At 53.7% G+C, this 90,978-nt stretch carries 76 protein-coding genes, 2 tRNA genes and 1 pseudogene; 24 read left to right on the top strand and 55 right to left on the bottom strand.

The window, feature by feature from the left end:
* Positions 1-207: 207 nt before the first annotated feature.
* The 7 genes and pseudogenes from fdhF to alsR all read right to left on the bottom strand — a co-directional run bounded on the left by fdhF (position 208) and on the right by alsR (position 8,639).
* Positions 208-2,355 carry a formate dehydrogenase subunit alpha gene (gene fdhF / locus RT197_RS15460; protein WP_312952040.1) on the bottom strand — a complete coding sequence of 716 codons (2,148 nt, stop codon included), beginning with the start codon at positions 2,353-2,355 and terminating at the stop codon, positions 208-210.
* A 238-nt stretch (positions 2,356-2,593) separates the two neighbouring features.
* The gene (gene alsK, locus RT197_RS15455; protein WP_312952039.1) at positions 2,594-3,520 is read right to left on the bottom strand and encodes an allose kinase; all 927 of its coding nucleotides are present in this window, start codon (positions 3,518-3,520) and stop codon (positions 2,594-2,596) included.
* Positions 3,504-4,199 carry a D-allulose 6-phosphate 3-epimerase gene (gene alsE / locus RT197_RS15450; RefSeq protein ID WP_312952038.1) on the bottom strand — a complete coding sequence of 232 codons (696 nt, stop codon included), beginning with the start codon at positions 4,197-4,199 and terminating at the stop codon, positions 3,504-3,506. Before alsE ends, alsK begins: the two co-directional genes overlap by 17 nt.
* A gap of 9 nt (positions 4,200-4,208) precedes the next feature.
* Positions 4,209-5,188, bottom strand: a pseudogene (gene alsC / locus RT197_RS15445) (D-allose ABC transporter permease).
* On the bottom strand, positions 5,167-6,699 hold the full coding sequence (gene alsA, locus RT197_RS15440; RefSeq protein ID WP_312952037.1) for a D-allose ABC transporter ATP-binding protein AlsA: 1,533 nt from the start codon (positions 6,697-6,699) through the stop codon (positions 5,167-5,169). Before alsA ends, alsC begins: the two are co-directional and overlap by 22 nt.
* A gap of 54 nt (positions 6,700-6,753) precedes the next feature.
* A complete protein-coding gene (gene alsB / locus RT197_RS15435) occupies positions 6,754-7,689 on the bottom strand; it encodes a D-allose transporter substrate-binding protein (RefSeq protein ID WP_312952036.1) in 936 nt (311 codons plus the stop codon).
* 59 nt (positions 7,690-7,748) lie between these two features.
* Positions 7,749-8,639, bottom strand: a complete 891-nt coding sequence (gene alsR, locus RT197_RS15430; protein WP_312952035.1) for a D-allose utilization transcriptional regulator AlsR — start codon at positions 8,637-8,639, stop codon at positions 7,749-7,751.
* Between the two features lie 361 nt (positions 8,640-9,000).
* On the opposite strand from alsR, the gene rpiB reads away from it, so the two are divergent.
* A complete protein-coding gene (rpiB, locus tag RT197_RS15425) occupies positions 9,001-9,450 on the top strand; it encodes a bifunctional allose-6-phosphate isomerase/ribose-5-phosphate isomerase RpiB (protein WP_312952034.1) in 450 nt (149 codons plus the stop codon).
* Between the two features lie 7 nt (positions 9,451-9,457).
* On the opposite strand, the gene RT197_RS15420 is transcribed toward rpiB, so the two are convergent.
* The gene (locus RT197_RS15420) at positions 9,458-9,919 is read right to left on the bottom strand and encodes a phosphonate C-P lyase system protein PhnH (RefSeq protein ID WP_312952033.1); all 462 of its coding nucleotides are present in this window, start codon (positions 9,917-9,919) and stop codon (positions 9,458-9,460) included.
* A gap of 195 nt (positions 9,920-10,114) precedes the next feature.
* Positions 10,115-10,450 carry a zinc ribbon domain-containing protein YjdM gene (locus tag RT197_RS15415; protein WP_176918794.1) on the bottom strand — a complete coding sequence of 112 codons (336 nt, stop codon included), beginning with the start codon at positions 10,448-10,450 and terminating at the stop codon, positions 10,115-10,117.
* Between the two features lie 543 nt (positions 10,451-10,993).
* Between RT197_RS15415 and crfC the strand changes: the two genes are divergently transcribed.
* Together crfC and RT197_RS15405 are read left to right on the top strand one after the other, a co-directional pair.
* Complete coding sequence (gene crfC / locus RT197_RS15410) at positions 10,994-13,336, top strand: clamp-binding protein CrfC (RefSeq protein WP_312952032.1); 2,343 nt, start codon at positions 10,994-10,996, stop codon at positions 13,334-13,336.
* Positions 13,333-14,220, top strand: a complete 888-nt coding sequence (locus RT197_RS15405) for a diguanylate cyclase regulator RdcB family protein (RefSeq protein WP_312952031.1) — start codon at positions 13,333-13,335, stop codon at positions 14,218-14,220. The genes crfC and RT197_RS15405 overlap by 4 nt, the downstream gene beginning before the upstream one ends.
* Before the next feature lie 41 nt (positions 14,221-14,261).
* On the opposite strand, the gene kdgT is transcribed toward RT197_RS15405, so the two are convergent.
* Entirely contained in the window at positions 14,262-15,269 is a 1,008-nt protein-coding gene (kdgT, locus tag RT197_RS15400) for a 2-keto-3-deoxygluconate transporter (RefSeq protein WP_312952030.1), read from the bottom strand.
* 678 nt (positions 15,270-15,947) lie between these two features.
* Here kdgT and proP point away from each other — a divergent pair.
* Positions 15,948-17,450, top strand: a complete 1,503-nt coding sequence (gene proP, locus RT197_RS15395) for a glycine betaine/L-proline transporter ProP (protein WP_312952029.1) — start codon at positions 15,948-15,950, stop codon at positions 17,448-17,450.
* 585 nt (positions 17,451-18,035) lie between these two features.
* On the opposite strand, the gene RT197_RS15390 is transcribed toward proP, so the two are convergent.
* The 8 genes from RT197_RS15390 to RT197_RS15355 form a co-directional block, all read right to left on the bottom strand.
* Positions 18,036-19,400: an HlyD family type I secretion periplasmic adaptor subunit gene (locus RT197_RS15390; RefSeq protein WP_312952028.1), complete on the bottom strand. Its 1,365-nt coding sequence runs from the start codon at positions 19,398-19,400 to the stop codon at positions 18,036-18,038.
* The gene (locus tag RT197_RS15385) at positions 19,387-21,564 is read right to left on the bottom strand and encodes a type I secretion system permease/ATPase (protein WP_312952027.1); all 2,178 of its coding nucleotides are present in this window, start codon (positions 21,562-21,564) and stop codon (positions 19,387-19,389) included. The genes RT197_RS15390 and RT197_RS15385 overlap by 14 nt, the downstream gene beginning before the upstream one ends.
* Positions 21,565-21,638: 74 nt before the next feature.
* A complete protein-coding gene (locus RT197_RS15380; protein WP_312952026.1) occupies positions 21,639-22,991 on the bottom strand; it encodes a TolC family outer membrane protein in 1,353 nt (450 codons plus the stop codon).
* Positions 22,992-23,190: 199 nt separating this feature from the next.
* Positions 23,191-28,605, bottom strand: coding sequence for a hypothetical protein (locus tag RT197_RS15375; RefSeq protein ID WP_312952025.1), 5,415 nt, complete (start codon positions 28,603-28,605; stop codon positions 23,191-23,193).
* Positions 28,606-28,900: 295 nt separating this feature from the next.
* Positions 28,901-29,227: a tryptophan synthase subunit beta gene (locus tag RT197_RS15370; protein WP_312952024.1), complete on the bottom strand. Its 327-nt coding sequence runs from the start codon at positions 29,225-29,227 to the stop codon at positions 28,901-28,903.
* A gap of 2 nt (positions 29,228-29,229) precedes the next feature.
* On the bottom strand, positions 29,230-31,194 hold the full coding sequence (gene lapD, locus RT197_RS15365) for a cyclic di-GMP receptor LapD (protein WP_312952023.1): 1,965 nt from the start codon (positions 31,192-31,194) through the stop codon (positions 29,230-29,232).
* Positions 31,195-31,203: 9 nt separating this feature from the next.
* Entirely contained in the window at positions 31,204-31,905 is a 702-nt protein-coding gene (gene lapG, locus RT197_RS15360) for a cysteine protease LapG (protein ID WP_312952022.1), read from the bottom strand.
* Between the two features lie 23 nt (positions 31,906-31,928).
* Entirely contained in the window at positions 31,929-33,620 is a 1,692-nt protein-coding gene (locus tag RT197_RS15355) for a Mur ligase (RefSeq protein ID WP_312952021.1), read from the bottom strand.
* A gap of 159 nt (positions 33,621-33,779) precedes the next feature.
* Here RT197_RS15355 and murF point away from each other — a divergent pair, with 159 nt between their 5' ends.
* Positions 33,780-35,216, top strand: coding sequence for a UDP-N-acetylmuramoyl-tripeptide--D-alanyl-D-alanine ligase (gene murF, locus RT197_RS15350; RefSeq protein ID WP_312952020.1), 1,437 nt, complete (start codon positions 33,780-33,782; stop codon positions 35,214-35,216).
* 143 nt (positions 35,217-35,359) lie between these two features.
* On the opposite strand, the gene phoC is transcribed toward murF, so the two are convergent.
* Positions 35,360-36,106 carry an acid phosphatase PhoC gene (gene phoC, locus RT197_RS15345; RefSeq protein ID WP_312952019.1) on the bottom strand — a complete coding sequence of 249 codons (747 nt, stop codon included), beginning with the start codon at positions 36,104-36,106 and terminating at the stop codon, positions 35,360-35,362.
* 401 nt (positions 36,107-36,507) lie between these two features.
* Here phoC and RT197_RS15340 point away from each other — a divergent pair, with 401 nt between their 5' ends.
* From RT197_RS15340 to RT197_RS15315, 6 genes are all read left to right on the top strand, one after another.
* Positions 36,508-37,650, top strand: a complete 1,143-nt coding sequence (locus RT197_RS15340; RefSeq protein WP_312952018.1) for a glycerate kinase — start codon at positions 36,508-36,510, stop codon at positions 37,648-37,650.
* Between the two features lie 184 nt (positions 37,651-37,834).
* Positions 37,835-38,989 carry a sugar diacid recognition domain-containing protein gene (locus RT197_RS15335; protein WP_312952017.1) on the top strand — a complete coding sequence of 385 codons (1,155 nt, stop codon included), beginning with the start codon at positions 37,835-37,837 and terminating at the stop codon, positions 38,987-38,989.
* A 373-nt stretch (positions 38,990-39,362) separates the two neighbouring features.
* On the top strand, positions 39,363-40,604 hold the full coding sequence (locus RT197_RS15330; RefSeq protein ID WP_312952016.1) for a PocR ligand-binding domain-containing protein: 1,242 nt from the start codon (positions 39,363-39,365) through the stop codon (positions 40,602-40,604).
* Positions 40,605-40,606: 2 nt separating this feature from the next.
* Positions 40,607-41,659, top strand: a complete 1,053-nt coding sequence (locus RT197_RS15325) for a response regulator (RefSeq protein WP_312952015.1) — start codon at positions 40,607-40,609, stop codon at positions 41,657-41,659.
* A gap of 131 nt (positions 41,660-41,790) precedes the next feature.
* Complete coding sequence (metK, locus tag RT197_RS15320) at positions 41,791-42,972, top strand: methionine adenosyltransferase (RefSeq protein WP_312952014.1); 1,182 nt, start codon at positions 41,791-41,793, stop codon at positions 42,970-42,972.
* A gap of 20 nt (positions 42,973-42,992) precedes the next feature.
* A complete protein-coding gene (locus RT197_RS15315; RefSeq protein WP_312952013.1) occupies positions 42,993-43,508 on the top strand; it encodes a BMC domain-containing protein in 516 nt (171 codons plus the stop codon).
* A gap of 91 nt (positions 43,509-43,599) precedes the next feature.
* Here RT197_RS15315 and RT197_RS15310 read toward each other — a convergent pair whose 3' ends face one another.
* The 13 genes from RT197_RS15310 to RT197_RS15250 form a co-directional block, all read right to left on the bottom strand.
* Positions 43,600-44,502, bottom strand: coding sequence for a permease (locus tag RT197_RS15310; RefSeq protein ID WP_312952012.1), 903 nt, complete (start codon positions 44,500-44,502; stop codon positions 43,600-43,602).
* Between the two features lie 115 nt (positions 44,503-44,617).
* The gene (locus tag RT197_RS15305) at positions 44,618-45,535 is read right to left on the bottom strand and encodes a glycyl-radical enzyme activating protein (RefSeq protein ID WP_312952011.1); all 918 of its coding nucleotides are present in this window, start codon (positions 45,533-45,535) and stop codon (positions 44,618-44,620) included.
* Between the two features lie 101 nt (positions 45,536-45,636).
* The gene (gene grpM, locus RT197_RS15300) at positions 45,637-48,180 is read right to left on the bottom strand and encodes a glycyl radical diol dehydratase GrpM (RefSeq protein WP_312952010.1); all 2,544 of its coding nucleotides are present in this window, start codon (positions 48,178-48,180) and stop codon (positions 45,637-45,639) included.
* A gap of 147 nt (positions 48,181-48,327) precedes the next feature.
* Positions 48,328-48,627 (bottom strand): BMC domain-containing protein, encoded by a 300-nt coding sequence (locus RT197_RS15295; protein ID WP_312952009.1) that lies wholly within the window; start codon positions 48,625-48,627, stop codon positions 48,328-48,330.
* A gap of 25 nt (positions 48,628-48,652) precedes the next feature.
* The gene (locus tag RT197_RS15290; protein ID WP_312952008.1) at positions 48,653-50,161 is read right to left on the bottom strand and encodes an aldehyde dehydrogenase EutE; all 1,509 of its coding nucleotides are present in this window, start codon (positions 50,159-50,161) and stop codon (positions 48,653-48,655) included.
* A gap of 29 nt (positions 50,162-50,190) precedes the next feature.
* Positions 50,191-50,976 carry a propanediol utilization microcompartment protein PduB gene (gene pduB, locus RT197_RS15285; protein WP_312952007.1) on the bottom strand — a complete coding sequence of 262 codons (786 nt, stop codon included), beginning with the start codon at positions 50,974-50,976 and terminating at the stop codon, positions 50,191-50,193.
* Between the two features lie 21 nt (positions 50,977-50,997).
* Positions 50,998-51,279 carry a propanediol utilization system shell hexameric protein GrpH gene (gene grpH / locus RT197_RS15280; protein WP_103675147.1) on the bottom strand — a complete coding sequence of 94 codons (282 nt, stop codon included), beginning with the start codon at positions 51,277-51,279 and terminating at the stop codon, positions 50,998-51,000.
* Between the two features lie 189 nt (positions 51,280-51,468).
* Entirely contained in the window at positions 51,469-52,683 is a 1,215-nt protein-coding gene (gene tdcD / locus RT197_RS15275) for a propionate kinase (protein ID WP_312952006.1), read from the bottom strand.
* Positions 52,684-52,707: 24 nt separating this feature from the next.
* Positions 52,708-53,244 (bottom strand): heme-binding protein, encoded by a 537-nt coding sequence (locus tag RT197_RS15270; RefSeq protein ID WP_312952005.1) that lies wholly within the window; start codon positions 53,242-53,244, stop codon positions 52,708-52,710.
* Positions 53,234-53,506 (bottom strand): EutN/CcmL family microcompartment protein, encoded by a 273-nt coding sequence (locus RT197_RS15265; RefSeq protein ID WP_103675150.1) that lies wholly within the window; start codon positions 53,504-53,506, stop codon positions 53,234-53,236. Before RT197_RS15265 ends, RT197_RS15270 begins: the two co-directional genes overlap by 11 nt.
* Positions 53,507-53,508: 2 nt before the next feature.
* Complete coding sequence (locus tag RT197_RS15260; RefSeq protein ID WP_312952004.1) at positions 53,509-54,222, bottom strand: hypothetical protein; 714 nt, start codon at positions 54,220-54,222, stop codon at positions 53,509-53,511.
* 12 nt (positions 54,223-54,234) lie between these two features.
* Positions 54,235-54,921, bottom strand: coding sequence for a phosphate propanoyltransferase (locus tag RT197_RS15255; protein WP_312952003.1), 687 nt, complete (start codon positions 54,919-54,921; stop codon positions 54,235-54,237).
* Positions 54,922-55,044: 123 nt separating this feature from the next.
* The gene (locus RT197_RS15250; protein WP_312952002.1) at positions 55,045-56,727 is read right to left on the bottom strand and encodes a 1-propanol dehydrogenase PduQ; all 1,683 of its coding nucleotides are present in this window, start codon (positions 56,725-56,727) and stop codon (positions 55,045-55,047) included.
* Positions 56,728-56,775: 48 nt separating this feature from the next.
* Between RT197_RS15250 and RT197_RS15245 the strand changes: the two genes are divergently transcribed.
* Positions 56,776-56,982: a hypothetical protein gene (locus tag RT197_RS15245; protein WP_312952001.1), complete on the top strand. Its 207-nt coding sequence runs from the start codon at positions 56,776-56,778 to the stop codon at positions 56,980-56,982.
* A gap of 90 nt (positions 56,983-57,072) precedes the next feature.
* On the opposite strand, the gene RT197_RS15240 is transcribed toward RT197_RS15245, so the two are convergent.
* The 3 genes from RT197_RS15240 to RT197_RS15230 all read right to left on the bottom strand — a co-directional run bounded on the left by RT197_RS15240 (position 57,073) and on the right by RT197_RS15230 (position 59,451).
* On the bottom strand, positions 57,073-58,140 hold the full coding sequence (locus tag RT197_RS15240; RefSeq protein ID WP_312952000.1) for a nucleotidyl transferase AbiEii/AbiGii toxin family protein: 1,068 nt from the start codon (positions 58,138-58,140) through the stop codon (positions 57,073-57,075).
* Positions 58,140-58,757: a DUF6088 family protein gene (locus RT197_RS15235; protein ID WP_312951999.1), complete on the bottom strand. Its 618-nt coding sequence runs from the start codon at positions 58,755-58,757 to the stop codon at positions 58,140-58,142. The genes RT197_RS15240 and RT197_RS15235 overlap by 1 nt, the downstream gene beginning before the upstream one ends.
* 325 nt (positions 58,758-59,082) lie before the next feature.
* Positions 59,083-59,451, bottom strand: a complete 369-nt coding sequence (locus RT197_RS15230; RefSeq protein ID WP_312951998.1) for a hypothetical protein — start codon at positions 59,449-59,451, stop codon at positions 59,083-59,085.
* A 395-nt stretch (positions 59,452-59,846) separates the two neighbouring features.
* On the opposite strand from RT197_RS15230, the gene RT197_RS15225 reads away from it, so the two are divergent.
* Positions 59,847-60,980, top strand: a complete 1,134-nt coding sequence (locus RT197_RS15225; protein ID WP_312951997.1) for an acyltransferase — start codon at positions 59,847-59,849, stop codon at positions 60,978-60,980.
* A 91-nt stretch (positions 60,981-61,071) separates the two neighbouring features.
* On the opposite strand, the gene RT197_RS22020 is transcribed toward RT197_RS15225, so the two are convergent.
* From RT197_RS22020 to aspA, 8 genes are all read right to left on the bottom strand, one after another.
* The gene (locus RT197_RS22020) at positions 61,072-61,161 is read right to left on the bottom strand and encodes a hypothetical protein (protein ID WP_409529701.1); all 90 of its coding nucleotides are present in this window, start codon (positions 61,159-61,161) and stop codon (positions 61,072-61,074) included.
* A gap of 396 nt (positions 61,162-61,557) precedes the next feature.
* On the bottom strand, positions 61,558-61,767 hold the full coding sequence (locus RT197_RS15220) for a hypothetical protein (protein WP_312951996.1): 210 nt from the start codon (positions 61,765-61,767) through the stop codon (positions 61,558-61,560).
* A gap of 996 nt (positions 61,768-62,763) precedes the next feature.
* A tRNA-Phe gene (locus tag RT197_RS15215) sits at positions 62,764-62,839 on the bottom strand.
* Between the two features lie 91 nt (positions 62,840-62,930).
* Complete coding sequence (locus RT197_RS15210; RefSeq protein WP_312952111.1) at positions 62,931-63,506, bottom strand: transcriptional regulator; 576 nt, start codon at positions 63,504-63,506, stop codon at positions 62,931-62,933.
* Between the two features lie 35 nt (positions 63,507-63,541).
* Complete coding sequence (locus RT197_RS15205) at positions 63,542-65,338, bottom strand: protein-disulfide reductase DsbD (RefSeq protein WP_312951995.1); 1,797 nt, start codon at positions 65,336-65,338, stop codon at positions 63,542-63,544.
* Positions 65,314-65,637: a divalent cation tolerance protein CutA gene (gene cutA, locus RT197_RS15200; RefSeq protein WP_312951994.1), complete on the bottom strand. Its 324-nt coding sequence runs from the start codon at positions 65,635-65,637 to the stop codon at positions 65,314-65,316. Before cutA ends, RT197_RS15205 begins: the two co-directional genes overlap by 25 nt.
* A gap of 83 nt (positions 65,638-65,720) precedes the next feature.
* The gene (locus RT197_RS15195) at positions 65,721-67,022 is read right to left on the bottom strand and encodes an anaerobic C4-dicarboxylate transporter (protein WP_312951992.1); all 1,302 of its coding nucleotides are present in this window, start codon (positions 67,020-67,022) and stop codon (positions 65,721-65,723) included.
* A 112-nt stretch (positions 67,023-67,134) separates the two neighbouring features.
* Complete coding sequence (gene aspA / locus RT197_RS15190; protein ID WP_312951991.1) at positions 67,135-68,571, bottom strand: aspartate ammonia-lyase; 1,437 nt, start codon at positions 68,569-68,571, stop codon at positions 67,135-67,137.
* Positions 68,572-68,908: 337 nt separating this feature from the next.
* Between aspA and RT197_RS15185 the strand changes: the two genes are divergently transcribed.
* Complete coding sequence (locus RT197_RS15185) at positions 68,909-69,373, top strand: FxsA family protein (protein WP_312951990.1); 465 nt, start codon at positions 68,909-68,911, stop codon at positions 69,371-69,373.
* 4 nt (positions 69,374-69,377) lie between these two features.
* Here RT197_RS15185 and yjeH read toward each other — a convergent pair whose 3' ends face one another.
* A complete protein-coding gene (gene yjeH, locus RT197_RS15180) occupies positions 69,378-70,622 on the bottom strand; it encodes an L-methionine/branched-chain amino acid transporter (protein WP_312951988.1) in 1,245 nt (414 codons plus the stop codon).
* A 232-nt stretch (positions 70,623-70,854) separates the two neighbouring features.
* Here yjeH and RT197_RS15175 point away from each other — a divergent pair, with 232 nt between their 5' ends.
* From RT197_RS15175 to RT197_RS15165, 3 genes are all read left to right on the top strand, one after another.
* Positions 70,855-71,148 (top strand): co-chaperone GroES, encoded by a 294-nt coding sequence (locus tag RT197_RS15175; RefSeq protein ID WP_043081801.1) that lies wholly within the window; start codon positions 70,855-70,857, stop codon positions 71,146-71,148.
* Between the two features lie 43 nt (positions 71,149-71,191).
* Positions 71,192-72,838 carry a chaperonin GroEL gene (gene groL, locus RT197_RS15170; RefSeq protein WP_312951986.1) on the top strand — a complete coding sequence of 549 codons (1,647 nt, stop codon included), beginning with the start codon at positions 71,192-71,194 and terminating at the stop codon, positions 72,836-72,838.
* A 131-nt stretch (positions 72,839-72,969) separates the two neighbouring features.
* Positions 72,970-73,323 (top strand): DUF4156 domain-containing protein, encoded by a 354-nt coding sequence (locus tag RT197_RS15165; RefSeq protein ID WP_312951985.1) that lies wholly within the window; start codon positions 72,970-72,972, stop codon positions 73,321-73,323.
* A 41-nt stretch (positions 73,324-73,364) separates the two neighbouring features.
* Here the strand turns inward: RT197_RS15165 and yjeJ are convergent, their stop codons facing one another.
* Both yjeJ and epmB read right to left on the bottom strand, forming a co-directional pair.
* Positions 73,365-74,225 (bottom strand): YjeJ family protein, encoded by an 861-nt coding sequence (gene yjeJ / locus RT197_RS15160; protein WP_312951983.1) that lies wholly within the window; start codon positions 74,223-74,225, stop codon positions 73,365-73,367.
* A gap of 186 nt (positions 74,226-74,411) precedes the next feature.
* On the bottom strand, positions 74,412-75,440 hold the full coding sequence (epmB, locus tag RT197_RS15155; RefSeq protein WP_312951982.1) for an EF-P beta-lysylation protein EpmB: 1,029 nt from the start codon (positions 75,438-75,440) through the stop codon (positions 74,412-74,414).
* Between the two features lie 40 nt (positions 75,441-75,480).
* Here epmB and efp point away from each other — a divergent pair, with 40 nt between their 5' ends.
* Positions 75,481-76,047 (top strand): elongation factor P, encoded by a 567-nt coding sequence (gene efp / locus RT197_RS15150; protein WP_312951980.1) that lies wholly within the window; start codon positions 75,481-75,483, stop codon positions 76,045-76,047.
* 180 nt (positions 76,048-76,227) lie between these two features.
* Complete coding sequence (gene ecnB, locus RT197_RS15145; protein WP_271283325.1) at positions 76,228-76,374, top strand: lipoprotein toxin entericidin B; 147 nt, start codon at positions 76,228-76,230, stop codon at positions 76,372-76,374.
* Positions 76,375-76,421: 47 nt separating this feature from the next.
* On the opposite strand, the gene RT197_RS15140 is transcribed toward ecnB, so the two are convergent.
* The gene (locus RT197_RS15140; protein ID WP_312951975.1) at positions 76,422-77,027 is read right to left on the bottom strand and encodes a LuxR C-terminal-related transcriptional regulator; all 606 of its coding nucleotides are present in this window, start codon (positions 77,025-77,027) and stop codon (positions 76,422-76,424) included.
* Positions 77,028-77,269: 242 nt separating this feature from the next.
* On the opposite strand from RT197_RS15140, the gene sugE reads away from it, so the two are divergent.
* Positions 77,270-77,587, top strand: a complete 318-nt coding sequence (sugE, locus tag RT197_RS15135) for a quaternary ammonium compound efflux SMR transporter SugE (RefSeq protein ID WP_312951974.1) — start codon at positions 77,270-77,272, stop codon at positions 77,585-77,587.
* Here sugE and RT197_RS15130 read toward each other — a convergent pair.
* The 5 genes from RT197_RS15130 to frdA all read right to left on the bottom strand — a co-directional run bounded on the left by RT197_RS15130 (position 77,584) and on the right by frdA (position 81,524).
* Positions 77,584-78,114 (bottom strand): lipocalin family protein, encoded by a 531-nt coding sequence (locus RT197_RS15130; RefSeq protein WP_312952110.1) that lies wholly within the window; start codon positions 78,112-78,114, stop codon positions 77,584-77,586. The two genes, sugE and RT197_RS15130, sit on opposite strands and share 4 nt — an antisense overlap.
* 116 nt (positions 78,115-78,230) lie before the next feature.
* Entirely contained in the window at positions 78,231-78,590 is a 360-nt protein-coding gene (gene frdD, locus RT197_RS15125; RefSeq protein WP_312951972.1) for a fumarate reductase subunit FrdD, read from the bottom strand.
* Between the two features lie 10 nt (positions 78,591-78,600).
* A complete protein-coding gene (frdC, locus tag RT197_RS15120; protein ID WP_312951971.1) occupies positions 78,601-78,996 on the bottom strand; it encodes a fumarate reductase subunit FrdC in 396 nt (131 codons plus the stop codon).
* A gap of 10 nt (positions 78,997-79,006) precedes the next feature.
* Positions 79,007-79,741, bottom strand: a complete 735-nt coding sequence (locus tag RT197_RS15115) for a succinate dehydrogenase/fumarate reductase iron-sulfur subunit (RefSeq protein ID WP_312951970.1) — start codon at positions 79,739-79,741, stop codon at positions 79,007-79,009.
* Positions 79,734-81,524, bottom strand: coding sequence for a fumarate reductase (quinol) flavoprotein subunit (gene frdA, locus RT197_RS15110; RefSeq protein ID WP_312951968.1), 1,791 nt, complete (start codon positions 81,522-81,524; stop codon positions 79,734-79,736). The genes RT197_RS15115 and frdA overlap by 8 nt, the downstream gene beginning before the upstream one ends.
* Positions 81,525-81,821: 297 nt before the next feature.
* On the opposite strand from frdA, the gene epmA reads away from it, so the two are divergent.
* Together epmA and yjeM are read left to right on the top strand one after the other, a co-directional pair.
* The gene (gene epmA / locus RT197_RS15105) at positions 81,822-82,799 is read left to right on the top strand and encodes an elongation factor P--(R)-beta-lysine ligase (RefSeq protein ID WP_312951966.1); all 978 of its coding nucleotides are present in this window, start codon (positions 81,822-81,824) and stop codon (positions 82,797-82,799) included.
* Positions 82,800-82,972: 173 nt separating this feature from the next.
* Complete coding sequence (yjeM, locus tag RT197_RS15100; RefSeq protein WP_312951964.1) at positions 82,973-84,475, top strand: glutamate/gamma-aminobutyrate family transporter YjeM; 1,503 nt, start codon at positions 82,973-82,975, stop codon at positions 84,473-84,475.
* 34 nt (positions 84,476-84,509) lie between these two features.
* Here yjeM and mscM read toward each other — a convergent pair whose 3' ends face one another.
* The 3 genes from mscM to rsgA form a co-directional block, all read right to left on the bottom strand.
* Positions 84,510-87,836: a miniconductance mechanosensitive channel MscM gene (mscM, locus tag RT197_RS15095; RefSeq protein ID WP_312951962.1), complete on the bottom strand. Its 3,327-nt coding sequence runs from the start codon at positions 87,834-87,836 to the stop codon at positions 84,510-84,512.
* 20 nt (positions 87,837-87,856) lie between these two features.
* Entirely contained in the window at positions 87,857-88,825 is a 969-nt protein-coding gene (gene asd, locus RT197_RS15090) for an archaetidylserine decarboxylase (RefSeq protein WP_312951960.1), read from the bottom strand.
* 97 nt (positions 88,826-88,922) lie between these two features.
* On the bottom strand, positions 88,923-89,975 hold the full coding sequence (rsgA, locus tag RT197_RS15085) for a small ribosomal subunit biogenesis GTPase RsgA (protein WP_312951958.1): 1,053 nt from the start codon (positions 89,973-89,975) through the stop codon (positions 88,923-88,925).
* A gap of 106 nt (positions 89,976-90,081) precedes the next feature.
* Between rsgA and orn the strand changes: the two genes are divergently transcribed.
* Positions 90,082-90,627 (top strand): oligoribonuclease, encoded by a 546-nt coding sequence (gene orn / locus RT197_RS15080; RefSeq protein WP_312951957.1) that lies wholly within the window; start codon positions 90,082-90,084, stop codon positions 90,625-90,627.
* Between the two features lie 196 nt (positions 90,628-90,823).
* Positions 90,824-90,899 (top strand) — tRNA-Gly (locus RT197_RS15075).
* Positions 90,900-90,978: the final 79 nt, after the last annotated feature.

The raw sequence follows: 90,978 nt of genomic DNA, 5'->3' as shown, positions 1-90,978 counted from the left end.
ATGCTCAAGACAGAAAGCCTTAAGCACCCGCCGGATATCATATTCGTTCTGGCTGGAAATTAAAGAAAAAATGGCATGTAATTCTGGCAGGTAATTACATTGTTTCTGGAATGAAGATCGCAAAAAAGCGTGATATATAAATAGCAGAAATAAAAAAGCGGTGAACATTGTCACCGCTTTTATTAATCGCTGTTTTAACCGATTCGCTTAACCCAGCGCTGTTTCGCGCAGGCTGGTTTTCAGCTTGTTGTACTCGTCAATCACGTACTGCTCGGCGGCTCGCTGGTCAGCGATTGGCTCAATGTTGACGGCACAGTACTTGTACTCTGGCGTTTTGGTAATCGGGCTTAAGTTCTCCGTCACCAGCTCGTTACAGGCACCGATCCACCACTGGTAAGTCATGTATACCGCCCCTTTATTCGGGCGATCGCTGACCTGCGCGCGGGTGATGATTCTCCCTTTGCGTGAGTTAACCCAGACCAGCGCTTCATCTTCAATGCCCAGCCGGGCAGCGTCGGCAGTGTTGATTTGCGCATAGCCGGGTTCATCCGCCAGCGCGGCCAGTGCCGCACAGTTACCGGTCATTGAGCGGCAGGAGTAGTGGCCGACTTCACGTACCGTAGACAGCACCATGGGGTACTGTTCGGTAAGCTTGTCGATGGGCGCTACCCAGTCGCAGGTGAAGAACTGTGCCAGGCCGTTAGGGGTATCGAACTTCTCGGCAAAGAGCCAGGACGTCCCCTGGTCCGCATCCGACGTGTCACGGCAAGGCCACTGGATGTAGCCCAGTTCGCCCATTTTCTCGTAGGTCGCCCCGTAGAAATCCGGGCACAGATGACGCAACTCATCCCAGATCTCCTGGGTGTTGTTGTAGTGCATCGGATAGCCCATCCGGGTGGCGATCTCACTGATGATTTGCCAGTCCGTTTTCAGATCCCACTTCGGTTCAACCGCTTTAAAGAAGCGCTGGAAGCCACGGTCGGCGGCGGTAAAGACCCCTTCATGCTCGCCCCACGACGTAGACGGTAAAATAACATCCGCCGCCGCCGCGGTTTTGGTCATAAAGATATCCTGCACGATGACCAGTTCCAGATCCTCAAAGCCTTTACGCACGGCAGAAAGTTCCGCATCGGTTTGCAGCGGATCTTCACCCATAATGTACGCCACCCGCACTTCGCCATGCGCCGCACGGTGCGGCAGTTCGCTGATGCGATAGCCGGTATGCGCAGGCAGGCTTTCCACGCCCCAGGCTTTGGCGAATTTCTCGCGGTTCGCCGGATCTTTCACGTACTGGTAGCCAGGATAGGTGTCCGGCAGCGCGCCCATATCGCACGCGCCCTGAACGTTATTCTGGCCACGGACCGGGTTGACGCCGACACTTGGCTTGCCGAGGTTGCCGGTCAGCATCGCAAGGCTGGTCAGGGAGCGCACGGTTTCCACGCCCTGATAGAACTGGGTGACGCCCATGCCCCACAGGATGGCGGCAGATTTTGCGCCTGCGTACATCCGCGCGCATTTGCGGATTTCATCAGCGCTGACGCCGGTGATTTCTTCGACGGACTCTGGCGTGTAGCCTTCGACGATTTTCCGGTACTCTTCAAAGCCCTCGGTACGATTGGCGATAAACGCCTGGTCGTAGAGCTTCTCTTCAATAATGACGTGCCCGATAGCATTCAGCAGCGCGATGTTTGAGCCGTTTTTCAATGCCAGGTGCATATCAGCAATGCGCGCGGTTTCGATTTTGCGCGGATCGCAGACGATGATTTTTGCCCCGTTACGTTTGGCGTTAATGACGTGATTCGCCACGATAGGGTGAGAGTCCGCCGGGTTATACCCAAAAACGAACACTAAATCGGTGTTATCAATTTCCGTGATGGCATTACTCATTGCGCCATTACCGACCGACTGGTGCAGACCTGCAACCGATGGGCCGTGTCAGACGCGCGCGCAGCAGTCGACGTTATTCGTACCAATAACGGCGCGCGCGAATTTTTGCATCACATAGTTGGTTTCATTGCCGGTGCCGCGAGATGACCCGGTCGTCTGAATGGCATCCGGACCATATTTGGCTTTGACAGCGCTAAGCTTTTCAGCCACGTAGTTCAGCGCTTCATCCCAGGAAACGGATTCCAGTTTGCCGCCACGCTGGCGACGGATCATTGGGGTTTTCAGGCGCGGAGTCAGGATCTGGGTATCGTTGATAAAATCCCAGCCGTAATAACCTTTCAGGCACAGAGTGCCCTGGTTGGTTTTGCCCTGCGCTGCCTCAGCCCGAACGATTTTGCCGTTATCGACCACCAGGTTAATTTTGCAACCCGATGCGCAATAGGGGCAAACCGTAACGACTTTTTTCATCGGTCTCGCTCCAGTTAATCAAAGTGCGCATTTGCGCTTGTCGGCCCCATTATGCATCTTTTATGCCATGTTTTTATCAGGGGTATTCACCGATCTTACGGGGGAAATTTGGTCAAAATACTGACGAAAAGCAGCATCTCGTCAGTTTTGTCGTGTCGAAGAGGAAACCGCGTGACGGGAACACCCCATCACGCGTCAGGAGAAAATCGTCTGCCCGAAGATCCAGACAGGGGCGGTTTTAATCAGATAAGACGGCAACCGGAAGAAACCGACTGCGGGCGAGCATCGCGGCTCCCTGCGCACCGTTGAATGATGAGGATGACGCTGGCACAAACCGCACGGCCTCGTAAGGCAACGGGCGGCGCAGGTGCTGTCGAATTTGCGCAATCAGCGCTTCGCGCGGGAAGGCGGGCATGTCCATCACACCGCCGCCGAGGATCACCGCATCGGGATCGAACAGATTGACGCTGGTGGCGACCGCGCGCGCCGCATGGTCGAGCAACTGGCGGACAAAAGGTGCGTCGCCGGCATGGAGAAACAGATCGCCCAGCGCCCAGTCGCGTGGCTGTCGGGCATACCAGCGTTGCAGCGCCACGCCGGAACACACTGTTTCCAGACAGCCCGCATTACCGCAGCCGCAGCGCAGCGACATATCACCCACGGGAATATGTCCCAGCTCGCCCGCCACGCCGTGCGCACCGGTCCACGGCGCGCCGTTCAGCCAGATCGCAAACCCCATTCCGGTGCCCAGATAGGCCGCCAGCACCTGCTGCTCCTGCAAACCATTTTCCTGCACGTCGAAAGAGAGCTGGAGGTTTACGTCGCGGGCGAACTCCACCGGGCAGGCCAGATGACGCTCAAGCCGGTCGGCAAGCGATGCCAGTTCGTCATGTTTTAGCGGCAGATTGGGCGTGGAGATAATGGTGCGCTTATCTTTGCCGACCAGCGCCGGGAAACCCATCACCAGACCGCGACAGCGGGCGGAAAAAGCCTGCAACTGGCGCTGGATGAGCGCCGCGATCCCCTGCTGCACGCCATCCGCAATGACCTCCGCCGTGCGGCGTTTTTCGCAGTGCAGCACCGTACCGTCAGCGGCTTGCAGGCAAAAGCGGATATGCGTTGCCCCCATATCCACGCCCGCGACAACGTTAAGCGCGTCTCGCATGAGGCAATACCTCGTTTTTCGCGGCCAGAATATGCTCCGCCATCACAGACCAGGCATCATCAATCTGTTCGGCGTGATTAAACAGGCCAGAGGTGCCAACGATAAAGACATCCGCGCCCGCCGCCATCAACTGCTGATAAGTGCCCTGGTTGCAGGAACCATCGATCTCAATCTCATAGCTTAGCCCTTCACGTTCGCGCCACGCTTTCAGTTCGCTAATTTTCGCCAGCATCTCCGGGATGAACGGCTGACCGGCAAAGCCGGGATCGACGGTCATCACGGTGATCTTATCGGCCTTGTGAATGTAATACTTCATGGCTTCCACCGGCGTTTCCGGGTTGAGGATCAGCCCCACTTTCATACCGTGATGGCGGATCTCTTCGATCAAGCGAAAAGCCTGACCGTTGATCGTTTCCGGGTGCAGCGTAATAAAGTCCGCCCCGGCGCGCGCCAATTGGCCGATATAATCCTGCGGGCGCGTCACCATCAGATGACAATCCAGCGGCTTGCTGGCCAGCTTTTTCACCTGGCTGACAAAAAACGGTGACAGCGTCAGATTCGGGACAAAATGACCGTCCATAATATCAATATGAAAGTAGTCCGCGTGCTGGTCGATAAATTCGATCTGCTCCTTGAACTTCAGCAGATCCATACACATCAGGGAGGGAGAAATTTTCATCATCATTCCTTACTTGCTGATAAGCCGGTCAAGAGCGACAGCGGCGATGATCAGCCCGCCCATCACCACCAGCTGGTAATAAGTTTGTACCTGCAAAATATTCAGCCCGTTGTTGATGGTGCCGATAATCAGGCCGCCGATCACTACCGAGAAGATCCGTCCTTTACCGCCGAAGAAACTGGTACCGCCGATGATGGCGCTGGCGATGGCATAGGTTTCAAACCCCATCCCGGCCAGCGGCTCTGCGGCACCCAGCCGCGCGGTGGACACCACGCCCGCCAGCCCTGCGCAGACGCCGGAGATAATAAACACCACCAGAATGTGAAACTTCACGTCGATGCCAGAATAGAACGCCGAGTTTTTATTACCGCCGAGGGCATAAATATTGCGTCCCAGCCGCATTCGGGTCGTCAGAAACCACAGCATCACTGCCACGATGAGCGAGAAGATGACCGGCACCGGAATGCCCAGCACGCTGGCGGCAAAGAAATTCACAAAATCGAACGAGAAGCCGTAAACCGAGTTGGCGTCGGAGATCACCAGCGTGATGCCGCGAAAAATCGCGTTGGTGCCGAGGGTGATAATAAAAGGATGTAGCCCGGTCCAGTTGACCAGACAGCCATTGATGGCACCCAGCGCGCCGCCGACCAGCACGCCGCCAATCAGCGCCGCGAGAAAAGGATCGACGTCCGCCAGCATCAGTTTGGCGGTGACCATGCCGGACAGCGCCAGAATCGCACCTACTGAGAGGTCGATACCCGCCACCAGAATGGCAAAGAACTCGCCCATGCCGATCAGCACCGTGACCGAGCTTTGCACAAAGATCTGCGTAATGTTATTGGTGGTCAGGAAGTATTCTGACGACAGCGTGCCAAAAATCGCCACGATGATCGCGAGGATAAAAAAGTGCCGTATTTATCCCAGAACTGCGCAAAATTAAACGGCTTTTTGGCGTCCGCGTCGCCTTTTACTCGTGTGGTAATGCCCATGCCATAATCTCCTCTTCGCTCATGTCGTCGCGATTGGTCAGGATTTGCGTCAGTCGCCCTTCACAGAACACCGCGATGCGGTCGCAGACGGCGATAATTTCAGGAAGCTCCGATGACACCATCAGAATGACTTTTCCCTCGTCAGCCAGCTGGCGCATCACTTTGTAAATCTCCGCTTTTGCGCCCACATCTATGCCGCGCGTGGGTTCATCAAAAATCAGCACCTCTGGGTTGCAGCTTAACCATTTGGAAATCAGCACTTTTTGCTGATTGCCGCCGGAAAGCTCGGTAATATTTTGATCGACGGAATGGCATTTCAGCGCCAGCAGCGCGCGCTGCGCCTCGGCGGTTTTACGTTCGTCAGATTCGCGGAACAGACCCATTGCGCCTTTATAGCCGCCGCTTTTCAGGCTGCGGCCAATGGCCATATTCTGGGCAATGGAAAAATTGGGGAAAAAGCCATTATCGCGGCGGCTTTCGGTGATGTAGCCCATGCCTTTTTTCAGCGCGTCGAGCGGCGAGCGGGGGGAAATCACCCTGCCGTTAAGACGAATTTCACCGCTGCTGCGCTTGTCGACGCCAAACAGGCAGTCCATCAGTTCGGTGCGCCCGGAGCCGACCAGCCCGGCAAAACCGAGGATCTCGCCCCGGTTAACGCTGAAGGAAATGTCGCGCACTTTCTTCTTATCCCGGCTGGTGACGTTTTTGACTTCAAAGACCGTATCGCGCTCGATGTTGCCGGTATTCTCTTTCATCACGTTAAAACGGTTTTGCAGTTCGCGGCCCACCATCAGGCGCACGATGTCATCATTGCTGACGTCGCTGACGTTACCGCTGCATACGCTGCTGCCGTCTTTCATTACCGTATAGCGATCGCAGATGCGGCGTATTTCCGCGAGCTTATGCGAAATATACACAATTGCCGTTCCCTCTTTGCGCAGCTGATTCATAATCAAAAAAAGGTAATCCACTTCTTTATTTGTCAGGGAAGAGGTGGGTTCGTCCATAATGATGACTTTAGCGTCGAGCATTAACGTTTTGGCAATTTCCAGCATTTGCTTATGGCTGATAGATAAATTCGCCACCTTTTCATCAAGATCGACTTTCAGCCCGACGCGCAATAACATCATGGCAGCCCGCAGGCGCATTTCTTTCCAGTCAATAACGCTGACGCCACAGATTTTTTTGGTCAGGTGGCGGCCAATATAAAGATTCTCCAGCACCGTCAATTCATCAATGACGCTGAGTTCCTGATAAATAATACCGATGCCGAGTCTGGCTGCCAGTTTATGATCGAGCTTATCGTAACTGACATTATTAATCGTAATCGTGCCTTTGGTCGGATCGTGTATTCCCGACAACACTTTCATTAGCGTGGATTTACCGGCCCCGTTTTCACCTAATAACGCGTGGATCTCATGGGTATAGATCGATAAATCAACCGATTTTAATGCGTGAACCGGACCAAAGGATTTGCCGATCCCCGCCATCGAAATATATGGCGTGACCATAGTAACCTCATTATATTTGCCCTTCAGCCTGCGAAAGAAGGGCGGAGTGAGTGCTTACTTCGTTACCAGAATGGAATCCACCAGCTTGAATTCTGGCGCTTTTTCCAGCGGGATCACCTTACCGGTTTTCGCAGCATCCACCATCAGCTTCAGCCCGGTTGCACCAATATTGGCCGGATTCTGGGCGATGGTCGCGGTCATCTGGCCTGCATCCACCATTTTGCGCGCTTCCGGGATGCCGTCGGTGCCGACCACCAGCACTTTACCGACTTTGCCAGCGTTAGCGACGGCCTGCGCCACGCCCATTGCCATCGTGTCGTTGGCGCAGTAGAACGCCTTCAGATTCGGGTTGCGTTGCAGGACGTTGGTGGCCACATCAAGCGCTTTGATGCGATCCCAGTCGGCGGGCTGGCTGGCAACCAGTTTGATCTGGCTGGCTTTTTTGAAAGCGGCGGTAGCCCCGTTGCGGCGTGCTTCACCGGAGGCATTGCCCGCTTTCCCTTCGATAATCGCCACTTCGCCGCCCTCTGCGGCCAGTTTTTCGATAATAAACTCTGCACCTTTTGCACCGACGGCAACGTTATCGGTAGTGACGAAACCTTCGACATTGCCGCCCGCTTTTTTCAGGTTATCCATATCAATTTTTTCATCGAGATTGACCAGATAAATTCCTTTTTTCCACGCGCGCGCCACCGGCATGACCAGGTTAACCGAAGAGAGCGGAGCAAAGGCGATGCCTTTATAATTCTTGTTGCTCAAATCTTCGAATAACTGTAACTGTGACTGAAAATCACCTTCTGACGGTGAGGCAAAAATATCTACGCTGACGCCAAGTGTTTTGGCTTCGTCTTCAATGCCTTTTTTCATATCCACCCAGAATGGATTTGATAACGTTTTCAGAACCACGGCATATTCAGCCGCCGCAAACGCGCTGGTGGATAACATCAGGCCCACAGCAACACCGCTGAATAATTTCAGATATTTATTCATAATCATGTTCTCAATTGTAGGGTAGAGATAAAACCTCCTGACAGGCAGGAGGCTCTTTTTTATTTCAACGCGCCCGGTGAGAAATAATCAACGATTGCGCCAGTTTTTTGCATATTTAACGTAGCCTGTTCGATATTTTGTTGGGCGACTGAGACAAAAAACGCATCTAATAATGTGAGTTGTAAAATGCGTGCGGAAGCATTCCGTCCTAATAAAGGCGTCTCTGGTGCTGGCGAGCAAATAATAAAATCAGCCATTTTAGCGATCGGCGAATGGTAGCTGTGAGTGATACATATAATTTTCGCCCCATTTTTCTTTGCCAGTTCCGTCGCCGCTTTCAGATCGCTGGTGCGCCCGGAGTGGGAGACGACCAATACTACATCGCCTTCTTTCAGCAGCGACGCCGACATCATCATAATGTGCGCGTCCTGGTAAGACTGGCAGCGCACGCCGATACGTAACAGCTTGTGGTGAATATCGGCGCAAATGGCGTTAGAACCGCCCACGCCATACAGATCGCGCTGCTTCGCCTGATAAAAAAAGCGTGCCGCGCGGTGGATCTCGTCCACGTTAACGATCGACTGTCCTTCCATAATGGTGCGCAAGGTGATGTTGAACACTTTATTCACCACATCCTGGGGCGCTTCATCAAACGCGAGTTCAGCAGGCAAAACCTGTTCAGACTGGGAAAAATAGCTCACCAGCGCGCTGCGCAGATTGCGAAAACCACTAAAGCCCAGCAGCTTCGATACTTTTACAATCATCGCTTCCGAGACCATCAATGCTTCGGCCACGTCTTTTATGGCTGGCGCGTCGCTAAGATTGCCCGGCGACAGCAGCCAGTCAACGATGCGGCTTTCGTTTTCAGTCATTCCTTCCTGCTTCATCCGCAGCCAGGGTGCCAGGCCGATGCCATCAGGAAGTCTTTGATCAAATTCTGTCTGACTCATTGCTCTGTGTGTCCTTGAAATGAAGACGCCACTATATCACCACAGGCGAAACAATAAATATGTCGATGACTTCACAAAATTATTAAATTCATAAAGTTTGTGATTTTGTGAAGTTATGGCTTTCTTTCCATTTTTGATTTTCATGTTTAACTCATATAAAACAACTAATTAAGTCTACTTCATCTGTTTGCCATCATTCGTCAAAGCTAACAAAATCCGCAAAATGAGATTGATTTGTGAAATTTTGCCGTGTAGAACAGGCGTCAGACCCGGTGCTTTTGGGGCTTAAAAAGAGCATTAACCGGTCTTAAATCACAAACTGCACCGGGTCAGTAAAGTCTGGCTTATGACGAGGCACACGATGAAAAAGTTAGCATTAGGCTGCGATCACGTCGGTTTCATCCTTAAACAGGATCTTGTGGCGCATTTGCAGCGTAAAGGCATTGAGGTAATCGACAAGGGGACATGGTCTGAAGAGCGCACCGACTACCCACGTTTCGCCAGCGCGGTGGCGGAAGCGGTGATCGGCGGTGAGGTGGATGGCGGGCTGCTGATTTGTGGAACGGGCGTTGGCATTTCTATTACCGCCAATAAATTTCCAGGTATTCGCGCGGTGGTTTGCAGCGAGCCGTATTCGGCGCAGCTTTCGCGCCAGCACAACGATACCAACGTGCTGGCCTTTGGCTCGCGGGTAATCGGGCTGGAGCTGGCTAAAATGATCGTCGATGCCTGGCTTGGGGCGGAGTTTGAAGGGGGCCGACACCAGGCACGCGTTCAGGCGATTGCAGAGATCGAACGGCAGCGACGTTAAGCGGCGTTTATTTTCCGCCGCACATTTCGACGCAGGTGGCGCATGGGATCGCCATCAGCCGCTCGCCGCAGGTGAGGATCAGATCCAGGCCCAGCGCCACCGGCAGCGGTCGGTTAGCCAGTTCATCCACCAGACATTCGGGCAGCCGTGGGGCGATCATCCGTTCCTCGGCAATCCCCGTTCCGGTCAGACGCAGCATACGCCCGCCGCTCAGGCTGGAGACAGCTAAAATCAGCATCGCATTGCGGCCAAAATGCAGATGCTGGCGCACGATCTCATTACCGGCAGAACGCGGCAACCATACCGGCGTATCGCTACCGGTCAGCGCCATTAGCCTGTTCACGGTCGCCAGATCGAGCGGAGAGTGCAGCGAGACAATTGCGCCCGGCTCGTTCACCGCTTTATGCAGGCGGTGGGAACCTGACGGGGGATGGGGCAGGCTAAAATCGAAAGCAGAGTTCAGGGTCATGCGTTATCTCAGCCAGCCAGGAATAAAACGTCAATCCGGCGGGCTGGCGATATTTTCGGCACGGAGACGCGTTATCATCATATGAAGATAACGTTCTGATAAGAAATTATCGTGGCGGATTTTTATGACGCTGGCGTTACGCGGAAATGACAGCAAGATGAAGAATGGCGGACCACAGCGTGTCCGCCAGAAAAATTAGTTCTTTTTCACAAACTCGGATTTCAGCTTCATCGGGCCAAAACCATCAATTTTACAATCAATATTGTGATCGCCTTCCACCAGGCGGATATTTTTCACTTTGGTGCCGATCTTAAGCATTGAAGAACTGCCTTTAACTTTCAGATCTTTGACGACCGTAACACTATCGCCGTCCGCCAGCAGGTTGCCGTTGGCATCTTTCACGATCAGCTGATCATGATCCTGGGCAGGCTCTGCGTCGTTCCATTCGTGAGCGCATTCCGGGCAGATAAACATACCGTTATCTTCATAAGTGTATTCGGAATTGCATTGTGGGCAGTGGGGAAGTTGCATAATGAGATCCTCATAAGTGCTTGCAAAACTGGTCATTAGCCAGAAAAACCCGGCAGGTTGCCGAAAAAGGCGGCGATTATACCCTAAATTCCCCACCTTTGTTGCTGCTATTGTTGATTCTTTATCCTGGATGGCGAGCAGTCAAAAAGCCGTACATTAAGGAAGAGAATTTTTGTGGCCGGAAATTGCCACCTGTGACTATTTCGGATATGGTGAAGCTACGCATTTTGGTTAATAACAGTGCGTTTTCTTGCCAACCACCACCGCATCTCGGCGGGGTAAACCCTCCACGTTGAGTGGGTAGATATACGAAGATATATCCTGGGTGATTATTAAAAATGCGCTACGCTGAACACTTTCCTGCTTTACAGAGAGTAAGCTATGTATTGCTCATGCAGCAGCAAAAAAATATATTAGCTGAAGCCAGCGAGTATTATGGCGTTAAAACTATTTTCTATAAGAAATTATAAAGACCTACAATTGGTAATAAAAAAGTCTGACAAATAAAATCAATAAAATTTGCGTTTAGGGAAGACTTTAACCATGTACACACAGACAATTTATGAATTAAGTCAGGAAGCTGAACGCCTGTTACAGCTGGCCCAGCATCATTTGGCGGCGATGAAATCATCGCTTCCGCAGGTGCTGGAGAGCGAGCCTACTAATAATGGTAGCCAGTCCCGGCACCATTTTAGTGCGCAAGATGTTGAGGCGCAGCATGCCACATTAAATAGCGAACTACGCAAAATTACCCGCCTCGAAATGGTGCTGGCGATTGTTGGCACAATGAAAGCAGGTAAATCTACCACTATTAATGCGATTGTCGGCACGGAGGTTTTACCGAATCGCAATCGACCGATGACGGCGTTACCCACGCTCATTCGTCATACTTCCGGTCAGAAAGAACCTATTCTGCATTTCTCGCACGTTGCGCCAATTGAAAAATTGATGCATGAGCTTCAGCGTAGCCTTCAGGAAGTTGAACGGGCGACGCTGGCACAGCGTCTTGAAATTGACAAAGATATGTCTTCGCTGCTGGAAAGCATTATTCACGGTGTGGCCTTTGAAAAGCATTATCTGGGTGCCCAGCCTATTTTTCACTGTTTGAAAAGTCTGAATGATTTAGTCCGCCTTTCACGGGCGCTGAATGTGGACTTTCCTTTCTCGGACTACGCGGCGATTGAGCATATTCCGGTTATTGAAGTCGAATTTATTCACTTATCCGGGATGGACAGCAATCCGGGTCAGCTAACGCTGCTCGACACGCCGGGGCCGAATGAAGCCGGACAGCCGCACCTGCAAAAAATGCTTAATGAGCAGTTGGCGCGCGCGTCGGCGGTGCTGGCGGTGATGGATTACACCCAGCTTAAATCGATTTCCGATCAGGAAGTCCGTCAGGCGATTTCCGCCGTCGGTAAATCGGTGCCGCTTTACGCGCTGGTGAATAAGTTCGATCAAAAAGATCGCAACAGCGATGATGAAGAGCAGGTCCGCGCGTTGATCTCCGGCACGCTGATGAAGGGGCTGATCGCGCCGGGCCAGATTTTCCCGGTCTCTTCTATGTGGGGCTACCTCGCCAATCGCGCGCGCTATGAACTGGCAACGCACGGCAGGCTGCCTGACCCCGATGAGCAGCGCTGGGTGCAGGATTTTGCCGAGGCGGCGCTCGGCCGTCGCTGGCGCACTGCCGATCTGGATGACATCGAACATATCCGTCACGCCGCCGATCTGCTGTGGGAGGATTCGCTTTTCGAACAGCCGATCATGAGTCTCCTTCACGCCGCGCACGCGAACGCTTCTTTATATGCTCTGCGTTCTGCCTCACATAAGCTGCTGAACTATGCGCAAAGCGCCAGAGAATATCTGGAGTTTCGCCATCAGGGGCTGACGGTGACGTTCGAAAAACTGCAGCACAATATTGTTCGTCTGGAAGAGGATATGGCGCTGCTGCGCCAGCGGCAGGCGGGCGTGCGGGATGAAATCGACCACGAGGTTGAGCAACTGCTGGCAATGGCGGAACAGTTTATCGCCCGCCAGCGACGCGAAACGCTCCGCGCCATTGAAGATAACTTCCAGCCGGTAAATCTGTTGGGCCTGATGCCTCTGAGCGATGCGGATTTTCGTCAGGATAACGACAGCGGACATAAACAGCTGGTGCTGAATAATGAAGGGCAGGCGCAGATCGTCCTGAGTAAAATCCGTATCGCCTGCGAAACCATCCTGATGGCGGCGCATGAAACCTCGGTGCGGCAACTGACGCTGCGTTTTAACCATCTTGAAGCGACGTTAACCCGTGCGCTGAACGATACGCTGCGCCCTATCGAACAGCGGGTGAAGCAGGAGCTGAGCGAAGCCGGTTTTGGCGTGCGCATCGCGCTGCCTGCATTTCAACCGGCAGGGGTGAATTTCAATGCTCCCCAGCTCTTTAACGACGCCATTTCCTCGGAAGAGGGGGAAAGCGGGCCGCTGCCGCGCGGGGCAAGTATGCGGGAAACCGTCTCGCGCTGGCTTAATAATCCCAACTGGGGCTGGGACGATTACGTCATGTCTAAAACGCGCTATGTCATCGATCTCACCGCGCTGGAACAACGGCTTATCCAGCACGTCGATGAGTTTTATGCGCAGTTGCTTAACGTGGTGGCATCTTACGTGGACGTTTCCGTGACATCAGGTTTGTCCGCCTGCTTTGACGAATTTTCACATACCCTTAGCGGGCTGCAAAAACGTTTACAGGAAAGCCTGACCCTACGCCAGCAGCGCGAATCAGCGGTGAAAGCGTTAAGCCAGCAGCTTCAGCAGAGTCTGACGGCCGTGCAGTGGATCCAGGAGGATGCGCGCCTGCTGCGCGATGATATTCAAACCCTTTTTGCGGCTGAAAATTCATGAATACTCACTTGCTGGATGGGCCTGCGCGATCGCTTGAATCCGTGCATCCGAAATTTATTGTCGATCTGGTGCTGGGAATCGACAACCCGCGCCAGACGCCGATAGCTCCCCAGCAACAGCTTTTTCGCGAGCGGCTAATGAATGAAATCATGGCCCAGGCGCAGCTGAGATCCTGGAGTATGGTAGGTGCGCTTAGTGAAAACGCGGCGATGCGCGTCGGGCTGGCTGATAAACTGGCAGGGTCGCTCGATCCGGGACATCTGGCGCTCAGCAAAATGGGGCACCATCTGCTCATCCTCCAACAAAAGGGCAATGAAACTCCCGGTGTCCTGCAACTTTATGGCGAGGTCGGGGAGCGTTTCCTGCGTCGGGCGGCACATAAGCAGCGCGCGTTGTCGCAGCGGGGACTGATGGTGCAGGCCGGAGAACACAGCGATCAGATTTTTACCCGCTGGCAGGCAGGAAATTACCGCGGCTGGTCGCTGGCGGGGCGCTGTTTTGTCGCGCTGGAAGAGCTGCGCTGGGGGGCGTTTGGCGATGCCTGTCGGCTGGTGACGGAAGAGGCGCGGGCGCTGTTAATGGATAACCTGCGCGCGATGGCGACGCAGTATCTGGCGCAAAGCATTAACGCCTCCGCCGCCACCCGTCATTTTTATCACCAGTGGCTAAGCACGCCCACCGCGCCCGCGCTGATGGATCATAAAGAGATGCTGTGCTGGCTCGGCAGCGACTGCGATGCAGAACGTCAGCCGGTGAGCTGGTCGGTGACGCAATCCTGGCAAACGGTGGCGCTGGGAATGCCGAGGTTATGTTCGGCGATGCGGCTGGCAACCGCGATGGTGGACGAGATTTTTGTCGGGGAGGAGAGCGTTCTTCCGATATGACAGGACACCCTTTCCCCGCGCCGGGGAAAGGGTGCGACTGCTTAATGATTCTGCGTTTGCGTGGTTACATCCACCGCTTCGGCTTCTGCCACCGCGGCCTTCGGCTCACCAAAGCGGCGGGCGTACAGGGCGGTAATAATCGGCACCAGAATCGCCGTCACGATTACGCTGGCAGCAACCAGCGCCGTGGCGGAGGCGGCAACCGGTTCAAAGGCCGGGTTGATCTGGGCAATAATCACCGGATTCGCCACCGCCGCGCCTGCGGCTGAAGACGCTGCCACCCCCGCAGTCCCGTTACCGCCGCCAATCACCCGGTCAGCGATAATCAGCGGAATACCGGTAATGATAATCACCCCTACGCCCAGCACCACGCCCAGCAGGCCGGTGTGCATAATCACCGCCAGGTTGATGGTATTCCCCAGCGCAAAGCCGAAGAATGGGATCAGCACCGGCGTTGCCTTGCTGAAAAACGCGCGTAAATCGTGATCCAGATTACCCAGCGCAAAGCCAATCAGGAACGGCAGCACAGCGCCCACGAAATGATGCGGTTCGAAAGAGGCGAGGCCCGCCGTGCCGAGGATCACCATGGTCATCAACGGCCCGGATTCCAGGGACATCAGCACAAACGCGCCGGACTCTTCTTTCGTGCCGTATTGATTCATCAGGCTGGCGTATAATCCGCCGTTGGTCATGTCCATCGCGGACACGATGGCCAGTACCGACAATCCGGCGAAGAAACCGGTCTGAATACCGGTATCAGGAATAAATGACGCAGCGATCATTGCCACCGCCCAGGCCACGGCAATTTTGGTTAACACCAGCGTACCGGATTTGCGTAATACCGTTCCGGTTGCCCGCAAATCTATTGATGCGCCAATACAAAAAAACCAGACGGCCAGAATGGGAACCGTTCCGCTAATCATCCCTTTGGTAAAAGATCCAAAATAAGCCCCGGTATCCGGCGCGAATGTATTAAGCACCGCGCCCAGTAACAGAGGAATCAACATCATCCCGCCGGGGATACGTTCAATCGTGGCTTTGATTTTCATTTTGCGTCCTCACTTTGCATCCCACGAGAGGATGAAAGGGATAAAAATGCATTAAATTCATGTCGTTAAATATTAATGCGACTATGGATGTGTCAGTAAAACATGTCCGGGTAATGAGCCTTTAACCGCCTTTAACTACCCCTTATGCGTTAATCTGGGCATTATGATGCATTCATTGGAATATCGATTCAATGAAAATAAAACGGTGTTTTAGTTATCTTCGTCACATATTTTGCGTAAAAGTTTTCGCCGCGATTGATTGCTAAAAGTAATGTAAATGTATTGTGAATTTTTGGGGCGTGGGATGGGCAAATGGTGGAATAATCAGCAGGGTTATTTGTTTGCAACCGCCGTGAGAAATAATGACACGCGGGCCACAAATCCTGAAAAACTTTTACTGCTAACCATAAGCATCCTTGCAATTAATGACCGCAGCTGACGAAGCCGGAATAATTTCGTGAAGTTGATCACATTTTTAAACGCTGGTAATGTAGGCAAATAATTCATGTTGTGAATGTGTTTACCTGCGCAGGCTTTAGCCAGTCAGTAGAGGTAAACCTGCTACGCTTGAAATGTCGGCTGCTAAGCATGCAGCTCCGCTCGCGGGCAACCGCCGTCGTCAACGGCTGACGATGTGTTTGCGTTGGTCGTTCAGGGCGAAAGTTAATGAGGATAACTATGCTTAAAAGGAAAAAAGTAAAACCTATCACCCTGCGCGATGTCACCATCATTGATGATGCCAAACTGCGTAAAGCAATCACCGCCGCATCGCTCGGTAATGCGATGGAGTGGTTTGATTTCGGTGTTTATGGCTTTGTTGCTTATGCATTGGGTAAGGTCTTCTTCCCGGATGCCGATCCCAGCGTGCAGATGATCGCCGCGCTCGGGACATTCTCCGTTCCCTTCCTGATCCGTCCGCTTGGCGGATTGTTCTTCGGTATGCTGGGCGATAAGTATGGGCGACAAAAAATATTGTCGATCACCATCATTATTATGTCCGTCAGTACCTTCTGTATCGGCCTGATACCCTCTTATGAATCGATTGGCATCTGGGCACCCATCCTGCTGTTGCTGTGTAAGATGGCGCAGGGCTTCTCGGTCGGCGGCGAATACACCGGCGCGTCCATCTTTGTGGCGGAATACTCGCCTGACCGCAAACGCGGCTTTATGGGAAGCTGGCTGGATTTCGGCTCGATTGCCGGATTTGTGCTGGGTGCGGGCGTGGTCGTGCTGCTTTCGACGGTGGTCGGCGAGCAGAACTTCCTCGACTGGGGCTGGCGTATTCCGTTCTTCCTGGCACTGCCGCTGGGCCTGATTGGTCTCTATCTGCGTCACGCACTGGAAGAGACACCGGCCTTCCAGCAGCACGTTGATAAGCTGGAGCAGGGCGATCGTCAGGGTCTTCAGGAAGGGCCGAAAGTCTCCTTTAAAGAGATCGCCACCAAACACTGGCGTAGCCTGCTGGCCTGTGTCGGTCTGGTCATCGCGACCAACGTGACCTACTACATGCTGCTCACCTATATGCCGAGCTACCTGTCGCACAACCTGCATTACTCTGAAGATCATGGCGTGCTGATTATCATCGCCATTATGATCGGTATGCTGTTTGTACAGCCAGTGATGGGGCTGCTCAGCGACCGATTCGGCCGCCGCCCGTTCGTGCTGATGGGCAGCGTGGCGCTGCTGGTACTGGCGATCCCGGCGTTCATTCTGATTAACAGTAACGTGCTCGGTCTGATTTTTGCGGGCCTGCTGATGCTGGCGGTGATCCTTAACTGCTTTACCGGGGTGATGGCCTCGTCGCTGCCAGCGATGTTCCCGACGCACATTCGCTACAGCGCGCTCGCCAGCGCCTTCAACATCTCGGTACTGGTGGCGGGTCTGACCCCGACGCTGGCAGCCTGGCTGGTGGAGACCTCGCAGGATCTGATGATGCCTGCTTATTACCTGATGGTCGTGGCGGTGATTGGTTTGATTACCGGTCTGACTATGAAGGAAACGGCGAATCTGCCGCTGAAAGGGGCGACGCCCGCCGCGTCGGATATCCAGGAAGCGAAAGAGATCCTTCAGGAACATCACGATAACATTGAGCAGAAAATCGAAGATATCGACAAAGAAATTGCCGATCTTCAGGAAAAACGGTCGCGTCTGGTGCAGCAGCACCCGGTGATTAACGACTAACGTTCCCGCTCGATGCGCTCCCCCTCACCCCGGCCCTCTCCCCGGGGGAGAGGGAGAAAACCGGCACCGGACGTTACCCCGCACTCGGTCAGTTCCCTCTCCCTAAGGGAGAGGGAGAAAACCGGCACCGGACGTTACTCCGCACTCGGTCAGTTCCCTCTCCCTTAGGGAGAGGGTTAGGGAGAGGGAAGGGACACCGTACCAGCAATTCCCCTCACCCCGGCCCTCTCCCCAGGGGAGAGTGAGAAAACCGGCAACGGACGTCATCCCGCACTCGGTCAGTTCCCTCTCCCTAAGGGAGAGGGTTAGGGAGAGGGAAGGGACACCGTACCGGCAATTCCCCTCACCCCGGCCCTCTCCCCGGGGGAGAGTGAGAAAACCGACACCGGACGTTACCCCGCACTCGGTCAGTTCCCTCTCCCTTAGGTAAAGGGAGAAAACTGACACTGGACGTTACCCCGCACTCGGTCAGTTCCCTCTCCCTTAGGGAGAGGGTGGCTTTGTACCCGCCATCCGCCCTTTCTCTGGGGAGAGGGCGCAGCCCGCAACTGACCACCATGCCGGATTTATTTTTCCCGCGCGGCCTTACCGCTCGCGAAACGCTTCCGCTCTGGCACGCAGGATCGGCTTCATCAGATATGCCAGAATCGTTTTCTTGCCGGTAATAATATCCACCGAGGCCACCATGCCAGGAATAATCAGCAGCGGCTTGCTGTCGCTGCCGAGGTGGTTTTTATCGGTGCGCAGGCGGATCACGTAATAGCTTTTACCGTCTTTATCGGTCACCGTATCCGGGCTGATTTGCTCAAGCTTGCCCTCCAGCCCGCCGTAAATGGTGTAGTCGTAGGCGGTAAATTTCACTATCGCCCGCTGACCGGGATGCAGAAACGCAATATCCTGCGGGCGGATTTTGGTCTCAATCAGCAGCGTATCGTCGAGGGGGACGATCTCCACCAGGTCATTGCCCGGCTGGATCACGCCGCCGATAGTATTCACCATAAGCTGCTGCACGATGCCCTTCACCGGCGACGTTACCAGCGTGCGGTTAACGCGGTCTTCAATGGCTTTTCCTGACGCTTCAATCTTACTCAGATCGGTGCGCGCCTCGTTCAGTTGCGACAGGGCATCGCTGCGATAGCGGCCTTTGGTTTCGCCAATTTTGCTTTGGATCTCTTTAATCGCCGCTTCCGCGCCGGGAATGGAGAGCGTCACGGAGTCCAGTTGCCCGCGCGTCTCTACCTCCGAGCGCCGCAGCCGCAGCACTTCGACTTTTGAGATGGCACCTTTGGCGACCAGCGGTTCGGACATTGAGATTTCCTGCTGAAGCAGGCGCAGGCTGTTACGGTACTGCGCCAGCTTAGACTGATAGTCGAGCAGTTCCTGCTTTTTCTGGATCAGTTGTTCGTTCAGGCCCGCGATTTCGTCCTGAATACGTTTATTTATGCTGTTAAACAGCTCGATTTCCCCCTGGGCGATATCGGGAGCCTCTTTCACGATAGCCGGGTCGAGGACCAGCGTTGGCCGATCGCCAAGCTGGGCGTTCAGACGCTGAATACGCGCCTGCAGCGACAACCGATCCGCTTCGCTCTCACCCGCGTTGGACTTAAAGCGGGTATCGTCCAGACGCAGCAGCGGCGCGCCTGCATGCACCACTTCGCCTTCATGCACGAACACCTGGGCGACAATACCGCCTTCCAGATTCTGCACTTTTTGCAGACGGGAGGAAGGAATTGCCTTCCCTTCGCCGCGCGTCACTTCATCAATGCTGGCGAGGGAGGCCCAGGCGATCAGCGCCATAAAAAATGCGAAAATCGCCCACAGAGTGATCCGAACGACGCGCGGAGAATCCTCCAGCAGCGCTTTATTCACTTCGCTGGTTGAGAAGGCGTGCGCTTTTTTATCGCTGAACAGCCAGTTCAGCAGGCGGCTAAGCGGATTAGCGGTTCGCATGGATCTGTCCTTTTTTCAGCGCGCTCATCACGCTCTCTTTCGGTCCGTCGGCAATGATTTTACCGTTATCGAGAATAATCAGGCGATCCACCAGCGACAGCAGCGAGGCGCGATGGGTCACCAGCAGCAGCGTCTTCTGGCTGATGACCGGAGCCAGCGCTTTTTTAATCAGGTCTTCGCTGGTGTTATCCATTGAGCTGGTAGGCTCATCCATTAACAGCACCGGCGGGTCGAGCAGCAGCGCCCGCGCCAGCGTCACCGCCTGGCGCTGACCGCCGGAGAGGTTCATGCCGCGCTCGCCTACCTGCATACTGTAGCCGGACGGGTGACGGCGGGCGAACTCATGCACGCCGCTAAGTTGCGCCGCGCGCAGCAGGGTCTCTTCGTCAACGTAGCTGGCACCAGAGACCAGGTTGTCGCGCAGCGTACCGCTGAACAAGTACACATCCTGCGGCGCATAGCCGATGTTGTGCCGCAGATCGTGAACGTCGAGTTGCCGGGCATCAATGCCGTCAATCAGCACGCTGCCCGCGTCAGGCTGATAAAAGCCGAGTAGCAGCTTCGCCAGCGAGCTTTTGCCGGAGCCGCTGCGCCCGATAATGCCGACCTTTTCGCCGGGCGCGATCGTCAGCGACACATTGGTCAGCGCCGCATACTGATTATCAGGGTAGCTGAACGTCACGTCGCGTAACTCAATCGCCCCGGACAGCGTTTCGCGTTTCAACGGCACCTCGACCTGTTCGCTTTCCTGCTCCAGCGCCATCATGCGGTCGATGGTCACTTTCGTCATGCTGGCCCGCTGATAGCGCGTCACCAGGCTGCACAGATGCCCCACCGGGATCATCGCGCGGCGGGTCAGTAAATAGCAGGCAATCAGCCCGCCCATACTGAGATTGCCGCTGATGATGATATAGACCCCGGCGACGATAATCGTCACGCCGCACGCCTGCTGGAGCCAGGTAGTAAAATTGACCGCCACGTAAGAGAGCGATTTCACCCGCATTTCCAGCTTACTGAGCTGACCGATAATCTGCTCCCACTGATACTGGCGGTCGCTCTGCGCATTGTTAATCTTGATGGCGTCCAGCCCGCCCAGCGTCTCAATCAGCATCGCCTGGCGCTCGTTGGCCAGCTTGTACGTTTTTTCAATGGTCGACAGCAGCGGACGCTGGATAGCCCAGTTCACCAGCAGCGCGATGGGATAGGCCAGCAGCGGGATAAACACCAGCGGACCGCCGATAATGCCGATCACCAGCAGGATCAGCAGCGTAAAGGGCAGGTCGATCAGCGCGGTCAGAGTGAGCGATGATAAAAAATCCCGCAGCGACTGGAACTCCTGAAAGTTCTGCGCAAAGCTGCCAACCCGCCGGGGTCGGGTTTTCATTTTCATCCCCAGCAGCCGTTCAAACAGTGCCGCCGAGACGATGAGATCGGTCTTTTTTCCCGCCAGATCGAGGCAGATACTGCGTAATATCTTCAGGACAAAATCAAATACGAACGCGATGGTGATGCCGATCGCCAGCACCCACAGCGTGGCGGTGGCCTGATTGGGCACCACGCGGTCATACACGTTCATCACGAACAGCGGCGTCGAGAGAGCGATAATATTGATGATGAAGCTGGCGACGACCGCATCCACATACAGGAAGCGCGAGAGCTTCAGCGTGTCCCGGAACCAGGCTTTGGTGCGCGGAATGGTGGCGGTGGGTTGATTAACATAATCGTGCTCTGGCTGGATAAAAATCGCCGTCCCGGCGTAATCCTCTTCCAGCGCCGCGCGCGATACCGTGACCTCACCTCCCTCTGTTTCGCTGGGAAGCAGGCGCGCCTGGCCTGCGTCATCCCAGCCAATCAGCACGGCGGCACGTTGCTGACTTAGCAGAACGATAGCCGGAAGCGACAGGGCGGTAATTTTTTCCAGCGGACGCTGGAGGGCTCTGGCTTTCAGCCCGGCACGCTGCGCCGCGCGGGGAAAGGCACTTAACGTCAGCGAGTGCGCCGCCAGCGGCAGCCCGGCAGTGAGCTGGGTGCGGGTGGTCGTCACGCCGTGCAGGCGGCAGATCACCATTAAACAGTCCACCAGCGGATCATCATGACGCTGACGCGGATCGTTTTTTAATGTGTTATCGACGGGGATGTCGGGAAGCTCGGTGTAATCAGCCATAACCTGACCTTAGGTGCCATAAAAAACGGGTTATTCCATCAGGAATAACCCATCAGAGATCCTAAAATAGTACGCTATTTAAGATCGGGTAACTCAGTTTTTGACGTCTGCATCTCATCCAGCGGCTGGGCAGCGGACGGCGGCTGGATATTCAGCGTTTTCAGCAACATGCCGGTACGGGCGCTGATGCGATAGGTGCTGAACATCTCGGTAAACTGCATTTCAACGTAGCGCCGCTGGGCGGTGAACACTTCGTTTTCGCTGTCCAGCATATCCAGCAGGGTACGGTCGCCGAGGCTGAACTGTTCCTGATAGGCGGTGCGCACGGTCATACTGCGCTCCGCATACTCTTTGGCGACAGGCACCTGTTTTTCCGCGTTTTGCAGGGCGTTCCACGACAGCCGCAGCTCTTCATTAAGCTGGCGCAGAGCGTTATTTCTGACGTCTTCCGCCTCTTTCATCTTATAGGCGTAAGACGTTAACGTGGCCTTATCGCTGCCGCCGTTATACAGGTTGTAGCGCATCCGTACCATCGCCTGCCACTCCTGGCTATGACCGCGCGTGCCGTCGATGTTGTTATCCATCGTCCGGCCCAGCTCCATATTCACGTTCGGGTAAAAACGGGACTTCTGCGCTTCATACTGCTGGCGCGTTGCCTCGACGTCAGCGGCGGCCTGTTTTAACAGCGGGCTGTTTTCCAGCATGTCGCGTTTGGCCTGTTCAAGCGAGTCGGGCACCGGGAACTTCATCGGCATCGCGAGATCGACCGGTTCACTGCCGGTCACGCTTTGATAATTGGCTTTAGCGTCTTCCAGATTGGTCTGTTCGGTCAGCAGGTTATTACGCGCCTGCGCCAGACGCGCTTCCGCCTGTTCGTAGTCCGCCTGACGTCCGACGCCCTGCTCGGTGCGCAGCTTAATCTGATCGAACACGCGCTCGTGGTTCTTCAGATTCTCTTCCGCCAGCGCCACCATTTTCTGGCGCATCAGCACGCCGATATAGGTCTGCACGGTGGTCAGCGCGGTGCCTTCGCTGGTATTGAGCACCGTCCACGCGCGCGAGTTCACCGTCGCTTTCTGCCGCGCGACCTCGCTGGTGGTCGCAAAACCGTTAAACAGATTTTGCGTCAGGTTAATGCTCGACTCGCTGCGGTGTAAATCACGCAGATGATCGCCTTCCGCGCGGGTGGTGGAGTTATCGGTCTGCTCCCAGCCGGTGCCCGCCTGGAGATCCAGCGACGGCAGATAGCCGCCCTGCGCAGAACGCAGATCCTGATCCGCCGAGTAGCGGCTGTTGGAGGACGAACTCACCTCCGGGTGCCATGCCAGCGTATCTTTAATCGCTTTTTCCAGCGTGGTGGCATGCGCCGCCCCGAGCGTCAGCAGCGGGAGCGAGATCCCTAACAGTAATTGGCTGCGATATTTCATATTGTCGTCCTTTTCCTGCGATCATTTCCCTGATTGTTGGCTTGCTGCCCATCAGAGATGATGTCTTCAGATAATTAACGTTTAATTTCCTGGTCAGACTGTATCGGGGGTTCCCGCCCCGAGCCCAACCTGTCTGCGTTGAGACAGTTCATCGCCGCCGTTTCTCTTCGGGAAGAGGAGCAACGGCGACGGGCCATTTTTAGCTGTGCAGCTCTTCCGGTTTGGCGATCAGATTTTCAACCAGCGACTCGTCAACGGCATGATAACTGTCGGCTTCAGGCGCAGCGGGCGCATCATGCTCAACCGGTGCGTCCGGCGCGATGGTGTGGAGCAGGCTGCTGATATCGTGGCTGGTGTCGGCATCGCTCATCACATCGCTAAGCTGGATCGGATCTTCCGGCGTCAGGATCGCCTGGGCCGCGTGCTCATCCGATCCATGATGATCGGCAGAGGTCTGCGCGTTATCCGTTTCGTCAGGGTGATCCTCGCCCAACAGATTACTCAGCGACGTTTCCTGCGACCCCGCCGCGTGCTTTTCCGGCGCGGTAACGCTGTTTTTATCGGCGCTTAGCGGCAGTTCGCTATCATCAATCAGCCCGGCAGTTTGCTGCGCATCGCTGTCGTGAGCGTTCGCTTGCTGGTTGTGGTCGTCGGCAGGCTCGCTGTGCGTATTGGCCTGCTGGCTGTGGTCGTCGGCAGGCTCGCTGTGCGTATCGGCCTGCTGGCTGTGGTCATCGGCAGGCTCGCTGTGCGTATTGGCCTGCTGGCTGTGGTCATCGGCAGGCTCGCTTTGGTTATCGGCCTGCTGGCTGTGATCTTCAGCCTGCTGATCCTGTGTATCAGCCCGCGCGTGCGAGGTATCGCTGCTGTCTTCGTGCGACACCATCAACGTATGGGTGGTCATCTCCGCATGCTGCTCATCCGCGCTAAGGGCATGTTCACTGCTATCAAAGTGCGTGCCGTTCTCACCGCTAATGGTGAATTCTGTCTGATGCTGATCGGCCACGGTAGAGTCGACGCCCAGCGTAATCTCGCCCAGTTTGCTCTGGCCTTCCGGCAGATCCACCGACAGTTGCCCATCGAAGGTTGAGCCATTAAGCGTCAGCGTATAGACCCCGTGATCCCAGGTGGCGGTAATATGATTGCCGGTAAAGGTCGCGCCTTCAGGGATACCGGACAGCGTGATCTGCGTTAAATGGGCATCGGCGACATCGCTGGTTAACGCCAGATGGATATCGACGGTAATATGGTTCACCGTAGTGGTCGTGACCGTCGTGGTAGTACTGCCCGACGAAGACGTCGTGCCATTACCAAAAATCACGCCTTCAATATGGTTAGCGTTTTCATACAGCCCTTTACCGGTCGTTTTATCGACGATCTTCAGGCCGTCATAGGTATTATTCTGCGTGGCGGCATTATTATTCGAGCTATAGCTGACGTTATAATTCTCGCTATTACCGCTGACAAAAATATAGTCCTTGCCGACATCGCCCTGCTGCACGCCGCCGTTACCGGTAATCCCTTTCAGATCCCTGAACTGCGCCTGGCTGGGCTGCCAGTCACCCTGCTGGTAATAGCCGCCGGTATGACTGCCGACGACAAAAATATCGGTATAACCCTTCGCTGAATTATCCGTATTGGCATTACTGGACTGATCGTAATATTTAATCTGCGACGCGCTGTCATGATCGGGAACGCTATCCCCGGCGATCTTGCCATCCGGGCTGGTCGGCGTCAGCCAGACCCGCACATTGGAGCCAATGGCAACAATCTTGCCATCCTGAATATCAAACCCGTTAGGGTCCTTGCTCCCACCGTTAATATGGATGACCTCACTACCGGTCTGCACGGCAGTTTGTGAGACATCAACATGGACGTGGAGATCGGTGTCGGAATCGGCGTCGGAATCAGAGTCGGAGTCGGCATCGGCGTCGGAGTCCGCGTCAGAATCAGCATCCGCATCGGAGTCGGCATCGGCGTCAGCATCAGAGTCCGCATCTGCGTCGGCATCGGCGTCTGAGTCTGCATCGGCGTCGGAATCCGCATCAGCGTCCGCATCGGCGTCAGCGTCTGCGTCGGAATCTGCATCAGAGTCCGCATCAGTGTCGGAATCAGAGTCAGAGTCGGCGTCGGCGTCGGAGTCCGCGTCGGAATCTGCATCCGAGTCCGCATCTGCATCCGCATCCGCGTCGGAATCTGCATCAGAGTCCGCATCTGCATCCGCATCCGCATCCGCGTCGGAGTCTGCATCCGCATCCGCATCCGCGTCGGAGTCTGCATCCGCATCCGCGTCGGAGTCTGCATCAGCATCCGCGTCTGCGTCGGAATCTGCATCAGAGTCCGCATCTGCATCTGCGTCGGAGTCAGCATCAGCATCCGCATCGGCGTCGGAATCCGCATCGGCGTCCGAATCGGCATCTGCATCTGAATCCGCGTCTGCATCCGCGTCGGAATCAGCATCCGCATCGGCGTCTGCGTCAGAATCCGCATCCGCATCTGCGTCAGAGTCAGCATCGGCATCCGCATCAGAATCCGCATCCGCGTCTGCATCAGCGTCGGAATCAGCATCCGCATCGGCGTCAGAATCGGCGTCCGCGTCTGCATCCGCATCGGAGTCGGCATCCGCATCGGCGTCAGCATCCGCATCCGCATCAGAATCGGCATCTGCATCAGCATCAGCATCTGCGTCAGAGTCTGCATCGGCGTCAGCTTCTGCGTCAGAATCTGCATCTGCATCGGCATCCGCGTCGGAGTCCGCATCGGCATCTGCGTCCGCGTCCGTATCGGCATCGGCATCAGAGTCGGCGTCTGCGTCAGAATCGGCATCTGCGTCCGCGTCAGCATCTGCATCGGAGTCGGCATCTGCGTCCGCGTCTGCATCTGAATCCGCATCGGAGTCGGCATCTGCGTCAGAGTCGGCATCCGCATCAGAATCTGCGTCAGAATCCGCATCAGAGTCTGCATCGGCATCGGAGTCGGCATCAGAATCTGCGTCTGCATCTGCATCAGCATCGGCATCGGCATCGGCATCGGCATCCGCGTCGGAGTCTGCGTCAGAATCGGCATCAGCATCAGCATCGGCATCTGCATCGGCGTCAGCATCTGCATCGGAGTCCGCATCAGCATCCGCGTCCGCGTCCGCGTCTGCATCGGCGTCTGCGTCCGCATCCGCGTCAGCATCGGAGTCAGCATCCGCATCCGCATCTGAGTCCGCATCGGCATCTGCATCTGCATCCGCGTCGGAGTCCGCATCGGCATCAGAGTCGGCATCTGAGTCAGAATCCGCGTCCGCGTCAGCATCGGAGTCCGCGTCAGCATCGGCATCTGCGTCCGCATCAGCATCCGCGTCCGCGTCCGCGTCTGCATCGGCGTCTGCGTCCGCATCCGCGTCAGCATCGGAGTCAGCATCAGCATCCGCATCCGCATCTGAGTCCGCATCGGCATCGGCATCCGCGTCGGAGTCTGCGTCGGAGTCTGCGTCAGAATCGGCATCAGCATCGGCGTCTGCATCAGAATCCGCATCCGCATCCGCATCTGCGTCAGAGTCCGCATCGGCGTCAGAATCCGCATCGGCATCTGCGTCTGCATCTGAATCCGCATCTGCGTCCGCATCGGCGTCAGAATCGGCATCTGAATCCGCATCCGCGTCTGCATCGGCGTCGGAATCCGCATCGGCGTCAGAATCGGCATCTGAATCCGCATCTGCGTCCGCATCGGAGTCCGCATCGGAGTCCGCGTCAGCATCTGCGTCAGAATCCGCATCGGCGTCGGAATCCGCATCTGAGTCCGCGTCAGCATCGGAATCGGCGTCTGCATCCGCATCCGCATCTGAGTCCGCATCGGCATCTGCGTCCGCATCGGCATCGGCATCGGCATCCGCGTCGGAGTCTGCGTCAGAATCGGCATCAGCATCGGCGTCTGCATCAGAATCTGCGTCCGCGTCCGCGTCTGCGTCGGAATCTGCATCGGCATCGGCATCTGCGTCCGCATCGGCGTCAGAATCGGCATCTGAATCCGCATCCGCGTCTGCATCGGCGTCGGAATCCGCATCGGCGTCAGAATCGGCATCTGAATCCGCATCTGCGTCCGCATCGGAGTCCGCATCGGAGTCCGCGTCAGCATCTGCGTCAGAATCCGCATCGGCGTCGGAATCGGCATCCGCGTCGGAGTCGGCATCAGAATCTGCATCAGCGTCCGCATCCGCATCCGCATCGGCGTCAGCGTCCGCATCAGAGTCCGCATCTGCATCTGCATCAGCGTCGGAATCGGCATCGGCGTCAGCATCAGAATCCGCGTCGGCATCAGCGTCAGAGTCCGCATCTGCATCCGCATCGGAGTCAGCATCAGCGTCCGCATCGGCATCAGAGTCCGCGTCAGCATCGGCATCTGAGTCAGAATCGGCGTCCGCGTCTGCGTCCGCATCCGCGTCAGCGTCAGAATCCGCATCTGCATCCGAATCCGCATCGGCATCAGAATCTGCATCAGAGTCTGCGTCCGCATCCGCATCCGCGTCGGAATCAGCATCCGCATCGGCGTCAGCGTCTGCGTCTGCGTCAGAATCCGCGTCCGCGTCCGCATCGGCATCCGCGTCGGAATCTGCATCAGAGTCCGCATCGGCATCTGCGTCTGCGTCAGAATCCGCGTCTGCATCTGAATCCGCATCGGAGTCGGCATCTGCGTCAGAGTCGGCATCAGCATCCGCGTCTGCATCTGAATCCGCATCGGCGTCGGAATCTGCATCGGCATCTGCGTCCGCATCGGCATCGGCATCCGCGTCGGAGTCTGCGTCAGAATCGGCATCAGCATCGGCGTCTGCATCAGAATCTGCGTCCGCGTCCGCGTCCGCGTCGGAATCTGCATCAGAGTCCGCATCTGCGTCTGCGTCAGAATCGGCATCTGAATCCGCATCAGCGTCGGCATCTGCATCAGCATCCGCGTCGGAATCTGCATCAGAGTCCGCATCTGCGTCTGCGTCAGAATCGGCATCAGCATCGGCGTCTGCATCAGAATCGGCGTCCGCGTCTGCGTCGGAATCTGCATCCGCGTCAGAATCGGCATCTGCATCCGCATCCGCGTCGGCATCTGCGTCAGAATCAGCGTCCGCATCAGCATCCGCATCCGCATCCCCATCATTCAAACGCGTGAGTTCATCTGGCGGGGTGCCGTCGGGGAAGTCGAGGCCGATGGTGGGGTAGCCTGCGGTTGGGTTAAGGATCTCGGCGGTGAGGTCGAGCACAACGTGGGTGTGCGATCCGCCACCGCTGCCGCCAGTGACGGGGCCGTCGGCGTCAGCCTGTGGGCCCGCGGCAGGAGCTTCGAGGGTTTGCGTCGGGTCCTGACCGTCAGCGATGGCCTGCTGTAAAGCGGCGACGTCATCCTGCTGGGTGGTGGTGGAGTGGGTTGAAATGGCGTTGCCATCCCAGGTGGTGTCGCGGCCAAGTGCGAGAGTTTTGCCGTCGTCCAGTGAAATGCTGATCGCGCCCGATACGCCGGTTTGTATCTGTTCACCGTTAACAAGCCGATCGCCTTCGAGCAGCAAACGCCTGCTCCCGTCAGGAGCTACTGCGTATACCTGTCCGATGACGGTTTTAACGATCCCACCCACGCCGCTCATGTCATTTTCCTCGAAGGCCTGCGCCCATCCGTTCATTCCGCCTGATTTTTGAGCACAGAATACCAAAAGTGCGCTATTTAAGCATTGCTAAAATCCAATCTTAGTAAATAAAAGTAACACTTACGCAACGTGATTTTTTTGATTCAGGTATGATTTTGGTTAAGTGATTACTAAATTAGAGGAAAATATGAGAGATGATATGAATGGATTGTTAACTAATGATAGCAGGCTAAGAAATGGGTCAGGTATTTGTAAACGATTTCTGCCTGCTTTAGTGGGTGAGTGTGTAGCGTGGCTAAATTAAACCTTCGTCTTCATCGGCGATTAATCCTTCCAGACCGCTGAGCGTCCGGCGCGCCTGCGCACGGTTGATCAGCTTCATTTGTGCGGCGGGCGGCAGGTCGGTAATGCTGATCACGCCTTTACTCATCAGCACTTCGATCAGGTCCTCCAGCACGCGAACCATCTCCAGATCGCTTTGCCGCAACTGTGTTAACGTCGCATTTTTATACCATTCGCTTAGTTCGGGCGTCAGATCGGCGCTCTGTTCCGTCATTGCGTTAAACGGCTGATCCTCAAGCCGGACAATCCGTCCTCCGGCATCTCGCTCGATATAGTACATGGTCAATCTCCTTGTTGAATCAGCCGGGTGGCATCGCCAAAATAGCGTCCCATCGCGCCGTAAAGACCGATTTTTTCGAGGACGCCGAGTTCGCCTTCCGTCTCCACCCGTTCGGCGATGAGGGGAAGGTTGATCTGCCTGGTCGCCCAGTAGATCGCTTCGATAAACAGCTTTTTGTCATTTTCAGTATCAATATGACGAATGTAGCCGCCATCGACTTTGATCCACGCCAGCCCCCACTGCGGCAGGTTGCCGATGAGGTGAAAACGTCCGCCAAAGTGCTGGATGCCGAGGCGGCAGCCGGTCTCACGCAGCTTTTTCACCAGCGTATTGACGCGTTCAGTGTCCGGCAGTTCGTTTTCATCAAGCTCCAGCGTCAGGCGGGCGGCGAGGTGCGGGACCTGCTTCAGAGGATGCAGCAGCGCGTTCAGGCTCTCGTCGTCCGCGACGCTTTCTCCGCTGATGCTAAGCGCGAGGCGATCGTCGTTGTGTTCCATGGCGCGCAGGGTCTGGCGCAGCATCACCAGATCCATCCGGCGGCCCAGCGCGAGCCGGTGGATCCACGGCATAAAGCGGCCTGCCGCGATGATTTCGCCGTCCGGCAGCTTGATACGCGCGAGAATTTTGTGGTGCAGGGGTACATGCTGCTGATTACATTCAAAAACCGGCTGCGAAAACAGCGCGAAAGACTCGTTTTGTAATACCGCCGTCAACCGGTTATGCCAGACATGGTGATCGTCTTCGGCTTCCGCTTCGGCACCGGCCAGCGGCTCGCCGCTGTGAGTGGCAAAATAGCGCATTTCGGTTTCCGCCATCGCCAGCGCCTGATCCGCCTGGGCAAGTACGGCCTGCGGCGTGTCGCCGAAATGATAGGGCACCTGCGCAAAATGGGCGACGGGGGAGACGTCGCTTAAGCCAGTCTCATGCAGCGCTTTGAGCTGGGTGCTGAGCATGTTGACCAGCGTATCCATCTCCTGTGGCAGTATGCCGGGAACGATCAGGGCGAATTCGCCGCCGCGCACGCGGGCCAGCAGGCTGTCGGTATGATAAAAGCGCGCCTGGATCTCCGTCAGCAGCCGGGAAATCGCTTTTAAGAGCTGGTCGGTTTTTGCACCGCCCATACGCTGGTTCAGGCCCATCAAATCCTGAACTCGCAGCAAAATAAGATGCCCGGACGCTTTCTCTTCATCGCTCAGGCGGGACTGCAAATGAATATCAAAGGCGCGGCGGTTGCTTACGCCGGTGAGCGGGTCGTGATAGGCCTCCTGACGCAATGCCTCGGTGCGCTGTGCCTGCTCGCTGAACAGCGCTTTAAGCTGGGTGACCATCATGTTGGTGGCTTCGACCACCCGACGCAGTTCGGGCGTTTTTGGCAACGCGGGCAGGTTCAGAAACTCGCGGCGGCTGATGGCCATGGCCTGTTCGACGATGTAGTTCAGCGGACGCAGGCGACGACGCAGCAGCAGGGTGGCACCGAGCACGCACAGCGCGCTACAGCCGACCAGCCACAGGAAGCTGGCGATGGTGCTGTCCCACAGGCGCGCGAGGGCAAACATCGGATGGCTGACCACTTCGACGCGCGCGGCCTGGGTCCAGCCGCGCATGACGATAGCGTCGCCCATGCCCGGATTGAGCGCCACGACGTCGGCAAACCACTGCGGAACGCTGGCGTTCTGCGGGGTGTCACGGCGCTCAATCAGCGGCTTGCCGGTTTTAATGTCGACCACCCGGATGCTGTAAAAATAGCCGCTGTCGAAAATAGAATTGACCATCAGTTCGGTCATGGTCGGATCGTCGATATGCGTGGTCAGCGACAAACCCAGCGCGGTCGCGGCATCCTGGGCGTGCGCGCTCAGCTGATTACGATACTGCTCGCGTGAACTCTCCAGCGTCACCACAAAGTTGCCGCAGAAAAGAAAAAACGTAAACAGACATATGCCGATCAGTAGCTGTTTATAAAGGGACATGGCTACTTCCTATTCATTAAGTTCAAATCCTTCTGCACGCATTCTGGTGAGAAGATCCTGCCAGCGGGAAAGCCGTTTGCTGTCACCCACACGCTTATTTCCTCCCGCCTGCGGTAGCCATAATCCCTCACCGTTAAATGCATAGACGGGGAGCAGATCGGTGCGCTGCGTGGCGGGTAAAATAGCCGTTTTCAGGTTATCAAGAACAAGGGGGATCGCCTCCGGCGTGGAATACCAGGTGACGACCATATGCGCCTGATTCAGCTGTAACGCCTTAACATAAGTAATACGTAGCTGGTTAGCAGGAACCCCAATTTCACGGAGCGTGAAATATTTTGCGATGGCGTAATCCTCGCAATCTCCTGCACCTTTGCGTAAAAACTCAATCGGGGTGGCCCAATAATCCTGTTGTTGCCAGACTACACTATCATCGCGAAAGTCCATACGCGTATTAAAGAACTGATTTGCCAGCGCTAATTTCTCCTGCACGCTGGCGGAGCGGGCATTATTCAGTAACGCCGCCCATTCATCAATGCGCTGCTGGGCGGCGGGAGACGCCGGGCCATATAGCTGTCGGGTGCGCTGCTGAATGGCATTAAAGTCCCAGCCTGCGCCCAGCCCCGGCGATATGACAAGCAGCGCCAGCAGCCAGAACGATAACCATCGTTGCCGGTTGGGGGCGGTGTTAATACCAAAAAGGCATCGGCTCATCGATCATATTCTGGGCAGGCGAGCTAGCGAGTATAATCTGGCCCTGCCGCATCGTTCAATGACGGCGAACCGTTTCGGCGGTATTTGTGATAAGCCACATAGCCGGAAAGATAATGCTCAATATCGTCGATCCTGACGCGATAACTGTGATGACGAATAAAAAAACTGCCGACAATGCGCGGCGGATTTTTAAAAAACATCGCCAGCTCCGGCCAAAAAAAGCCATTTGCCAGATAGCGCGCGCGGATTTCCAGCGCCTCATAAAAGTCCTTAAGCGGAAAGTCTTTAAGTAAGTGCTTATGTTCTGAATCAGCCAGACGGGTAAGCATTCGTGAGGCCGCCATCATTAATTCCAGCAATGTGGGGTAAGTGGTAATACGGTTGCGCACAAAATCAAGATGGTCGCGGACGTTATCCAGCCCGAACTGATAATAACGCTCCAGCGGGCGATAAAGCGTGAGCTCGTTAATGCAATAACTTAACCAGTGGTCGTGTGCCTGCCAGTGTTTTTGCGCAATAAAATATTCCACCGCCCGTTCAACCATCTCCAGCCAGCGTGATTGTCGGGTTAAGCCGTACAGCCGCATTAAGGCGAAAGCGGCTTCACCGTCGTAATAAATAATCCGCTGTTCCGCTTTAAGAGACAGATCGGCGGCATGTAAGACGTGGACAAAGCCGCCAGTCTCCGGGTTCTGCATAAAGTGGATGCCGTGGGCGAGGCGCTCCATTTGCGCCAGAAAACGGTGATCTCCGGTCAGGGCGGTGTATTGCGTCATTGCCAGGATGGCGACCGCGTTGCCGCCGAGTTTGATTTCGTCACCGGTATCCACCAGAAAATCGGCTTTACTGCCGTCCGGCAGATCGTAAGACTTAATCAAGTGGGTGGAGAGATCGTCCAGCGCCCGGACGATCGCGGCAAAATGCGCCGGATCGCCGGTTTCTTCCCACCCTTCCAGCAGTGCGTAGGTCGAGCTGGCATGACGCAGGGCGTTGTAGGTCGGAATGGCGCGGTCAAAACAGGGGAACCAGCCGTAATCATAGCGACCCGATTTTTTCACCTGACGCGCCAGATAATCGGTGCTGCTGTGGATCATCTTTTCCAGCGCCTGATCCTGCCAGCGGGTAAGCTGCCGGTAGCCGGAATTTTTGCCTGTCGATTCAATCAGTAACGCGTCTTCACCTTCGGTAAAAACCGCACGGGTGGTGAAGCGCCAGATAAGCTGGTCCGCGTTCTGCGGCCAGGCCAGTTCATGGTTAAAACGCCGCCGGGAAAAGGACGTCAGATTAACCGCATTGGGCGTGGCGACGCCTTCCGTGCCGATATACATCAGCGCCCCGGCGGCAATTTCCTGTTCAAGAATGGCGTGGGTAAACGACGGGTCAAAACTCAGCCCAAAACGGAAATAGTTACGTTTGGTTTTGCCAAGCTTGCTTTGCAGGACATCCCAGCGCAGCGCTTCGACCTGATTTACCCTGTCTACCCGCAGCCAGACAGGTTCACGCGGCTGTTTTTTTTGCCAGCGCTGGAGTGCCTGCGCTCCGGCTTGCCACGCTAAATCGAACGTCGCGCCGTGCGCAATGTGCGTCCAGGCACGCGTTTTACCGTCGCAGAGACTGAAAAAAATCACCTGCCCCGGATGCGTTTCAGGGAGCGGCGGGATAGCGAGCTGTTCGGCGGCGGGGCGCAGGCGCGCCAGTAAATGACTAAGTGACATGGTTACTCCTGCATCCTTTGCGAGGTTCAGCGGCACAGGCGGGTTTTATAGCACAGATTAATATTATTGAAATATGCCGCCGCGTCGGTTGGCTATCCTCAGGGTGGAAAGTATATGATTCATGTGACTAATTAATAGCGTGGACAAAAAGGAGACAGCGTGGGCGAGCAAATGACGCAGGCGGCAGAGGAACTTCCCGCTTTCTGGACCGCAAAGGATGTTGAACAGGCAACCGCTGGTAGCTGGTTTCGTCCACCGTCACCGGGATGGGCGGCCACCGGGCTGTCTATTTTTGCGCCTGCCATGCAGCCCGGCAATATGGCTCTCGTGCGCTCGGCTACCGACAATTGCGGTATGCTGGCGAGCGTGGTGGCCAGAATGGCCGTGCCGCCTGCCTGTATTATCACTACCGATCCGCAGCAAATTAAGCAGCCGGATATTCCTGTCTTTCAGGTCGCCGACGGTACAGAGGCGCTGCTGGCAATGGGGCGCTATGCGCGCGATCGCCTGCGCGGCAACGTCATTGGCGTGACCGGTAGCGCGGGGAAAACCACCTGTGTGGCAATGCTGGCCAGGGCGCTTTCCGCGTGGGGAGCCGTCGGGCAAAGTGCGCATAATGCCAATCTACCGCGCGGCGTGGCGTGGAATCTGGCGTCCATCGCGTGGGATACGCCAAACGTGGTGATTGAGATGGCGATTGGTCGTATGGGCGTCAGCGCACGGATGGCGCGTCCGCAGGTAGCGGTTTTTACCAATATTCAGCCCGCGCACCTCGGCGAAAAACATACCCTGCGCGATATTGCGGTAACGAAAAGCGCGATTTTTTGGGGAATGGCGGCGGGCGCTACGGCGATCCTCAACCGCGATATGGCAGAGTTTGAAACGGTGCGCGACGAAGCGCTGCGCCGCAAACTCATCATTATGACTTATGGTTGTCATCCTGAAAGCGACAGTCGTCTGCTGCACTATGACGCCGACGGGCATCAGGTGCAGGCGCAGATCGGCGGGCAAACGCTAAATTATACACTGGCGGCGGCGGGCGAACATATGGCGATTAATAGCCTGGCGGTGCTGACGGCGGTATCCGTTTTGCACTATCCGCTGACCCCGGCAATTGAGATGCTGACATCTTTCATGCCGCTGGCCGGGCGGGGCAGGGAGATCGCGGTGGAGATTAACGGTTGCGCCTTTACGCTGATTGATGATGCCTATAATGCGAATCCCGGTTCGATGAACGCGGCGCTGGCGAGCTTAAGCGATGCGCGCCCGGCGGGGCGGCGGCTCGCCATTTTAGGCGAAATGGCCGATTTAGGCTCTGAGGCGGTGAATTATCACACCGCGCTGGCGCCAGTCATAAATGACAGCAATATCGATCGGGTATATATGGTTGGAGAAAGTTATCGCGCCTGCTGGCAGGCGTTAAATGATAATAAAAAGGGACGTTATTTTGACAGCATTGACGCGCTGAAGGCAGAATTATTAAGCCAGCTACGTTCCGGCGATCGGCTATTAATGAAGGGATCGCACAGCGCGAATATTCATCAACTGGTTGACTGGATTGTGGCGCAGAATCAGCCCGGTTCCCGGCCTGCGTGAGATTCACCAATTCAATAATAACGCCGGACAGTTCCCTCTCCCTGGGGAGAGGGTCAGGGAGAGGGAGAGAGGATGTCCCCGAAGCCCCTCACCCCGGCTTTCCGTTCCTGACCCGCATTAATGCCGGATTTATCAATACGGCGTTATTCCTTTTCCAGATTCACAAACTCATCTTTTGCTTTCTGTAGCTGCTGCTGGAACTGCGGGTTGGAATGGAGCGTGGCGACAATTGCCGAACCCACAATTCGCGCGGCATCGACATCGCTCTGCCAGTGGTAGCCGCAAATTACCCGGCTCTGACCCAATTCAAAACCACGCTTCAGGATTTTATCCTGATCGGTAGGATTGATTTCCGTCAGCACCAGCGCGGTTGCCCAGCCAATGGAAGTATGCCCTGAAGGATAAGAGCCATTGGTGGACAGCTTATCCTGCTCTTTCGTGTTACAGGTCGGGACGCCATAAAAAGCGAACGGTCTGATTCGCATATATTTTTCTTTCGCGCCTCGGGTCGCCAGATCGCCCGCATCTTCAATCATATTGGTTAACAGCTTATAAATTTCGGGAGAGTCTTTCTGTGTAATCGGATGACCGAAGGCTTCAGAAAAGGCATTTGCCACGCCACCGGCGGCAAGATCGGCATCCGCCGCAGCCTGCTTGCCGCGTTCAGTATTGCGCAGCATACGGCCTTTCTCATACATCGCCTGATCGTTCATAAACAGAATGCTGCCCACTTCCGGCGGCGGCGGTAATAAATCGAGGCTATTAATAGCCTGATCGTTTTTCAGATAATACAGGTCAGGTTTCGTCGTAACGTCATTACCCTGGGGATCCGCTGCAAAGGCATTGAATGATAATAAAGTAATGCATAATGACAATAGTGCTTTTTTCATGGTCAATCCTCACCTTTTATGGGCGTTTATACGCATGAAAATTATACGATATATGCCTGAAAAGGGCTGTGACTGCGATCTCGTTTGAAACAAAAGTGTAACATTTGCTTTAACGGTATGAAGTGATTATTAAAAGGGACGTCCCCCAGACCTGTGATTTAACTCTCACTACCTTGTACGGCAACACAAAAACGCCTGGATAATTACCCAGCGCTTTGGGTTGCGACACATAGGTTAGCGTATTTCTTCTTAATATAATGATCTTCTCGTCATGACCATTATGTCAGGCGTGATTAAACAGTTGGCATATTTATCACTATTGTATGGGTTATTAAAAAACGCAACATCCTTGTTGCCACGTTAATTCAGGGCGCTATTTTATAAAAAGGAAATTGGCAATAATGACTATTCAGACGTTTGTCCTTGCACCTGACTCTTTCAAAGAAAGTATGACCGCGAAAGAAGTTTGCGTGGCTATGGAAAAGGGACTTAAAAAAGTCTTTCCTGACGCGCGTTATATTCATGTCCCGATGGCGGACGGCGGCGAAGGCACCACGCAGTCGCTGATTGACGCCAGCGGTGGAGAATTATTTTCTCTGACGGTGACCGGCCCGCTGGGAGAGCCGGTTGACGCCTGCTACGGCATTATGGGCGATGGAGAAACGGCGGTCATTGAAATGGCTTCTGCGAGCGGTATTCAGCATATCCGCCGCGAAGACCGTAATCCGCTTATCACCACTACCTATGGAACCGGGGAGCTTATTCGCGCCTGTCTGGATAAAAATATTAAAAAGCTCATTCTTGGTATTGGCGGCAGCGCGACCAATGATGGCGGAGCGGGAATGGCGGAAGCGCTGGGCGTTCGTTTTTATGACGCCACAGGGGAGGCGCTTCCCAGGGGCGGCGGCGCGCTGGCGCAGCTACAGCGTATAGATGTCTCCGGCCTCGACAGCCGACTGGCGAAGATTGACATTCAGGTCGCCTGCGACGTCACCAATCCTTTATGTGGTCCCCAGGGGGCATCCGCCGTTTTTGGTCCGCAGAAGGGGGCAACCCCGGCGATGGTCGATCGGCTGGATGCCGCGCTTGCACACTACGCCGCCGAAATCCGCCGTACCCTCGATAAAGATGTCGGCCACATTCCCGGCGCGGGTGCCGCAGGCGGACTGGGCGCTGGCCTGCTGGCATTTACGGCCTGCCAGTTGCGTAAGGGGGTCGATATTGTGATTGAATACAGTTGCTTGCGGGAAAAGCTGGCTGGCGCTCAGTATTGCTTTACCGGCGAAGGCCGGATTGATTCGCAGACTCAGTTTGGCAAAATCCCCCAGGGCGTGGCCCGTACCGCGCTGGAAAATCACGTCCCGGTGATTGCGGTGGCAGGCTCCATTGGCGACGGGATCGACATTCTTTATCAGGAAGGCATTCATGCCATCTTTGGCATTATTCCGCAGGCCAGCGGCATTGAGGAACTTCTCAGTAACGGCCCGTTAAATATGCAGCGAACCTGTGAGAATATTGCGCGGCTGATTCATTCATCACGGTAATCTTTTTTCAGGTGAATCTTCTACAAGATATTATCCGTCAGAGCATTACGGATAATATCTTTGCTAATAAAAACTTCCGCATTTTATGCAGAATATTATTTTACTGGTTGCGATATAATATTCCAGATTACTCTCTTTATTACGTTATTTTGCGATAGTTAAGTGCTCGCGCTCAGGGATTATTATGGCAACCTATAATTTTGATACTACTCTTGCCCGCTCTATTGTTAGTCGAACAATGAGTATTATTGATTGTAATGTCAACGTAATGGACGCGCGGGGGATCATTATTGGTAGCGGTGAGCCTGAACGTATTGGTGATATTCATGAAGGTGCGTTGCTGGCGCTAACCCAGGAACGGGTGGTCACAATTGATAAAGCCTCAACGCATTCTTTGCGCAGCGTCAAACCAGGGATAAATCTTCCGCTGAGAATGAATAATCATATCGTTGGCGCTATCGGTCTGACCGGAGAGCCTGCGCGACTGGCCCAGTTCGGCGAGCTGGTGCGCATGACGGCGGAGATGATGCTGGAGCAGGCCTGGTTATCCCAGCTCCTGGTACAGCAAAGCCGCCTGCGTGAAGAACTGGTGCTGAACCTGATCCGCCATCAAACCGGTCCCGACTCGCTTCAGGAGTGGGCGCAGCGTCTGGGGATCAACCTTGCCCAGCCACGGGTTGCGATGATCGTCGAAATCGACAGCGGGCAGCTCGGCATTCACACGGCGATGGCTGAGTTACAGCGTCTTCAGACGCTGCTGACGGAGACCGGAAAAGACGATCTTCTGGCCATTGTCTCCCTGACGCAGATGGTTGTCCTGCGGGAAGTGAGCGTGCAGGCGGGCGACTGGGAGCCTGAAAGCCATAAGCGGGCGATGGAACAGCTCTACCAGCATTTACGGCAAAACTGCCCTTTAAAGGTCAGATTTGCGCTGGGTAATTATTTTCCCGGTGAGGGCAGCGAAGCCCGCTCTTATTGTACTGCACAAACCACAATGAAAGTCGGCAAGCAGCGGATGCCCGAAGAACATTGCTACTACTGGCAGGATATCAAACTGCCCGTTCTGCTCGATGGCCTGCGCGGAGGATGGCAGGCCGCCGAACTGCTCCGCCCCATTCAACGCCTGCGATCGTTGGACAGCAACGGCGTATTACTTAAAACCCTCCACGCCTGGTTTCGGCATAATCAGCAGCCCACTCCCACCGCGAAGGCGCTTTTTATCCATAAAAACACGCTGGATTATCGGCTGCACCGCATCGCGCAACTGACCGATCTTAACCTCGCAAATTATGACGACCGGTTTTTGCTGTATGTCGCTGTTCAACTGGATGAGGGGTAAGAGCAGAACATGGCAGAAATGCCAAAACCCGCCTTTTTATATTAACAGCGATCTCTCATCTGAATGTTCTGGCGGAGCATAAAGCGGAACATCGCTATTTTCGCCAGATAGTTTCTGAATGACGTGCCAGCATTTCTGACGCTAAGGCAGTAAATAATCTTTAGCCTGACACATAATATTATTCTAAATAATAGCTGTAGGTGATTTTACGGTCATTATCACGGTGCTGTTTTTCTAAAACAAATATAAAACATATAATCATTTATCTTTACAAGATGATAACAATTAAATTTGGCTTTGTGAGCGGTTTCATAACTTTAAGATTATAGGTCGGGTATGATTTTCTCCTTAACAAGGTAAACAGGCGGACATCATGAATACAAAATATAAATTGCATGAATTCCTTGATGTCGATCGTCTGCAAACGTTACAGGACAATTTTAGCCAGTCAATGATGATTGCGCTGGTGGTGGTGGATCAGGAAGGAGTCCCCATCACCCGCCCGAGCGGTTTTTCAGATTTTTGCGCCCGTTCCAGAATGAATGCGTCACTGGCCCGGCACTGTTACGAAAGTGATAGCGCGGGCGGTGAGGCGGCAATGCGGGCCGGAAAACCGGTAGTGTATCGCTGCTACTGCGGGTTTGTTGAATTTGCCGTTCCCATCATGATTAACGATCATTACCTCGGTGCTTTTATCTCCGGGCAGGTGAAAGTTGAAGAAGAAAAAGAGCAATGTATTCCCTATATCCTCGACAATAACCAGCTTTGGCAGGAAAATCCGTGGCTTACAGAGTTGCATCACTCGTCGCAGCGTATGCCTTATGAACGATTTGAATCCACCGCTAATACCTTGCTTCATGTAGCCTCTTATCTTGTTGAACAGGCTTACGCTAACAATATTCAGCGTGAATTACGGCAAAAAGATCTTGAATTAACCAATGAATTGCGTAAACGCGTTGAGATTGAGCGCTCATTGCACGAGGCGGAATTCAAAGCGCTTTCTTACCAGATTAGTCCCCATTTCCTGTTTAACGTTCTGAATACCATTGGCCGCCTGGCATTTCTTGAAGATGCCAGCCGAACTGAAACCATGGTGCATGATTTCTCAGACATGATGCGATATCTGCTGCGCAAAAATAATAATGGCTTAATTACCCTTGGACAGGAATTAAATTATGTCAATTGCTATATGGCTATTCAGAAAGTCAGAATGAATGACCGCTTTGATTATGTTTGTCATATACCAGAGAAATACAATAACGTCGTCTGCCCTTTTTTGATTCTCCAGCCGCTGGTGGAGAATTTTTTTAACTATGTTGTAGAACCAAGAGAAACCAAAAGCCATATTTTCATGCGTGCCACGGATGACGGTAAGGATGTGATTATAGAAATTACCGATAACGGTGATGGCATTTCTGCTGAAGGAATAGAGCATATCCTGTCAGGAAGCCAGAACCGTCAGAAGGGAGGGATAGGTATCCATAATATTAAAAATCGCCTTCAGCTTCTTTTTGGTGAAAATTATGGTTTACAAATTTCCAGTCCTCATAAGCCGATGCTCGGCACAACGATAAAAATGCGATTTCCTCTGTTACCGCCAGATACCGGAGTATAAGAATGTATAATATTGTTATTGTAGAAGATGAGTCGATTGAGCTGGAGTCGTTAAAACGGATTGTTTCCCGCTGCGTTGAAAATGCCGTGATTCATGAAGCGCCAACCGGCAACAGGGCGATTCAACTTATTGATAATATAGCCAAAATAGACATGATGTTTGTAGATATTAACATTCCATTGCCGAACGGCAATCAGGTTATTGAATATCTCAAACAGAAAAACACCGACACTAAGGTCATCGTAACCACAGCCAATGATGATTTTAATATCGTGCGGCAAATGCTCAGTCTCAGGGTTGATGATTATCTGTTGAAACCGGTCAAACAAAGCACACTAACGGAAACGATCCTTAAAACGCTTCAGGTGGATGAAGGTAAAGCCAGCGAGACGCGCGAGTTAAGGCAAAACATTAGCGCCCTGATTAACCGCTGCGATTATCCGGGCTGGCATACCTTTTTATTCAGCGTGCTGGATGCGACCTGCTCAGGACACGCGTGCAGTGATGAGCGTCCAACAGCAATAATTGATGTTCTTGAATTAACCCAGCAGCATCTGGCAAGCCTTGGTGAAAAATTTGTGCCCTGCCGCAATAATATCGCCGCTATCGTTCAGACGATCCATCAGCAGGGTGTGACTCCCCATAATTATTGGCGACTGATGAATCAACTGCTCGACGTCAGTCAGGCTATTTTTGAGTTAATCGTGAAAAGCGTTAATAATAATATGGATTTTGTTGCCAGGGCGCAGTTTCATATCGAGAACAATATCCTCAGGAATATTACGCTGGATGACATTGCGGGCAAAGCGTTTGTCAGTCCGTGTTATTTAAGCCGCGCTTTTAAAAAGAGTACCGGAGCCGGTTTTTCTAACTATATTACGACCCGAAAAATCACGCTTGCCAAATCATTACTGCAATTCAGCGACTTAAAAGTGAATACGATAGCGCTGGAACTTTCCTGGCAGGATGCCAACTATTTTTGTCGCATTTTCAAGAAAGAGACGGGGATCGCGCCGTCCGATTATCGTCGAATTGTCTCCGGGGAAAGCTGCTGAACCGGAAGAAAATTTTTTGCACTGCCATTCTCGTCAGCGCAAGAAAGTGCGCTATACCCGCAAGATTATGTACTCTTCCATCGGTGCCGGGCCGTTAAGATGAAATACTCTCTTAATAAAGTGGCCCAGCCGTGGAAGACTATCTTTTTACCTCTGAATCCGTTGCCGAAGGGCATCCTGATAAAATGGCCGATCAGATTTCTGACGCGATTCTGGATGCTTATTTATTAAAAGATCCCGCTGCCAAAGTGGCCTGTGAATGTTTACTGAAAACGGGCGCGGTTGTCGTGGCCGGAGAAATTACCTCTGACGCGAATATTGATATTGAGCATGTGGTACGGACCACGATTAAATCCATCGGCTATGACCATTCTCTGAAAGGCTTTGATGCCGCTACCTGTGCGGTGATCAGCATGGTTGGCAAACAGTCGCCTGATATCGCAAACGGCATACGCGCCGCAGACCCGGCGCTGATCGGTGCTGGCGATCAGGGGATCACTTTTGGCTATGCCTGTAATGAAACGCCCCAACTGATGCCTGCCGCGCTGCTGTATGCCCACCGGCTGATGGAGCGCCAGGCGCTGTTGCGTAAAACGGAGCGCCTCAGCTGGCTGCTGCCGGATGCCAAAAGTCAGGTCACATTGCATTATCGGGAAGGCCAGATCCTTAACGCAGATACCGTGGTGCTGTCCACGCAGCATTACCCCGATGTATCGCTGGCGCACTTACGCGAAGCCGTGATCGAAGAGATTATCAAACCTGTCCTTCCCGCGCGATGGCTGACCGGGGCAACACGCTTTTTGATTAATCCGGCTGGCCCGTTTATTCACGGCGGGCCTGCGGCAGATTGTGGCCTGACCGGGCGAAAAATTATTGTCGATACTTACGGCGGCGCAGCCTGTCACGGCGGCGGTGCGTTCTCGGGAAAAGATCCCACTAAAGTCGATCGTTCTGCCGCTTACGCAGCGCGCTATGTGGCCAAAAATATCGTGGCCGCCGGGCTGGCGACACGCTGTGAAGTCCAGCTTGCCTGGGCTATTGGCGTTCCTGAACCGGTATCGCTTCGCATCAATACCTTTGGCACCGGCAGGCTCGATCAGCAGCAACTGGTAGCGCTGGTGTCCCGCCATTTTGATTTACGCGTTTACGGCATTATTAAACAGCTCGATCTGCTCGCACCACGCTATCGTCAGACGGCGTGTTACGGTCATTTTGGTCGCGATATTTTCCCCTGGGAAAACACCGATAAGGCGGCTCTGTTGCAGGACGCGGCGGGCTACCGTCATGTTGATCATCATACGAATCACTTTTAAATGCACAACAGGAGAAATATATGTCCGGGCAGAGTTTGGGCTTGATTGAAACCGTCGGCCTGGCGGTAGCGGTAGAAGCGGCGGATGCCGCCCTGAAATCCGCTAATGTCGAATTAACAGGATACGAACTGAGTAAAGGCGGCGGGTTAGTCACCGTGAAGTTGACCGGAGAAGTGGGCGCAATTAATGCTGCCGTGGCGGCAGGAGTGGCATCAGCCAGCAAAATTGGTGAGGTCTTTGCCTGGAAAGTGATTGCGCGCACGGCATCCGGTATCGATAACATGCTGAAATCAGAAGAAAATCATGGCCCCGAAAAGCAGGAGCCAGACGTTGTCCCAGAGGATAACGAGAGCCTGATCTCGGTACGGAATCTGGAACCCGACGTGGAAACGTCCTCTTGCCTGACGCTGGCGGAAGAACGTCCTTCCGACGCGCCTGAAGCGTTATCCCTGGCGCTGGCGGAAGAAAAAAGCGCTGATAGCGAGCCAGGCGAAAACAAAACAACCCGCCCGCGTGCGAAAAATACCCGCCGATAAACCTCTTCTTTTTATTATGCCGCCTCGCTTCATCAGGCGGTTTTTTTGTCAATCAATCAGGCACGCCAGCGATAGCTCGCTGGCGTTGCTCTCAGAACAGCGGCACCATGGCGAAGAAACCGATCATCGCGAGGATATTTATGAGGCTGGTCATCAGGGCGATGGTCATTGCCGGGGGATCGATATGGGTATCGCCATGGATCAGAAACAGGCGCGAAACCAGTTCGCCGATCAGGGCACAGATAATGCCTGTCAGTGCTGCCCATAGCAGACTGTGGGAGGCAATGGCCGCAAGCGCCGCAGGGAGCGCGATATGGTGAGAGACCGGAACCTGCGTATTAAAATGAAGAAAAATCAGCGAGGCGGCTGAGATCCCGAAGGCCAGCAGCGCGCCATTGGCTCCGAATGTGATACCCAGATAGCCCGCCAGTAATCCGATTCCCAGACCGAGCACGGACAACTGGGGAATGCGGCTGTGGTAGGGCATCCAGCATTTATCCTGCGGGGGATAGCAGCGACGAATGCCTGCGTCGGGTTTTCCCAGCAGGCCGGTTTTGCCGAACGCAAAACGGGTAATGATCCCGGAGATAACCACCGTTAATGCCACGGTATCCGTCCAGGCCGCACCTGAAGGAAGGGCAAATTGATTCAGTCCCCAGGCAATAATATAACCCAGCGCGCCAAAGACTCCGCCGACCAGCAGGACATCACTGGCTCCCAGCCCGCTAAGACCCGCCGTGATATCACGCCCGGAAGCCAGTTTTCCTCGTTTCGCGGCCCAGGCGGTCGCGGCGACGCCCGCAGCGAAGCCTCCGGTGTGGGGGCCAAACATGCCAAAAGGGAATTCAATAAAATGAGAGGCGCTGCCAGTGGTAATTTGTGCCACCGTCATGGCAATCACCAGCAATCCGACAAATTCGAAGGCTGCCAGTGCGCCTATAGACGCACCAAAAATACCGCCGCCAAAGGCGATGAGTATATCTAATCCAGTCATATATAATAACCTCGGTAATATAGGGTATAAGTAAGATGCAGTAAAATGTTATTGCAGATGGATTGCGTATTATTTTTTTAATGGCATCCCGGAATGATTGTATTCCGGGAAAGGATTAGCCGCCGATATGACAATGAAAACCCATCGATTCAATCATTTTTTTCAGATTTTCGATTTTATTTTCTGCTAATGATGGCGTATTCCCCATCGGATAAATCCTGCCGAGCAGGTTATATTTATTTTCACCGAACGTATGGTAGGGCAGTAAGTGAATCGTATCGACACCCGACATCAATTTGGCGAACTCAGCGATGCTGCGGATCTCCTCCTCATTATCATTTACGCCCGGCACCAGCGGAATACGTACAATGACTTTGGTAATAAATGAAATTCGCAGCAGATTTTCCAGAATGCGACTGTTATTAACGCCGGTGTTCTGTTCATGAACCGAAGGGTTAATAGCTTTAATGTCGGTTAACGCCAGATCGATCCACGGAAAAACATCTTCTATCACTTCCTTCGTGGTAAATCCGGTGGTTTCAATCGCGGTATGCCAGCCTTTTGCTTTACAGGCTTTCAGCAGCTCGCGGGCGAACTCCGGCTGTGCCAGCGGCTCGCCTCCCGATAACGTCACGCCGCCGCCGGATCGACGAAACAGGTTTTCTTCTTTTTGTAATTCACGAATAACGTCATTTACCGTCATCCGTTTGCCTTTCATTTCCAGCGCCTGCGTCGGGCAGACTTTTGTACACTCGCCGCATTGCACACAACGACTGCGATCGACAAAAGACGGATTTGACGGAGAGAGCGCGTTCTGTGGGCATACCTCAATACATTTTCCACAGCGGATACAATCATTCTTTTTATAAATTAATTCTGGCTGCGGGCGCTGTGATTCGGGATTACTGCACCATTTACAGGCCAGTGGGCAGCCCTTAAAAAAAGGAATCGTGCGGATCCCAGGCCCGTCGTGCAGGGAATAGCGTTGAATATTGAATAAAACGCCTTCCGTATCGTATTCGACTCTATTCATAACATTACTCGTTATAAAGGCGGCGTACCAAAATCGAGTCAGCCGCCGAAATCGGCTTTAAAAAAGGCCATGGAAAACCATGGCCTGGCAGGCTGGATAAATCAGAATTGTTGTTCAGTACGGCTGATAATATCGTCCTGGACTTCTTTCGCCAGCACCACGAACTGCGCGCTGTAACCAGCCACGCGAACCACCAGATCCTGATGCTGCTGCGGATTTTTCTGCGCTTCCAGCAGCGTGTTCCGGTCGATAACGTTGAACTGGACGTGCATCCCTTTCTTGTCGAAATAGTTACGCACCAGGCCGCCGAAGTGATGCAATCCTTTTTCCCCCGCCAGCGAAGAAGGCAGGAATTTCTGGTTATATAACGTGCCGTTGGAGGCAATAAAGTGATCCAGTTTGGCGACTGAGTTGGCGGCGGCTGTTGGACCAAGGGTATCCTTGCCCTGACGAGGAGAGACGCCGTCGGCCAGCGGTTCTTTTGCCAGACGGCCATCCGGCAGGGCGCTAACGTCTTTACCAAACAGGACGTTAGCGGAAACAGGATAAATTCCTGCCTGGAAACGTCCGCCGCGTGGGTTAGTGTATTTTTCCACTTCCTGACAGTAAATCAGGGCACACTGGCGGGCGACGAGATCCACTTCATCAATATCGTTACCGAAGCACGGCGTATTCTCCAGAATATGGCGGATCTCTTCGAAGCGGGAGGCATTGCCTGACTGTGCCGGGCGGGTGTCGGATAGCTGACGATAAACTTCATTTTTAATCGCCGCCGGATCCAGCGAGCCATCGCGCTCAATGATGCGTTTCACGATGGCATAAATTTCCTGCTCGCCGAGCGAAGACTTCGCGGGCGCGCCGTGCGCGTTGCCGCCTACCGGATAGCCAAAATTGGCGTCCAGGGCGCTCTTAAGCTCCTGCAACGTCAGCTTGCGGTCTTCAAAAATCTGTTTTTGAATGGCGTAAACGGAGTCACCGGTGTCGGCAATACCAAATGCCTGCGGCCCGGTAAAGTTATAGATTGCGCCCCCTTCCTGAAGCGATTTTCCGCGACCGATGCAGTCATCCACCATCGCAGACAGGAACGGCAGCGGGCAGCGTTCGCCGTGGGCGATATCCACGCTGTTACAGGCTTCAACCAACTGGTGAACAAAGTGCGCCATCTGTTTTTTAAAGGCGCTGTAGAAGTCATCAAGGCCGGTATATTGGGTTAATTCCCCGGTCATCAGGCCGAGCTGTTTATTCCCGGAACGGCCATTGTTGAGCGTGATTTCCAGCACTTTTGCCACGTTAAAGAACGCTGCGTCATGCCAGCCTTCAGTACGATGCGGAGCCTGTGGCTCTACGCAGCCGATGATGCAATAGTCACGCGCATCACGCAGCGAGACGCCGCGGTTTTGTAGCGCCGGAATAATCACTTCATCGTTATACATCGCCGGTACGCCGAGTCCGAGGCGCACCAGTTCGCAGGCGCGGAACAGAAACTCATCCGGCGTGCCCTGCCAGACACGAATAGAGAAGGACGGCTGCGGCAGGCGAACGTGCGCGGTGGCCTCCATACACATATAAGTCAGCGGATTGGTGGCGTCACGACCGTCTTCCGTTTGCCCGCCAACGCACAGGTTCTGGAACACGGCATATCCGGCGAAGGCCTGGGCAGACACTTCATCCCGCGTTTTGTTGATATCGTTGAGCTTGATCCAGCAGCAGTCCACCAGTTCCTGAGCAAAATCCCGATCGATGGTTTTATCGGCTGCCAGATAAGGATACATATACTGGTCAAAGCGTCCGGGAGAAATAGAATGGCCGCTTGATTCAATTTGCAACATGCTCTGGATGAACCAGAAGGTCTGGCACGCTTCCCAAAAGTTCGTCGCGCCCTGTTCCGGTACACGGGTACAGTTTTGCGCGATGTGTTCCAGCTCGCGCTGACGAGTGGGATCGCGCTCTTCGCGGGCCAGACGTGTCGCTTCCTGCGCATAGCGATGCGCGAAGTTGATAGCCGCCTGATAGCTTAGGATCACCGCATGATAAAATTGTTCTTTTTTAATATAGTCCGGGGCGCTGCGGTCCAGATTGTCGAGGGCGCGAGTGACTTCATCAATAATCCCGCGAAAACCTATTTTCAGTATTTTTCCGTAATCGACGCTAACGTGGCCCACACCGCCGTAGAAATAGTTGCCGACGGTAAATACGCCATTGCCCATACTTTCTTTGGTAGCCTCGGACATATAGGAAGCGGCCAGTGAGCTGGTGGTTTTTCCCGGCCAGTACTTAAATGCCTGATGCAGATCTTCTGCCGTTTTTTTCGGAATGATGAAAGGGTCAGCGATACGGTGTTCCATCGTATCAAATTCTTTTTCTACCCAATCATAAGAGAATTCCGGGCAAATTTCGGTAGAGCGCGGGTTAATCGTCACTGCGCCGACAATTAATTCATCAGGGCGAATCGTTACCGGCAATTCATTGAAGATTTTCTCAACAACTTTTGCCCGACGCATAATAGCAGGAAGGTGTTCGTTTTCTTTATAAGCCTCAGTCGCCAGCACCGCACGTTCAGATTCAACATAGGGCTTAGCATTCAGGATCATGTTTTTGAGTCTTACCACACGTTCTGTCGGATTATTAAAGCCTTTCTCTAACATAAAATAACTCCCGAAATGATATTGGCGTGATGCGTTTATCACGCCGGAATTTTTTAACCTGACGGCAGTGCCGGGATACTGTTAAATAATGAGACCGTACGGCGCTCTGTTATTAATTACGGAGACGATCTTATTAATAATGCGCTCTTAGAATGTACTGCTGTCATCCTCAATAATACGTATCGCTTCATTGACGGCGGCGACTTCGCCGAATATTGCCAGGGTGGTGATATGCTGCGGGCAACTGCCAAAGATCTCCGAAACCGCTACGTTCGCACTTTTACTGGCCCGATCGGCGAAAAAGTAAAGGTCCGGGATGGGCAGCATAATCAACCCGATGGCATCGATGCGGATGCTGTCCAGTCGGTTGCGCGATTCCGATGGCATACGTCGCTTAAGCATGGCCAGCGTTTCCGGCGTTGGTGCGTTAATAATGCGAGTTTTCATCTTTGGGTTACCCGTTCCGCTTTCGTCAGCGAATATTCAGCGCTTCAACCATGACGCACCGGCGATGTCTGGCGAACGTCCGTGCCGAGGTAAGCCCTTCACCGGTCGGACCGGCGATAGTGAACGTGGCATGACCTTCGCCGCCGACGCCAATTCCGGCGTAGGAGGGGCCGTTCTTCACAAAAATCGTGGTCTGGATCAGGCGAGCCATACGGGTCAGTTTTTCGACGTTAGTCGAGTGCATGATGGCCGTGTGACGATTGCCGTGTTCCACTTTGACCGCGAGATCGATGGCTTCATCGACGTTTTCAACCCGAACCACCGGCAGCACAGGCATCATCAGTTCATGCACCACAAAAGGATGATCGCGTTCCGTCTCAATCAGGATCACTTTTACCTCTTGCGGGGCATCAATACCGATTTTTTGCAGGATGTAACGCGCATCCTTGCCGACAAAAGCCGTATTCGGCCCGGTGCCTTTTTCATTCAGCACCAGCGACTGCAACTGCTGGATATGCTGCTTGTCGCACAGCAGCAGCGCGCCGCATTTTTTCATGCAGTGGATAAGATAATCCGCCACATCGTTGACAACGATGACCTCTTTTTCGGCTACGCACGGCAGGTTGTTGTCAAAACTACAGCCGTTGATGATGTCCCTGGCCGCCTTCTCAATATTCGCTGTTTCGTCAACAACCGCAGGAGGATTACCGGCACCGGCACCTACTGCTTTTTTCCCGGATGACATCACGGTCTTCACAATTGACGGACCGCCGGTGGCGACCAGCATATTAATGCGCGGATCGTTAATTAACGCATTGGTGTTTTCAATTGAGGGGTGAGTGACGGTAACGACCAGATTGGCAGGGGCACCGAGCTGCGCCAGCCGTTGGTTGATCAGCGCCACGCAGTGCAGAGAGACGTTGCGTGAACGCGGATGGGGACTGAAAATCACCGTGTTGCCTGCTGCCAGCATACCGATGGAGTTGTTGATAATCGTTTCCGTCGGATTGGTGGTGGGCGTAATAGAGCCAATGACCCCAAAGGCAGAGTATTCCGTTAACGTCAGGCCATTATCCCCACTCTGCGCGCAGGTGACTAAATCTTCAATACCGGGCGTTTTTTGCGCGGCGACCCGGTTTTTCACCAGCTTATCGGCGTAATTCCCCATCCCGGTTTCGTCTACCGCCATGCGCGAGATGGTCTGTAAAACGTCTTCCTGGAGGAAAAGTTTGCGGATGCCGTCAATGAAGCTGGCCCGATCCTGCATGGTGCAGTGGCGGTACTGGATTTGCGCTTGCTTAGCGGCGGCAATCGCTTCTTCCATGGTGGCAAATGCGCCTTCGTCCGCTTCCGCAGCCACGCCAGCATCGCTGCGTTGATGGTTTGCCAGCACGCTGGCAACAATGGCTTCAATGCTGTCACGATCGGGCTGGGCGGCAGCCAGCGGCGCGCTGCCGGTAGCTGGCTCTGGCGAGGTTTTGGTGTATTTACTCAGCACGCGAGAGACGGCCTGAGTAATTTCAATGTCGTTCATGCTATTTATTCCTTACTTCACATCGCGTCTTAAATATACGGCGTGGTCGTCGATTTAATCGGCGTGGGATCTAAGGTGGAGAGCAATTGCAGCCCAACATCTCTTGCCGCAATAACGGCCTGGCGAACCGCGCCGGAATCGCCTGCGAAGGTAAAGATCACTTCGTTACTGAAGCTGGTGCCTTTGCCGGGGCTGGCATAGCCGACCGGATCGACCACGGCGGCTTTCGCTGCCGCATCAGCGACCACGATGCCGATCGCGGCCGGGCACGCGCAGGTCATACCGAATGCTTTGCCTAAAGGGGCATCGAAGGCTTTATTGAGCGCGTAACTGGCGCGGGCGGTGTACTGAAACTCCAGATGACCTGCCGGGGAGCCGTAGACGTCGCCCATCGTCCGTTCAATTTCTGCGAGGGCCACTTCAATCGCGCGGCGGACATCGGAGACATCAGCAGCACCGAAAACGATCAGGCATCCGTGGCCGCCGCCGCCTTCGGTGTCGCGGGCCAGTTCAATAGCGAGGATTTCACTGTTGGTGGCTTTAATGGCTTCGTCTGCGGCAAAAATATGCGGGCCAGCGCCCGTGCGGGCACCAAGAATACCGATTGAGCGATATTTCTTGTCGATATTCATCACTTCATGTAATTGATGATCGACATTGGCAATAACCAGCCCAATAGTATGACCAAGGGCTGTGCCGACAAATTCTGTTAAACCGCAACCGGTAAAGCTGGCGGCGGTTTTATTATTTGTGGTGCTGCCGGTCTGTTTATTCATTACTTCAGATATAATCTGTTCAACAAGATTATCTCTCATGGTCAGTATCCTCAGTCTTTATTAACTGACAGCTTTCGGCAGGATTTTTTCCACTTCGATATGTGGCCGTGGAATAACGTGTACGGAGACCAGTTCACCCACTTTCGTCGCCGCCGCAGAGCCTGCATCAGTCGCGGCTTTTACTGCCCCGACGTCACCGCGAACCATGACGGTGACCAGCCCGGAACCGATTTTCTCGTAGCCGACCAGCATTACATTGGCGGATTTCACCATGGTATCAGCGGCTTCAATCGCGGAAACCAGACCTTTTGTTTCAACCATACCTAATGCTTCTTGTTGCATATCAACCTCAATATTTCCAGGTAAGAGTAAAGGCAAGTAATGAAATAACCGCTGAAGGGTTAGTTCATCAACATCATTAATTTATGCACTATGATAATATTGCCCCGGGAGCAAAATGTTTTGCCCGTCAGAGAGACTTTCTTGTTTTCCCCTGGCATGGCGAACAATAAAATCCTGTCTGTCACACAATTAACTCACCGCACCCGCCAGGGCGGATGCAATAACCGCCGCATCCATGGCGATCATCTTCTCTTCATTGGTTGGGATCACCGCGACAAGCGGAGAGCCGGGAAGAGAAATCACGCCATCACGGCCTGCGTACAAATACGCATTTTTTTGCGGGTCCAGCTTCACGCCGAAGACGGCCAGTTTTTGTGCGGTTAATTCGCGCACCAGCGCAGAGTTTTCGCCGATCCCGCCGGTGAAAATCAGAGCATCAAAGCGATGCAGCGACGCGAGGTGCGCGCCTAAGTGTCGGGCGAGGCGATGAACCATCACATCAATCGCCAGCGTAGCGCGTGCATCTCCCTGGCTGCGTGCTTCCTGCAATGTGCGGCAATCGCTGGAAAGCCCGGAGATCCCAAGCAGGCCGGAGTCGTTATTCACCATTTTGTAAATGGCTTCCATAGACTGTCCGCTACAGCGGGCAATATAGGCCGCCGCCCCAAAATCCAGATCGCCGCAGCGCGTTCCCATGACCAGGCCTTCGAGCGGCGTCATGCCCATAGAGGTATCCACGCTCACGCCATTCTTTACCGCACAGACGGATGAACCGTTGCCAAGATGGGCAATAAGAATGCCGTGATTGTGCGGATCGAGATCGAGACGTTTCACCGCTTCCGCCGCGATAAACCGATGCGATGTTCCGTGAAACCCGTAGCGTCTGACCTGATGGCGTTGCTGATATTCCAGCGGGATCGCATAGGTGTAGGCGGCAGGCGGCAGGGTCTGATGAAACGCGGTATCAAAAACTGCCACCTGCGGCAGATGAGGAAGTAGCGCCATGGCCGCATCAATGCCGGTCAGGTTAGCCGGATTGTGCAGCGGAGCCAGCGCGGAGAGTTCGCGGATGCGGGCAATCACCTGCGCATCAATAAGTACCGACTGTTGAAAATCGCTACCGCCGTGGGCGACCCGATGACCAATGGCGCAAAGGCGTGGCAGTAGCGCCATATTTTCAAGTCTGGCGAATAGCTGACTGAGCGCGTGATGATGACTGGACCCGGCGAGCATATGCATCGTTTTATGACCCGCGCGATCCTTAAACGTAATGCTCGCGTCCGCCAGCCCCAGCTTCTCGGCGAGGCCGGAAAGGAGAGGCGTATCTTCATCAAGCGGGATCACAGAAAACTTGAGGGAAGATGAACCGCAGTTAATAACCAGAACCAGTGAAGCTAACGACATAACGACCCCTGCTCGTAATAAGCATTATTGGTGGAAAGAGGTGAGTGGAAAATGTTGCTGGCTGAAGCGCTGTAACGCGGCGCTGGCAATGGCGATATCTTCTTCTACGCTGCCACCGCTGATGCCGATGCCGCCTAACAGAATGCCGTCAGACCAGCAGGGCAGCCCGCCCCCCAAACAGCAAATGCCCGCTTCATGCTGTAGCCCGTACAGACTGGAGCCAGGCTGTACGTTTTTTGCCAGTTGATGGGTCGGCATTTTAAGGGCCACTGCGGTCCATGCTTTTTGACCGGCAAGCGTGTGGCCGATCAGTAACGCATTGTCCATGCTGAAGAAATAGCGCTGGTGACCACAGGCATCCACAAAACTGAACACCACAGGCACATCGCAAGCCTCTGCCGCTTCCTGCGCGTATTTCGCCAGCGAGGCGGTATCCGCCAGACTGAGGGAAAGCTGACGGGGCGGAAGTTGACGGGTGATGGCATCACGAATACGGCGGTCAAGCTCGGCATCAGACGCGGGGTGCATGATGTTTTTCTCCACCTGAAATTTACTGGTCACTCAGATCGACAGAATCAACGATGCCTACAATGGACGCATCAATGACCGAGTGCTCTTTACTGTTGCTCATTCGGGCCGAACTGCCGGTGGTGACAATAACGATTTCACCGTTGCCCGCACCCACAAAATCGACTGCAACCTGCGCGGTGCCGGTCGGCTGATAGCGTTCATCCAGCCGGGCCACAATCAGGAGTTTTGCCCCGTTGAGTGAGGCATGTTTAGTTGTTGAGACGAGCGCTCCGGTAACCTTTGCCAGATACATATTTACTCCTCAGTGCGCTGAATGATGGACATGCCCCTGGCCCGGATTTCATCGCGAGCGGCGGGAGTAACGAGCGTTTTACGGCCAATATGGATGGCGTCGCAGGAGGGATGCTGTCGCACATCGCTTAGCGTCACCAGGCGTTTATCTTTGCTGACGGGCGCATGTTGACCGATAACCGTGCAGCCATATTCCGCGAGCATGGCCGCATAATTTGCCAGCCTGGCCCGCAGGGCAGGGGTATAGCGGGCGGTCGAGTCATGGCGGCATTCGGCGTTGAGGGTGACAGTGACCTGCTTGTTCCGGGCGAGGGCATAGAACGTCCAGCGGCATACGAGGTTATCGCTAATGCCGAGAGCAATTTTGCTCAGACTATTGGTGGACAGTGCTGGCAGATACAGTCCCCAGTCATTTTCATCGCTATCGTCGGGGGCGCGGTTATCGCAAAGCGCTTCAATGCCCCGCTGCGTCAGTGATTCCAGACAGGCCGTTTGCAGCGCCGATCGTGAGGCGCTACAGGAAAACGTCAGCAGTAAAAAATAGCCGTGGTGAGTTAAGGCCGTCAGACAATCCAGGGTGGCGGGTAGCGTCGTCAGATCGTCACCGCTGATGACCACGCGCATGACCTTATTTCTGCCCTGTAACAGCGCTTTTCGACGCGTCAGCAGTTCGTCAATAATGGTATCCAGCAGTCGCGACAGGTTATGCTGATCCATGGTTTTCTTTCCTTAACAATCCTGCACGCCTGATGTGACCACCCGCGTCACACAATCTCCGTTCCGCAAGCCGAAGCCATTGGCTTCTTCAACGTCAATATGCATTTCCAGTACGGCATCGGCGCTGACACGGACCACGACATGACTCAGAATGCCGCCCCGGTGACCATCAATACGGACATCGATTTCCATCCCGTCGCGCAGAGCAAAGCGTTCTGCTTCTGCGGGAGAAATATGGATATGCCGCCATGCGACAATCGCCCCGCCTGTTTTCATCACCCGCCCGTAGGGACCGACGATCTCAATGCCTGGCGAATCCTCCAGATCGCCTGACATGCGTACCGGCGCTTTTACGCCAAGCACAAAACCGTCAGAAACCGAAATTTCAATTTGGGTGGCACTGCGCAAAGGCCCCAGCACCCGAACTTTATGCAGTTCCCCTTTAGGACCGCGCAACGTCACGGTTTCCTCGGCGGCATATTGACCTGGCTGCTTTACAGCTTTCATCCGCGTCAGGGTTGAGCCATAGCCAAACAGGGCATCCATATCCTGGCGGCTTAAATGTACGTGACGATTGGAGATGCCCACGGGAATATTCAGTTCTGGCGAGGCGTGTTTATCCGGGTGATCTTTATGCGCGGCCAGTTCCTGAAGAATTTGTTGGGTGATCCATTCGGCTTGTTGCTGGTTGTAATTCATAACGTCAACGACCTGAAAGTGTGTAATAAGCGAGCCTGAGACCAGGCGTTTCTGTGTCTTACTTGTTGCCGTCACACAGGACTTTTTTAGCGCCCGGAAAATAAAGGGCAAAACAGTCCAGATTTAGCCAGCAATCCGTGTTAATAACCGGTCAATATCCGCTGAAAGAGGGGCGCAAGGATTCGTTGCGATGCAGCCATCCGCCAGCGCGGCGGTAATGAGTGGCTGGCGTAATGTCTCGAATGCCGTTATATCGACAGACAGCGCTCTCAGCGTGGCGGGAATACCAAAATGACGGTTCATATTTTGTAAATGCGTAATCAGTTCACGTATTGTTTGCTGCGGCGTAGCCGCCTGAATATCCATCATGGTGGCGCACTTCAGGTAGCGTTCGCGGGCATAAGATGAACGCTCAGCGTTAAATTCGATAATTAACGGCAACAGCATGGCGTTAATTTTGCCATGTGGGATATGCAACATGCCGCCAATGGCATGGGCCATCCCATGTACCAGACCCAGTCCGGCAGAATTAAAAGCCATGCCTGCCATACACGACGCATTGTGCATATGAGTGCGCGCATCAAGATTTTTTTCATCGTTAAATACGATGGGCAGAAAGTGCCAGACCAGGGCGATGGCTTTTTCCGCCAGCGCATCGCTAAAGTCGTTAGCGCGACTGGACACCAGGGCCTCAATTGCATGAGTCAGCACGTCCATACCGGTATCAACCGCGACCTGACGCGGGACCGACAACACCAGATGCGGATCGAGAATGGCGCAGTCCGGCACCAGTTTATCGTCGATAAGCGGATATTTACGCCCATTTTCCGGGTCGGAAATAATGGCGTATGACGTCACTTCCGAGCCAGACCCACTGGTAGTGGGGATCGCAATAAGCTCAATCGCATGGTCGGGGAAATATTCTTCGAGCGTGACCTTAATACCTTTTGCGGCATCCAGCGATGAGCCGCCGCCCAGCGCAATAATAACGTCCGGTTTAAAGGTTTTAAACTGGGATGCACCCGCCTGCAAAATATCAATGCTGGGATCGGGCGTGACTGCGCTAAAAATAGAAACGGAAGCCTGGGGCATCTCATTAATCAGGTAGCGTGTTTTACCGGACGTCGCCATAAAATTATCAGTGACAATGCCCACTTTTTTATGATTCAGACGCCGCAGAGTACTGATAGCATCTTCGCCAAAGTAGACGTCAGGAATGGAAAAAAATAGCTCGCCATTGAATAACAACCCTATCCTAAAATTATGTTCGGCCCAGCGGTGCCGCACTGGAAAGAGATTGCATGTTGTCATGGAATACAAAAGAAGACGCTGGCTCTGTTTGTGCTCCGTCAGGATTATGTTGCTGTTATCGGGAGGCGGTGACAAAAAAATATAGTGAGAGGTGGGGGAGGGGCAAATAAATCGGGTGTAGGCACCACGGCAGCGAGGGGAGAGGGTGGCAAAGGTGGGCCAGTATCCCAGCGATTCATCATAATAATGTCGTGAAATGGGCTCGATGGGAAAAGTGTCGTTAACCAGCGAAGCGTCGGAACCATCGTTATAAAGATAGCCATATTCTCCTGATGAATGTGTTTTTAACCACCCGCCGAAATAAAAATGACCGTGATTAATGACGACGTTTTGGATTGTGATGCTTTCTCCTGGTTTGACCCATCGCGCTGGCGTGGTATTGCTACGGGCGGCGCTTTCTCGCGATGGTTGGCGGCTGGTGCTGTATTCAACCGTCTGCCCATTAACGAAAGTAAAGGTTGCCAGTTCGTCATCATCGTAGGACTGAGAATGCATATTTCTCACGCTGCTGTCTGGCTTATTGAGAGATTCTTGTCGGGATGAATGATTTATTTTGGTGATGATTTTGCTGCTTATATTGGGGGGCAGCGATTTTTTCTTTTTGGAAAACAGAAGCCAGATAACCACCAGCATAATAACAAATACCTAGAAGCCCATTCTGTGCCCTTAATCGCTGATAACGCTTCCCGTCATTGTTCTACGATCGGCAAAGGCGGTAAGCATAAAACTGGAAGAGAGATCATAAAATGATACCGCGAATTGGCTGGAGTACAAGCATAAAAACCATATTATTCAAAAGGCTTATGCCATATGGCTGGGGGATCAATTTGCAGGACCAGGTTATACCTGTGAGTCGCGCATAAAACGATTGATTTCATCTTGTGCATGACGAAGACGATCGGCAATGTCAGCAAATCCGTCAGGCTCACGAAAGAACATTCCCCCTTCCACTGCCGTTTGATGATCCCCGGCGATCGCGGCGAATCGTTCAGCATCGTCAGGCAACAGTTGCAAGTATCCGACAATCACCTGAGTAAAATCAACTCCCGGCACAGACCAGCGGCGTTGCTTCATCTCAACCACATTCCGCATGGCCTCCTGTGTTTCATAGGGACTGGCGAAATTATTACGCAGCAGACAATCCACATCATACCAGTGGCGTGCCAGCCGGGCCGGATTTGGCGCTTTGGTTTGTGTGCAGAACTGGTGCAGCGCCGTCAGTTTTTCCCAAAGAATATAACCGGTGTCATAAGCGTTTACGGTCGCGGCAGGTAACTGAAGTGCATCCATTCCTGCAATCCCGGACAGATAGCTCACAACAGGCATCAGAGCGGTTGGCTTGCCACGATTTCGTCCGCCAAATTCCAGCAGAATATGATCGCGTTGATAGGCCATATTGTCTTCTTTCACCCGCGGGAAATTGATGTCTATTTTTTCGCCACCGCTGTCGGGTTCCATTTTTGCTTCAAGTCCCGGGATTTCATAAATCTGAAAGCGTTGGTTTAGCCGTTCTACCAGAGTACTTGTCCATTTTGTTAAGCGCTCTTGCTGCTGATCTCTGAACCGGCGATTCTGGCTATTATTTTGCGTGCTTTGCTCCCACGCCTGCTGTTCTTCCTCTTCTGAATGACCTGCCAGATCGGCCCAGTGAACAGAGAGATCGATATCTTCAGAAAAACGTTCAATCACGTTCCAGCATTTACTTAATGCCGTTCCACCTTTAAACGCGACAGATAATTCTCCCAACAACTCCTCATTAAAAAGTAACCGGAGGATTTCCGTTACCCAGAGATCCTTTTCCAGAAAACTGGCTCCCAGTCCGGAGGGATGCTGCTGCGCCGCGTAAGAGAGGATTGCCTGAAGATCACGGCGTTGCGATGCGCTCTGGTAGTAATCGAAAATGTTCATCAAAGCGCCTTTTGCAATGTCATAAGCTGCGAGCGCCATGCATGAAGCGCGGGTTCATTCATTAACTTTCCGGCAATCTGTCGCGCTTTCGCAGACGGGATGCTCAGTCGATGAAAAGCATTCTTCAGCGTTTCCGGCGGGGTATGTTCCTGCTCCAGACTTAGCAAACCGCGCATCAACTCACCTTCAGGCCGGTTCAGCCAACGTAGCCGACTTGCTGATTTATGCTGGATCCGGACCAACTCATTGCCGACGCGGAACTCTCGCGTAGGGCCATTTGACCAGTAGATGCGTTTAACCGGCGCCTGCATTTGCAGCCCTAACCGGTAAGCGGCTTCCAGTCCCTGAAGGGTGATTTTGTAACCGCGCTCTCTTGCCCATACTGCGGCAACGGCATTGGCGCTGGCGACAACGTTAACAGAGGGGATGTTTTTCAACGGCTTTGGCCGGGAGTAAAAACCGCGTTCAACCCGGACCAGCAGACCTTCTTTGACCAGACGGCTCATTGCCTGTTGCACCGACGCGCGGCTTCCCAGCGCATAAAATCCGCTGATGGAAAAGGGGATGCCACGCTTCATGCGGTGAACCCGCTGGCGGGCCAGAGCGGCAACAGACATTTATTCTCCTAAACTGACGCTTTATTTTGATGTGTTTTTATTTTAAACCATATCTATCAAGGTATACAAGAGTATTTATGTCAGCAGAAATATATCAATCATTGATATATTTAATGGCGGGCCACTATGGGACGTGACCCTGTCGATTTCTGTATCAGGCCTCCGCGTTTAGTGGTTCAGCATTGCGTCTGAATCTGGGGTCGTCTTGTTTTCCGTGCTGATTTGCCCAACCAATAACCTGATCCAGCAATTGCTGCATGTAATCACCGGTATCCCTGATGGTTTCGAAAGGAGAATGCTGCCCGGAGGACAGGAGTGCGGTCAGTCAATCCTGAACGCCAGTAGCCAGGCCTTCGTCCTGAGTGATTTGCAGATAAGCATTTAGCGGCTTATCTTTCGATGCTTCGTCTCCGCCCAGAAAACGTTCAAAGTCAGGAACACTGACGCGGTGGCGAACCGTAAGCCCTTCACTTCGGGCCTCTCGGATAGCTTTTTTGATTTTTTCGTTTTCTGTCCACGTACCATTTTTGGTACCGTTCGATTTTTGCGGTGAATCGGCGTCATGCACCAGACTGAAATCAATTTTGAAATGCGTAAGCACTTTTATTAGTGGTACCAATATGGCTTTTCCTCGGGCGCGGATGATTGCGACCTGATCCATCATTGCATGATTACGTTCTATGATGGACGCCATAAACGCAGCATGTTCCGTATCGTTCTGACGCAGCCACAAAGTATATGTCGGAGCCAGATTGTACTTCTTATAAGCGGCAAGGGGGGACTAAAAGTACTTCTCCCTCTCCTGGAGAACGTCCTAATGGAAATCCCCAATTCGAAGTGTTATCTATTTAAACCTGCTGAACTTGGCAGAGCGTTTGCAAAATTTTTGAGCCGATCATCCTCGCTCTTTTCACCAGTGCATATTATTTATAAACATTTTTATAACATTGAATAGTATATTAACACCTTTTCAAAAAGCACTAATAGATAGGTTTTTTTTAAAAGGAATACATATGATCATGCTTTATAAGAAGTTTTTAGTTAGGTTGGATTTTGACTAATTAATATTCTGGTGAGGAAGCCATATAGATGGTTGAGCATAAGTTTTTGTTGTTGTGGATGCTTATTGTTGTGTTCTTTTCTTATTGCATTTTTAGTATGAAAATATTCTTTTTTATTGATTCTGTGAGTGATGATTCCAGAAGGAAAAACGTTGACGGTTTGCGTTTTTTTCTGTCTGCATTAGTTGCATTCCACCACTATGTCCTCTGCTATTATTATTTTGAAGGAAAAGGATGGGCACTTGAAAATCTCAGCGATTATGCTTTCAACATGAGAGCAGGTTCTGTTGCGGTAATGATATTTTTTATTCTTTCAGGGTTTTTATTTTATGGTTTAAAAACTGATAAATGGGATGTTTTTTATTTCAAAAGATTCCTGCGTATCGCGCCTGTATTCTTTTTTTCATCTTTGATTTGTATTGCTGTTGCTGCTTTTATCAGACGTCATGAACTTGATTATACTGATTTTAGATATAGTTTTTTACTATGGTTTGATGCCGGAATTACCGGCGAGAAAAGCAGTTTGCTGGGTATGCCGGATTCCATGTTTATTAACGCAAGCGTTACATGGACATTGTTCTGGGAGTGGGGGCTTTATTTTAGCTTGCCACTGGTTTTATTGCTAAGAGACAAGGCGAAGCCTTTAACTTTTTCTTTGATCTGCTTGTTTCTTTCCGTTTACGTTTTTCGTGTCATGAAACCAGAGTATAGTATATTTTTGGCATGTTTCTCATGTGGTTTTCTGGCCCGGGCCTGGGTTTTTGATAAAAGATATAGTAAGTTAAAATGTGACATTGGTGTGCTGAGTTGTGTCGGGATCTTATTTTTGTTCTACGAATCGCCATATAGTATCTATGCTCTCCCTGTTCTTGCATTATTATTTATCTTTATTGTCAGTGGTGGGGATGTCTTTGGGTTGCTGTCATGCAGGGCAATGGTAAGACTAGGGGAAATAAGCTATAGTATATATCTTCTGCATGGTATATTTTGGTTTTGCATGAATTATTTTATTAAACACTTCGGGGGTGGCATCAGCACAACAGCTTATATGATAATATCAGCAGCCACATTCATTGCCATGTTGCTTTTCTCATCTCTTACGTATCAGTTTATTGAAAAACCGTTCATGAAAATTGCAATGCGATTAGGTAAGAAGAGCTAAAGTAGAATCACCTGATAAAGTAAAGTCTGGCGGTGCCAGGCTTTACTTTATAGCTTACCAGCCAACCGCAAAACCAACATCGAGAGTGGCGTTATGGGAAGAGTCCCGTTACGTTTGTGTTCAGGGTTGTTTTATACTGAACGCCTGCTGCTATTGCATTCCCGTTTTCATAGTTGCCCAGCCCTATACCGTAAGAGAAAGTATCTTCAGCTATATACAGAATGGATGCTATTGCTGTAACGCCAGCAATACCCGCATTTAGTTTGTCTTCAGCCTCGCTAATCCTGTCGTTAGGTGGTTAAAATTGTCTATTTACTGATTCACAAAATTGATTAAACCGGTAGTGTGTATAAGTATTAGCGTTAAATTTTTCATAGTCAGCAATATCCTGTGCATACGTGATGCTCTGCTGATATTTATTATCCATATGATTATTAGATGTGGTAATCGCTTCATTTGTTGCAACGTTAATATTTGCAGCTAGTCCGTTTTTTGTATCGATAATTTTATTGGCAGTATAAGCGTTAGCATTAACGAATTTTTTGCTGACGAGTTATCTGTATAAATTCGCATGTCATTATTCGCGTTTATTACCCGTCACGTTAACCCGGAGTAATGACATATTAATTTTTTCATTGTAGTTGCTGTCGGTGTTATTATTGCCATAAACGTTTGCGATATCGTCATTTTCGATTTTATCTCCCTTTCCTATGATATTATTACCAGCACAGGCTATACATGTCGCGCCCATAGTCAGAAATAAAATGGCGATTTTAGATGATTTCATTTGTTGTTTCTTGGTTCGGGTTATTTACATGCTGAACGGTCATGAACATAACGCGTTCAGGGGCAGAGTAGTAAATCGGGCGCGAAAAAGAGAGTGTATTTTCTTATTCAGAAAAATTAATTTCTTAAAATGACTCGGGTATAAAAGAATTTATTAAGATGAACAGAGAATTATTAATCGATTTTTTAAGAGACGTTGAGTACAGGAAAATTTATCGTTTTAAGGGTTGTTAAAAATGTAAGGCTGGGTATTTTCACCAGTTTCTGACGGAGACAAATGCATCCGGAGAGGACAAGGTCAGCTTTCAAAGGGCATTTGAGCGGCTGGGCCACCACCGGCAGGATAACAGCACGATGTACACCTGCCATTGGTACCAGAATGAGCAAAGAGAGGGGCATTTTCAGAAGGTTATCTGAAGTGGCGGCATACGGTACTGAATGACCAGAAGCGGGCTACGCGGAACATGCGGGCGCTGTTTAATTTGGGGATCAAACAGGGATTACTGCCACAAGCCGAGAATCCTCTCAACGGCGCGGGTGTTCGTCCCGGTACGAAAAAGAAAAGGTGCTGACGCAGGCACAGATGGATGCGATGTAACCGCTGCGGGCGTTCTTCCGGCGTTTGTCCCGGGCATGTAAATTCACGATCACTCCGTACTGGTTTCGGCACACGGTGGCACCCCACACGATGAAATCTCTGGAATGTAATCCGTATGCCCTGAAGAAGCTGCTGAGCCCTGTCAGCATTACATCCACACTGAAATATGGCGATGAAAGTGTTGAGAATTTGCGGGATAGACTGGAAACAGATTTAAGGTGCAGCCTGATGAATATGGCGCTGACATAATTTGCCAGGGGAAAGAAGATCTGTAAATATCACGCATAAAAAACTGACTATGCGAACAGGTCCGTTTTTCGTGAGTTTTTCAACTACGGCGACAGGATTGCAGTGCTATAAAGCAAAAAACCAGCCCGCAGGCTGGTTTTTCTAAATAAGTGGTGCCCGGACTCGGAATCGAACCAAGGACACGGGGATTTTCAATCCCCTGCTCTACCGACTGAGCTATCCGGGCAACGGGGCGCATTAAACCGTAATCCCACATTAACGTCAATAAAATTTCGCGAAATCCCGTTTGTTTGCTTAAGTTTGCGGCAAAATGTCCTTTACGTCAGCGCACCGCCCTGACGGCACTGGGCAAAACGTAGCACGTCCTCTGCCAGCCGATGGGCGGTGTCGACATCGGTCTGGCTGCGGTTGACCAGCATCCGACTGAGGCAGCCTTCCAGAATCAGTTCCATCTGTTTTGCGACCATGGCCGGATCGTCAACTTCAAGCTGGGTCAGTAGCTCATGGCTGAAGTCGTGTGCGGCCTGCTTTTGCTGATCGGCCAGTTGATGGATCGGGTGCGCCGGATCGGGATAAAACGTGCAGGCCGCAATAAACAGGCAGCCGGGATAACGGTTGTTGCTTACGCACTCGGTCAGTGCGCCGTAACGTGCCAGCAGTTTTTGCTCGGTGGTAAGCTCGTCATTGTGCAGCAGTTGCCTGCGCCAGGCCTCAACCTGTTGGCTGAGGTAGCGCAGTACGTCGTACAGCAGCGCTTCGCGGTCGGGCCAGAATCGCTGGAGTTCTTCCGGCGGATAATCAAGGCGCTCGGCAACCATCTCGAGCGTGGTGCTGGCTATCCCTCTTATTTCGAGTAATTTAAGGGCTTCTCCCAGGACGTCTTCACGTTGCACGATATTCTCCTCCATTTTATCCCCTGAAGTGTCGTTTATCGGGGCAGATTCTGCAAATGTGACTGAAAAGCGGGCGCATCCATAAAGCCTGTCACTCTGGCGTCGGGCTGTTCCTGCCCGGCGGTATCGAAAAATAAAATTGTCGGTAATCCCAGGACGTTAAGTCGCTTTAACAGCGCGATGTCTTCGGCGCTGTTGGCGGTGACGTCAGCCTGGAGCAGCACGCTATGATTTAAGGCCTGCTGAATCTGTGGGTCGCTGAACGTATATTTTTCAAATTCTTTACAGGCTACGCACCAGTCAGCATACAGATCTAACATGACAGGCTTACCGCGCGCCTGAGCCAGCGCCTGGTTGAGATCGTTGACGCTGGCAATGCGGGTGAAACTGAGATGCGGCTGGCTGGTGGTGATGGTGGTGCCGAAAACCCAATCCTGAAGCGGGCGGGCGGCAACCAGCGCCGCACCCAGCAGAACAATCTGCATGATGCGCATCCACGCTCGCGGTGCGTTGAGACTGGTGATAAATGCCCAGCCGAAGAAAGCGACACCGAGCAGCGCCCACAGCCGTAATCCCCATACGTCGCCGACGATCCGCTCCAGTAAAAATACCGGCAGCGCGAGAATAATAAAGCCGAAGGCGGTTTTAACGTGCGCCATCCACGGGCCGCTTTTCGGCAGCAGTCGGTTGCCGAAAACCGTGACCAGAATCAGGGGCAGCCCCATGCCGAGCGCGTAAAGATAAAGCGTGCCGCCGCCCAGCCACAGGTTCCCGCTCTGGGCGATATATAACAGAATGGCGCTGAGCGGCGCAGTGGTGCAGGGCGAACAGATAAGTCCGGCAATCGCGCCCATCATAAAGACGCCACCGGGGGATCCACCCTGCTGGCGGTTGCTCATCAGTGCCAGGCGGGTTTGTAGGGAGGAGGGCAGTTGCAGGGTGAACAGGCCGAACATCGACAGCGCCAGCAGGGTAAAGATAATCGACAGGCCGATAAGGACATACGGATGCTGGAGCGCTGCCTGAAATTGCAGGCCCGCAGCGGCAACGACCAGGCCAAGGGCGGTGTAGGTGAGCGCCATGCCCTGTACGTAAATAAATGCCAGCAGCAGGGCGCGGGCGGTGGAAAGCCGCTGCCTGCCGCCCAGTACGATGCCGGAGATTAACGGGTACATCGGCAGCACGCAGGGCGTGAAGGCGATGCCAATACCGATTAACAGTGCCCACAGGGCGGTGAAGGGGAGTTCGGCGTTGTCGCTCCCCCTCTCCACTGGGGAGAGGGAGGTGTTGGCTGCGGTGGCGGTGGTTGTCCTCTCTCTGGGGGAGGGGTTGGCTGCGCTGTTGGCTGCCTCGTCGGGCAAGGAGGACACGTCTGACCCGGAGCTTTCCCTCTCCTGAGGGAGAGGGCGTACCGCGCTCACCGGCACCACTTTCGTCTCCGGCGGATAGCAAAACCCTGCCGCTGCACAGCCCTGATACGTCACGCTCAGCGTCGCGCCTTGCTCCGCAGAGCGAAGAGTCACGGGCACCGACAGCTGCTGACGGTAAATCTCGCTCTTGCCATAAAACTCATCCTCATGGTTTTCTCCCGCCGGAAGCGCCAGCGGGGCGAGGTCTGCTTTTGAGGCGCTGATGTTGATCTGCTGGCGATAAAGGTAATAACCCTCTTTTACCTGCCAGGTGAGGTTAATATCATGCTGTTTTTGCTGAAAATCGAAAGTAAACGCCTGGTCAGCGGGAACAAACGTCGCGCGTCCGGGCGCATCAAAAAGACCGGCAAAAGCTGAGGCACTGCACAGTAGCAGGATCAGCGTAAGGATGCGTTGAGCCATGAGAGATAATCGTTGTCTGCGTGAATAACGGGTAACACCAGGAGTTCCGGGGTCTGATACGGATGATGCGATTTCAGGCAGTCGAGCAGCGCCTGTTGGTTAGCGGGAGACGTTTTCAGCACCATCTGCACTTCGTACTCCTGCTCCAGCTTACCTTCCCAGTAATACAGGGAGGTGGCGCCGGGAAGGAGAGTCACGCAGGCGGCGAGTTTATCCGCCAGCACTTTAGCGGCCAGATCCTGGGCGGTGGCTTCATCCGGGGCGGTACAGAGCACTACAACGGCGTTGGGCGTGGTCATCGTCAACCTCGTATCATCGAAAAGAGGCACTATACCACGCAAAGGATCGCGCGGGCCGTGCAATGGCCCGCGCTTAACATCATTTACAACAGGATCCCGCCAAAAATAAATCCGAGGATCACGCACAGACTGATCGCGATCACCCCGGGGACCAAAAAGGCGTGGTTGAAAACATATTTGCCGATGCGGGTGGAGCCGGTATCGTCCATTTCGACCGCCGCCAGCAGCGTCGGGTAGGTCGGCAGCACAAACAGCGCGGAAACGGCGGCAAAAGAGGCCACCGCCGTCAGCGGGCTGACGCCCAGCAGCAGCGCAGCGGGCATCAGCGCTTTGGTGGTCGCCGCCTGCGAATAGAGCAGGGTGGCCGCAAAGAACAATACCACCGCCAGCAGCCACGGATAGCTGTTCAGCAGATCGCCTGCAACCGCCTGAATATCCTGAATATGATGCTTAACGAAAGTATCACCCAGCCAGGCTACGCCGAGGACACAGATACAGGCGCTCATGCCAGATTTAAAGGTGCTGGCGTTGAGGATCTCGCCGGTATCCACTTTGCAGGTCAGACAAATCAGCGTCGCGATGGTCAGCATAAAGACCACAATCGCTTCGTTACGCGGCAGGATCGGGTTGGCGATAAGCCCTACTGTCGGGCTAATCGCCGTGGCATAGAGCATCACCGCCACGATACCGATTAAAAACAGCATCACCGAACGTTTGGCGTGCGGTTTGAGGTTAAAAACCTGGCTGCCGCGCAGTTTGATTTCGCCCTTCGCCAGACGTTCCTGATAGACCGGATCGTCTTTCAGTTCCGCGCCGAGGAAGTTACAGACCACGGCAGTCAGCATTACGGCGATCAGCGTGACCGGAATACAAACCGCCAGCAGCGTCAGATAGCTTACGCCCAGCGGTTCAAGGATACCGGCAAAGAAAACCACCGCTGCGGAAATCGGCGAGGCGGTAATGGCAATCTGCGAGGCGACGACGGCAATCGACAGCGGGCGGGAAGGCCGGATGCCCTGCTCCTTCGCGACTTCCGTGATCACCGGCAGGGTGGAAAATGCCGTGTGCCCGGTGCCCGCCAGAATGGTCATAAACCACGTTACCAGCGGTGCGAGGAACGTAATGTATTTTGGGTGCCGCCGCAGCATCCGCTCCGCGAGGCTCACGAGGAAATCCATCCCGCCCGCGACCTGCATGGCGGCAATCGCGGCGATCACCGCCATAATGATTTCAATGACGTCAAAAGGGATCGCGCCGGGGGGAATTTGAAAAAACAGGGTCAGGACGAGGACGCCCAGCCCGCCAGCAAAGCCGATGCCGATGCCGCCGAGACGGGCACCGAGATAGATCGCCAGCAGGACGATAACGAGTTCTGCACCAAACATAGAGGCCTTCTCTTATTTTAATGAATTGATATTAAATTGTTGTAATTAGGTAAATGCAAGCAACAAAAAAGGCACGTCATCGCTGACGTGCCTTCATGTTTAGCCAAACCAGTTACTGTTCGCTTTCATCAGTGTAACGCTTTGCTTTATAGGCCGGGTGCATCAGGTTCTGCGCCGAGAAAATATCATCCAGCTCGGTTTCGGTGAGCAGCCCGCGCTCCAGCACCACTTCACGCACGCTCTTACCGGTTTCGGCACAAATTTTGCCGACGATATCGCCGTTATGGTGGCCAATAAACGGGTTGAGATAGGTCACGATACCGATAGAGTTATAGACATAACCTTCGCAGACAGCCTTGTTAGCGGTGATGCCATTGATGCATTTTTCCAGCAGGTTGTAGCAGGCGTTGGTCAGAATGTGGATAGATTCAAACATCGCCTGACCAATAACCGGTTCCATCACGTTGAGCTGGAGCTGGCCCGCCTCAGACGCCATCGTTACCGTGGTATCGTTGCCGATGACCTTAAAGCACACCTGGTTAACCACTTCCGGCACCACCGGGTTAACCTTCGCGGGCATGATGGACGAACCGGCCTGCAACTCTGGCAGGTTGATTTCATTCAGCCCGGCGCGCGGACCGGAGGAGAGCAGGCGCAGGTCGTTACAGATTTTAGACATCTTCACGGCAAGGCGTTTCAGCGAGCTGTGCACCATGACGTAAGCGCCACAGTCGGAGGTCGCTTCAATCAGGTCTTCCGCCGGAACGACCGGCAGGTTGCTCACTTCAGCCAGCTTTTGTACCGCCAGATGCTGGTAGCCATCCGGGGTGTTCAGGCGCGTACCGATCGCCGTCGCGCCGAGGTTAACCTCCAGCAGCAGTTCGGCGGTACGCAGCAGGTTTTTCGTCTCTTCATTCAGCAGAACGTTAAAAGCGTGGAACTCCTGGCCGAGAGTCATCGGCACCGCATCCTGCAACTGGGTGCGCCCCATTTTCAGCACGTCCTGGAACTCAACCGCTTTTTTCTGGAAGCCTTCGCCCAACTGGTGAATGGCGTCGATCAGTTTGACGATCGAGGCATACACCGCGATACGGAACCCGGTCGGGTAAGCGTCGTTGGTGGACTGGCATTTATTGACGTGATCGTTAGGGTTAAGGAACTGGTATTCGCCTTTTTGATGGCCCATCAGCTCAAGACCGATGTTTGCCAGCACCTCGTTAGTATTCATGTTGACGGACGTACCCGCGCCGCCCTGATAGACGTCAACCGGGAACTGATCCATACATTTGCCATTGTTCAAAACTTCATCACAGGCGGCGATAATGGCGTTAGCCACATTTTTTGGGATGGTCTGTAGCTCTTTGTTTGCCAGAGCCGCTGCCTTCTTCACCATCACCATGCCGCGCACAAATTCAGGGATGTCACTGATTTTGCTGTTGCTGATATAGAAGTTTTCAATCGCTCTCAGAGTGTGGACGCCATAGTAGGCATCCGCTGGAACTTCCCTGGTGCCCAACAGGTCTTCTTCGATACGAATGTTGTTTAACATGTAAACCTTCTCTTTCAAGCTGCCAATGATTACACCAAATACGCAGTATTTATGTGGGTATGCGTATTTTCTGACCGACGATTATCTCCTGAATCGGCCTGGTGCCCACGATCATATGCTGATAATAGCGAATTGCAGTAATCTGGATCACTTATTCTGCGTGCGATCGCAAGATAATTATTGATGTGTGAAATGTATCACCACATTTACATTCACTGAAAAAATAGCCACCGAATCTGGTTGAACTTTCGCTATTCGCCTCCATCTCAAAAAGATGCGATTCGCAAACCTATTTTGGCAGGGGCTGGCAGGCCGCTGCCCACCACAGGAGAAGCCAGTGCGCTGGATACCTTTACTTGCTGTTTTCTTATACGTTTATATTGAGATTTCTATTTTTATCCAGGTTGCCCATGTGCTGGGCGTTCTGGTTACGCTGCTGCTGGTGATTTTCACTTCTTTCATTGGCATGTCGCTGGTGCGTAATCAGGGCTTTAAGAACTTTCTGCTGATGCAGCAAAAAATGGCAGCGGGTGAAAGCCCGGCGGCGGAAATGGTTAAAAGCGTTTCCCTGATCCTTGCCGGTCTGCTGCTGGTGCTGCCAGGGTTCTTTACCGATTTGCTGGGTCTGCTGCTGCTGTTGCCGCCAGTGCAGAAGCATCTGACCTTAAAACTGCTGCCGCACCTGCGCTTTTCGCGGATGCCGGGCGGCGGGTTCAGCGCGGGTGGCGGTGAGACTTTTGACGGTGAATACCAGCGTAAGGATGACGAACGCGATCGCATTGAGCACAAAGACGATCGCTAATCGTTCAGGAAATCACCAGGGCGCGCTTTGGCAATAGCAGCCACAGCGCGGCCAGCATCACGATGGCGTACAGGCTTTTGACCCCCACCATCGCCAGCAGCATCAGGCAAAGCAGACTGCCGATGACCGCCAGCGCTTTATATCGACCTTTCAGCAGACGGCAGCCTGCCAGCATACACAGCAAATAAATCATGATGAAAATGCCGTTGGCGTAGACGATCAGCGCATCCAGATTGATCTCCAGTGCGTAAATCGCCACGGTACACACCACGCAGCAGCCCAAAACGGCATTGAGGGCATTCATTGGCAGCTGTTTTTTCGACAGGCTGGCAAGCGCGCTTTGTGGTTTCCACTGCGCCTGCGACCAGACCAGTCGCGCAAAACTCTGGATATAAATGTTGAGACTGGCGAAGCAGGCCAGATAACCGATAATGCAGGCTACCCACTGCGCCTTCACGCCAAAAAGCTGGACCACAATGGCGGGTAGCGACGCCGCCGCCGCGCGATCTGCGCCGTAGGCGTTAAAGTGCAGCACCAGCACGGTACAAGCCCAGTAGACCGAACCGGCCAGCAGCAGACCGATCATCAGAGCGCGTGGAAAATCGCGCTCCGGGTGCCTGAACTCCGAGGCCAGATGCGCGAAGGCTTCGAGGCCGACGAAGCACCAGAACATCACCGCCAGCGCGGCAAACAGCGCGGAGGGCCGCACGTCAGCGGGGGCAGGGAAGGGGATCTCCGCCAGCGTTAAATCGCCAAATGCCCATATGGCGACGATCAGCGCCACAATCAGCACCGCAACCAGACTTTGCAGGTTAGCGCTGGAGCCTGCGCCGCGCGTGCCGACGAGCCAAATCAAAGCGAGTGTGATCAGCTCCGCCATCAATAGCTGCCAGCCGTGCCAGCCGAACATCGCCTGCCAGAAACCGGCGGCAATATGCAGCGCGGCAGGCAGGCCGACGGGGATCACCGACAAAAACAGCCAGCCGGTGACTCTTTCCAGCCGTGGACCAAACGCCATCCCGACAAAGTGCGCCACCCCGCCCGCACTGGGGAAATGGCGGCCGAGAATGGCAAACACGATCGCAATCGGGAAGACCAGCGCAATCAGCACCGGCCACGCCCACAAACTGTTATTTTCCGCGACGAATGCCGCCAGCGCCGGAACAGCAAACACGCCGGTTCCCAGTAGCGAGGTGGAAAGCAGGCCTACGCCCTGTGCCAGCCCCAGTTCTTGTTTCAAACCTGCCATGAATCATTTGCTCAGTGAATGCGGACCCTGACGGAATGGTATCACAATCACTTTTGCTTATAACGATGGCAGGCCGTCGGGAGGAAATTCTGTCTCCATACGTAAATTTTTTTTCTCTCTCCCCCTTGAAGGGGGAAAAAGCGACCCCCATCTCTCTGGCACCAGTCGGAGAAGCTGTTGCCATCCGACGTCATCCATAACTGATAAAGACTTTCTCAAAGGAGAGCTATCAATGAGTATTCGTCCGCTACATGATCGTGTGATCGTCAAACGCAAAGAAGTTGAATCCAAATCTGCTGGCGGTATCGTTCTGACCGGTTCTGCGGCAGGCAAATCAACTCGTGGCGAAATCATCGCTGTCGGTAAAGGCCGCATTCTGGAAAACGGTAATGTGCAGCCGCTGGACGTTAAAGTTGGCGATATCGTAATTTTTAACGATGGCTACGGCGTGAAGTCCGAGAAAATCGACAACGAAGAAGTGCTGATCATGTCCGAAAGCGACATCCTGGCAATTGTTGAAGCGTAATCCGCGACCGACACTGAACATACGAATTTAAGGGAAAGAGAAAATGGCAGCTAAAGACGTAAAATTCGGTAACGACGCTCGTGTGAAAATGCTGCGCGGCGTAAACGTACTGGCAGATGCAGTGAAAGTTACCCTCGGCCCGAAAGGCCGTAACGTGGTTCTGGATAAATCTTTCGGTGCACCGACCATCACTAAAGATGGCGTTTCCGTAGCACGTGAAATCGAACTGGAAGACAAGTTCGAAAACATGGGTGCGCAGATGGTGAAAGAAGTGGCCTCTAAAGCGAACGACGCTGCGGGCGACGGCACCACCACCGCAACCGTGCTGGCTCAGTCCATCATCACTGAAGGTCTGAAAGCCGTTGCTGCGGGCATGAACCCGATGGATCTGAAACGCGGTATCGACAAAGCTGTTCAGGCTGCGGTTGAAGAACTGAAAGCGCTGTCCGTACCCTGCTCCGACTCCAAAGCTATCGCGCAGGTGGGGACTATCTCCGCTAACTCCGACGAAACCGTAGGTAAACTGATCGCCGAAGCGATGGATAAAGTCGGTAAAGAAGGCGTGATTACCGTTGAAGACGGCACCGGTTTGCAGGACGAACTGGACGTGGTTGAAGGTATGCAGTTCGACCGTGGCTACCTGTCTCCTTACTTCATCAACAAGCCGGAAACTGGCGCAGTAGAACTGGAAAGCCCGTTCATCCTGCTGGCTGATAAAAAAATCTCTAACATCCGCGAAATGCTGCCGGTTCTCGAAGCCGTCGCAAAAGCTGGCAAACCGCTGCTGATCATCGCTGAAGATGTTGAAGGCGAAGCGCTGGCTACGCTGGTGGTTAACACCATGCGCGGCATCGTGAAAGTGGCTGCGGTGAAAGCACCGGGCTTCGGCGACCGTCGTAAAGCGATGTTGCAGGATATCGCTACGCTGACCGGTGGTACCGTGATCTCTGAAGAAATCGGTATGGAACTGGAAAAAGCTACCCTGGAAGATCTGGGTCAGGCAAAACGCGTTGTCATCAACAAAGACACCACCACCATCATCGATGGCGTGGGTGAAGAAGCGGCCATTCAGGGTCGTGTGACTCAGATCCGCCAGCAGATCGAAGAAGCCACTTCTGATTACGACCGTGAAAAACTGCAGGAGCGCGTAGCGAAACTGGCAGGCGGCGTTGCGGTAATCAAAGTCGGTGCTGCGACTGAAGTTGAAATGAAAGAGAAAAAAGCACGCGTTGAAGATGCCCTGCACGCTACCCGTGCTGCGGTAGAAGAAGGCGTGGTTGCTGGCGGTGGCGTTGCGCTGATCCGCGTAGCTTCCAAACTGGGCGAACTGCGTGGTCAGAACGAAGACCAGAACGTGGGTATCAAAGTTGCGCTGCGCGCGATGGAATCCCCGCTGCGTCAGATCGTGCTGAACTGCGGTGAAGAGCCGTCAGTAGTCGCTAACACCGTGAAAGCTGGCGACGGTAACTACGGTTACAACGCAGCGACCGAAGAATACGGTAACATGATCGACATGGGTATCCTGGACCCAACCAAAGTGACTCGTTCTGCGCTGCAGTACGCGGCTTCCGTGGCTGGCCTGATGATCACCACCGAGTGCATGGTTACCGACCTGCCGAAAGCTGACGCACCTGACTTAGGTGGCGCTGGCGGTATGGGCGGCATGGGTGGCATGGGCGGTATGATGTAATTGCCCTGCACCTCGCAGAAATGAATAAACCCCCGGTCAGAAATGTCCGGGGGTTTTTCTTTTGGTCATCTTTTTAGTATAAGTTCTAAACACGGACACGTTTGTCCAGCTAAACGATAACGAGGAATAACATGCGCGGAAAAATCTCAGCAGGGATCGTGGGTGCAGCACTACTGCTGGCGGGGTGTAGTTCCAGCAATGACCTGACCGCTGGCGGGCAGAGCGTTCGCTTTGTCGAAGAAAAGCCGGGCGCAGAATGCCAGCTGGTTGGCACGGCTAACGGCAAGCAGAGCAACTGGCTCTCTGGTCAGCACGGTGAAGAAGGCGGCTCCATGCGCGGCGCGGCAAATGCGCTGCGTAATCAAGCGGCGGCCATGGGCGGCAACGTGATTTATGGTGTCAGCAGCCCGACGCAGGGCATGCTGTCGAGCTTTGTGCCGACCGCCAGCGAGATGCAGGGGCAGGTTTATAAGTGCCCGAACTGATGGACTGTACAATGCCCCCGCGAACCGGGGGCATTGTTGTTTCAGGAGGCGTGTTTCTGCTGAACGCTCTGGTGTAGCTGGTAGAGCGCGCGCATACATTGTTCCTGCGTCAGCGGCTGGGTGTTATTCGCCGCGATAGTTCTGACAAACACCTGGCAGGGTTTATCTTTTAATTTACCCAGGCGGGCGCTGTAACTTAACAGGCGGTGCGAAATGGCCTCGGCGCTTTTGGATTGTGATGTACTGCGGGTTTTCGCCACCGTTCCGCAGTGCTGCTGTTTACCCTGCTCGTCGGTATATTGATAAACCATCGCCAGATAATAATTGAAAAGATCTAATTTCCACTGCGGCTGCTGGTAAGTATCAAATTCGAAGCTGCTGTTATCCAGGCAGTCAACGTCATAGAGCGGCAGAAAATCGAGCAGCGAAGAGAGGCGCAGCGACAGTTCACGCATTTTGGCGTTATTGATTGCCTGGATAATAGCCTGCACGACTAACGCAATCTGTAGCTCATTAATTTCAATATCCAGCGTTTCGCCACCGTGAAGGGTGAATTTGAACAGCAGATTTTCACCGGTATTGTTACTCAGCTCGATGTTATCAACGCGCTGGGTGGCGTCAGCATTGCGCAGTTCTTCTTCAGCGATCGTCGGAATGTTGGTATGCATTTTTTTGACGACAAGATTACGGGCATTGTTCAGCGCAAGGCATTGTTCTTCAGCAAGTTGGGCGTGCTGCCATAGCCGGTGTTCCAGCGCGATAAGCAGATCTCTGAGTACCAGCGCGGGTAAAAAGAGCAGCGTTTCTTTATTTCGCGGCTGCTTTATTTTTAGCGCCAGTGCCACAAAATCATCACCCTTACGAATGATTCCAGTGTTAATTCCCTTAATAGTCATTGCCATTGCGGTTCTCCCTAACCATTTATAATAAAACAGTTAAAAGTGATTAATAAAGAATTTATATATATAAGGACAGCATTATGCGTCCGTCATTTTAAATCAATGCATTAAGAATACAACGCCCAATTTATTACGCCTGGCTGTATCAGTCAGGCGTAATAATCTATTTAATGAATGTATATAGGTTTATTATTTTTGACGCAAATGTAAATCAATCGGTGTTTTACTTGGCTCGCCGCCAATTTCGCGCGCCAGTTTTGGCACCATATAACCGGAAATAAGCGTTAGCAGCTCGCGCATAATCGTTCGCGCTTCATCATCGCTGACCATAAAATGCGCCGCGCCCTGGACTTTATCCAGCACGTGCAGATAGTAAGGCATCACCCCGGCATCAAAGAGCGCGTTGCTCAGCGCCGCCAGCGTTTTAGCGTTATCATTCACGCCGCGCAGGAGTACGCTCTGATTGAGCAGCGTCACGCCTGCCTGGCGCAATTTCGTCATGGCATGACGAAACGCAGCGTCGATCTCTCTCGCATGGTTAATATGATTCACCAGCAAAATTTGCAGCGGCGAACTGGCGAAGCGCGCTGCCAGCGTATCGGTGATGCGCGCGGGGATAACAACCGGCAGGCGGCTGTGAATGCGCAGGCGTTTGATGTGCGGAATGGCTTCCAGCCCGGCGAGCAGCCAGTCCAGCTCATGATCTTTCGCCATCAGCGGATCGCCGCCTGAAAAGATAATTTCATCCAGTTCCGGGTGGGCAGCAATATAGTCAAGCGCGTTCTGCCAGTTACGTTTATTGCCCTGGTTATCGGCATACGGGAAGTGGCGGCGGAAGCAGTAGCGGCAGTTTACCGCGCAGCCGCCCTTCACCAGCAGCAGGGCGCGATTCTGGTACTTATGCAGTAAACCGGGGACCACGCTGTGCTGTTCATCGAGCGGATCGGTGCTAAAACCCGGCGTGACGATAAATTCATCGGGTGTAGTAACGACCTGACGCAGCAGCGGATCGTGCGGGTTTCCTTTCTCCATCCGCGCGGCAAACGCACGGGGAACGCGCAGGGCAAACAGACGTTTTGCATCAATGCCTGCGAGCAGGGCGGCATCTGCGTCTACATTTAGAAGACGCAGGAGTTCAGAGGGATCGGTAATAACATCGGCAAGTTGCGTTAACCAATCTTCTCTGGACGGGGTATTTAGGGTTACAATATGCGCCATTTTGTGGCTTAGCTACCATTTAACAATTTCAGAGGGCCTTATGGCAACGTACTATAGCAACGATTTTCGTGCTGGTCTTAAAATCATGTTGGACGGCGAACCTTACGCGGTTGAATCCAGTGAATTCGTGAAACCCGGCAAAGGCCAGGCATTCGCACGCGTTAAGCTGCGCCGCCTGCTGACCGGCTCCCGCCTGGAAAAAACCTTTAAATCGACCGACTCCGCTGAAGGCGCAGACGTTGTAGATATGAACCTGACTTACCTGTACAACGACGGTGAGTTCTGGCACTTCATGAACAACGAAACGTTTGAACAGCTTTCCGCTGACGCAAAAGCAATCGGCGACAGCGAAAAATGGCTGCTGGACCAGGCTGAATGCATCGTTACCCTATGGAATGGTCAGCCGATCTCCGTGACTCCGCCGAACTTCGTTGAACTGGAAATCGTTGATACCGATCCAGGTCTGAAAGGCGACACCGCAGGCACCGGCGGCAAACCTGCCACCCTGTCTACCGGCGCAGTGGTTAAAGTACCGCTGTTCGTCCAGGTCGGTGAAGTGATCAAAGTTGATACCCGTTCCGGCGAATACGTTTCTCGCGTAAAATAATGCCGCTGAAGCCCGCCAGCGCTGGCGGGCTAAGCCTCTGGCGCAGCACCTGATTGCGCCTTATACCGCTTCGCTTCTTCACATACTCCTAAAAATTCTTCCGCCGCCGCCATTTTCCAGGATTTTGTCTATGCTTAAGTTGCTATACACAAATAACACTGGTGAATAAAGGAAGAACTTATGATTAAGAAAACAATTGCTGCGATCTTTTCAGTGCTGGTGCTTTCTTCAGTATTAACCGCCTGTAACACCACCCGTGGGGTAGGCGAAGACATTTCTGACGGCGGCAGCGCGATCTCTGGCGCAGCAACCAAAGCTCAGCAGTAAGATATTCAGCGCTTAACGCCATACGGTACGGCTTTACGGTCGTACCGTTATGACGTCTGCGCGGTGATGCGCTCGCCGGAGGAGAGAAAAGGTGAGAATCGATTATCCATCCTCAGCTTCAGGCGAATATTCCGCTTATAGGTGTACACCGTTTTCCCGCTAATGCTCAGCATTCTGGCAATCAATGGATTGCTCATCCCTTCCAGCCATAAAGACAGCACTTTCTCTTCCTGACGCGTCAGCAGCGGGCTTATCGTATGGGTATAGTTAAGCCACGGGCGTGAATTTAAGGCATTCTCAATCATATTGGTAATATGCTGGAGCTGGGTTTTTTTGGACAGCGTCACCAGCACCGCTTCATGATGGGTGTAGTTACGCATTGGCCGGTACTGAAGCAAAATAACCTGACTGCGTTGTCCACAGGCGGCAAATATGGCCGCAATCAAATTTGCCTGCGTAGGATCGTCCTGAAAACCGCTGAAATCAGCGATGACCAGACTGGGCTGCCAGTGTTCAATATGCTCTTTGGCTAAAAAAAGACTATTAAGACTGGTCACCATCACCGGGGAGGTAAAATAGTCGCTGCGGGCAAGCCATGTCTCAAGACCGTGACGACTAAACTGGCAGCGGTCAATTATCAGGATTTTATACATACGGTTTTCATAATTAATGGAGAGCGAGACAGTCGCCCTTCAACGGCAATAACATCATAATGAAGCCTGGCTTAAGATGAAGCTGAGATTTGCGCTGATAAATAGAGCTATTTCTAAGAATAAAACTTAAGCGAAATTATTGAGTTTTCATTTGTACTGGCTAAAATATATTTTCAACTGGCCTTGCGGGACGACCCGTAAGCGCATCTCACAATGGGGACGGCCCCGCACTGGAGCCTTATATGTCCTGGTTAATTCTTGTTATTGCAGGTCTTCTTGAAGTGGTCTGGGCCATTGGTCTGAAATATACCCACGGCTTTAGCCGCCTGACACCAGGCATTATCACCCTTACGGCGATGGCATTTAGCTTTGCGTTACTGGCATGGGCGATGAAAACGCTGCCCGTCGGTACTGCGTATGCGGTATGGACCGGGATTGGCGCGGTCGGTGCCGCGATTACGGGGATCGTGCTTTTTGGCGAATCGGCCAACCCGGCGCGGATCGTCAGTCTGCTGCTGATCGTTGCCGGTATTATTGGCCTGAAACTCAGCACCCATTAATGCGGCTGATCGACCCAGATGAGCTTCTCAACCGCAAAGCCCTGCCGGGTCGCGGTGTCCAGCATCTGCTGTTTCATTTCTTTCGAAATGGTTGGCGTGCGGGAAAGTATCCACAAATAGTCGCGATCCGGCCCGCAAACCAGCGCGTGTTTATATTCTTTATCCAGCGCAATGATGTTATATCCGCCATAGAAGGGACCGAAGAAAGAGACCTTCAGCGCGGCCCGGCTCGGATCGCCGGTGAAATACGCTTTGCCGACCGACTGCTGCCACATGCCGCGATCCGGGTTATAACCCCGGTTGATGACCCGCAGGCCGCCGTCATCGCGCAGGCTGTACGTCGCGGTGACACGTTCCAGTCCACGCTCAAAACGGTGATCGAAACGGGCAATTTCATACCACGTTCCCAGATAGCGCTGGGTATTGAAATTATTAATGACGGTTACGCCGGGAGGAGGCGTGGGGGTACTACAGGCGACCAGCAAAAACGCAGCGGCAGCGGTAGCAACAAACGGCAGCAGACGCAGGGTACGCATGGTATTTTCCTTGCAGGTTTTTAAGCTAAGTGTAGAACCCGCCGGGAAAATTGCCGTACCGTAATAAAAAAATAGCCCTGCCACGCGCAGGCGGCAGGGCTGATGGATTACAGGAAAATGACGCCGACCAGCGCGACGACGGATAAGATCGCCGCCAGGCCGTAAAAGACCCATTTTCCGTTAGGGACGTGGATTTTCAGATCGTGCATCATGTGATGAATACGGTGCAGACCACACCACAGCGGCAAGACGATCATCAGGAAAATAAACGCGCGGCCAATCAGACTTTGGGCAAAGCCCAGCACGCGGCTGTAGCTGAGTGCATCATCGGGATAGAAACCGAGCGGCAGCATCAGGCCCACCAGCAGGATCATCACTGGTGCAACAACCGCGCACCACATACCGCCTGCGCCAAACAGTCCCCAGAATACCGGTTCGTCAGAGCGTTTTGGACTGGAATGAATCACGGGAGTCTCCTTACCAGAACAGGGCTACAAATAAAATCACCACGGTGACGATTGCCGTCACCACCCACAGCCCCGTAATCACCGGACCGGACCCCAGCTTTTCATCTTTAACGATGACAGTGGCCGCTTTAGGTGCCAGCTCAAACCAGGTTTTGGTATGCAGCAGCGCCGCCGCCAGGGCAATCAGGTTGAGGATCAACACCACCGGATTTTGCAGGAACCCGACAAAGCCTGCCCAGCTTTCCGGGCCGTGTTTCAGCGCGAACAGGCCGAAAATAAGCTCAATGCTGAACCACACCGCCATGATCGCCGTACCTTCACGCAGCATGTAGAAGCGATAAAACGGCAGGCTTTTCCACCAGCTCGTCGGCATGGGCCGAACGTAGGGTTTGCGTTTAGTCGTCATAATGCACTCCTTAGCGGGGTTTCAGGGTAGCGATAAGAAAGTCTTTCGAACTTTCAACTTTACCCTGCTGAATAGCGGCAGCCGGATCGACGTGTTTCGGGCACACCTCGGAGCAATAGCCAACAAACGTACAGGTCCACACGCCGTTTTGCCCGTTAAGCTGCGCCATACGTTCTTTCTTGCCGTGGTCGCGGCTGTCCTGGTTATAGCGATGGGCGAGGGTGATGGCAGCGGGGCCGATAAACTCTGGATTAAGGCCAAACTGCGGGCAGGCGGCGTAGCACAGGCCGCAGTTGATGCAGCCGGAGAACTGGTGATACTTCGCCATCTGCGCAGGCGTTTGTTTATTTGGCCCCTGATCCGGCGTGCGGGCATTGCCGATAATGTACGGCTTGATCGCTTCCAGACTCTCGATAAAGTGCGTCATATCAACCACCAGATCGCGCTCAATCGGGAAGTTAGCCAGCGCTTCAACCTTGATACCTTTGGTGTACTCACGCAGGAAGGTTTTGCAGGCCAGCTTCGGCACCTTATTGACCATCATGCCGCAGGAACCGCAAATCGCCATCCGGCAGGACCAGCGGTAGCTCAGATCCGGCGCGAGGTTGTCTTTGATATAGCCCAGTGCGTCGAGCAACGAGGTCTGTTCATCCCAGGGGACGTCATAGAAAGCGCTGTGCGGTGCAGCATCCACTTCCGGGTTGTAACGCACCACCTCCACTTTCATTGTTTGCATCTCAGCCATGCGTAGTCTCCTTTTTATCAGCGGCTTCCGACTCGCCACCGTAAACGCGTTTCGCAGGTGGCAGGGTGGTGATCTTCACATCGCTGTAGTCCAGGCGCGTGGTGCCGTCTGCATCACGAAATGCGAGGGTGTGTTTGAGGAAGTTCACGTCATCACGTTCGGTGCAGCCTTCGTCCAGACGCTGATGCGCGCCGCGTGACTCTTTGCGCGCCAGCGCGGAGTGCGCCATGCATTCGGCCACGTTCAGGCCGTGACCGAGTTCGATGGTATAAAGCAGGTCGGTATTGAAGACGCTGGAGGTATCGGTGATGCGCACGCGTTTAAAGCGCTCCTGAAGCTCCGCCAGCTTATCGACGGTTTTTTGCATCAGTTCCGGCGTGCGATAAATCCCGCAGCCTTCTTCCATCGACATCCCCATTTCATCGCGGATCTTCGCCCAGTTTTCATTACCTTCCTGATTCACCAGAGTTTTCAATCGTTGCTCAACGTCAGCAGCTTGGGCATTCAGCGCCGCGTCGTTAGCGGTGCTTGCGGAGGCTGCGCGTGTCATGGCCTGCTCACCGGCCAGGCGACCGAACACCACCAGTTCCGCCAGCGAGTTAGAACCGAGGCGGTTTGCGCCGTGCAGACCGACGGAGGAGCATTCACCCACTGCAAACAGACCCTGAATGCGCGATTCACAATTCTGGTCGGTTTCAATCCCGCCCATGGTGTAGTGCGCGGTCGGACGAACCGGGATCGGATCTTTCACCGGATCGACGCCTACGTAGGCTTTGGCCAGCTCGCAAATAAACGGCAGCCGCTCAAGGATTTTTTTCTCGCCGAGGTGGCGCAGATCGAGATACACCACGTCGCCGCGCGGAGTGCTGATGGTGTTACCTTTGCGCCATTCGTGCCAGAACGCCTGGGAAACTTTGTCGCGCGGACCCAGTTCCATATATTTGTTTTTCGGCTCGCCCAACGGCGTTTCCGGCCCCATGCCGTAATCCTGAAGATAGCGATAGCCGTCTTTATTGACCAGAATTCCGCCTTCGCCTCGGCAGCCTTCCGTCATCAGAATGCCAGAACCGGGCAGGCCGGTTGGGTGATACTGAACGAATTCCATATCCCGCAGCGGCACGCCGTGGTCGAGCGCCATCCCCATGCCGTCACCTGTGACGATACCGCCGTTGGTGTTGTAGCGATAAACGCGGCCCGCGCCGCCGGTCGCCATCACCACCGCATTTGCGCGAATTTGCACCAGCGTGCCTTCCATCATATTCATCGCGACCAGGCCGCGCGCGTGACCGTCATCGACCAGCAGATCGAGGACAAAATGTTCGTCAAAGCGCTGGATTTGCGGGAACTGTAGCGAGGTCTGGAAAAGGGTATGCAGCATGTGGAAGCCGGTTTTATCGGCGGCGAACCAGGTGCGCTCGATTTTCATACCGCCAAAGCGCCGCACGTTGACGCTGCCGTCCGGGCGACGACTCCACGGGCAGCCCCATTGCTCAAGCTGGGTCATTTCGGTAGGGCAGTGATGCACGAAATAATCCACGACGTCCTGCTCGCACAACCAGTCGCCACCGGCAACGGTATCGTGGAAGTGATATTCAAAGCTGTCATGATCCTGCGTTACCGCCGCCGATCCGCCTTCGGCGGCAACGGTATGGCTACGCATGGGGTAGACTTTCGAGATCAGTGCGATTTTAGCGTCAGGATTGGCCTGCGCTGCGGCAATCGCAGCACGTAGTCCTGCGCCACCAGCGCCTATGATGGCTATATCGGCTTGAAAAGTATGCACGACGTTCCTCCAGATTATTATTATTTCGCTGCCTTAACGAAAGTGTCGGCAACGAAAACGTATCCACTGCTCCTTTATTGGCAGGAAGTATACCCGTGGCGAAAGAAGGGAAATTTGACGTGTTCGATTTTTTTGCGGATCTGTCGGTTTATTTATTATTTTTATTGATGTATTTAGTTACTTAATTGCTATTGTGAATTTTATCCATCCTTAAACAGCAATTTGCTGCTCAAAATTTGTCTCTGCCAGGGGGAACGAGTAGACTTCGTGCCCTTAGCAAAAAACGGAGACAAAACCATGAGCGAGACGGCAACCTGGCAGCCGAGCGCATCCATTCCTAACCTGTTGAAACGTGCCAAAATCATGACGGAAATCCGTCGTTTTTTTGCCGACCGGGGCGTACTGGAGGTGGAAACTCCCTGCATGAGCCAGGCGACGGTAACGGACATTCACCTGTTCCCGTTTGAAACCCGTTTCGTGGGGCCGGGGCATTCGCAGGGCATGAACCTGTATCTGATGACCAGCCCGGAATACCATATGAAGCGCCTGCTGGCTGCGGGCTGCGGGCCGGTATATCAGCTTTGCCGTAGCTTCCGTAATGAAGAGATGGGCCGCCACCATAACCCGGAATTCACCATGCTGGAGTGGTATCGCCCGCACTACGATATGTACCGCCTGATGAACGAGGTGGACGATCTGCTGCAACAGGTACTGGAATGCCCGGCAGCGGAAACGCTCTCTTATCAGCAGGCGTTTCAGCGCCATCTGGAAATCGATCCGCTGTCTGCGGATAAAACCCAGCTCCGCCAGGCCGCAGCAAAGCTGGATCTCAGTAACATTGCCGATACCGAAGAAGATCGCGATACCCTGCTGCAACTGCTGTTTGCGATGGGCGTCGAACCGCACATTGGTAAAGAGCGCCCGGCGTTTGTTTATCACTTCCCGGCAAGCCAGGCCTCGCTGGCGCAAATCAGCACTGAAGATCACCGCGTAGCGGAGCGTTTTGAGGTCTACTTTAAAGGACTGGAGCTGGCAAACGGCTTCCACGAACTGACCGACGCGCGCGAGCAGCAGCAGCGTTTTGAGCAGGATAACCGCAAACGCGCGGCGCGCGGTCTGCCGCAGCAGCCCATTGATTACAACCTGCTGGAAGCGTTAAAAGCCGGACTGCCCGACTGTTCCGGCGTCGCGCTGGGCGTGGATCGTCTGGTGATGCTGGCGCTGGGCGCGGAAAGCCTCGCCGAAGTGCTGGCGTTCAGCGTTGACCGGGCCTGAGTCTTTCTCCCTTTTCAGCGAGGGAGAAAAGCATGGAAATAAAGCGTTACAACAGTAAAAACTGCCATTCCTCGTTTACATGGGGCATATCCCTGATGTGCCCCATATAGTCACAATAATTGTCTGGTCTTCTGTTACCATCCGCCGCTGCTACGCACCCTCAGGATGGTTTTATGACACAACCCATAAAAAAGATGAGCCTTATCGGGCTGATTTTAATGATATTTACCTCCGTTTTCGGCTTTGCCAATAGTCCTTCAGCGTACTTTTTGATGGGCTACAGCGCCACGCCGTTTTATATCCTTTCCGCCCTGTTTTTCTTCATTCCGTTTGCGCTGATGATGGCGGAAATGGGCGCGGCATACCGCAAAGAAGAGGGCGGAATTTACTCGTGGATGAATAACAGCGTCGGACCACGTTACGCTTTCATCGGCACCTTCATGTGGTTTTCCTCCTACGTGGTCTGGATGGTCAGCACCTCGGCAAAAATCTGGGTGCCGTTTTCCACCTTCCTGTTTGGCGTGGATAAAACCCAGACCTGGTCGCTGGCGGGCCTGAGCGCGACCCAGGCGATTGGCATTCTGGCCGCGTGCTGGATTGTAGTCATCACCGTGGTTGCCTCAAAAGGCATTAATAAAATCGCCCGCGTCACCGCCGTGGGGGGGATTGCGGTGATGTGCCTGAACCTGGTATTGCTGGTCGCCAGTATTGCCATCCTGTGTCTGAACGGCGGACACTTTGTGCAGGAGATCAACTTCGTTTCCTCGCCTAATCCTGATTATCAATCGGGACTGGCGATGCTGTCGTTTGTGGTTTTCGCGATCTTTGCCTATGGTGGAATTGAAGCCGTTGGCGGGCTGGTGGATAAAACCGACAGGCCGGAAAAAAACTTCGCCAGAGGCATCATCCTTGCCGCTATCGTCATTTCCGTGGGCTACGCGCTGGCGATTTTCCTCTGGGGCGTGAGCACCAACTGGCAGCAGGCGCTGAGTGACAAAAACGTCAGCCTCGGCAACATCACCTACGTACTGATGAACAATCTGGGGACGACGCTGGGGCAGGCAATGCAACTGACGCCGGACAGCGCGGTAGCGCTTGGGATCTGGTTTGCGCGCATCACCGGCTTGTCGATGTTCCTTGCCTATACCGGGGCGTTTTTCACGCTCATCTACTCGCCGCTAAAAGCGATTATTCAGGGGACGCCAAAAGCGCTGTGGCCCGCGCCAGTGACCCGCCTTAATGTTCACGGAATGCCTGCCAACGCCATGTGGATGCAGTGCCTGCTGGTATGCCTGTTTATTCTGCTGGTGTCGTTCGGCGGCGATACCGCTTCCGCGTTCTATAACAAACTGACGCTGATGGCGAACGTCTCGATGACGCTGCCCTACCTGTTTCTGACCCTCGCTTTCCCGTTCTTCAAAGCAAAACAGGATCTGGAGCGGCCTTTTGTGATCTTCAAAACCCGCGGCTCAACGCTTCTGGCGACCGTCATGGTGGTGCTGGTGGTGGCGTTTGCGAACGTTTTTACCATCATCCAGCCGGTGATTGAAGCGGATGACTGGAGCCGCGCCCTGTGGATGATCGGCGGTCCGATTTTCTTTTCGCTGCTGGCAACAGGTATTTATGAGAACTATTGCAGCCGGATGCGAAAACAACCGCAGTGGCAGGCGCAATAAAAGCAAGCCCGGCAGGAAGTGCCGGGCTTTTTACTTATAAACTCCCCGCCGGGCGCGATCCTTTGCCTGCCGACGTCAGCGTGCGTCCGGTTTGTCGACCCGATAGCGTCTCCAGCCGCATCTGGAACGGTGGGAACGGCATATCGATACCGTGCTCGCGGAAACCGGCCAGAATCAACTGGTGGATTTCATGGCGCAGCGGCATCCGGTGGCCCATTTCGGCGGCGTAAATACGCAGTTCAAATATCTGAATACCCTGCTGGAGATCGACAAGAAACACTTCCGGCGGCGGGTTGTCGATGACCAGCGAGCAGCGTTGCGATGCGGTCAGCAGGATCTGCGTAACCTCTTCGCTGTTGGCCTCCGACGGCGCGGGAATAGTCAGCACCACGCGGGTAACGGAATCTGACAGCGACCAGTTAATAAACTGCTCGGTGATAAACGCCTTGTTTGGCACGATGATCTCTTTGCGGTCCCAGTCGCTGATGGTGGTGGCGCGGGTGTTGATTTTGGTAATGCTGCCGGTCAAATCGCGAATGGTGACGGTATCGCCGATCCGAATCGGTTTTTCAAACAGGATGATCAGCCCGGAAATAAAGTTGGCGAAAATTTCCTGTAAGCCGAAGCCCAGCCCCAGACCGAGCGCCGCGACCAGCCATTGCAGTTTTGACCACTCAATGCCGATCATCGAGAAGCCCACCAGCCCGCCAATCAGCATCAGCAAATATTTGGTGATGGTGGTGATGGCATAGCCGGTGCCGGGTGCCAGCTCCAGATGCTGTAGCAGCGCCAGCTCCAGCAGCGCGGGCAGGTTACGCACCAGCTGCGTGGTGATGATAAACACCAGAATAGCGATCAGCACCGCGCCGAGGGTAATGGGTTCGATACTCTCCACCCCCTGAAGTGTGGAGGTGACATCCCATAGCGTAATGTTTTCGAGAAAGCCAAAGGCCGAATGAATTTCCGACCACAGGACGATCACCGACAGCAGCGCTATCAGCATCAGAATCGAACGCACCAGCCGCAGCGACTGGGTGCTGATGGCATCCAGATCCAGTTCGCTTTCGTCGATCTCCACCGCGCCCTCAAGGCTGGTGGTATGTGGCGTTTCTTCTTCGCCACGCGCGCGCTGGGCGAGAATTTCAGCACGGCGATGGCGGGCGCGATCAAAGGCCAGACGGCGGCGCTGGATCAGCATCCAGCGGCGGATGATATGGTAAATCACCAGCAGCAGGAACCAGATCGCCACCGACGTTTCCAGTCGTGCCAGCAGCGCCTGCGCAGTCGCCAGATAGCCCACTGCCGCCGCCAGAATCGCGATCAGCGGCGCGCCCATCATCATGTTCCACAACATGCTGTTGACCATATTCTCGCCTTTACCCTCTTTGTCGAGGTACAGCGGAATACCCGCGCGCTTCAGGCTTAATGTAACAATCGCCAGCGCGCCGCAAATCAGCATGAAACACAACCGGCCCAGCGAGGCCGAGAACTCACGGTCGTTCAGATTATCGAACATAATCAGCGCCATAATCAGCGGCACTATCAGCCCGATACTCATCAGGTAATAACGCATGGCGCGCGCTACGCGGTTTTGCGGCCAGCCAAAATGCGCCACGAACAGGCCGTTGGGACGGGCAAAGGTGGCGCAGATCATCACCACCCACAGCAGCGGCACGGTGGCGGTTACGCCGCTGCCGATAGCCACCGCCAGCGGATATAGCCACGCTTCGCGCAGGCCGTAGCCCAGCGTTGCCCACAGTACCGGCAACGGCGAGGCCACCAGAATTGACCAGAATACGGTGCGCAGGGTCAGCCAGAAGTGATCCTGAGTGACTTTGCCGACCCGTGAGGCAGAACGTTCAAGGAAACGGGTAAAGTGCCGCCGCGAATAAACGCTGCATCCCACCAGCACCAGCGCGCCAAACAGCGGCAGCAGCGTCTCTTTGCTGGTCAGCATCATAATGCTGGCTTTGCTTAACTGGCTGACGGTGTCCAGCGAGATAAGACGGCGTAAATCCTGGACAATCTCCAGCGGCCACGAAATCGTTATCGGACTGACATCGGAGGTCCAGAACAGATAGCGGTGGGTGGCCTCGTTGACCTCTTTCAGCGCGTCTTCCAGTTGGCTATTGGTAACTTTAAGCTTGGTTAGTTCCAGAATCAGCGTGTCGCCGCCCTGCAATAGCGAGCCGAGCAGTTCGCGCTGGGTACGCAACTGGGCATCCAGAATACGGGTCTGCTCCGCCGTCAGCGGCTGGCCGTCGGCCTGATGCATTTGCCGAAGCTGGCTCTGCTTATTGAGCAGATCCTCGTAGCGCATCCGGTGAACGCGAAGCTGCGCCATTTCGGTATCAAGCTGCTGCGGCTTGGGCATTTCCGGCAGACGGGCGACCTGCGCACGCAGCGCGTCGCCGAGCATATTGGACATCCCCAGCCACTGCGCCTGCTCGCGCAGCGTATTGAGTGCCTGACGGACCTGAAGCGTTTGATTGGTGCCCTGGCGCTGCTGCGATGCCACCAGATCCATCCGCTGCGCCTGCTGATTCAGCGCCTGGGATAATTCACGGTTAACGGCAAACTGCTTCACAATATCCGGCGGCAGGTTAGCGCTGTTTTCCGCCAGCAGTTCGGTGCTCTCCAGCGCTTTTTCTGCCTCGCGCTGACGCTGGCTGTTCACCTGATTACGCAATAGCTGTAAATACGCATCCAGTTGCTCACTTTGCTTTTGCGCCAGTTCGGAGCGCAGGCGGGAAAGTTCCTGGCGGTTATTCGCGGAGAGCTGCGCCAGCTCCAGTTCATCAACCAGCGCTTTAAGTTTGGCGGACTCCGCCTGTGCGGCAAGGCTTTGCGCCTGACTAAGCGCGGCGTTGCCGTTTTGCGTTCCTGCCCGGCGCTCCACCTCATTAAGCTGGCGGCGAACATCGGTTTGCTGCTGGGGAAGCTGATTCAGCGAGTCGGCGATTTCACGGGCGCGTTCCTGCTCCTGCTGGGCCTCGCGGCTTTTATCCAGCAACTGACTGCTGACCTGAAGAATTTCCTGAGTCAGCGCGTCGGTGGACATGCCCGCGGGCACGTCGCGCGGTTCATCGCGCAGGCTGTTAAGCTGGGCGCGCAGCGTCTGGGAAAGTTTGGGGAAGTTATCGATAACCTGCTGGTACTGCTGCGCGCGCTCAAGGGAGCCTTTTCGCTCCTCAAGCGCGTTAAGTGCAGACTGGAGCGCCTCGACGGCTTCGGGCTGGGCGGGTTTCGCCGCTTTTGCCTGCTCCAGTTCCTGGGTTATCTGTTTGGCGTCGGGGGCCGTCGCTGCGTACGCCCCCATGCTGAGGCACCAGGCCATCAGAAAAGTGATAATCAGGCGCACGGAAAACCCTTTTTGTTGAATTAAATATCGTCTCGCTTATCGTCAACCAGCGGGCTGGCTTCCAGCTCGGCGTTGACTTCTTCTTCCGGCAGCGGCGCAGGTTCAGCAACCGGCTGCACGAAGGCTTCGGTGGAAACTGCCAGCGGCTGGCCGATTTTAGTGACCGACAGGCTGTGCAGTTGCTCTGCCAGATCGACTTTACCCGGCGCAAACAGATTGATAACCGTCGAGCCGAGCTTAAAGCGGCCCATTTCCTGACCTTTCAGCAGCGCCACGGAGCCTTCACTCTCGCCTTCAGGCCAGGTCCAGCGCTTAATAATGCCTTCACGTGGCGGCGTAATGGTACCTGCCCAGATGGTTTCGATGCTGCCGACAATCGTCGCGCCGACCAGAATCTGCACCATCGGGCCAAATTCGGTATCAAAAAGGCAGATAACACGTTCGTTACGGGCGAAAAGATTCGGCACGTTCTGCGCGGTTAAGTGGTTCACGGAGAACAGATCGCCCGGCACGTAAATCATTTCGCGCAGAATGCCGTTGCATGGCATATGTACGCGGTGATAATCGCGCGGCGAAAGATAAGTGGTGACAAACGAGCCGTTGCGGAACTGGTCCGCCATGTGGTAGTTCCCCGCCAGAAGCGCTTCCAGCGAATAGTTATGGCCTTTCGCCTGCAAAATTTTATCGTTTTCAATTTTACCCAGCTGGCTGATCACGCCATCGGCAGGCATCACCAGCACGTTGGGATCGGTATTCAGCGGGCGAACTTCATCACGCAGCGGGCGGACAAAGAAATCGTTAAAGGTGCGGTAGCTGGCGGTATCGGGTTTTTGCGCCTCTTTCATATCGACTTTGTAATACCTGACAAACAGATCGATGACCAGCTTCGTCAGCCAGCCCGCGCGTTTGCTCGCGCCCCAGCCCGCCAGGCGAGTGAGCCACAGTTTCGGCAGAATGTATTGCAGCGAAAGTTTAAGATCGTTTAACACGATAGCCTCCAGGCCTTTGTTTTGTCGTTCCTGTCCCCGCGTGATGCGCGGATACATGAAAAAAGGGGGACGATTTTAGCGATGCTAAGCATAAATGTCAGTTATCGGTTTCAGAAAAGTTTTTACGCGTTTTTACCTGCGCCATGCTTTCCAGAATACGGTGATAATTTTCAAAGCGGCTCTCCGCGATTTTCCCGTTACCCACTGCTTCGCGAATAGCGCAGCCTGGATCGGTGTCGTGCTTGCAATCACGGTATTTGCACAGACCTAAGTAATCGTGGAATTCGACAAAGCCCTGGGTGATTTGTTCCGGCTCAAGATGCCACAGGCCGAACTCGCGCACGCCAGGGGAGTCGATAACGTCGCCGCCGTGCGGAAAGTGATACAGGCGTGCGGCGGTGGTGGTGTGCTGACCCAACCCGGAGTTATCAGACACGTCATTTGTCAGAATTTCTTGTTGCAGGCCCAGCAGCGCATTCAGCAGGCTGGATTTGCCCACCCCCGACTGACCGGCAAAAATGCTGATGCGGTCGGTTAACGCTTCTTCCAGCGGTTTCAGACCATCCTGGGTATGGCTGGATACCATCAGTACGCGATAACCAATGCCACGGTAGATATCCATCTGCTCATTCACGAAATCCATGCCTTCACCATCAAGCAGATCGATTTTGTTCAGCACGATGATCGGCTCAACGTCCAGCGTTTCACAGGCGACAAGATAGCGATCGATAATGTTAAGTGATAATTCTGGCAGGATCGCCGAGACGATCACGATCTGATCGATATTGGCGGCGATGGGCTTCACGCCGTCGTAGAAATCCGGGCGCGTCAGTACCGAGGTGCGCTCGTGTACCGCTTCGACAATGCCTTTTACATTAACGCCTTCTGCGGCTTCTTTACCCGGACGCCAGACCACGCGGTCACCGGTGACCAGGGAACGGATCGTGCGCCGAATGTTGCAGCGGTGCGTTTCACCGTCGGTGGATTCAACGTCAACATGCATCCCAAAGCGGCTGATGACGATGCCTTCAGACGGCTCGCCGAACAGATTGTCATCGTAGTCGGGCTTCTCCGAAGTCGTATCAAGACGGCGCTGATGGTTCGCTTTTACGCGGCGCTGTTGACCTTTGGAGAGTTTATTTTTGCTCAATCGTGCTGACTCCTGGTCGCCCATAACGGGCAAAACCTCTATGATACACGCTATTGTAGATGAATATAGTCACACTGAACGTGACGCGAGAAGGGTGGAAAATAGCATGAGTGCAAATGAAAACAACCTGATTTGGATCGATCTGGAGATGACGGGGCTGGATCCCGAGCGCGATCGTATTATTGAAATCGCCACCCTGGTGACCGACGCGAACCTGAATGTGCTGGCAGAAGGCCCGACCATTGCCGTTCACCAGTCCGATGCGCAACTGGCGCTGATGGATGACTGGAACGTGCGCACCCACACCGGCAGCGGGCTGGTGGCGCGAGTTAAGGCCAGCCAGATTGACGACCGCGCCGCTGAGCTCGCCACGATCGAATTTTTGCAGCAGTGGGTTCCGGCAGGAAAATCACCGATCTGCGGTAACAGCATCGGCCAGGATCGCCGCTTTCTGTTCAAATATATGCCGGAACTGGAAGCTTATTTCCATTACCGCTATCTGGATGTCAGCACCCTGAAAGAGCTGGCGCGTCGCTGGAAGCCGGAAATTCTCGACGGCTTTAAGAAAACGGGCACCCATCAGGCGATGGACGATATCCGTGAATCGGTGGCGGAACTGGCCTACTACCGCGAGCATTTTATTCAGCTTTAAACCTGGTGGGGCGGCGGTGCCGTCGCCCCGATACGCTTGCGCCGACGGGGATTTGTCGCTAAATTACCCACTTTGCTGATAAAATCAGCATTCAGGCGGAAAAGATAAAAAATTGCGGTTGTGGGGCTTGCAGCAAAAAGGAATTCTCGTATAATGCGCCTCCCGTACCGATGCAGAAATTGCAATGTTACGCAGAGCGGGAATAGCTCAGTTGGTAGAGCACGACCTTGCCAAGGTCGGGGTCGCGAGTTCGAGTCTCGTTTCCCGCTCCAAAATTTAATGAAGTACACCACCCAAGCGGGAATAGCTCAGTTGGTAGAGCACGACCTTGCCAAGGTCGGGGTCGCGAGT

Source organism: Superficieibacter sp., assembly GCF_032071645.1.
Classification (GTDB): Bacteria; Pseudomonadota; Gammaproteobacteria; order Enterobacterales; family Enterobacteriaceae; genus Superficieibacter.
Note: the sequence above shows the minus strand (reverse complement) of the source record. Positions and strands in the feature narration are given on the sequence as shown.

Bases quoted from the DNA above. Each gene is read 5' to 3' on its own strand.
- alsK (WP_312952039.1), bottom strand. From the start codon at position 3,520: ATGCGAGACGCGCTTAACGTTGTCGCGGGCGTGGATATGGGGGCAACG.
- alsE (WP_312952038.1), bottom strand. From the start codon at position 4,199: ATGAAAATTTCTCCCTCCCTGATGTGTATGGATCTGCTGAAGTTCAAG.
- alsA (WP_312952037.1), bottom strand. From the start codon at position 6,699: ATGGTCACGCCATATATTTCGATGGCGGGGATCGGCAAATCCTTTGGT.
- alsB (WP_312952036.1), bottom strand. From the start codon at position 7,689: ATGAATAAATATCTGAAATTATTCAGCGGTGTTGCTGTGGGCCTGATG.
- alsR (WP_312952035.1), bottom strand. From the start codon at position 8,639: ATGAGTCAGACAGAATTTGATCAAAGACTTCCTGATGGCATCGGCCTG.
- rpiB (WP_312952034.1), top strand. From the start codon at position 9,001: ATGAAAAAGTTAGCATTAGGCTGCGATCACGTCGGTTTCATCCTTAAA.
- RT197_RS15420 (WP_312952033.1), bottom strand. From the start codon at position 9,919: ATGACCCTGAACTCTGCTTTCGATTTTAGCCTGCCCCATCCCCCGTCA.
- RT197_RS15415 (WP_176918794.1), bottom strand. From the start codon at position 10,450: ATGCAACTTCCCCACTGCCCACAATGCAATTCCGAATACACTTATGAA.
- crfC (WP_312952032.1), top strand. From the start codon at position 10,994: ATGTACACACAGACAATTTATGAATTAAGTCAGGAAGCTGAACGCCTG.
- RT197_RS15405 (WP_312952031.1), top strand. From the start codon at position 13,333: ATGAATACTCACTTGCTGGATGGGCCTGCGCGATCGCTTGAATCCGTG.
- kdgT (WP_312952030.1), bottom strand. From the start codon at position 15,269: ATGAAAATCAAAGCCACGATTGAACGTATCCCCGGCGGGATGATGTTG.
- proP (WP_312952029.1), top strand. From the start codon at position 15,948: ATGCTTAAAAGGAAAAAAGTAAAACCTATCACCCTGCGCGATGTCACC.
- RT197_RS15390 (WP_312952028.1), bottom strand. From the start codon at position 19,400: ATGCGAACCGCTAATCCGCTTAGCCGCCTGCTGAACTGGCTGTTCAGC.
- RT197_RS15385 (WP_312952027.1), bottom strand. From the start codon at position 21,564: ATGGCTGATTACACCGAGCTTCCCGACATCCCCGTCGATAACACATTA.
- RT197_RS15380 (WP_312952026.1), bottom strand. From the start codon at position 22,991: ATGAAATATCGCAGCCAATTACTGTTAGGGATCTCGCTCCCGCTGCTG.
- RT197_RS15375 (WP_312952025.1), bottom strand. From the start codon at position 28,605: ATGAGCGGCGTGGGTGGGATCGTTAAAACCGTCATCGGACAGGTATAC.
- RT197_RS15370 (WP_312952024.1), bottom strand. From the start codon at position 29,227: ATGTACTATATCGAGCGAGATGCCGGAGGACGGATTGTCCGGCTTGAG.
- lapD (WP_312952023.1), bottom strand. From the start codon at position 31,194: ATGTCCCTTTATAAACAGCTACTGATCGGCATATGTCTGTTTACGTTT.
- lapG (WP_312952022.1), bottom strand. From the start codon at position 31,905: ATGAGCCGATGCCTTTTTGGTATTAACACCGCCCCCAACCGGCAACGA.
- RT197_RS15355 (WP_312952021.1), bottom strand. From the start codon at position 33,620: ATGTCACTTAGTCATTTACTGGCGCGCCTGCGCCCCGCCGCCGAACAG.
- phoC (WP_312952019.1), bottom strand. From the start codon at position 36,106: ATGAAAAAAGCACTATTGTCATTATGCATTACTTTATTATCATTCAAT.
- RT197_RS15340 (WP_312952018.1), top strand. From the start codon at position 36,508: ATGACTATTCAGACGTTTGTCCTTGCACCTGACTCTTTCAAAGAAAGT.
- RT197_RS15335 (WP_312952017.1), top strand. From the start codon at position 37,835: ATGGCAACCTATAATTTTGATACTACTCTTGCCCGCTCTATTGTTAGT.
- RT197_RS15330 (WP_312952016.1), top strand. From the start codon at position 39,363: ATGAATACAAAATATAAATTGCATGAATTCCTTGATGTCGATCGTCTG.
- RT197_RS15325 (WP_312952015.1), top strand. From the start codon at position 40,607: ATGTATAATATTGTTATTGTAGAAGATGAGTCGATTGAGCTGGAGTCG.
- RT197_RS15315 (WP_312952013.1), top strand. From the start codon at position 42,993: ATGTCCGGGCAGAGTTTGGGCTTGATTGAAACCGTCGGCCTGGCGGTA.
- RT197_RS15310 (WP_312952012.1), bottom strand. From the start codon at position 44,502: ATGACTGGATTAGATATACTCATCGCCTTTGGCGGCGGTATTTTTGGT.
- RT197_RS15305 (WP_312952011.1), bottom strand. From the start codon at position 45,535: ATGAATAGAGTCGAATACGATACGGAAGGCGTTTTATTCAATATTCAA.
- grpM (WP_312952010.1), bottom strand. From the start codon at position 48,180: ATGTTAGAGAAAGGCTTTAATAATCCGACAGAACGTGTGGTAAGACTC.
- RT197_RS15295 (WP_312952009.1), bottom strand. From the start codon at position 48,627: ATGAAAACTCGCATTATTAACGCACCAACGCCGGAAACGCTGGCCATG.
- RT197_RS15290 (WP_312952008.1), bottom strand. From the start codon at position 50,161: ATGAACGACATTGAAATTACTCAGGCCGTCTCTCGCGTGCTGAGTAAA.
- pduB (WP_312952007.1), bottom strand. From the start codon at position 50,976: ATGAGAGATAATCTTGTTGAACAGATTATATCTGAAGTAATGAATAAA.
- grpH (WP_103675147.1), bottom strand. From the start codon at position 51,279: ATGCAACAAGAAGCATTAGGTATGGTTGAAACAAAAGGTCTGGTTTCC.
- tdcD (WP_312952006.1), bottom strand. From the start codon at position 52,683: ATGTCGTTAGCTTCACTGGTTCTGGTTATTAACTGCGGTTCATCTTCC.
- RT197_RS15265 (WP_103675150.1), bottom strand. From the start codon at position 53,506: ATGTATCTGGCAAAGGTTACCGGAGCGCTCGTCTCAACAACTAAACAT.
- RT197_RS15260 (WP_312952004.1), bottom strand. From the start codon at position 54,222: ATGGATCAGCATAACCTGTCGCGACTGCTGGATACCATTATTGACGAA.
- RT197_RS15255 (WP_312952003.1), bottom strand. From the start codon at position 54,921: ATGAATTACAACCAGCAACAAGCCGAATGGATCACCCAACAAATTCTT.
- RT197_RS15250 (WP_312952002.1), bottom strand. From the start codon at position 56,727: ATGCATTCTCAGTCCTACGATGATGACGAACTGGCAACCTTTACTTTC.
- RT197_RS15245 (WP_312952001.1), top strand. From the start codon at position 56,776: ATGATTTATTTTGGTGATGATTTTGCTGCTTATATTGGGGGGCAGCGA.
- RT197_RS15240 (WP_312952000.1), bottom strand. From the start codon at position 58,140: ATGAACATTTTCGATTACTACCAGAGCGCATCGCAACGCCGTGATCTT.
- RT197_RS15235 (WP_312951999.1), bottom strand. From the start codon at position 58,757: ATGTCTGTTGCCGCTCTGGCCCGCCAGCGGGTTCACCGCATGAAGCGT.
- RT197_RS15230 (WP_312951998.1), bottom strand. From the start codon at position 59,451: ATGGCGTCCATCATAGAACGTAATCATGCAATGATGGATCAGGTCGCA.
- RT197_RS15225 (WP_312951997.1), top strand. From the start codon at position 59,847: ATGGTTGAGCATAAGTTTTTGTTGTTGTGGATGCTTATTGTTGTGTTC.
- RT197_RS15220 (WP_312951996.1), bottom strand. From the start codon at position 61,767: ATGAAATCATCTAAAATCGCCATTTTATTTCTGACTATGGGCGCGACA.
- RT197_RS15205 (WP_312951995.1), bottom strand. From the start codon at position 65,338: ATGGCTCAACGCATCCTTACGCTGATCCTGCTACTGTGCAGTGCCTCA.
- cutA (WP_312951994.1), bottom strand. From the start codon at position 65,637: ATGACCACGCCCAACGCCGTTGTAGTGCTCTGTACCGCCCCGGATGAA.
- RT197_RS15195 (WP_312951992.1), bottom strand. From the start codon at position 67,022: ATGTTTGGTGCAGAACTCGTTATCGTCCTGCTGGCGATCTATCTCGGT.
- aspA (WP_312951991.1), bottom strand. From the start codon at position 68,571: ATGTTAAACAACATTCGTATCGAAGAAGACCTGTTGGGCACCAGGGAA.
- yjeH (WP_312951988.1), bottom strand. From the start codon at position 70,622: ATGGCAGGTTTGAAACAAGAACTGGGGCTGGCACAGGGCGTAGGCCTG.
- RT197_RS15175 (WP_043081801.1), top strand. From the start codon at position 70,855: ATGAGTATTCGTCCGCTACATGATCGTGTGATCGTCAAACGCAAAGAA.
- groL (WP_312951986.1), top strand. From the start codon at position 71,192: ATGGCAGCTAAAGACGTAAAATTCGGTAACGACGCTCGTGTGAAAATG.
- RT197_RS15165 (WP_312951985.1), top strand. From the start codon at position 72,970: ATGCGCGGAAAAATCTCAGCAGGGATCGTGGGTGCAGCACTACTGCTG.
- yjeJ (WP_312951983.1), bottom strand. From the start codon at position 74,225: ATGGCAATGACTATTAAGGGAATTAACACTGGAATCATTCGTAAGGGT.
- epmB (WP_312951982.1), bottom strand. From the start codon at position 75,440: ATGGCGCATATTGTAACCCTAAATACCCCGTCCAGAGAAGATTGGTTA.
- efp (WP_312951980.1), top strand. From the start codon at position 75,481: ATGGCAACGTACTATAGCAACGATTTTCGTGCTGGTCTTAAAATCATG.
- ecnB (WP_271283325.1), top strand. From the start codon at position 76,228: ATGATTAAGAAAACAATTGCTGCGATCTTTTCAGTGCTGGTGCTTTCT.
- RT197_RS15140 (WP_312951975.1), bottom strand. From the start codon at position 77,027: ATGTATAAAATCCTGATAATTGACCGCTGCCAGTTTAGTCGTCACGGT.
- sugE (WP_312951974.1), top strand. From the start codon at position 77,270: ATGTCCTGGTTAATTCTTGTTATTGCAGGTCTTCTTGAAGTGGTCTGG.
- frdC (WP_312951971.1), bottom strand. From the start codon at position 78,996: ATGACGACTAAACGCAAACCCTACGTTCGGCCCATGCCGACGAGCTGG.
- RT197_RS15115 (WP_312951970.1), bottom strand. From the start codon at position 79,741: ATGGCTGAGATGCAAACAATGAAAGTGGAGGTGGTGCGTTACAACCCG.
- epmA (WP_312951966.1), top strand. From the start codon at position 81,822: ATGAGCGAGACGGCAACCTGGCAGCCGAGCGCATCCATTCCTAACCTG.
- yjeM (WP_312951964.1), top strand. From the start codon at position 82,973: ATGACACAACCCATAAAAAAGATGAGCCTTATCGGGCTGATTTTAATG.
- orn (WP_312951957.1), top strand. From the start codon at position 90,082: ATGAGTGCAAATGAAAACAACCTGATTTGGATCGATCTGGAGATGACG.